Origin of the sequence: Klebsiella sp. 7-CIP_Kleb. (assembly GCF_050378655.1) — a bacterium.
GTDB classification, from domain to species: Bacteria; Pseudomonadota; Gammaproteobacteria; order Enterobacterales; family Enterobacteriaceae; genus Klebsiella; species Klebsiella quasipneumoniae.
Genome location: NZ_JBNRLJ010000001.1, coordinates 1,470,241 through 1,554,463 on the forward strand (window position 1 = coordinate 1,470,241; position 84,223 = coordinate 1,554,463).

Genomic DNA, 84,223 nt, shown 5'->3' on the forward strand with positions numbered 1-84,223 from the left:
CCCCACCATCAGCGCCTGAAAGGTGATTAACGACCGTAAACTAAACGGCGAGACGCCGGTCATATCCGTTGTGCGCGGATGTAGCCCCAGATACTCGGCGATCTGCGACAAAATCAGAAAAATGACCGAAGGGAGCAGCATTTGCCAGAACAGACGATGCGGCATCAGCCTGACGTTACCGTGCGATACCTGCTGCCGTTGGGGAACAAAGATGCGATATCCGCCCCAGCAAAGCACGCAGGGGATCAGGAAATGGAACAGTACGCCAACGGCCTGCTCCGGCGTCATGCCCCGGGCCAGCGTTAGCAGCAGACCAACGATAATTCCGGGGATCGCCGCCCAGCCGAAAAACATCATCAGGCTGAGCACCAGCGCCAGGGGAAGATAATAAAGATAAACCATATGCCCATTCAGCATGGTATATGTATTCATCCCTCTGGCAAGGGGTAATAATAACACAGGCAGGAGAAGCGGTAAGGCCCACCATTTGTCGCGATATTGTTGATAGTATTTTAATAAATTCATAGGTGCTCTACAGAGAGCCTCTGCTCCTGCGAGGCATATTCAGGCAGGCATCCAACCACCCCATGCTGACCGCATAAGTAATAACGATACGGTAACGTCCGCTGATTTTAGTGGTGAAGAGAATGAGGCTGTTGATGTAAATCAACAAATGCTGACACCAACATTAATAAAACTTATTTTTTCAGCTTTTCGCGGCTAATAAAGAGAGCATGTAAATACGAGGATTATCTTATATAACATTAATTAATGTTTTCACTGCCGCACTTTTACATCTGCATCAATTGACCCCACCTCGTTCCTGTGCCTTAATACCCCCATCGCCCATCTTCGGGTATACTTCAAGGAACCTTTTGTGAGTCAGGCACCCAGTATGCGTAAACGACATCGATTTAACCGTCGCATGACCCGTATCGTACTGCTTATCAGCTTTCTCTTCTTCTTTGGACGCTTTGTCTACTCCTCCATCGGCGCCTGGTATCATCACCAGGATAAAAAAGCGTCGCAGGAGTCAACGCTCACCGTCGAGCCCTCCGCCCGCGAGTAACCCGTTGATCCTGATGCCGGATACGCCTCTATCCGCAGGCAGAGACGCCCGTTTTCCGAGGCACTATCCCTGACGAGGCATGTTTTGCCGCTGACGATTTATAAGCGCACGGCCTGCAGCAGACGCAGCATTTCCGCCATTCCTTTGGTAATCACTTTATCCTGACGCATGACAACCGCCAGCTGACGGTACAGCGACGGGGCCAGAGAATGTACCGTTAAGCCATAGCGATCCTCCGCCTGCTCTACCGCCATGCGGGGCACAATACTGTAGCCCAGCCCGGCCCGCACCATGCGTTTGATCGCCTCGATGCTCCCCAGCTGCATCACCGGCGTGACCGCCAGGCCCGCCGAACGGAACCAGCGGTCAATCAGATCCCGCGTGCCGCTGCCCGCCTCGAAGGCAATGAGCGGCAGCGCCTGCAGCTCCTCAGGGGTACACACCGCCGGGATCCCCGCCTCGTGGCTGGGATGGATGACCACGAACTCCTCGTCCACCACGGCGGTCACCGCGAGACTGCGTCCCTGAACGGGCAGCGTGACCAGCCCAAGATCGAGCCGGTTTTCCTCCACCGCCCGGACGACATCCAGCGTGTTGCCGGTGGTCACCCCCACCGTCAGCAGTGGGTGCTGCTGACGAAGATGCTGCAGCAGCGGCGGAAGAAGATGAATGCAGGCCGTCGCGCCGGTCCCCAGAGTCAGTGAGCCATTAACTTCCTGACTAAATGCACTGACCGACTGCACCGCGCTATTCACCGCCCGATCGATCTGCTCGCTGTGGGCCAGCAGCGCCATTCCCGCCGCCGTCGCCTTGATCCCGCGCCCGGTGCGCTCCAGCAGTCGGGTCTGTAAAAATTGCTCCAGCTGACGCACCTGCAGGCTGACGGCAGGCTGGGAGATCCCCAGCGCGTCGGCGGCGGCTGAGAAGCTGCCGCGCTGTACGACCAGCCGGAAGGTCGCCAGGTTTCCCAGGTTCAGTGTTGTCATGCAAAGTTTCTCTTATACCGCGCATAAGGTGGCCGCTCTGCCAGAACAATAGCCTGCCGGGTATGCTCAGGACAACTCTCTTAACGGAATGAAAAACCATGGGAACACCGGCTATTCCCCGACGCCTAGCCTTCACCGCGGGCGCTCAGCAACTGATCAACTGGGGTATCTCTTTTTATATGCCCGGCACCTTTGCCGGAGCTATCGCCGCCGACAAGGGATGGAGCTCGCCGCAGATCTATCTTGGCCTGACGCTTGCGATGCTGATCATGGCGGCGGTCTCCCCGCTGGTCGCCAGGCTGCTGGCTCGCTTTGGCGGACGACTGGTGGTCACCAGCGGAACCTTACTGATAGCCGCCAGTTGCGCGATGATGGCCTGGAGCCCTTCGCTGGTCGGCTGGTACGGCGCCTGGCTGCTGACCGGCGTCGGCATGCGGCTGTCGTTGTATGATGCCCTGTTCGCCGCGGTAGTGAACCTTTACGGCCAGCAGGCGCGGAAAACCATCTCTCAAATCACCCTCGCCGGCGGTCTGGCCTCTGCCCTCTTCTGGCCGCTGGGGGAGGCTTTACTCACCGTGATGTCCTGGCAGGATGCCCTGCGGGTCTATGCGCTGTTTGGCCTGCTGAGCGCATGGCTGAGTTATCAGCTGCCTCGTCAGCGGCTCGGCTCATCGACGAAAGCGAAAGCCCCAACAGCGGATGGCAATCGGCGTAACGGCATACGTTATGCGCTCTTTATTGCGCTGATCACCTTCATCTCCACCGGCACCTCCACCCATCTGCCGGAGTTTATCAGCCACTTTGGCCTGCCTGTTGCCATCGGAATGCTGTGGGGATTTGGCCAGACCGGCGCCCGGCTGGGGGAAGTGCTGGCCGGTCGACGCATCACCCCGCTCGCGCTGACGCGTTTTACCGCGCTCGCCATGCCGCTCTGTTTTCTCCTTGGTGTCAGCAGCACGGCGTATGCCGGGTGCGCAGCCGGGTTTGTGCTCGGCTATGGCGCGATAAATGGGCTGGTGACGATTGTGAAAGCGACGCTGCCGCTGGCGCTGTTTAGCGCAGAAAGCTACGCCAGCCGCACGGGTCTCCTGCTGATCCCCGGGCAACTGATGGCGGCGGCCGCCCCCTTTACCTATGCATGGCTGAACCATCGGCTGGGTATCGTGGGTGGAATGTGGATTTCCACCGGGTTAACGCTGATCGTTGCCGGACTGGCGCTGGCGATGGCGCGATCGGTGGGTAAAACAGAGCCGGACAAGCGTCCAGCCCTCTGCCCGGGTGCAAAACGTGGGCCGGCTGAACATCTGCCGGAACCATAACCGGGTACATTCACCGGGGACACAGGAAACCACCCAGTGATGGATAGCGGTGAGGGATGACGGGATTGAGGCTGGGCATAAATTAAAAAACCCTCTGTAACAACAGAGGGTTTCGTTTTATTCAACTAACGCCGGGGATTATTCCCACTCGATCGTTGCTGGCGGCTTACCGCTGATGTCATACACCACGCGGGAGATACCGTTCACTTCATTGATAATGCGGTTAGAGACGCGGCCGAGGAAATCATACGGCAGGTGCGCCCAGTGCGCGGTCATGAAGTCGATGGTTTCCACCGCACGCAGGGAAACCACCCAGTCGTATTTACGGCCATCGCCCATCACGCCGACGGAGCGAACCGGCAGGAATACAGTGAACGCCTGGCTCACTTTGTTGTACAGGTCAGCTTTGTGCAGCTCTTCGATGAAGATAGCGTCCGCGCGACGCAGCAGGTCGCAGTACTCTTTCTTCACTTCGCCCAGCACGCGCACGCCGAGGCCCGGGCCCGGGAACGGATGACGGTAGAGCATATCGTACGGCAGACCCAGCTCCAGACCGATCTTGCGCACTTCGTCTTTGAACAGCTCACGCAGCGGCTCAACCAGCCCCATCTTCATCTCTTTCGGCAGGCCGCCCACGTTGTGGTGAGATTTGATGACGTGCGCTTTACCGGTGGCGGAAGCGGCAGATTCGATAACGTCAGGATAGATGGTGCCCTGCGCCAGCCATTTGACGTCGTCCAGCTTCAGCGCTTCTTCGTCGAACACTTCCACGAAGACGCGGCCGATGATCTTACGTTTCGCTTCCGGATCGCTTTCACCTGCCAGCGCGTCGAGGAAGCGCTGCTCGCCTTCCACGTGAACGATGTTCAGGCCAAAGTGGTCGCCAAACATCTCCATCACCTGCTGGGCTTCGTTCAGACGCAGGAGACCGTTATCCACGAATACGCAGGTCAGGTTTTTGCCGATGGCGCGGTGCAGCAGCATCGCGGTCACCGAAGAGTCCACGCCGCCGGAGAGGCCGAGGATTACTTTGTCATCGCCAACCTGCTGGCGAATACGCTCAACGGCGTCGTCGATGATTTTCGCCGGGGTCCACAGCGCTTCGCACTGGCAGATGTCGCGCACGAAGCGCTCCAGCATACGCATACCCTGACGGGTGTGGGTCACTTCCGGGTGGAACTGCACGCCATAGAAGCGTTTTTCTTCGTTGGCCATAATGGCGAACGGGCAGTTGTCGGTGCTGGCGACGGTGACGAAGTCAGACGGGATGGCGGTGACTTTGTCGCCGTGGCTCATCCACACGTCCAGCAACGGTTTGCCGTCCGCGGTCAGGGAGTCTTCGATACCGCGCACCAGCGCGCTGTCGTTAACCACTTCAACCTGCGCGTAGCCAAACTCACGCTCGTTAGAGCCTTCTACATGGCCGCCCAACTGCATCGCCATGGTCTGCATACCGTAGCAGACGCCAAATACCGGCACGCCGGCTTCGAACACATACTGCGGCGCGCGCGGGCTGTTCTCTTCGGTGGTGCTTTCCGGGCCGCCGGAAAGAATGATGCCGCTTGGATTAAATTCGCGGATCTGTGCTTCCGTGACATCCCATGCCCACAGCTCACAGTAGACGCCCAGTTCACGCACGCGACGCGCCACCAGCTGAGTATACTGTGACCCGAAGTCGAGAATGAGAATGCGATGTTTATGAATGTTTTCCGTCATTGACGCTAATTCCGAGGCAAGTGAAACAGAGTAAATAAATCGCCCGACGCAAGGTCGGGCGAAGAAATCAGGAGCCCAGGCGGTAGTTCGGGGACTCTTTGGTGATGGTCACGTCGTGAACGTGGCTTTCCTGGATGCCCGCACCGCTGATGCGTACGAATTCAGCTTTGGTACGCAGCAGGTCAATAGTACCACAGCCGGTCAGACCCATACAGGAGCGCAGGCCGCCCATCTGCTGGTGAATGATCTCTTTCAGGCGGCCTTTATAGGCCACGCGGCCTTCGATACCTTCCGGCACCAGTTTGTCAGCGGCGTTATCGCTCTGGAAGTAGCGGTCAGAGGAGCCTTTCGACATCGCGCCGAGGGAACCCATCCCGCGATAGGATTTGTAAGAGCGCCCCTGATAGAGTTCGATTTCGCCCGGGGATTCTTCGGTACCGGCCAGCATGGAGCCGACCATCACTGCCGCCGCACCGGCCGCGATCGCTTTGGCGATGTCGCCGGAGAAACGGATACCGCCGTCGGCGATAACCGGAATTCCGGTGCCTTCCAGCGCTTCCACCGCGTCGGAAACGGCGGTGATCTGCGGCACGCCTACGCCGGTCACGATACGGGTAGTACAGATGGAGCCCGGGCCAATGCCTACTTTCACCGCACTGCAGCCGGCTTCCGCCAGCGCGCGCGCGCCTGCGCCAGTGGCGACGTTGCCGCCGATGATCTGCAGGTCTGGGTATTTCGCACGTGTTTCACGAATACGTTGCAGAACGCCTTCGGAGTGGCCGTGAGAGGAGTCAATCAGCAGGACGTCAACGCCCGCTGCCACCAGCGCGTCAACGCGCTCTTCGTTGCCCGCGCCGGCGCCAACCGCAGCGCCTACGCGCAGACGGCCCTGCTCATCTTTACAGGCGTTCGGTTTACGTTCCGCTTTCTGGAAGTCTTTTACGGTGATCATCCCGCGCAGGTGGAAGCTCTCATCCACAACCAGCGCTTTCTCAACGCGTTTTTCGTGCATCTTAGCGAAGACCACTTCACGGCTTTCGCCTTCACGCACGGTGACCAGACGCTCTTTCGGGGTCATATAGACGCTGACCGGCTGGTTCAGATCGGTAACGAAACGCACGTCGCGGCCGGTGATGATGCCGACCAGCTCGTTCTCTTCGGTAACCACCGGGTAGCCGGCGAAGCCGTTACGCTCGGTCAGCTCTTTCACTTCACGCAGGGTGGTGGTCGGCAGAACGGTCTGCGGGTCGGTGACCACGCCGGACTCATGTTTCTTCACGCGGCGAACTTCTTCCGCCTGGCGCTCGATGGACATGTTTTTGTGAATAAAGCCGATGCCGCCTTCCTGTGCCAGGGCAATAGCCAGACGCGCTTCCGTTACGGTATCCATGGCTGCGGAGAGCATAGGAATATTCAGACGAATGGTTTTCGTCAGCTGAGTGCTGAGATCGGCTGTATTCGGCAGAACGGTAGAATGAGCGGGAACGAGGAGGACGTCGTCAAACGTCAGGGCTTCTTTAGCGATACGTAGCATGGGCAATATCTCGACCAGGGTGGATAAATATTGCCGTGGCATTATACAGAGCGTAACCGATTGCATCTACCCTTTTTTGCAAATAATACTTGCCATCCCCTCTGAGCGCGTTACTATCGACTGAATAACCTGCTGATTTAAAGTTTGATCTTGCTCACATGTTACCCTCTCAATCCCCCGCAATTTTTACCGTAAGCCGCCTCAATCAGACGGTGCGTCTGCTGCTTGAGCGCGAAATGGGCCAGGTTTGGATCAGCGGCGAGATCTCTAACTTCAGCCAGCCTTCTTCCGGCCACTGGTACTTCACCTTAAAAGACGATAACGCCCAGGTGCGCTGCGCGATGTTCCGCAACAGCAACCGCCGGGTCACGTTCCGCCCGCAGCACGGGCAGCAGGTGCTGGTTCGCGCCAACATCACCCTGTATGAGCCGCGCGGCGACTACCAGATTATCGTTGAAAGCATGCAGCCCGCCGGCGAAGGGTTGCTGCAGCAGAAGTATGAGCAGCTGAAAACGCAGTTAACCGCGGAAGGGCTGTTCGATCAAAAACATAAGCAGGCGCTCCCCTCCCCCGCCCGCTGCGTCGGGGTCATCACCTCGAAAACCGGTGCCGCGTTGCACGATATTCTTCATGTCCTCAGGCGCCGCGACCCCGGGCTGCCGGTGATCGTCTACCCGACCGCGGTTCAGGGTGACGATGCTCCCGGGCAGATTGTGCGCGCCATCGCGCTGGCGAACGCGCGCCGGGAGTGTGACGTGCTGATTGTCGGACGCGGCGGCGGTTCGCTGGAGGATCTGTGGAGTTTTAACGATGAGCGGGTGGCGCGAGCTATCTTCGCCAGCCAGATCCCTATCGTCAGCGCCGTTGGCCATGAAACCGACGTCACTATCGCTGATTTTGTTGCCGACCTGCGCGCGCCGACCCCTTCTGCCGCCGCAGAGATCGTCAGCCGCAATCAGCAGGAGCTGCTGCGCCAGCTGCAGGCCGGGCAGCAGCGGCTGGAGATGGCGATGGACTATTTCCTCGCCAGTCGCCAGCGCCGTTTTACCCAGTTGTTCCATCGTCTGCAGCAGCAGCACCCGCAGCTGCGGCTGGCCCGCCAGCAGACCGCTCTGGAACGCCTGCGCCAGCGGATGCGCATCGCCGTGGAATCGCAGTTGAAACGCGCCGATCAGCGGCAAAAGCGTAATGTTCAGCGCCTGAATCACTACAACCCGCAGCCGCGCATCCACCGGGCTCAATCGCGCCTCCAGCAGCTGGAATACCGGCTGGCGGAAACGATGCGTGGCCGCCTCAGCGAGCGGCGTGAACGGTTTGGTCACGCGGTGACCCATCTGGAGGCGGTGAGTCCCTTAGCCACCCTGGCGCGCGGCTATAGCGTCACTTCGGTGAGCGACGGCACGGTACTAAAGCAGACAAAACAGGTCAAAACCGGCGATCTGCTCACCACCCGCCTGAAAGACGGCTGGGTCGAAAGCGAAGTGAGGCAGATTGCGCCGGTGAAAAAAACGCGGGCCAGAAAGCCATCGCCGCCTAAACCAGCGGAATAAATTCCACCCGTTTTTTCGAGATCAGGCCGTGCCCGTGCTGGCAAAAGTAATCCACCGCGCCGCACGCTTTCAGCACCTCCAGCGGCTGGTGGCATTCCGGGCAGCGCGCCTCAAGGGCAAATACCCTTTCGCACTGAGCGCAATGCGCGCTGCTGCCTTTGACATCTAACGGCGCGTGGCACAGAGGGCAATCAAGTTCCATAACCATTCCTTTCAACGTTTATCTGCATCTATTTTACCATGTTCCGGGTTTAATGAGGGCCGCGTAATTGCTGCTGCAACCTGAGCTGCCACTCCACTTCCTCAAGCCGACGCCGCGTCAGCCCGGCCACGCTTTCGGGCGCCCGGGTAAACACATTCTCCGCGCCAAGGATCTGCTCATCGAGACAGTGCGAATAGATCGCTCCGGGCCGGGTCCAGCGCTGGATCCGCTCACCGTCCTGTAGCGTCGCCACCTCGCCATCAGGGGCGCGATCGAGGGCGAGCATTCGCCCATCCCGCAGCCCTATCCGCATTCCCTTTTGCCCGCCCGCGGGACCAGCATATTTGTTAAGCCAGATATTCAGCGGGATATCGCCCAGGCGTCCCTGCAGATGCGCCTCTCCCTCGGCGGTGACCATATCCCCATGAGCAATGTCCCGGCCGAGACGGTCTTTCACCACCCGGACGGCGAGGTCCAGCGTCACATCGCCTCTGCAGCCGAGCAGGGTTTCACGCAGCATCGCCAGGACATGGGTACCGATATCGAGGATCACGCCGTCGGGATGACGCAGCTGCCGGGTATCCAGCTCGCCGGTGGCAAAGTTGAGCGCGACCGGTTCTCCGGCAGCGTTAAAGCCGCTTGGCTCCAGCAAATAGCCTTCGATCCAGACGATATCCTGCGCTGAAAGGTGCGGCGGCGGCAGGCCGCTGGCCTCCTCTTCCGCCTGCCACGGCGGAGCAAGAGCGTTCAGCGCTAACCCACGCGCCATCCAGTGGTCGAGGGCCAGCACGCGACCGGCCTCCCCGGCCGGCGCCAGCAGCGCCCGCAGCCGGGCGGCCTGCTAAAGGTTGGCCACAATCGGTTTCTCCACCACGATGCGGGGAATGGCGCTGGCTAACGCCCTCTCCAGCACAGGCAAGTGCTGGAGAGATGAGGTGGTAATGAAGAGCGTATCCAGGGGTTCGGCCAGCAGCGCCGACAGCGAATTGCGGCGCTGGATCCCCGGCAGCGCTCTGCTGCAGTCCAGGTCATAGCCCTGGCAGCTATCAATACGGTATCCCAGGCGGCGCAGCGCCGGTAAATAGGCAGTTTCTACCACCGCGCCAAGGCCGATAAAACCAATCTGCATAATAAGTCCACTTTTGAGCCGGTCTGTTCCCGGCGAAGTATCGCGGGATTATGGCGGAAAGTTTTGACTTTTACCGGCGCGGCGGCCACAAAAAACCCGCCGAAGCGGGTTTAATGATTATTTGCTTTTCTTGATATGCTTGATCAGGCGCTTACGTTTACGCATCTGGTTCGGCGTCAGGGTGTTGCGCTTATTGGCGAACGGGTTTTCCCCTTCCTTGAACTGGATACGGATTGGCGTGCCCATCACGTCCAGGGATTTACGGAAATAGTTCATCAGGTAGCGCTTGTAGGAATCCGGCAGATCCTTCACCTGGTTACCGTGGATCACCACGATAGGCGGGTTGTAGCCCCCGGCGTGGGCATATTTCAGCTTCACGCGTCGGCCGCGAACCAGCGGTGGCTGATGATCTTCCGCCGCCATGTTCATGATCCGGGTCAGCATCGCGGTGCTTACGCGGCGGGTAGCGCTATCGTAGGCTTCACGTACCGATTCAAACAGGTTGCCGACGCCGCTGCCGTGCAGGGCGGAGATGAAGTGCACCCGGGCAAAGTCGATAAAGCCCAGACGATAGTCGAGGGTCTCTTTCACCTGCTCCTTCACTTCCTGGCTCAGACCGTCCCATTTGTTGACGACGATCACCAGGGAGCGACCGCTGTTGAGGATAAAGCCCAGCAGCGACAGATCCTGATCGGAGATGCCTTCACGGGCATCAATCACCAGCAGCACGACGTTGGCGTCTTCAATCGCCTGCAGGGTCTTGATGACCGAGAATTTCTCCACCACGTCAGTAATTTTGCCGCGCTTGCGCACCCCGGCGGTATCGATGAGCACGTATTCGCGCTCGTCACGCTGCATCGGGATGTAAATGCTGTCGCGGGTAGTGCCCGGCATATCGTAAACTACCACGCGATCTTCGCCGAGGATGCGGTTGGTGAGCGTCGATTTACCGACGTTGGGACGTCCGACAATCGCCAGTTTGATCGGCAGATCCTGCGGATTGAAGTCGTCTTCCGGCTCTTCTTCCGCTACACCGTTCTGCTCAGCTTCGAATTTTGCCCAGTATTCGGCGTCTTCATCCACCTCTTCCTGCGGATTAACCTCATCTACCCATGGCAGCAGGGCCTGCTCCAGCAGGCTGGTCACACCGCGGCCGTGCGAAGCGGCAATAGGATAGATATCGCCCAGGCCAAGCGACCAGAAGTCCGCCATCGCCTGGTCGACGTCGATGCCGTCGGTTTTGTTAGCCACCAGGAAGGTGGGCTTTTCACGAGAGCGCAGGTGTTTAGCGATCGCGATGTCCGCCGGCATCAGGCCCGCGCGCGCATCGACCATAAACAGCACCACATCGGCCTCTTCGATTGCCAGCAGCGACTGCTCCGCCATCCGGGTTTCCACGCCCTCTTCCGTACCATCAATACCACCGGTATCGATACAGATGAATTCGCGGCCTTCGACTTCGGCCCGACCGTACTTACGGTCACGAGTCAGCCCCGGGAAATCCGCAACCAGCGCATCACGAGTGCGCGTCAGGCGGTTAAAGAGCGTGGATTTTCCAACGTTAGGGCGCCCGACAAGCGCGACCACAGGTATCATGTTAAATGCCTCATACAATCACTAAGCAACATCGTCATAACGACGTTTTTAAAAAAGTCAAAACGGCCCCTGTCTGCCAGGGGCCGTTTCTTAATCACTCACGACAGCGGTAATTAACGCGTAATCGCGTACAGCGTACCGTCTTTCGCCTGGATCAGCAGTCGACCATCGGCCACAACCGGGTCGGTCAGGAAGCCGGAGCTGTCCACTTTCTGCTGCGCCACAAAATGGCCATCTTCCGGGTTCACCCAGTGCATATAGCCTTCGCTATCGCCGACCACCAGATTGCCATTATACAACACCGGCGCGGTCAGCAAACGGTGCAGCAGATCGCTTTGTGTCCACAGGGTCACGCCGCCATCGGTAGTCAGCGCCAGCAGGCGGTCATTCTGGTCAACCAGATAGATACGGTTGCCATCGACGATGAAATCATTCACCGAACCCAGCTCGCGTTTCCACATAATCTGGCCGCTACGCAGATCCAGCGCGGTCAGGTTACCGTTGTAAGCCAGCGCATAGACAACGCCGTTGACGATAATCGGCGTGGTGTCGACGTCGCTCAGACGGTCGATTTCCGTCGGCCCGGTGGCCGTGGAAATACGCTGCTGCCAAATCATCTGCCCCTGCTGCATCAATACCGCGCTGACGCGGCCATTGTCGCCGCCCACGATCGCCGCGCCGTAGGCGGTGGCCGGAGCGGATTCGCCGCGCAGGGAGAGCGCAGGCATATCCAGGTTCACCGTCCATTTCACGGCGCCATCGGTCTCATTCAGCGCCTGCAGCTGGCCGTTACTGGTGTGGACCAGCACCATGCCATCGCTCACCACCGGGCGCGACAGCGCTTCGCCGGCGACGCGGGTTTGCCAGGCCACGGTACCATCGCTGGTATTCAGCGCATACAGCTGCGCTTTTTCACTGCCGATATAAACATGGCCGCCCGAGACGGTCACACCGCCGGAAAGCAGCGCCGGGGTACGCGAGAACCAGCCATCTTTCTCCGCCAGATTCACCGACCATACCTCTTTACCGTCATCGGCGTTCAGCGCTTTGACGGTGCCTTTACGGTCAGCGGCATAAACAACGCCGTCGGCGAAGGCCGGATGAAGGTTAGAGTAAAATTCGCCGATACCATCGCCAACCGAGGTGCTCCAGGACGTGGACGGCGTAAACTGGTTTTCTACCGTCGGCAGCGGTGACATTTTCACCACATCTTCTTCGCTATTAAACAGCGAACACCCGCTCAGCAAGGTAACGGAAAGCAGCCCTGGCAACAGTAATTTACGCAATTGCATCGAGTCCCTCTCAGATGGACAAATTATTCATTTTCATACGCATCATTTCGCTGAGCGCAGGAGAAGCATCGCTTTTCACGCCAGCTTCCCACGCCGCACGGGCCCCTTGCTTATCGCCTTTGCTCAACAGAATTTCGCCGCGCAAATCAGCCACAATAGCGGTCCAGCCTTCACCTTTAATGCTGTCGAGGGTTTTCAGCGCCGCATCAGCCTGCTTCATCTGCAGTTGAACGCGGGCAAGACGCATACTGATAACCGATTTCAGATTATCATCAGACGCGGCAGCCAGCCCCTGCTGAAGCTGCTTTTCGGCGTTCGGCAGATCGTTCTGTTCAACAAAATGCTGTGCCAGCTCGAGAGAAGCGAAGGCGCCGTAGGTATTTTTATTGTCAGCCGCGAACTTCTCCGCCCCTGACAGCACTTCTGGCGTATTTGATTTCAGCGCGGAAGTCGCCTGTTCGTAAGCCAGCGACGCGTCTCTGGCGGTATCCTGCTGATGGGAGGTCCAGTAGCGCCAGCCAACCAGCGCGCCAATCCCTAAAATCACCCCGACCGCCAGCGCTTTGCCGTTTTCGGCAAAGAAGCGCTTCAGCGCATCGACCTGATCGTTCTCGTTGTTAAAAGTTTCCACGCAGTCCTTCTCCTGACTAATAATTCCCGGGAGATTAACCCAGAAGTGTGCGCAAATGCGCGGCAACGCTCTCCTGCGTTACGGTAGTTTGCTCACCTGAGCGTAAATCCTTCACTACCACGTTTCCGTCAGCGATCTCTGACTCACCCAGCACCAGCGCGACGCGTGCGCCCCACTTATCAGCGCGGGCGAACTGCTTCTTAAAGTTGCCGCCGCCGTGGTTGGTCATCAGTTTCACGCCGGGTAGCGCATCGCGAACCTGCTCAGCCAGACGCATGGCGGCGGACTGAGTATCGGTTCCGGAGGCTACCAGGTATATATCGACAACAGGATCGGCTTTAAATTCCGGATTCACTGCCTGGACCAGTAAAACAAGACGTTCCAGCCCCATGGCGAAGCCCACGCCCGGGGTGGCACGACCGCCAAGCTGCTCAACCAGACCGTCGTAACGGCCGCCGGCGCAGACGGTGCCCTGGGAACCGAGACTGGTGGTCACCCACTCAAACACGGTGCGGTTATAGTAGTCGAGACCGCGCACCAGGCGCTGGTTGACGATATAGCGGATCCCGGCATCGTCAAGCAACGCGCACAGGCCGGCAAAGTGGGCTTTCGACTCTTCGTCGAGATAATCGCCGAGCGCCGGCGCGTCGTTCAGCAGCGCCTGCACGTCCGGGTTTTTGGAGTCCAGCACCCGCAGCGGGTTGGTATACATCCGGCGTTTGCTGTCTTCATCAAGCTTATCGGTAAACTGCTCGAGATAAGCCACCAGCGCGTCGCGGTAGTTGGCGCGGGCTTCCAGCGAACCGATGGAGTTCAGCTCAAGGCTAACGTGATCGGAGATGCCCAGCTCACGCCACCAGCGCGCGGTCAGCATGATCAGCTCCGCATCGATGTCCGGCCCCTGCAGGCCAAAAACTTCGGCGCCGATCTGATGGAACTGGCGGTAACGGCCTTTCTGCGGACGCTCGTGGCGGAACATCGGCCCGACGTACCACAGGCGCTGTTCTTGATTGTACAGCAGACCATGTTCGATGCCGGCTCGTACGCAGCCCGCTGTCCCTTCCGGACGCAGCGTCAGGCTGTCGCCGTTGCGGTCCTCAAAGGTGTACATCTCTTTTTCAACCACGTCGGTCACTTCGCCGATCGCGCGTTTGAATAACGGGGTCTGCTCTACAATCGGCAAACGGATTTCGCTGTAACCGTAGCTACCGAGCACCTGCTTCAGTGAGCCTTCAATGCGCTGCCAGAGAGCGGTTTCGCCCGGCAGATAATCGTTCATGCCACGGATGGCTTGAATGTTCTTTGCCACGTTTATTCTCTTTATATATACAAAAATGAACCCCGGCGCCTCGCGCCCGCAGGTTCAATCATACACGGGAAGCGTATCGCTTCCCAACACGTTATTTTGCTTCAAGCTGTTGAACGTCAATCCGACGGGCTTCATCGAGCATCGAGGCTTTGGCGCGGATCCGCGCTTCAAGCTGGTCGATCATGTCGTTGTTGTCCAGGCGATCTTTACGCACGCCGTCTTCATACAGGCCGCTTTTCTTGTTGCCGCCGGTCACCCCGAGGGTGGAAACCAGCGCTTCGCCCGGGCCGTTCACCACGCAGCCGATGATCGAAACATCCATCGGGGTGATGATATCTTCCAGACGTTGCTCCAGGGCGTTCACCGTACCGATAACGTCAAACTCCTGACGCGAACAGGTCGGGCAGGCGATGAAGTTAATACCGCGGGAACGGATACGCAGCGATTTGAGGATATCGAAGCCAACCTTGATCTCCTCCACTGGATCCGCCGCCAGCGAGACGCGCAGCGTATCGCCGATCCCTTCGGACAACAGCAGCCCAAGACCGATCGCCGATTTCACCGCGCCGCTGCGCGCACCGCCCGCTTCGGTGATCCCGAGGTGCAGCGGCTGATCGATCTGTTTCGCCAGCAGGCGATAAGACTCTACCGCCAGGAAGACGTCAGAGGCTTTAACGCTGACTTTAAACTGATCGAAGTTAAGGCGATCGAGATGATCAACGTGGCGCATAGCGGATTCGAGCAGCGCCTGCGGCGTCGGCTCGCCATATTTTTCCTGCAGATCTTTTTCCAGCGAGCCGGCGTTGACGCCAATGCGGATCGGGATGTTTTTATCCCGTGCGCAATCTACGACCATGCGGATGCGCTCTTCGTTGCCGATGTTGCCTGGGTTGATACGCAGGCAGTCGACGCCATATTCTGCGACTTTCAGCGCAATACGGTAGTCAAAGTGGATATCGGCGACCAGCGGGACGTTGACCTGCTGTTTGATCAGTTTGAACGCCTCGGCGGCGTCCATCGTCGGAACAGAGACGCGGACAATATCCGCGCCTACGCGCTCTAACGCTTTGATTTGATTTACGGTCGCAGCCACATCAGTGGTGCGCGTATTGGTCATTGACTGAACGGCGATGGGAGCCCCATCGCCAATTGGCACATTACCAACGTAAATACGTTTAGATTTTCTACGTTGAATCGGAGCCTGGTTATGCATGAAAAATCTCCCGCGTTACCCGTCTGTTACTGCGCCGGTGATGATTCGGCATTAAGGGTCAGACGCGCAACCTGGTTAGTTCTGATAAAACGACTTAAATCGACAGGCTTGCCCAGATACAGGATCTCTACCGCAGCCGGGGCGCCAATTTTCAGCTTATACGGTGCCTGACCGCTCAGGTTCAGGTTTCCGCCTTTACGCTGCAGGCCGCTGAACAATTTTTTGCCGGTGGCATCGCTCACTTCCAGCCAGCAGTCGGCGGAAAAGTTCATCACCAGATCCTGCGCCGATGCCGCCGGGTTCGTCACGTTCGCCTGATTGGTCGGCAACGGCGTGGCCGGGGTAGCCGGCGCCGTCGGGGCTGCGCCTGCGGTATCGACATTGGCCTGGGAAGGCGCGACAACGGCGTTATTGTCCGCTGGCGTCTGAGCCGGTGCGCTGGTGGTCGGGGCGCTGGCGGTATCGGTTGGCGCGCTGTTCGCAGCGCTATCGGCGGTCGGGGCTGCCGGGGCGCTGGTATCCAGCGGCACGCTCTGGCTACTGGTGTCGCCGCTGTTCAGCTCAGCGGAAGACTGATCGGCCATGGTGGAGATCTCTTCCTGCTGCGCCTTATGGTCTTGCCACCACCAGGCGCCGCTCAGGCCGATAACCACAAACAGCACCAGCCAGGTGAAGCTCATCAGCCAGCCGTCGCGTTTTTTGCGACGTTTACCTAAAGAGAAGCTCTGCATTGGCGCGACTTTCGCCGCACGGATGGGCGCTTGCTTGGCCATCATCGGCAGCAGCTCGTCTTCTGGAATATGTACGAGGCGAGCATAGGAGCGGATGTAACCGCGCAGGAAGGTGGAAGCGAGGTCGGCAGGCGCCTTATCGTCTTCAATATCACGAACCGTGGACACCTTCAGGCATAAGCGTTCTGCCACCGCTTGCTGGCTAAGTCCGAGTTGTTCGCGGGCGTGACGCAGACGCGCGCCCGTGGTGTTTGCTTCTTGATGATCTTGAGTGGCTTCAGTATTCATTCGCTACAACTACTGGTACGTGAAATTTAAAGTTCAGCGCGGGAAAAAGCCGGCGCCGCGAGACATCTGTGGTACGTCAGCCTCACAGTATAGGACTGTCAGCCGCGCGATCACAGAGACGAATCAAAATTGAATGCTAAGCGGTTGTTGTGCCGCTACATACTGCCTCAAAGTCGACAAAAACGCACCGTAATTATTAACCGAATCAGCGTATTTCGCCTGGCTATAGGTCATAAATATGGCCCGTGCCGCCTGCGCTGCACGGGCCATCATTTGTCAGACCGCTTTTACGTCAATCGCTTCGCCCTGCATCCGCTTACGCAGCGTGCGCTTGGTACGGTCGATAACATCGCCCGCCAGCTGACCGCAGGCGGCGTCGATATCGTCGCCGCGCGTTTTACGCACGATGGTCGTAAAGCCGTACTCCATCAGGACTTTGGAGAAACGGTCGATGCGGCTGTTAGAGCTGCGGCCATACGGCGCGCCCGGGAACGGGTTCCATGGGATCAAGTTGATCTTACACGGCGTATCTTTCAGCAGCGCCGCCAGTTCGTGGGCGTGCTCAGTGCCGTCGTTGACATGATCCAGCATCACGTACTCGATGGTCACCCGGCCCTGGTTGGCGTTGGACTTCGAAATATAGCCGCGCACCGAGTTGAGGAAGGTCTCGATGTTGTACTTTTTGTTGATCGGGACGATTTCGTCACGAATGGTATCGTTCGGCGCGTGCAGGGAGATCGCCAGCGCGACGTCGATCATATCGCCGAGTTTATCCAGCGCCGGCACCACGCCGGAAGTCGACAGGGTGACGCGACGTTTGGAGAGGCCAAAGCCGAAATCGTCGAGCATGATTTCCATCGCCGGAACGACGTTGTTGAGGTTCAGCAGCGGCTCGCCCATGCCCATCATCACCACGTTGGTGATCGGACGTACGCCGGTGGTCTTCACCGCGCCGACGATTTTCGCCGCGCGCCAGACCTGGCCGATAATTTCGGAAACCCGCAGGTTACGGTTAAAGCCCTGCTGGGCGGTGGAGCAGAATTTACACTCCAGCGCGCAGCCTACCTGGGAGGAGACGCACAGGGTGGCGCGGTCTTCTTCCGGGATATAGACGGTCTCGACGCGCTGATCGCCAACGGCAATCGCCCATTTGATGGTCCCGTCGGTTGAGCGTTGTTCTTCAACTACTTCCGGGGCGCGGATCTCCGCCACTTCTTTCAGTTTACTGCGCAGGACTTTGTTGATGTCAGTCATCTCATCAAAGTCGTCGCAGCAGTAGTGATACATCCATTTCATCACCTGATCGGCGCGGAAAGGCTTCTCGCCCATGTTTTTGAAAAACTCGCGCATCTGCTGACGGTTTAAATCCAGCAGGTTGATTTTGGCATCTTTGTTCGGCACCGTCAGAGCGGCGGTATCAGGCGTGACAATTTGTTCAGACATAATGTTTTCCGGCCTCGTTATTACACGTTATGGCCCCAGGTGGGTTGAAAAAGAAACGCCCCGGAGAGCGACAGCTCGTCCAGGGGCGCTATATTCTACAAATTCTGGCGCATCATTGCCACGTTTGCACAAAGCAATGATAAAAAATCTGTAACTGACTGCTCAATCCTCTAAGGCTTTTCGATTGTCGCAAGGCGGCAAGCAAGTGACAAATTCGTCGGGAACGAATTTGACCAGCCCTAGGCTGGCCTCCGGTGAGAGGCAGGAGCCTCTCATTAATCCCCGGGAGCATAGATAACTATGTGACCGGGGTGAACGCGCGCAGCCAACGCCGCGACGGTCGAAAAGACGACGAGGATTAGCGAGTGCGCGGGCAAACCTCGCCTTCAGCAAAGAAGAACGCGATTTCGCGAGCAGCGGATTCTACAGAGTCGGAACCGTGGGTGCCGTTCTCGGTGAAGCTGTCAGCGTAGTCAGCGCGCAGGGTACCCGCCAGCGCGTTTGCCGGGTTGGTCGCGCCCAGCAGGTCACGGTGACGCTGAACCGCGTTTTCGCCTTCCAGGACGGAAACCACGATCGGGCCGGAGGTCATGAACTCAACCAGACCGTCGAAGAACGGGCGACCTTCGTGCTCAGCATAGAAACCACGAGCCTGATCAACGGTCAGGTGCAGCATTTTGGTGCCGACGATTTTGAACCCTGCAGCTTCAAAGCGGGAAAAGATGCTGCCAATAACGTTTTTTGCCACCGCGTTTGGTTTGATGATGGAAAAAGTACGTTCAATAGCCATGATTACCTCTAATTAAATGTTCTGTTGTTGCACATACGATCGTATGGCCTGGCGCGCATTATAATGAGCATCCCCGCCCCTGCCTACGGATGAAGGTAACATTTTGTTAAAATAAGATGAGTATTGAAAACACAAACCGCCAACAACAAATTTACCCTGGTTATTGCAGGGTGAAACGCGCGGCCGCCGTTTGCCCTGCCTCATCCATCACCACCAGCTGCCACTCGCCGGGCTTATCCAGGGTTAGCGTGGTTCTCGCGCCGGCGGCATCTATCGGCTGGCCGTTGATAAACCACCAGCGCCGCCCTTCCCCGCCGCTGGTTTGCAGGGGCAACATCACCCGCGCCTCGCCCGGCAGACGTTTAATCACCGCCCCCTCGCGGACCCCGGAGAGCACCAGCGGTGCGACATCCTGAGTTTGCAGCGGCGGACATGCCCTTGATGCCGGCCCCAGACGCGCGGCGCGACGCTCACCCGGCGGTAGCCAGGGTTCCAGCGGCAGCGGCCAAACCTCAACCACCGTTTCGCGCGCCCCGGGACAATCCGCCGCCACCCGTTCGCCGTGTTCATTACGCCACACTGGGAAGCGGATCCCGCGCACGCCCTCCTGCCCCGGCAGCAGCAGGGTCGGCGGCTGGCTGTCTTCCAGCAGCCAGCTGGCCAGGCGACGACGGCAGTTGCTGTCGCCCGCCGGCAGCGCCTGGCCGCCGGGCCAGCATAGCGTCCCGCGGCTGACCGTTGCCGGGCGCGGATCGACCGGCAGGCCGCCGCGGCTCATCGCCGGGCGGGCGAGCAGCAGATTATTGACCTGATTGAGCAACGGCACCGCGCTGGCGAAACCAAACTGCCCCACCACCGGCGTACCGTCCGGACGCCCGGTCCAGATGCCTATCAGATAACGCGCATTGAGACCCACCGCCCATGCATCGCGATACCCGTAGCTGGTGCCGGTCTTCCAGGCCAGCGGCGCCACTTGCGGGAGTGAGGCATCGGGAACCGGTTGCGCTTCGCCGGCCAGGATGCGCCGGACGATCCACGCCGCCCCCGGGGATAGCAGCGCCTTTTCCACCAGCGGGTCTCCGGGCTTCATGCGCAGCCGCGCCGCCTTCCCGTGGCGGGCAAAGGCGCTGTATGCCGCGACGATATCTTCCAGCCTCGCCCCGGCGCCGCCAAGGATCAACGACAGATTTGGCTCGGCGCCGGCGGGCAGCATCAGGGGCAACCCGGCATTGCGCAAATTCGCCGCGAAACGTTTGGGCCCGTAGGCTTCAAGCACCTGGACCGCCGGCAGATTCAGGGAGCGCACCAGCGCCTCGCTGGCGCTCACCGGGCCGTGAAAGCCGCTGTCAAAGTTACCGGGGCGATAATCGCTAAAGTGCCGCGGCACATCCTGCAATAACGACGACGGATGAATCAGCCCCTCATCCATCGCCAGCGCATAAATGAAGGGTTTCAACACCGACCCCGGCGAACGGACCGCCGACGCCATATCAATGTGGCCAAAGCGGCTGTCGTCCGTAATATCCGCCGAACCCACCCAGCCGCGGACTTTCATATCCGTGTGATCGACCACGACCATCGCCAGCGAACTGCGCGGCGGCAGGCGCGATTTCCAGTTCAGCGCCAGATCCTCAAGCTGCCGCTGGAGTCCGGCATCGAGGGTCGTCACCACCTTTTCATCACCACTGCTCGCCAGCGCCCGACGGGCGAAGAGCGGCGCCAGCTGCGGCATCTGGCGCGGAAACAGCCACACCGGCTCCTCCATCGCCTCCTTTACCGCCTGCTCCGGCCAGACGCCCTGACTGACCATACGCGCAAGCACTTTATCGCGCGCCGCCTGGGCCCGCTGCGGCCAGCGGTCCGGACGTAAACGGCTGGGCGCCTGGGGCAGCACCGCCAGCAGCGCCGCCTCGCCGTAGCTAAGCCTGGCAGGCGGCTTCCCGAGATAGGCCCAGCTGGCCGCGCCGATACCCTGCAGGGTGCCGCCAAACGGCGCGCGGTTCAAATAGAGGGTCAGAATGTCGCTTTTTGACAGATGCCACTCCAGCTGCAGCGCACGCCATAGCTGGCGCAGCTTGCCGCCGAAAGTGCGGGGGTGGGGATCGAGCAGGCGCGCCACCTGCATGGTAAGCGTGCTGCCGCCGGAAATGACCCGCCCGGAGGTAAGATCCTGCCAGGCGGCGCGCACTACAGCGAAGGGATTGACCCCCGGATGGCGCCAGAACCAGCGGTCTTCATACTGGATGAGCGCCTGAAGATAACGCGGCGACACGTCGGCGAGAGTGACCGGATAACGCCAGACGCCCTGCGCGTCGGCAAACCGCCACAGCGGCGTCCCGTCTTCCGCCACCACCACGCGGGCGGGCGTAACGTCCCGCAGCGGCAGCGGCCACAGGCGATCGGCCGCCAGCACCGCTAGCCACAGCAGAAAAATAAACGCCGCCAGCCCGCGCCAGCAGCGTTTTACCCGAGGCAATACGCGCATTTACGGCGTCACGGTGAGCGGGCCGCTGGCCGCTCCGGTCGCCCGCCACTGCGGCACATACATCGATTCCACCTGCGGCTGCGGGACCTGATAAGTGCCCGGCGTCACCGCTCGCGCCAGATAGACCAGCGTCACCGGCTGACCTTCATTGACCGCAACTGCGGCGACGAAACGGTCATCGCGGAACTCGATATGCTGAATATCCGCCTGCTGCATCTGGTTAAGCAGGTTTTGCACCGCTTCGCCATTCTCCTGCAGGCTGGCGCTGCTGTTGGCCAAATTCTGGTTTTCCAGCTCCAGACCGGCTGGCAACAGATCAACCACCAGCGCGTCAGGCACGTTGCGTTTGGCGGTCACCTCCAGCTTGACGAGTACCAGTTCGCCGCTGCGCAGTGATGACAGCGATTTCTGCTGCCCCTGGGTATCGAAAATAGTTCGTTCAATCCCCAGGACGTTACCGCCCGGCTGCGGCGCGCTTTGCGGATAGCCGCTGCTGTCGAGGCGCAGCCACAGCGGCTGGCTGCCGGTGTTGCTCACCTGCAGTGCCGCCAGCCGATCGCCGTCGAGGTTGCGGGTTTGCGCTTTGTCGCCGGTCAGCGGCTCCGCCTCCAGCGAGGTTTGCGCCTGCCAGCTGCCCGGCAGGTCGGCCAGCGTCCGTCCGGCAAGGAACAGGGCGTTGGTTTCCTGGGTCGACAGCCAGCGCTGGCCATAGGCCTCTTGCGACAGCGTGCTCAAAAGCTGATTTTGCACCTCCGGCAGCAGCTTATTCTCTTCCAGCAGCGCCAGCTTCAGGGCGTCATCGCGAAGCGGGCTACCGTAATCGCCCAGCCAGCGTTTCTCATCCTGACGCGGGGTGGCAACCGCCAGCTTCAGCGCGGCGTCGCCGCGCGGCGCATCACCCATGGTTTTCAGCGCGATGCCGAGCTGCAACAGCGGCAAGCCGGATCGCGCCTGGTCGTGACGGCTCCAGATTTCACGCAAGGCGCCGAGGGGGGCTTTTTGCTGACGCGCCAGCACCAGCGCGGCATAGGCCTGAGCGGCAAAGCGGCTGGCCTGGGCGTCGTCGCTGTAGCGTACGGTCATCAGCCCCGGCTCCTGCAGGTAGCGCAGCAGGCGTTCATTGCCTTTATTGATAGCGTTGACCGGCACGCTGTAACCCTGCTCGCCGGCGCGAACGAGGAAATCCATGGCGTAAGCGGTCAGCCAGTACTCTTCCGGCCCCTCTTTATCCCATAGCGCAAAGCCGCCGTTTTCCAGCTGCATCTGCAGCAGGCGCGAGATGCCGACATCGATTGCCGCGCGGCGTTTTTCGTCGCTATCGCCGCTGATGCCCAGCGCCTTTAGCTGCGCCGCGCTGGTATACAGGGACGGGAACAGACCGCTGGCGGTCTGCTCAAGGCAGCCGTAAGGATAGGCTTTCAGATCGCGGATATAACGCGCGAGATTCAGCGGCGGCTTGCCGCTGAGCAGCAGCTGGCCCTGCAGCGTCTGCGGGGCGAAACCTGCCGATTGTGCCGCTGGCGCCTGCCAGCTTTCGCCGGGCTGCAGCACGGCGCCGCTGTTGACGGTCTGCGCCGGGAACGCCGGACGAACGCCGATTTTCCACTGTTTCTGCAGCGGGGCGAAGGTTTCCCCCGGCAGGCTCAGGCCGCTGATCGTGGCGTTCACCTGGCCATCGCCGAAGCCCGCCAGCGCGCTCACCGGCACAAACAGCGTGCTGCGTGCCCCCGGCGCCAGCTGCACCGGCGGCAGTTGACCCTCGGTCAAGGACACCAGCCCGCTGGCGGCAAGATGCACCTGCAGGGTTTGCGGTTTATCGGTCAGGTTGCTGAGATCCAGCGCCAGACGCGTAGTGTCGCCGCTGGCGAGGAAGCGCGGAGTGTTCAGCTCGGCGATGACCGGGGCGGCCACCACCACTTTATCTTCGCTGCTGCCAAAGTCATTCGCCGTCCAGGCCTGAGCCATCACCCGCAGTTCGCCGTTAAAATCACCGATCGGCAGCGTCACCGTCCCTTCGCCCTGATCGTTCAGCACCACCGGCTGCGCTTGTTGGGCGATGATGGTCACATGGTTAACCGGCGGTTTACCGCCACGTTTTAACTCGTCGCCATCGCCGCCGAAGCGCAGGCTGGCCACACGTCCCTGTCCTTCAATGACCTGGCCGTAAATATCATAGATATCCGCCCCATAACGTTTCTGGCCAAAGAAGGCGTTCCACGGATCCGGGGTGGCGTAATCGGTAATATTCAGCACCCCGCTATCGACCGCCGAAAGCAGAACGTTCACCTGTTTCGGCGCCTCGCCCTCTTTGACGCTGGCTTTCACTTTCACCGTCAGCGGCTGGTTGGGGCGCATTTTATCCGGGGCCTCCAGCGCCAGCGTCAGGCGACGGTTTTCATCGCCCAGCGGCAGATGCAGCAGGCCCACCGCGTGTTTCGGCGTCGCCGAGCGGGATTTATCGCCAGGACGAACCACCAGTGTGCTGAGGTAGAGGTCGTGGCGATTCCAGGCTTTATCCACCGGGATCGACAGGTCCATCCCCTCGGCAGGTACGTCAATCTCCTGCCACCACAGCGGCCCTTCGCTGGATTCCACCATCGCGTAGCCTTTACCCGCCGCCGGGGCAGCAATGTGCAGCCTGATGGTGTCACCCGGCTTATAGCTCGGTTTATCCAGCTTCATGGTGACCCGGTCCGGGCGCGCTGCGCCGGTGCCTTCGCTGTTATCCTGCCAGCTGTAGCCCGCCCAGAAGCGCACGCTGCTGACGACATCGTCCGGTCCTCTCACCTCCAGGCGATAGGAGCCCCACTCTACCGGAAAGCTCACTTTACCGATCTGGCCGGCCTGCAAATCCAGCGACTCCTCGCCCTCCTGCAGATCTTTTTGATCGAACTGCGACTGCCAGCCTTCGCTGTCGGACCAGTTCCAGTAATAATCGCGGCGCTCGCGGATCAGCCGTACCTGCAGACCGGAAACGGCTTTTTTCTCGCCTTTGGCGTCGGCATAGACGATATCAAACGCGGCGTTGCTGTTTTCATCCACCACCGGCTGCTTCACCGTGGTGTCAGTGCGGTAGTCGTAAACGTCCTTCAGGGTAAATTGCGGGCGGATCCCCGGCAGCGCCTCGGCAGGCCAGATCGGCTGCATAACCGTACGGGTGACCGGACGCCCGCCGGACTCCAGCAGGCTCGCCTGCAACACCACCTGCAGCGGCGAATGGCTATCCTGCCACTGGCTTGAGGTCGTCACTTCACCATGGCCGTTTTCATCCAGCGTCAGCTGGACTTCATCAAGGCTGCGGGAGAGATTTTCTTCCGCGATATCGCCGAACTGGAAGCCCGGCAGAGCGGCGACAGCGTCGCGCAGCGGGCGCAGGAACAGTTTGCCCTGCAGCTGGTTGCCGCTGGCCGGCGCGCCGTAGAGATAAGCGCCGCTGACGCCAAAGGCGACATCGGCATTCGGCGCGACAGGCGCCGCCTGCGGCGTCAGCTTCAGCGCCATGCGTTCCGGCATGAAGTCTTCGACGTGGAAATCCCATTCGCGGGGCTGATTGTCGCCAGTGCTGGCGCGAATGTGCCACATGCCGGTGGCCGCGCCGCTGTCGAGCGGATAAGTAAACTGGTACAGGCCGTTAACCGGCTTGCTCATCACCGAGCGGATCACCTGGCCATCCGGCTGGACCACCTCCAGCTTCACCGGCTGTTCCGCCAGCGGCTTGCCGTCGCTATCGCGCAACAGCGCATTGAGGATCACCGTTTCGCCCGGACGATAGAGATCCCGTGGGCCAAACATAAAGAACTGTTTACTGAAGCCAGGCGCGCCGGCAATGGAGAACTCCGCCAGATCCAACGCCGGCAGTTTGAGGTCAAGGAGCGTGGTCTGCCCCTCTTTGCGCGCCAGCAGCAGCGCGGCTTCTTTATCGGTTTGCAGGGTGACGTGACCCTGGCTATCGCTTTTCGCCTGCGCCAGGGTCTGCCCTTTGGCGTTGAGCAGCTGGACGTCGATACCAGACTGGGCGGCGCCGTTTTCCAGGCTCTGGGTAAAGACGTCCAGCCGGTTATGGTAACGATGCGCCGACACGCCGATGTCACTAAGGGTAAACAGCGTCGCCGCGTTGCTGTAGCTATAATGACCCGCCGGGTTCATGACCGCCACGTAGACGCCAGGCTGCTGGAGCGGCTTGATGTCGCTCAGCGGCAGCAGCAGCTTTTCGCGGGTATTGCGCGCCGGATTGAGGTCAAAGCGGCCGCTGTATACCAGATCGGCCATCTTCAGCAGCTCGTCGGATTCCCAGTTACTTAATGAATTGCGGTATTCCCACTGACTGACGAAGGCCGAGAGCGATTCCGGCTTAATGCGGAAGAAGTTCACGTCGACGTTATCGACGTTCAGCGCCATCACCGGCAGCCCGGCGATCACGTTGCCCGGCAGCAGCGAGCCGCGGCTGGCAAACCCAACGCTTGGCGCGATATCACGGGTGGTCAGAGTCTTCTCGAATGGTTTATCGAGCGTCGCCTTGTTCAGGGCGACCAGCGTCGGGTCGACCGAGACAATCAGCTCGCGCTTTGGCTCCAGGTGACGCAGACGCAGCTCTTTGAGGTTCGGCGCCAGCTCCCAGGCGCCATCTACCTTACCGCTCTTCTTATCCACCAGGTGTACGCTGCGGGAGAAATCCTGGTCCGGCTGCAGCGGCACGGAAAAGGTTAGCACCAGGGTCGCGGCGCCATCCAGCTGCACCTCCGAGGCGTCGAGCAGCGTCAGCGCTTTGCCCTGACTTTTTTCCGCCAGCGCCGCCAGCTGGGCGCTGTCCGGTTTTGCCGCCGCGCCAGGGCCGCTATCGGCGGCCGGCGTCGGGGCCGTAGCCTGCGGTGCACCGCTGTCATCACACCCGGTTAATGAAAATGCGGTAAGGAGCGCCAGTGACAGCGCCGCTAAACGAAATGGTTTCATCCTTCTAACCCCTCGGCCAGTGGGCCTGATGCAAATTATCACTTTTTATTATGCGTTAAGGCGGCGCTTCTCAACAGTGATGACGCGGGTTTCTGCCGATTAATCAGAAAAGTGCCGTGACGTCGTCCCCACTCTGGCGTCCTTAACTTGTCAGCACCCGATAAAACGCCGACAATTCAGTCATGAATAGTAAAACGGAGGCACCTATGTCCACCTCGTTTTTTGTCGCCGCCGACTGGCTGGCGGAACATATTGATGACCCGGAGATCCAGATTATCGACGCCCGCATGGCGCCCGCCGGACAGGAGGCCCTGCGCGATATGGCCGCGGAGTACCGCGCCGGCCATGTGCCGAACGCGCTGTTTTTCGATATCGAGGCGCTGTCCGATCACACCAGCCCGCTGCCGCATATGATGCCGCGCGCCGAGGCGTTTGCCGTCGCCATGCGCGAACTGGGCGTCTGCAGCGATAAGCACCTCGTGGTTTATGACGAAGGCAATCTGTTTTCCGCGCCTCGCGCCTGGTGGATGCTGCGCGCCTTTGGCGTGGAGAAGGTGTCGATTCTGGCCGGTGGACTGGAGGGCTGGCGCCGCGACGAACTGCCGCTGGAACAAGGGGTGCCGGAGGTGGCCGAAGGGGAATTCGACGTGCGCTTCGATCCTCAGCAAATTAAGCGCCTGACCGACGTGCTGCTGGTCAGCCATGAAGGGTCGGCGCAGATTGTCGATGCGCGTCCGGCGGCCCGGTTTAACGGCCAGGCTGACGAACCGCGCCCGGGCCTGCGGCGCGGGCATATCCCCGGCGCGCTTAACGTGCCGTGGACGGATCTGGTGATTAACGGCGAGCTGAAGACCGTCGACGAGCTGAACGACATCTTTTTGCGTCAGGGAGTCGATTTTGACCGGCCCATTATCGCCAGCTGCGGCTCCGGCGTGACGGCGGCGGTGGTGGTGCTGGCGCTCACCACGCTTGGCGTGAACGGCGTCTGCCTGTACGACGGCTCATGGAGCGAATGGGGGGCGCGCAGCGATCTGCCGATTGAACCGGCTCCTGCCGCTCAGTAAACGCCGTATGGCCGCGGGCCCCCGTTCCGCGGCCACTAAATAATTTCTGATTTTCCCCGCCTCTTTCTCCTGCCAGCCGCTAAACCGGTTACTCTGTGCTGCCGCAGGGCTTGCGCCTGCCGTGTTCGCTTTACTGCCACCCACTATATAAGGAAATTGAATGATGGCTTTTTCATTACCGGATCTCATGGATGTCGTACACAAGCACAACCGCAATCCCACCCCAAAACCGATGCCCGTAGAGGAAGTGGATCGCCTGCGAGTACGGAAATACCGCGATCCGCAAAATAGCGAAACCGTGGCGCTTCCGGAAAGTTTGAAAGCGCTGCTGGCTTACGATTGCCAGCTGACAAGCCCCCACGGTCAACGGGTGCTGGAATCGGTTCTGGACGCCATTGATGAACATGGCGTCCTGCTTTCCGACTCGCTGGATGAAGATGCTTATTATATGAATGGCCTTGATATGATCGGGCTGGATATTGAAGAGCTGATGCCCGTCTGGAACGACGATCCGCGTCTTCCTGCCCTGATTCGCCTCTGCCATCCCGGAGATCAGCAGGTATTTATCTATGTCACCGAGCGTGATGAACAGGGTGAATATCCTGTCGTCCGCTTCGAGGGTAAAGAGAATGACCTTTGGCTGGCAGAATCGTCACTGATTGAATATCTGCAGGAGATTTTTGCCGGTGGAGAGGAGAGCCACGACGAATGGCAGCATCAGCAAGCCCTCAACCAGGCACGCGATGGCGCCTTGCTGGAGCTGGAATATCTTCATGAGGATCTTTACGCCAGGCTCGAAGGTTGCCCTGACTAATTCACCATCTCCCGCCGAAAGCGCGCTTAACGGGCGCCGTCGGGGCCAGCTCCAGGAGGGAGCGCTTAATCCCTAACCTGATGTCACCACAAGGAGTGAAAATGGCATTAGTCTCCAACCCACATTCTGCTTATTCCCCGCGCCTTCCCTGGCTGGGAGGCATCGCTGGCCTGCTGGTCGGCGGCGCGATCCTCTATTTTTGGCCGCAATGGAACCGAACATGGCTAAGCCTGGTTCCTGCGCCCGTTTCCGTCTATACCCGCTTTCTCGGCGTCACTTTGGCAGACGTCCCGCTGATCACCTATGGTCATCAGGCGCTGCTGGGTTTTCTGATGGTGCTGCTCGCGCCCGGTTATGGTAAATCGACGCTTGCCGCATGGATGATGCACAACCCGGCGTCAAGCCGCCGCTGGCCCGGCGAGGTACTCCGTGCCTGGGTGACGAAATTTGGCCTGCTGGTCATGGTCTTTTGCAATCTGTTCTTTTTGTCCCGGGTCGGATCCGGGACCCTGGCGTTATATATTTTTATTCTCCAGCACATCAGCGTTGCCGCGGCGGTGACGTCAGGAGGGCTGCTGCTGCGTGACGCCCGACGTCTGGCCCGCACATTCGATGCTCAGCTGGCGGATCTGCGCCTTCTGATGCTCCTCACCCTCGGATTCCAGACGATTTTGCCGGCGCAGATCGCGCTGATGAGCGCCCGGGGCGTGAATACGCCGCTGGGCTGGTATATTGTCAGCGCGCAGATGGTGGGGGTGTTACTGGCGTTTATGCTGGTCGCCGGGCTGGTAGCAGCGCTACGCTATCTGCTGGGAGAGGAAAGGTGCCGGGCCTGGCGCGGGGATATGGCGCTCTTCAACGGCATCGTCACGCTGTGCGTGGCGGGATTTCTGCTCTATCACATGGTGTCAGCCTATCCGCGAATCGTTGCCGCCCTGCATTAATCTTTACCAACCCGCTTTGGCATCGAGCTGAAAGTATAGCGAAACCGGGGGCTGGCGCCCCCGCTGTCAGATAATGCGGTTTTGTTTGAAATCGCGCAGGAAGCTGCCCCAGCGCTTTTCATAGAACGGCGTGATATGGGCAATCATAAAGTGGCTGATGCCCTTCTCGCCGTCTACCACCTGGCAAATATCGATCGGCTCATCGCCGGGCAGGGTATCGGTGGCCACGCTGCCGGTGGTCTGAATAATGGACTCGATATCCCCTTCCGCTTCAATGCCGATAAGCAGATTAGCAGGCGCGTCGGCGTGCTCTTTGATCGAGCACAGGAACGCCCGCTTGACGGTTTTCAGCGTTTTGAACAGCGTGGTCAGCGAATCCACCATCTGCGCCGGCGGCTCGGCGACTTCAGACAGCAGCAGCGCTTCGCCCCCCTCCAGCACCGTCTGGGTGCTGAGCGGGCTGCCCTCTTCCCCGAGCAGATGGCTGATTTCCCGCGGGGTGAATTCTTTACCGCTCGGCAGCTTCGGGTTGAGGAACAGCGATTCGCCGAGAGTCATCGCCATCAGCGTGCGGGCCGGCATCATCACGAAAGCCTGTTCGTCTTCCACCGCCTGCTGCAGAGCCTCCAGCGAAGTGAAGAACGGAATGACCGACGTGCCGTCATCTTTTTCCCAGTGCTGCAGATCCAGCGCGCTATCTTCGACAATCTGCTCGCCATCGGCTGCGCTGCCCGGTACCCAGACGGTGGCCTCAAGCAGCGCGCTGAAAAATGCCGGACGATGAGCGGGCTCGGTAGCCGCTTTTTCCAGCAGGGTTTCTAATTCGTTTTTGGTTTCGGACATAGTTTGGCTACTTCAAAAATCGCCCGGCGGCGCGACGTCCGCACGGGCCTGCGGATTTTCCAGGCCGGGTAAGCGTAGCGCTACCCGGCAAGGCCATTACTCAGCCGTCAGCAGATTGGCGATAGTACGTACGCCAAGCCCCGTCGCGCCCGCCGACCACTGCTCAACGGCCGATTTGCGGTAGGTTGCCGAACAGTCGATATGCAGCCAGCCCTGGTGGTAGTTTTCCACGAAGTGGGACAGGAAGCCCGCCGCGGTGCTGGCGCCGGCCGGATAGGCGGCGCTGCCGGTATTGTTCAGTTCCGCGAAGTTAGACGGCAGCTGATTACGGTGGAATTCGGCCAGCGGCAGACGCCAGAACGCTTCATTTTCCGCCTGGGCGCTCGCCAGCAGGCGATTCGCCAGCGCATCGTCAAAGCTGAACAGCGCGTGGTAGTCGTTGCCAAGGGCGGTTTTCGCCGCGCCGGTCAGGGTGGCGGCATCGACGATCAGCTCAGGCTTCTGCGCCGAAGCGTCAATCAGGCCATCCGCCAGCACCAGACGACCTTCGGCGTCGGTGTTCATCACTTCGACGGTTTTGCCGTTGCGATAATGAATAATATCGCCCAGTTTGAAAGCGTTGCCGCTGATCAGGTTGTCGGCACAGCACAGATAGAGCTTCACGCGCTTATTCAGCCCGCGGGTAATGGCGAAAGCCAGAGCGCCGGTGACAGTCGCCGCGCCGCCCATATCAGACTTCATTGAATCCATAAAGGCGCTCTGTTTGATGCTGTAGCCGCCGGAATCAAAGGTGATGCCTTTACCTACCAGACAGGCGTATACCGGGGCTTCTTTATCGCCGGTCGGGTTATAGTCCAGCGCCAGCAGAACCGGCGGACGCTCGGAGCCGCGGCCGACGGTGTGCAGGCCGAGATAGCCCTGCTCACGCAGATCTTCGCCTTTGGTGATGCGATAGCTCATCTTTTCGCCCGCCACGCTGCACAGCAGGTCGACGGCGCGCTGCGCCAGCTGTTCCGGGCCCAGCTCTTCCGCCGGCGCATTGATGGTGTCGCGCACCCAGTCAATAATGGTCAGACGGTTATCCAGCTCGCTTTTCTGCACATCGTCCAGGGTCGGCCATTCAACTTTTCGGGTGCCTTTCGGGCCTTTATAGCCCGCCCAGAACGCCCACGCGCGGTCGGTGTTCCAGCCTTCGCCGCTTAACGCGACATGCTTGATGCCCATGCCGTCAATTTTACGCGCCGCGCGCTGAATCAAGCCCAGGTCGTCTTTACCGTTGATATGCAGGGCAATGCCATCATTATTAATGCTGTAAGACGCCTTCTCTCCCCAGCGCGCATCGGCTGGCTGAGTGGAAAGCGTAATCTTCATGGCTTCGGTCATTATCATTATCCTTCTTAGCAAACGGGCCACCGTATGGCAGCCCGTAACGTTCTCTCGCTCGATGATTCATCCGACTTTATACCGCCGCATAAATCATGACGCGAAAATTATTCGGCTTCGTCTAACCAGACTAACAGAATCGCCTCGAGAATTTTTTCATTGGATGCGTTCGGATCATCATCAAACTCTTCCAGATCGCAAATCCACTGATGCATGTCGGTAAAGCGAACGGTTTTTGGGTCGAGGTCAGGGTAAGCGTCATACAGCGCTTCGCCGATTTCACGACTGTCGGTCCATTTCAGTGCCATATTAGTGCTCGCGTGCGTGGTTGATGGTGTAACGCGGGATCTCAACGACCAGATCTTCGTCGGTGACGCGCGCCTGGCAGCTCAGGCGGCTGTCAGGCTCCAGTCCCCAGGCTTTATCCAGCATATCGTCTTCATCTTCGGTACTTTCCGCCAGCGAGTCAAAGCCTTCACGCACGATGCAGTGGCAGGTGGTGCAGGCACAGGATTTTTCGCAAGCGTGTTCAATCTCGATGCCGCTACGCAGCGCCGCATCCAGAATAGTCTCACCGGTCTCAGCTTCCACAACGATGCCATCCGGACACAGGTCCTGGTGGGGCAGAAATACAATTTTTGGCATTTTAAACCTCGTCCACGGATTGGCCTTTCAGCGCGATACGGACCGACTGATCCATACGGCGGGCGGCGAATTCCTGGGTTTGTGTGTCGATATTTTTAATCGCTTCTTTAATGGCGTCGGCGTCGTCGCCTGCCGCGGCGGCGCGTACCTGCTCCGCAGCAGCATCGATAGCCTGACGCTCCGCGGCGCTTAACAGCGCGGCGTCGGCGGCCAGCGCGCTTGTCAGGCTTTCCAGGACGCGTGCGGCTTCTACTTTCTGTTCAGCCAGCATGCGCGCCTGAATATCCTGTTCGGCGTAGCTCATCGAATCTTTAATCATGGTGGCGATTTCGCCATCGGTCAGACCGTAAGACGGTTTCACCTGAATAGAGGCTTCCACGCCGGTCGATTTTTCCATCGCCGTGACGCTCAGCAGGCCATCGGCATCCACCTGGAAGGTGACGCGAATATGCGCCCCGCCCGCCGGCAGCGCCGGGATACCGCGCAGCGCAAAGCGCGCCAGCGAACGGCAATCCTGCACCAGCTCACGCTCGCCCTGCATCACATGAATGGACATCGCCGTCTGGCCATCTTTGAAGGTGGTGAACTCCTGGGCGCGGGCCACCGGAATGGTGGTATTACGCGGGATCACTTTCTCCACCAGACCGCCCATGGTTTCCAGCCCTAACGACAGCGGGATAACGTCGAGCAGCAGCAGTTCGCTGTCCGGCTTGTTGCCGACCAGAATATCGGCCTGGATCGCCGCGCCAATGGCGACGACTTTGTCCGGGTCAATGGCGGTCAGCGGAGTGCGGCCGAAGAATTCGCCTACGCGCTCGCGCACCAGCGGCACGCGGGTCGAACCGCCGACCATCACCACTTCCAGCACCTCTTGCGCCTCAACGCCAGCGTCTTTCAACGCCCGGCGGCAGGCCATTAACGTGCGTTTTACCAGCGGGGCGATCAGATCGTTAAACTGGCTGCGAGTGATATCGCCCTGCCAGCCGCCGACCTCAACGTGCGCCACCTCGGCATCGCTAAGGGCAATTTTCGCCGCGATGGCGGCATCCAGCAGCTCACGCTGCAGGCGGTTGTCGCTACGGTCGCTGAAGCCTGCCTGCTCGCGCAGGTAGTCCGCCAGCAGATGATCGAAATCATCGCCGCCGAGAGCGGAATCGCCGCCGGTAGCCAGCACTTCAAACACCCCGCGGCTTAAGCGCAGAATAGAGATATCGAAGGTGCCGCCGCCGAGATCGTAGACCGCAATCACCCCTTCCTGGCCGGAATCAAGGCCATAGGCGATAGCCGCCGCGGTCGGTTCATTAAGCAGGCGCAGCACGTGCAGACCCGCCAGACGCGCCGCGTCTTTGGTCCCCTGACGCTGGGCGTCATCAAAATAAGCGGGAACGGTGATCACCACGCCGTCGAGCTCGCCGGCCAGCGCTTCAGTGGCCCGGGCAGCCAGCGCTTTCAGAATATCGGCGGAGACGCGAATCGGGTTCAGCAGGCCGCCGGCGGTCTGGATCATCGGCAGGCCGTTTTCACTGGCCTGCAGCTGATACGGCAGATGCGGATAGCGATGTTGGATATCGGCGAGGGAGCGCCCCATCATCCGTTTCACGGAGCTGATGGTGTTGGCGGGATCCTGGGCGGCGTTCAGCCGGGCGTCATAGCCGACGGTCAGCCCCGATGCGTGGTAGTTCACCACCGACGGCAGCAGATAGCGGCCTTGATGATCGGGCAGAGTCTCGGCCTGGCCGCTACGCACGGTAGCCACCAGAGAATTGGTGGTGCCCAGGTCGATACCGGCCGCCAGACGACGCTGGTGCGGCGCGGCGCTCAGGCCGGGCTCACTAATTTGTAATAAGGCCATAATTGCTTCCGAAAATTAAAAATCGAGCAGTTTTTCTTCGAGTTCTTCAGCACTGCTGCGCAGTTTATCGAGGAAACGGAGCTTACGCACCGTGTCCGCCGCCGCCTCCCAGCTCTCATTATGCAATTGGTCAACCATCAGCTGATGGCGGGTATCAAACAGCGCTTTCACTCGTTTGATAAAGCTTTCCAGCCGCGCTTCGTCTTTCGCCTGGCCGATCTCATCCAACTCTTCGCGCAGTTCCAGCTGTTCCATCAGGAACGCGGTATCGCGAACGGTATGCTGCTCGCTGGCCAGATCGAAGCCATGCAGCGAGAGGAGGTATTCTGCGCGGGTCAGGGGATGGCGCAGCGTCTGCCAGGCCTGGTTAATGGTGGCGGAATACTGAACCGCCGCAAGCTGCTCCGCAGCGGGCGCGCTGGCAAATTTATCCGGATGGTACTGGCGCTGCAGATCCTGATACCGGACAGCCAGTTGTTCAAGCGAGAGGGTATAGCTGGCTGGTAACCCGAAGAGGGTGAAATAGTCCATAGTAACCTCAGGGTCATGCATCTAAACGAAAACCCCACGCGCGGCGTGACCGCGGTGGGGTTGGGGTGTACCGATTATACGTTAAAGCTTTCGCCGCAGCCGCACTCATCTTTGACGTTCGGGTTGGTGAACTTAAACCCTTCGTTAAGGCCTTCTTTGACGAAGTCCAGCTGCGTGCCGTCGAGGAATTGCAGACTTTTGCCGTCGATCACGACCTTCACGCCTTTGTCTTCAAACACGGTGTCTTCAGCCGCCGGCTCGTCAACAAACTCCAGTACATAGGCCATACCTGAGCAGCCGGAGGTTCTCACGCCCAGGCGCAGGCCAAACCCTTTTCCGCGGTTTGCCAGGAAGGCATTGACTCGCGCTGCTGCACTGTCGCTAAGAGTAATCGACATAACAAAACCTCAACTAATTATTTTGCTTCACGTTTGCTTTTGTAATCCGCAATCGCGGCTTTAATCGCGTCTTCCGCCAGAATAGAGCAGTGAATTTTCACCGGCGGCAGTTCCAGTTCATCGGCGATATCGGTGTTCTTGATCGCCTGCGCTTCGTCCAGGGATTTACCCTTCACCCACTCGGTGACCAGGGAGCTGGAAGCGATAGCAGAACCACAGCCGTAGGTCTTGAAGCGCGCGTCTTCAATGATACCTTCATTGTTGACTTTAATCTGCAACTTCATCACGTCGCCGCAGGCCGGCGCGCCGACCATGCCGCTGCCGACGTTCTCGTCGCTGTTGTCAAAAGAGCCGACGTTGCGCGGGTTCTCGTAATGATCGATAACTTTTTCGCTGTATGCCATGATGAATTCTCCTTATTGGTGCCGAATTAGTGATGTGACCATTCAATACTGTTCAGATCCACGCCCTGTTTGAACATTTCCCACAGTGGAGAAAGCTCGCGCAGACGGCCAATGGATTTACGAATCAGGTTGATGGCGTAGTCAATCTCTTCTTCGGTAGTGAAACGACCTAAAGAGAAACGAATAGAACTGTGCGCCAGTTCATCAGTCATGCCTAACGCGCGCAGCACGTAGGATGGCTCAAGGCTCGCGGAAGTACAGGCTGAACCGGAGGAAACCGCCAGGTCTTTCAGCGCCATAATCAGCGACTCGCCTTCAACATAGTTGAAGCTGACGTTAAGAATGTTCGGCGCGCCCTGCTCAAGGTCGCCGTTGAGGTACACTTCTTCCATATCCTTCACGCCGTTCCACAGACGGTTGCGCAGCGTGCGCAGACGCGCCATCTCGCTTTCCATCTCTTCTTTGGCGATACGGTAAGCTTCACCCATGCCGACGATCTGGTGAACAGGCAGAGTACCGGAACGCATACCGCGCTCGTGGCCGCCGCCGTGGATTTGCGCTTCGATACGAATGCGCGGCTTACGACGCACGTACAGCGCGCCGATGCCTTTCGGACCGTAGATTTTGTGACCGGAGAAGGACATCAGGTCCACTTTCAGCTGGCTGAGATCGATAGGCAGCTTGCCCACGCTCTGGGTGGCGTCTACGTGGTAAATGATACCGCGGGCGCGACACATCTCGCCGATGGTAGCGATATCCTGCACCACGCCGATTTCGTTATTCACATGCATGATGGAAACCAGGATGGTGTCGTCACGCATCGCCGCTTCCAGCTCTTTCAGATCGATAATCCCGTTGCTCTGCGGCGCCAGGTAGGTCACTTCGAAGCCTTCGCGCTCCAGCTGACGGCAGGTATCCAGAACCGCTTTATGCTCGGTTTTGCTGGTGATGATGTGCTTGCCTTTTTTCTGATAAAAGTTGGCAGCACCCTTGATCGCCAGGTTGTCGGATTCAGTCGCACCAGAGGTAAAGACGATTTCGCGCGGGTCGGCACCGACCAGCTCGGCAATCTGGTTGCGGGCGATATCAACCGCCTCTTCAGCCTGCCAGCCAAAACGGTGGGAACGGGAGGCCGGGTTACCAAAGGTCCCGTCCATGGTCAGGAACTGCATCATTTTCTCGGCAACACGCGGGTCCACCGGCGTGGTTGCGGAGTAATCGAGGTAAATCGGTAATTTCATTGCTCTTAAACTCCGTACATCACTCAATGCAAGGAATCAGGCAACCGGCTTGATGTACGACCGAGTACACGGAATGTCGGAGCATCCCGGCCTGATTCTGAAAGCTCTTTATAATCGTTGTCCCGCCGTTTCGCGCTGCCTCGCCCTGTCAGCCGCAGCCCGAAACGGGACGGGTCACTCAGGCGCGCAGTTTAACGTCGATCGCGTCCTGGGTGCGCGCATTGCGCTGGGTTTCGTGCTGATGCTGACGACCGGAAACATCGAGGATCTCCTGGTTATTCACCAGTTCTCCGAGGGTGATATTGTTCAGGAAGCCGGTCAGGCGCTCGCTCAGATCGCGCCACAGCGCGTGAGTCAGGCATTTATCGCCGCCCTGACAGCCGCCCTTGCCCTGGCAACGGGTGGCGTCAACGGATTCGTCCACGGCGCTGATGACTTCGCCGACGGCGATACTGCCGGCATCTTTACCTAACAGATAACCACCGCCTGGGCCACGAACGCTGGAAACCAGGCCATTTTTACGCAGGCGAGAGAACAGCTGTTCCAGATAGGAAAGCGAAATTCCCTGACGCTCTGAAATATCTGCCAACGGCACCGGGCCCGTTTCAGAGTTGAGCGCAACGTCAAGCATCGCGGTCACGGCATAACGCCCTTTAGATGTCAGTCTCATGTCTTACTTAACCTCAAACTCGCCCCTGGCCGGGCTTTTTATTAATATGGGTATTGCATAGCAGGGCCAAGTCTGACATTCCCGAGTAATTTGGTCAACTATTTACTTGACTGTTTTAGTCAGGTATTTGGCTTTCCGTGCCGTTATTAATTTCGAGCCGCTCCCGGGGTCGGCCAAAGGCCTCGCCCGGGCTACAACAGAGATGTAGATTCGTAGGCCGGATAAGCGAAGCGCCATCCGGCGTTAACGCTCTTACTTACCTTTATTCTGCTGCTCAATAGACGCCAGCATGCCGCGCAGGATGTTCAGCTCCTGGCTTTCCGGACGCGCGCGGGTGAACAGACGACGCAGCTTGTTCATCACCTGCCCCGGATGGTTCGGACGGATAAAGCCCGTCGCCAGCAGCGTCTGCTCAAGATGGCCGTAGAAACGCTCCAGGTCATCCACCAGCGGGTACGGCGCTTCTTCGTGCTCAACCGCCGGCTGCGCTTGCTCCTGCGCCGCCAGCCAGGCCATCCGCACTTCGTAGGCGATAACCTGCACCGCCATCGCCAGGTTCAGCGAGCTGTACTCCGGGTTGGCGGCGATGGCCACATGGTAGTGACACTTCTGCAGTTCATCGTTAGTCAGGCCAACGCGCTCGCGGCCAAACACCAGCGCCACCGGCGCATGCTGGCCTTCGGCGATGCTTTTCAGACCGCATTCGCGCGGGTCGAGCATCGGCCACGGCAGCGTGCGGGAGCGCGCGCTGGTGCCAACCACCAGGCTACAGCCCGCCAGCGCTTCATCAAGGGTATCGACGATCTGCGCGTTGCCAATGACGTCGCTGGCGCCCGCGGCCAGCGCAATGGCCTGGGAATCAGGCTTCACCAGCGGATTGACCAGCCACAGGTTGGTTAAGCCCATGGTTTTCATCGCGCGGGCAACGGAGCCCATATTGCCGGTGTGGGAAGTTTCTACCAGTACGATTCGAATATTTTGCAGCATTATGGTTCTTCGGCTAAAGATTATTCGGGCATGCTACCATAAAACGGAGACATAAGCAGATTTCGCTGTTATTATATGCGCCGTTTTTTCCCGTTCTTTAACATCCAGTGAGAGAGACCGATGCATCCGATGCTGAACATCGCCGTGCGCGCCGCGCGCAAGGCGGGTAATTTAATTGCCAAACACTACGAAACGCCAGACACCGTAGAAACCAGCCAGAAAGGCAGCAATGATTTTGTGACCAACGTCGATAAAGCCGCCGAAGCGATTATTATCGAAACCATTCGCAAATCTTACCCGCAGCACACCATTATCACCGAAGAAAGCGGTGAACACGCTGGTGAAGAGCAGGATGTTCAATGGGTTATCGATCCACTGGATGGCACCACCAACTTCGTTAAACGTCTGCCGCACTTCTCTGTTTCCATCGCCGTACGCATCAAAGGCCGTACTGAAGTCGCGGTGGTTTACGATCCGATGCGTAACGAACTGTTCACCGCGACCCGCGGCCAGGGCGCGCAGCTGAACGGCTACCGTCTGCGCGGCAGCAACGCTCGCGACCTCGACGGCACCATCATCGCGACCGGCTTCCCGTTCAAGGCGAAGCAGCACGCCACCACTTACATGAATATTCTCGGCAACATGTTCACCGAATGCGCCGATTTCCGCCGTACCGGCTCCGCCGCACTGGATCTGGCCTACGTTGCCGCCGGCCGCGTTGACGGTTACTTTGAAATCGCCCTGAAACCATGGGATTTCGCCGCAGGCGAGCTGATCGCTCGTGAAGCAGGCGCTATCGTGTGCGACTTCACCGGCGGTCATAACTATATGCTGACGGGCAACATCGTTGCCGGTAACCCGCGCGTGGTAAAAGCGATGCTGGCGAACATGCGCGAGCAGCTGAGCGATGCGCTGAAGCGTTAATCTCTTACTGATGTCAAAAAGGAAGCCGCGGCTTCCTTTTTTTATGTCATGACAGCATCCTCAGGATCTGGCGAATCACCGCATTACCGCCAATACAGAGCACCGTCAGGCCGCTAAATAAAGCCAGCGGTCCGCGCCAGCGCAGGCAGCCCTGCGGCCCCAGCCAGCACCGGAAACACAGCGCGATTCCTACCGTCGCCAGGCGAGCGAGCAGCACGCCCACCATCGCCGGAACCAGCAGCAGCCATCCCCACAGCGGCAGCTCATACTGCTGCGCACTGAGTAAAATCCATACCAGCTGAAACGGCAGATAAAAACTCAGGGCAACGATCAGCGGAATGCGAATATTGCCTGCCGGTGCGGCAACGCCTTTAACGCCGTGCCAGCCGTCGCGCAGCAGTATTGCTGCCAGCACCAGCGTGGCCAGATAGCAAACGTCGTTACAGATGCCCGCAATCTGCATTAGCCTGTCGCTGCTTAGCTTACTCATAAACGCGAAACGCCAGAAAATGATCACCAGAAAACCGAACTGCAACGCCCAACTGCGCAGGATCCAGTCGACCATCTCCCGCGGCGAGGGTTGGTTATGCACAGCCCAGGCGACGATGGGCAGTTTACTGTGCCCGGGATGGCAAAAGGCCAGCACGAAGCCTGACAGCGTCAGGGTGGCGTAGGCCACCAGCGGGATATCCGCGACACTCGCCACCCCGAATCGCATAACATACGGCATGGCGTGGTAGACGCGCACCAGATCGGACGGCCACCAGCTGGCCAGGGCTGGAAACCAGAAGACGATCGCCAGGCCCGCCAGCAGCCCGGCGGCGCCGGCGCAGCCATAATAGAACCGCCCGCTCTGCGCGGGAGAAACGATATTTGCGGCCATAGCGACTCCTTGTCATCCGCCGAAAAGCGGAAAACTAGAGCATCGCCGCGTCAGCGGCAAGCGCCGGCGCCCACTTTCGGATTTGCGCCCGACGCCTGGCTAAAACGGACGGATCCCGCCGCCGGCCGGGACGGCGCTGAACCACATCACGCCTGCCGCCGCCAGCAAAATGACGCCGCCGGCCAGCGCCAGCGTCAGCCAGCCTACCTGGCGCCACAGCGGCGGCGCCTGATGCTGACCCAGCTTCACCGCCAGCTGGCGAAAACTGTGCACCAGCAGCGCCAGCGCCGTGATAGTCAATGAGGTCCCTGCCGCCATCGCCAGCGCCGCCGCCATCCCCCAGCTGAACACTCCGATCACTTTGCTGAACAGCAGGACCATGATCGCCCCCGAGCAGGGACGCATGCCCATCGACAGGACAATCACGGTGCGAGCCCGCCAGTCATCGCCGGCCTGCAGCTGCTCCGGGGCCGGGAGATGCTGATGCCCGCAGCCGCAGTGTTCGTTATGAACATGATGCGGGGTGAACGCGGTAAACGTTGGCCGGCTCAGCAGCAGACGCAGCTTTTTCAGCGCCCGCCAGCAGAGCAGCAGACCTAACGCGCCCACCAGCAAATAGCTGCCCTTCTCCAGCCAGAAACTGCTGAGATGCAGCTGGCGCGCTGGCAGCTGCAGTAGCGCCAGCACCACCACCACCAGCGCGATAGCCACCAGCCCCTGCAACAAAGAGGCGGCCAGCGTCAGGTTAATACTCGATTTCAGCTTTGAGGGATGGGTGGCAAGCCAGGTCGTAATGACAATTTTGCCGTGGCCGGGCCCTAAGGCATGCAGCACCCCGTAAACGAAGCTGAATCCAAGCAGCGACAGCCCCGCCGCAGCCGGGTTCTCCGCCACCGCCTGCAGCAGGCGGCTGAGCTCCAGATTGAGCGCGCGCTGCCAGACCGCGCTCTGCATCAGCACCTGCGGCCAGGCCAGCCACAGCCAGATGCCGCCCGTTACGCTCACGGCCAGCAGCAGCGCCAGCGGCCACAGCGCTTTCCAGCGCGAAGTTCGCGCGCGAGGGGTAAAAATTACTGACATGTCAGCGTCACCTTCTGGGCAAAATAGCTGCCCAGCGCCATATCCTCAGGCGGCGCATCCGCTTTATCCAGCGACTGGGCGTATGAGAGCATTTTGTCATTCGGTTTTGGCGTCATCACCGTTGCCTTACAGACGGCCTGCAGCGCGGCGGGCAGGGAAAAATCGCTATCTTTGTCATAAAACATATCGACATAGTAGGTCGGATCGAAAGTGGAAAAGGTAAACGTCTGCCCGGCAACGGGTTGCGGCGTCGCCAGCGGCAGGGTAAAGGTCAGTACCGCCTGCAGGCCGTCGCGCTCAAGACCGTAGCCGTCGGGGCGATTGTCAAATTTCACCCGCTGGCCGTTGTGCCACAGCTCGCTGAAATAGTGCTGGCCGAGCACGTTGGCCATCACCTCCGCCGCCAGTTTTTTCCATACTTCGCTGCCCGGTTTAGCGTTTCCGGCGTCGTAAAGCAGATCCGATGAGGTTATTTCATCCATTGTCCAGCGCATTTTAAAGGCGCTCAGCAGGCCGTCTTTGACCACCGGCTCGCTCTGCAAACTGATGAAGCTATGCGGATGCGCAGCGGCTGTCCATGATAAAACCATGAAAAACGCCGCGCTGGTGCATTGTTTCACTCTGTTCATCTGTTCCTCACGTGAAAAATTCTGTGAACTTCGCCAGCAATCCTGAGCTAAAGCGGGCGCACTTCCCTGCCCCCGCCGCCGTCATTGTCTATCCTTAGCGGAAACCCTAACTGGAACTTACCAGATGATGACCGTCATTGAACCACCATCTGCGCTTTCCAGTCCACAGCGCCGTAGCCAGGTGCTCCTGATGTTTTATCTGCCCGGACAGTCGGTAACGACTGAACGGCTTGGCAGAATCAACCTCGTTGATGAGACCACGGCCCGGCAGGATATCGAGGAGACCGGACGCGAAATTCAGCGTTACCACCGCCTGACCCTTCGGTCACAGGTGGACGGCAGCTATCGGATTGAAGGCGCCGCGCTCGACCAACGTTTATGCCTGCTGCATGCGCTGCGGCGGGGGCTGCGCCTGTGCCCGCAGTTCGTTAACCATCATTTTACCCCGGCGCTGAAAACGCAGCTTAAACAGGAAGGCATCGCCCGTACCTTGTACGATGATACCAACCTGCAGGCGCTGGTGAACCGTTGCGCGCGAGCGCTCAATCGCCAGTTCGACTGCCGGGACGTCCAGTTTCTGCGCCTGTACCTGCAGTACTGCCTGCTTGAGCATCACCGGGGCTATTCACCCGACTTCAATGATGAACAGCAACGCTGGGCGCAGACCGCCGCCGAGTTCACTCTGGCGAAGGAGATTGTCCGCCACTGGCAGCGCCGGGTCGGCGCTCCGCCGCATGTCGGAGAGCCTTTTTTCCTCTCGCTGCTGTTTATGATGCTCAAAACCCCCGATCCGCTTCGCGATGGTCACCCGCAGGATCGACGCCTGCGGCTGGCTATTTCCGGCCTGATCCACCGCTTCCAGATGCTCGCCGGCAGGTCGTTCAGTGACGAGCAGGGGCTGAGCGACCAGCTTTATATTCACTTGTCGCAGGCATTGATCCGCAGCGTGTTTGCCATCGGCATCGACAGCACGCTCACGGAGGAAGTGAGCCGGCTCTATCCTCGTTTACTACGCACCACCCAGGCGGCATTGAGCGAATTCGAGGAGGCCTGGCACGTCCGTTTTAATGAGGAAGAGACCAGCTTAATCGCGGTGATCTTTGGCGCCTGGCTGATGCAGAAAAGCGACCTGCACGAGAAGCAGGTTCTGCTGCTGACCGATGATAATCCGGATATGGAAGCGGCCCTGGAGCAGCAGCTGCGCGAACTGACGCTGCTGCCGCTGAATATCAAATACCAGAGCGTAGAGCGCTTTCAGAAGGAAGGCGCGCCCAAAGGGGTGACGCTTATCGTCACTCCCTATGCGACGGCGCTGCCGCTGTTTTCACCGCCGCTGATCCACGCGGAGAACTGCTTCACCGAACGCCAGCAGCAGCATATCTGCGCGATGCTCGAGGACTAGGCCGCCACCGTTTTTGGCCGAATAGCCAACGCCGGGATGGTCAGCAGCGCCATTACCCAGAACACGCCCTGGTGCAGGTGCTGGTAGAGGAAGCCGGCGAAGACGGTCATGATGGCGATACTCCCGCCCATCGCCACCGCGGAGTAGACGGCCTGCAGGCGGATCACTTCGCTGCCCTGGCGGGCGGCGATATAGCGCATCGCCGCCAGATGACACACCGTAAAGGTCCCGCAGTGAAGGATCTGCGCGAGGATAAGCCCCGGCAGCGCTGTGGTCCAGCCCATCAGCGTCCAGCGAACCAGCCCGCACAGGGCAGAGAGCAGCAGCAGATCCCGCGCGCTAAAGCGGCGGAACACCTTTTTACTCAGCGCGAAGATCACCACTTCCGCCACCACGCCTAACGACCACAGATAACCGACCGCCGAGGCCGAATAGCCGGCCTGCTGCCAGTAGATGGCGCTAAAGCCATAGTAGGCGGCGTGCGCCCCCTGCAGCAGACAAACGCAGGCGAGAAAGCGCCAGCTCTGGCGTACCAGCGTCAGCCAGGCCGTCAGTCCTGCTCCCTGCTGCTGGCGCGACTCCCCGTGGGGCATCACCGACGGCTTAAGCAGCATACCCAGCAGCATCGAGGCGACACCCAGGCTTAACATCAGCAGGATCGCCCGATAATCAAACAGGCTCACCAGCTTACCGGTCAGCGCCGAACCAATCACAAAGGCGATGGAGCCCCATAGCCGCACCCGGCCATAGTCCATGGTGATCTGCTTTTGCCAGGTATTGGCCAGAGCATCCGTCAGCGGCACCAGCGGTGAAAAGAACAGGTTGAAGCCGATGATAATCACCAGCAGCCATGCCACGTGGCTGCCGGCCCAGAAGGCCAGCGCGAAGAGCAAGGTTAACAGCGCCAGCACGCGCAGCGCGGCGATCAGCCGGGAGGGGTCGCTCACCCGCGGGGCGATCAGCAGGCTGCCGAGAAAACGGGCCACCAGACCGGCGCCAAGCAAAATGCCGATGGTTTCCGGGGTCAGCCCGTTGCCGGCCAGCCAGACGCTCCAGAAGGGCAGAAAAATACCGTAGCTAAAAAAGTAAGTGAAATAACTGAGCGCCAGCCAGCGCGTGGAGTGCAAGACCATGATTTCCTCCCGAATGGTGGCGATAGTCTGGCGATAAACCCCATCGTGAGTAAACCTGTGTCTCACTCTCTATATGGAAGTTGAGTACATTTGTCTTTAAATCGTGACGCGCATCACGGAGCACTCCCCACTCCGTCACCGGTTGTATTAACTAAAATCCGATAACCGGGCATCAAAGTGCGACCAACGATACGGCGAAATCCTGATGAAACGAAGCGCGACATTATTATTTTCCTGCTATGGCGGCTGGCAACTTTGTGTATTACGTTTAAATCACACGTCTCTCATAACGAGCTGATTATGAACACACTCCGCTATTTTGATTTTGGCGCATCCCGCTCTCTGCTACTGCTCATCGCCCGCATCGCCGTGGTGGTTCTGTTTCTACTTTTTGGCTACCCCAAACTGCTGGGCTTTAGCGGTACGGTGCAATACATGGCCGCCTCCGGCGCGCCGATGCCGACCCTGGCGGCGATTATCGCCGTCATTATGGAAGTGCCTGCCGCGATTTTAATTGTGCTGGGCTTTTTCACCCGCCCGCTGGCGGTCATCTTTATTTTCTACACCCTGGGCACGGCGGTGATTGGCCATCACTACTGGGATATGACTGGCGATGCGGTATTGCCGAACATGATTAACTTCTGGAAAAACGTCAGCATCGCCGGTGCCTTCCTGCTGCTGGCAATCACCGGCCCCGGGGCAATCTCCCTCGACCGTCGCTAATCTGCAGATGCAAAAAAGGCCGCAAACGCGGCCTTTTTGATGTCAACGCTAACGCTTACGCGTAAACCGGGAAGCGGGCGCAGATATCCAGCACTTTGCCTTTCACGCGCTCAATGACCGCGTCGTCATTGATATTGTCCAGCACGTCACACATCCAGCCAGCCAGCTCTTTGACTTCCGCTTCTTTAAAGCCGCGACGAGTCACAGCCGGAGAACCGATGCGGATACCGGAGGTCACAAACGGGCTCTTCGGATCGTTCGGCACGCTGTTTTTGTTGACGGTGATGTTGGCGCGGCCCAGGGCGGCGTCAGCTTCTTTACCGGTCAGGTTTTTATCCACCAGGTCCAGCAGGAACAGATGGTTCTCAGTACCGCCAGACACCACTTTGTAGCCGCGGTTCAGGAACACTTCCACCATTGCTTTGGCGTTTTTCGCAACCTGCTGCTGGTAAACTTTAAACTCTGGCTCCATCGCTTCTTTCAGCGCCACCGCTTTCGCCGCGATAACGTGCATCAGCGGGCCGCCCTGCGCGCTTGGGAATACCGCAGAGTTCAGCTTCTTATACAGCTCTTCGCTACCGCCTTTCGCCAGGATCAGGCCGCCGCGCGGACCCGCCAGGGTTTTGTGGGTGGTGGTGGTCACGACGTGAGCATGCGGAACCGGGTTCGGGTATACGCCAGCGGCAATCAGGCCTGCCACGTGCGCCATATCGACGAACAGGTAAGCGCCGATGCTGTCAGCGATTTCACGCATTTTTGCCCAGTCAACGATACCGGAGTAAGCGGAGAAACCACCGATGATCATCTTCGGTTTGTGTTCCTGAGCCTGCTTCGCCATGTCGTCGTAGTCAATTTTGCCGGACTCATCAATACCGTAAGGGATGATGTTGTACAGTTTGCCGGAGAAGTTAACCGGGGAGCCGTGAGTCAGGTGGCCGCCCTGCGCCAGGTTCATACCGAGCACGGTGTCGCCCGGCTGCAGCAGCGCGGTGTAGACGGCAAAGTTAGCCTGGGAGCCGGAGTGCGGCTGGACGTTAGCATAGTCAGCGCCGAACAGCTCTTTCGCGCGGTCGATAGCCAGTTGCTCAACCACGTCGACGTATTCGCAGCCGCCGTAGTAACGCTTGCCCGGATATCCTTCAGCGTATTTGTTGGTCAGCTGAGAGCCCTGCGCCTGCATTACGCGCGGGCTGGTGTAGTTTTCGGAGGCGATCAGTTCGATGTGCTCTTCCTGACGTACTTTTTCCTGCTCCATAGCCTGCCACAGTTCGGCATCATAATCGGCAATGTTCATTTCACGCTTTAACATCCGCATCTCCTGACTCAGCTAACAATAAAATTTCGGCCTAAAAAGGCGGTCCGATTGGACAACGGCCCACAGTATAACCGAATCATTCTGTGATAACAGGTCTTGACAAAGGATTTTACGCAAACGTTTGGCTCCGCATGACACAAGGCTTTGAGCAATAACGCCTCTCTCAGTATCAACGGATTTCTTTTCAGGATTGTGATGCAAATTCTTCATGTTGTAACTGCAACGGCGGAAAGTGTTAAAGAACCATTTACAACGCAGGGTTATTTCCTTAAGATGCATTTAAAATACATCATTAAGATAACACCCAAGGAAGCACACTATGCTCGACGCTCAAACCATCGCTACGGTCAAAGCCACCATCCCTCTGCTGGTAGAGACTGGACCAAAGTTAACCGCCCATTTCTACGATCGGATGTTCGCGCATAACCCGGAGCTCAAAGAGATCTTCAATATGAGCAACCAGCGCAATGGCGACCAGCGAGAAGCGCTGTTCAACGCCATTGCCGCCTACGCCAGCAATATCGATAACCTGCCTGCCCTGCTGCCGGCGGTGGAAAAGATCGCCCAGAAACACACCAGCTTCCAGATCAAACCGGAGCAGTACAATATTGTTGGCAGCCATCTACTGGCGACCCTCGATGAAATGTTCAGTCCGGGCCAGGAAGTGCTCGATGCCTGGGGTAAAGCCTACGGGGTGTTGGCGAACGTCTTTATCGGCCGCGAAGCCGAGATCTATCAGCAAAACGCCAGTAAAACCGGCGGCTGGGAAGGGACTCGCGCGTTCCGCATCGTGAAGAAAACCCCGCGCAGCCAGCTTATCACCAGCTTTGAGCTCGAGCCGGTCGACGGCCAGCCGGTCGCCGATTACCAGCCTGGGCAGTATCTGGCCATCTGGCTGAAGCCGGAAGGCTTCGAATATCAGGAAATTCGCCAGTACTCCCTGACCCGCAAAGCGGACGGTAAGGGCTACCGCATCGCGGTTAAACGCGAGGAAGGCGGCCAGGTTTCCAGCTGGCTGCATAACCATGCCAGCGAAGGCGATGTGGTCTATCTGGCCGCCCCGGCGGGAGATTTCTTCCTTAATGTTGAGCCGCAGACGCCGGTCACCCTGATCTCCGGCGGCGTTGGGCAAACGCCGATGCTGGCGATGCTGGATGCGCTGGCGAAGAGCCATCATCAGGGTCAGGTGAACTGGCTCCATGCGGCGGAAAATGGCGAGGTCCACGCCTTTGCCGATGAGGTGCAGGCGCTCGGCGCGGCGCTGCCGGCGTTTACCGCTCACGTCTGGTATCGCAACCCGAGCGAGGCTGACCGTCAGGCAGGACGTTTTGATAGCGAAGGTTTGATGGATTTAGCGGCGGTGGCGGAAACTATTCGCGACCCGCAGATGCAGTATTATCTCTGCGGCCCGGTAGCGTTTATGCAGTTTGCAGCGAAGCAGCTGGTAGAATTAGGGGTCAATAAAGACCACATTCATTACGAATGCTTCGGCCCGCATAAGGTGCTGTAAGCCCCGACGCCGCGGGGATTTGTAGGCCGGGTAAGCGCAGCGCCACCCGGCAATACTGCAGCGAGCGGCGAGCGTTAAATCGCCGCGTCGTCTTCTTCGCCGGTACGGATACGAATGACCCGCGCCACGTCGAAGACAAAGATCTTGCCGTCACCGATTTTACCGGTCTGCGCGGTACGGATGATGGTATCCACACAGGTATCGACGATATCGTCGGTCACCACGATTTCAATTTTCACTTTCGGCAGAAAATCCACCATATACTCCGCGCCGCGGTAGAGTTCGGTGTGCCCTTTCTGGCGGCCAAAGCCTTTCACTTCCGTTACCGTCATCCCGGTGATGCCGACTTCGGCCAGCGCTTCACGCACGTCATCCAGTTTGAAAGGTTTAATAATCGCATCAATCTTTTTCATGGTGTTCCTGTCTTAGTCGCGTAACCGGTTGCTTACCGTATCATATCTTGCGCTATGTTGCGGAGCTACTCTTTAAAGTCATTGGCGTCGAGCTCATGGCGCGACAGCAGCTTATAGAATTCGGTGCGGTTGCGTCCAGCCATCCGCGCGGCGTGGGTGACGTTGCCCCTGGTAATCTGCAGCAGCTTGCGCAGGTAGTTCAGCTCAAACTGATTGCGCGCTTCCACGAAGGTCGGCAGCGCCGTGTTCTCGCCTTCCAGCGCCTGTTCCACCAGCGCATCGCCGATCACCGGCGACGAGGTCAGGGCCACGCACTGCTCAATCACGTTCACCAGCTGGCGCACATTGCCCGGCCATTTGGCGGCCATCAGCCGCTTCATTGCATCGCTGGAAAATGCCCGCACGAACGGCTTATGGCGATCGGCGGACTGACGCAGCAGATGGTTGGCCAACAGCGGAATATCTTCCGTGCGTTCGGAGAGCGGCGGGATCTTCAGGTTAACCACATTGAGGCGATAAAACAGATCTTCGCGAAACTCGCCGCGGGCCATCGCCTTCGGCAGGTCGCGGTGGGTGGCGGAGATGATCCGCACGTTGATCTCGATATCGCGGTTGCTGCCGAGCGGGCGAACCTTACGCTCCTGCAGGACGCGGAGCAGCTTCACCTGCAGGGCGACAGGCATATCGCCGATCTCGTCGAGAAACAGCGTGCCGCCTTCGGCGGCCTGGAATAACCCTTCGCGGTTGCTGACCGCGCCGGTAAAGGCGCCCCGAGCATGGCCGAACAGTTCGGACTCGAGCAGCTGTTCCGGCAGCGCGCCGCAGTTAATCGCCACGAAAGGCTTGTCATGACGCGGGCTGGCGTTGTGGATCGCCTGGGCGACTATCTCCTTCCCGGTCCCGCTCTGGCCGTTAATCAGCACGCTGACGTCGGACTGCGCCACCATCCCGGCCTGCTCGAGCAGGCGCAGCATCAGCGGGCTGCGGGTGACAATCGCCTGGCGCCACGCTTCGTCGGTGGCTGGCGATCGCTGCTCCAGCGCCTCATCAATGGCTTTATACAAGGCGTCTTTATCAACTGGCTTGGTCAGGAAGCTGAAGACGCCCTGCTGGGTGGCCGCCACCGCGTCGGGGATCGAGCCATGGGCGGTGAGAATGATCACCGGCATGCCGGGCTGCCCCTTCTGGATCTCACTGAACAGCTGCAGGCCGTCCATTTCATCCATCCGCAGATCGCTAATCACCAGATCCACTTTCTCACGTCCCAGCACGCGCAGCGCTTCCGGTCCGCTCTCGGCGGTGACCACGCTATAGCCTTCGCTGACCAGACGCATGCCGAGCAGCTTCAGCAGCCCCGGATCGTCATCCACCAGCAGCAAACGCGCCGGTTTACGGATCGTCATGGATCACCTCCGGTACTTTTTCGCTGCCGAAATTGCCGCCCGGCTTGCGGCTGGATAGCTGGCGTTCAATATCCGTCAGATTCTCCAGCTTACGGGTGGTCAGCTCCAGCTGCTGGCGCAGCGACTGCTCCTGCTGGCGCAACGTCTCCAGCTCGCTATCGCTGGACTGCTGAAGCTTCGCGTAGCGGGCTCGCTCCTCCACCAGCTGCAGCTGACGGGTCTGCCCGTCGCGCCAGAGCTGATATAGCGGGCGGACCTGAACGGCGATTTGCGGGCTGAAGGTGTCGAGACGCGCCACCAGCTCGCGGCGCTCGTCAGGGGTAATTTTGGCATCGGCAAGCAGAATGCCGCGGCGGAATGCGTCCTGCCAGCTGTCGTCGGTATGGCGTTTCGCCTCCGCTCGCGCCTGCACCGGCGCGAGACGATCGGCGCAGTCAATGCCCCGCAGCCAGTAGAGGGGGTTTTTGTCGCTGGCATCGCTGCTGTGCGCCCAGATATCAGCGCAGTCCACGGCGACAAAATCGGCCACCTGGTGCTGCGCCTGCCCGGGGGCGGCAGCACCTTCCGCACTATGCGGCGAGAAGCCGGCGGAACACCCCGCCAGCGTCAGACAAGCAATGCCTGAGAGCAGCCATCCGCTAAGGGAACGGCGCCAGGCCAGGAATTGGGACATAGTTCCCCGATATCGATTCATTAGTTGGATTATTCCGGCGCTGAGGGAAGCGTAATGCGAAAACAGACCTGCCCGGCGGGGGCGTCAACCAGACTGAGTTCCCCTTGCATCTGACGGACACAGTCGCGGGCGATGCTTAACCCCAGCCCACTGCCTTTAACGGCCCCCTTACGCTGGTGACTTCCCTGGTAAAAAGGCTCAAAAATCATATTCTTTTCCGCGGCCGGGATCGGTTCGCCGCTGTTGGCGACATCAATACGCACCTGCTCTCCGTGCCGGTAGCTATGGATACGAATGTTACCGGATTCAGCGCCATAGTGCACCGCATTGGAGTAGAGATTATCCATTACGCTTATCAATAACGCAGGCTCCGCCAGACAATGCCGCGCCCGCAGCGCCAGCTCGGTATGCATCAGTTTAGCCCGCGCAGGCAAACTGTGCGCCGCCACGACGTTTTCCACCAGCTCCACCAGGTCCACTGCTTCCCGGGCTACCGGGCCGTCGGCCTGTTTGCGGTTGTAGTCCAGCAGCTGTTCAATCAGCTTTTGCAGGTTGCGGCTGCTGCTGTCGAGGATCTCGACGATCTCCTGCTGCTCCGGCGTCAGCGGTCCGGCGACCCGGTCGGCCAACAGCTCGGTGCCTTCACGCATACTGGCCAGCGGGGTTTTAAGCTCATGCGACAGATGGCGAAGAAACTGATGCCGCTGCGACTCCAGCCATGCCAGGCGCTCGCTGAGCCAGATGATGCGCTTGCCCACCGAGCGCAGCTCGCGCGGGCCAGTAAACAATGCCGCGTCGTCCAGCGACTTCCCTGCGCCCAGCTGATTGATCATTCTTTCGATACCTTTCACCGGGCCGATGATCATGCGGGTGAAAAGCAGCACCAGCGCCAGGCTCAGCAGAAACAGCACCAGCGCCTGCCAGCCGAAAAACTGGCCGCGCTCGGCAATCTCCTGCTGCAGCTGCTGGCCGCGGGAATAGACCACCGCCCGGGTCGCCTGGACCATGTCGCTGTTATTACTGGCGAAAACTTCCAGTCTGGCGGCTGCCTCGGCGTCAGGGCCGCTGTTGTTACACTGCAGCTGCGCCAGATCGCTGACATCCTGGCGCAGCGCCTGCCAGAGCTTTTCGTCCGGCAACACGCCGGCGTGCGCGTCCAGCATCTGGCTGTAGCGCTGCCGCTGGTTTTGATAGACGCGCGCCAGCGTCGGATCGTCCAGCACGCAGTACTGGCGATAGCTGCGTTCCATCTCCAGCGCGGCATTGATCATCGCCTCACTGCGGCGGGCATCGACCAGCGTCGTACGGTTGATATGCGCCGCCTGGGCGCTGAGGGCATTGAGGCTCTGCCAGGCCTGCCAGGCCAGCACCAGTAACGGCAGCAGGATCAGCACAAAGGAGAGCGTCACCAGCTGACGCAGCGAACGGGGAAAAAGAGAGAGTCGCTTCAAAGGTGTGGTCTCAATCATTAGCTCTGGTCGATGCTAACTGAGGAGCGCGCCGGAGAAAAGCGATACCCGTCGCCACGGCGCCCCAGAAACAACAAAGCCAGGCGCAAGGCCTGGCTTTGTTCAGGAATGAGGCGGTGCCTTACTCGACGTTTCGCCCGATGTCTGATAAAGCCAGGCTATTATCAGGAGTTGGACGGCAGGCACCTGTTTGTGCGTCATTCGAAGTTTATGTAGCGCGTCCCGAAGGGGCTGACATAAGAAGGTGAATGAGCCACTGGTTATTATTATGCATGAACTATGCCACCTTTCCAAACATTTTATTAACACATTGATATATATGGCTTTAACCATAAAAGCCAGCCACCCCAGCGCAGTACACTTTTTATCCATAGCGTCGCCAATTAGCGACACCAAATGTATCCCAGGTTACTCATCATTTAAATCAATAACTTAAGTGTCGCCTTTTGGCGACACTGCAATATGCCGGTTGTCGGTGATTCCCGACACCCTGGCGTGCCGGCCGTCACAGATAAAAAAAAGCCCCCTGCCTGAGCAGGGGGCTGATACGTTCGCGTGACACGCTGCGGGAAAATTAACCCAGCTGTTTACGCGCATTGCGGAAGATACGCATCCACGGGCTGTCTTCGCCCCAGTTTTCCGGGTGCCAGGAGTTGCTTACGGTGCGGAAGACGCGTTCCGGGTGCGGCATCATGATGGTCGCGCGCCCGCTTTCGCTGGTCACGGCGGTGATACCGTTCGGGGAACCGTTCGGGTTCGCCGGATAGGTTTCGGTCACTTTGCCGAAGTTATCCACGAAGCGCAGCGCCACCAGGCCTTTGCTCTCCAGCTGGGCCAGATGCGCGCTGTCGCGCACTTCCACCTGACCTTCGCCGTGGGAGACCGCAATCGGCATCTGTGAGCCAACCATGCCTTGCAGCAGCAGAGACGGGCTTTGCGTCACTTCCACCAGGCTGAAGCGCGCTTCAAAGCGGTCAGAGTGGTTGCGCACAAAGCGCGGCCACAGGTCGCTGCCCGGGATCAGCTCGCGCAGATTGGACATCATCTGACAGCCGTTGCACACGCCGAGCGCCAGGGTCTGCGGACGATGGAAGAAGGTCGCGAACTCATCGCGCACGCGCTCGTTGAACAGAATCGACTTCGCCCAGCCTTCACCTGCCCCCAGCACGTCGCCGTAGGAGAAGCCGCCGCAGGCCACCAGGGCATGGAAATCGCCGAGACCGGTGCGGCCCGCCAGCAGGTCGCTCATATGCACGTCAATGGCGTCAAAGCCAGCGCGATGGAAGGCCGCCGCCATTTCAACGTGAGAGTTCACACCCTGCTCGCGCAGGACGGCCACTTTCGGACGCGCGCCAGTGGCAATGTACGGTGCGGCGACATCGTCATTAATATCAAACGAGAGCTTCACATTGAGGCCCGGGTCGGCGTCGTTGGCTTTCGCCTCGTGCTCCTGATCGGCGCAGGCCGGGTTGTCGCGCAGACGCTGCATCTGCCAGGTGGTTTCCGCCCACCACATGCGCAGCGTGGTGCGGCTTTCGCTAAACACCGTCTGATCGCCGGCGGTCAGCACGAAGCGATCGCCCTCGACCGCTTTACCGAGGTAATGCACACAGTCCGCCAGGCCGTTAACCGCCAGAATGGCTTCCACCGCCTCACGGTCTGCGGCGCGGACCTGGATCACCGCCCCCAGCTCTTCGTTGAACAGCGCCGCCAGACGGTCGTCGCCCAGCGCGGCGATATCCGCCTCCACACCGCAGTGGCCGGTAAAGGCCATTTCCGCCAGGGTGACCAGCAGGCCGCCGTCGGAGCGGTCGTGGTAGGCCAGCAGTTTACGCTGCGCCACCAGGGCCTGCATCGCATCCCAGAAGCCTTTCAGCTGCGCGACATCGCGCACGTCAGCCGGCTTGTCGCCGAGCTGGCGATAGACCTGCGCCAGCGCCGTCGCGCCCAGCGCGTTGTGCCCTTTACCGAGGTCGATCAACAGCAGGGCGTTATCTTCCGTCGAGAGCTGCGGCGTGACGGTATGACGAACATCTTCGACACGGGCGAAGGCGGAGATCACCAGCGACAGCGGAGAGGTCATCTCACGCTGCTCGCTGCCTTCCTGCCAGCGGGTTTTCATCGACATTGAGTCTTTGCCGACCGGAATGGTCAGGCCCAGCGCCGGGCACAGCTCTTCGCCCACCGCTTTCACCGCCTCATACAGGCCAGCGTCTTCGCCCGGGTGGCCGGCAGCGGCCATCCAGTTAGCCGACAGCTTCACGCGGTTCAGCTCGCCAATCTGCGTGGCGGCGATGTTGGTCAGCGCTTCGCCAACCGCCAGACGGCCGGAGGCGGCGAAGTCCAGCAGAGCAACCGGGGCGCGCTCGCCCATCGCCATCGCTTCGCCGTAGTAGCTGTCGAGGCTGGCGGTGGTTACCGCGCAGTTGGCCACCGGGATCTGCCACGGGCCGACCATCTGGTCGCGAGCGACCATGCCGGTCACGGTGCGATCGCCGATGGTCACGAGGAAGGTTTTCTCGGCCACCGTCGGCAGGTGCAGTACGCGGTTAACCGCGTCGGCGATGGTGATCGGTTGGCGATCCAGCGCGCTGCCCTGGGCTTTCAGAGTCTGCACGTCGCGGGTCATTTTCGGCGTTTTACCAAGCAGGACGTCCAGCGGCAGATCGATCGGCTGATCGTTAAAGTGGCTGTCGCTCAGGCTCAGGTGCTGCTCGGCGGTGGCTTCGCCGATAACCGCATAAGGCGCGCGCTCGCGGCGGCACAGCTCGTCGAACAGCGGCAGTTGCTCCGGGGCGACCGCCAGGACATAACGTTCCTGCGATTCGTTACACCAGATCTCCAGCGGGCTCATGCCTGGCTCATCGCTCAGGATATCGCGCAGCTGGAATTTACCGCCGCGGCCGCCGTCGCTAACCAGCTCCGGCATGGCGTTGGAGAGACCGCCGGCGCCGACGTCGTGGATAAACAGGATCGGGTTGGCGTCGCCCAGCTGCCAGCAGCGGTCGATCACCTCCTGACAGCGACGCTCCATTTCCGGGTTGTCACGCTGGACGGAGGCGAAATCGAGGTCGGCATCGGACTGACCGGAGGCCATGGAAGACGCCGCGCCGCCGCCGAGGCCGATGTTCATCGCCGGGCCGCCCAGCACGATCAGCTTCGCGCCGACGGTAATCTCGCCCTTCTGCACGTGCTCGCCGCGGATGTTGCCGATACCGCCGGCCAGCATGATCGGTTTGTGGTAGCCGCGCAGCTCTTCGCCGTTATGGCTGGTGACTTTCTCTTCATAGGTGCGGAAGTAGCCGTTCAGCGCCGGACGACCAAATTCGTTGTTAAACGCCGCGCCGCCCAGCGGGCCTTCGGTCATGATGTCCAGGGCGGTGACGATGCGATCCGGTTTCCCGAAATCTTCTTCCCACGGCTGTTCGAAGCCCGGGATGCGCAGGTTGGAAACCGAGAAGCCCACCAGACCCGCTTTCGGCTTCGCGCCGCGGCCGGTGGCGCCTTCATCGCGGATCTCGCCGCCGGAGCCGGTTGCCGCGCCCGGCCATGGGGAGATGGCCGTCGGGTGGTTATGGGTTTCCACCTTCATCAGAATGTGCGCCGGCTCCTGATGGAAGTCGTAGCGCCCGGTCTGGTGGTCGGCAAAATAGCGCCCCACTTCAGACCCTTCCATCACCGCGGCGTTGTCTTTATAGGCCGACAGGACGTAGTCCGGCGTTTTTTCGAAGGTGTTTTTGATCATTTTGAACAGCGACTTCGGCTGCTGTTCGCCGTCGATGATCCAGTCGGCGTTGAAAATCTTGTGGCGACAGTGCTCTGAGTTCGCCTGGGCGAACATGTACAGCTCGATGTCGTTCGGATTGCGTCCCAGACGGGTAAACGCGTCCTGCAGGTAGTCAATTTCGTCATCTGCCAGCGCCAGACCCAAACGGAGGTTGGCGTCAATCAGCGCCTGACGCCCTTCGCCCAGCAGGTCAACGCTGGTCACCGGCGTCGGCTGATGGTGAGCGAACAGCTTTTCGCCCGCTTCCAGCGCGTCGAAGACGCTCTCCATCATGCGGTCGTGCAGTTCCGCCGCCACCGCGGTCCACTGCGCTTCGCTCAGGGTCGAGGCTTCAACATAATACGCCACGCCGCGCTCCAGACGCACAACCTGAGCCAGGCCGCAGTTATGGGCGATATCGGTAGCTTTAGAAGACCAGGGAGAGATGGTGCCAGGGCGAGGGGTCACGAGCAGTAATTTACCGGTCGGGGTATGGCTGTTTAAGCTCGGGCCATATTTAAGCAGTCGCGCCAGGCGCTCGCGATCGTCAGCGCTCAGCGGGGCGTTCAGATCGGCAAAATGAATATACTCGGCGTATATGGCGCTTACCGGAAGGTTGGCCGCCTGAAATCGTGCCAGCAGTTTATTAATACGGAATGCCGACAGTGCAGGTGAACCACGCAAAATTTCCATCATAAGTCTCTCGTCTTCGAAGCTTTCAGGGTGAGCCAGGGGGGGAAACGGGCGTCATTATAGTGAATCCTGCGCCCCGACGAAACCGTTTGCGTAGAAATAAAATCATTGATGCTGTTTATCAATAAATGTGACGCCTATCGCGAATAAGTTGCCAACTGGCGCATTCTTAAGCAGAATGCCGCTCATTCGACGACAACCTTGCGTTTTTTCCGGACATCGCCTGCTGAGGAACCTGAAGCTGCAGAAGATTAACGCGCTGAAAAAATTAAAGATTAATTATCTGCTGATCGGCATTGTCACCCTTTTGCTGGCGGCTGCCCTGTGGCCGTCGATCCCCTGGTCCGGTAAACCCGAGAACCGGGTGGCGGGTATTATCGCTCGCGGCGAGCTGCGCATCAGCACCATCAACTCGCCGATGACCTTTGCCACCATGAACAATAAAACGTTCGGCCTGGACTACGAACTGGCGAAGCAGTTTGCCGACTACCTCGGCGTGACGCTTAAGATAACCGTCCGGCAGAACATCAGCCAGCTGTTTGACGACCTCGACGACGGTCAGGCCGATATGCTGGCTGCCGGGCTGGTCTATAACCAGGAGCGGGTGAAAAACTATCAGGCCGGCCCCACCTACTATTCTGTTTCGCAACAGCTGGTCTACCGCGTCGGCAATACCCGGCCGCGCACCCTCGCGGCGCTGACCGCCGAGCAGCTCGCCATCGCTCCGGGCCACGTGGCGATCAACGACCTGCAGACCTTAAAAGCCGAGAAATACCCGGATCTTGCCTGGCGCGTGGACGAAAAACGCGGCACCACGGCGCTGATGCAGGCGGTGATTGACGGCAAACTCGATTACACCATCGCCGACTCGGTGGCCGTCAGCCTGTTTCAGCGCGTCCATCCGGAGCTGGCGGTAGCCCTCGATATCACCGACGAACAGCCGGTCACCTGGTTCAGCGCCCGGGACGATGATAATTCCCTGTCGGCGGCGATGCTTGATTTCTTCAACAACATCAATGAAGACGGCACCCTGGCGCGCCTGGAGGAGAAGTACCTCGGCCACGGCAACGATTTTGATTACGTCGATACCCGCACCTTCCTGCGCGCGGTGGAAAACATTCTTCCGGAGGTGCAGCCGCTGTTTGAAAAGTACGCCCGCGAGATCGACTGGCGCCTGCTGGCCGCGATTGCCTGGCAGGAATCCCACTGGGATCCGCAGGCCACCTCCCCCACCGGCGTGCGCGGCATGATGATGCTCACGCGCAATACGGCGCAAAGTCTGGGGCTGACTGACCGGACCGATGCGGCGCAGAGTATCGACGGCGGCATGCGCTATCTACAGGATATGATGGATAAAGTGCCGGATTCGATCCCGAAAGATGAACGCATCTGGTTTGCGCTGGCCGCTTACAATATGGGCTATGCCCATATGCTGGACGCCATGGCGCTCACCCGCAAACAGAAAGGCAATCCTAACAGCTGGGCGGACGTTAAGCTGCGTTTACCGCTGCTGAGCCAGAAACCCTATTACAGCAAACTAAAATACGGCTATGCCCGCGGCCATGAGGCCTACGCCTATGTGGAAAACATCCGCAAATATCAGATAAGCCTTGTCGGCTATTTGTCAGAGAAGGAGCGCCAGCAGCAGCAAACGCTGGCCCTGGCGGAAGATTACCCGGCCGTGCTCCCCAATGAGCTCGAACAGCCGCAGGAGACCACCCTGCCCTTTTTCAAGTTTCGCGCCGATAAACAGATGGATAATGCCCGGATGAAACTCCCGGGCCACCTGTATTAACTTTCCCCGTTCTGCTCCCGGGCTTTCTTCAGCGCTTTTTTCTCTTCCCGCCGCCAGCGGAAGAAGTCGCTCAGCATGGCAGAGCAGGACTCCGCCAGCACGCCTTCGCTAATATCAACCCGATGGTTCATTCCCGGGTGGTGCAGAACATCCATCAGCGAGCCGGCGGCGCCGGTCTTGGCATCCCTGGCGCCAAACACCAGGCGGGCGATACGGCTGTGCACCATCGCCCCCGCGCACATCACGCAGGGCTCGAGGGTCACGTATAGCGTGGCATCGATCAGGCGGTAGTTTTGCAGCACCAGTCCGCCCTGGCGTAAGGCCATAATTTCCGCATGGGCGGTAGGGTCGTGACGGCCTATCGGCCGGTTCCAGCCCTCACCAATGACCTGATTGTTATGCACCAGCACCGCGCCCACCGGTACCTCACCCTCTTCCCAGGCGCGCTTCGCCAGCGTCAGGGCATGACGCATCCAGTATTCATCATTGAGTTCGAGGTCAGACACAGCGGCCACTCCAGCAGAAAAAGCGGGGCGCATTATACATGGGAGCTATCAATTACACACTATTACTCCAGCTGCTGCAGCTCTCCCTGCGGAGTGACCCGCCAGCGATGCTGGCAAAAGCCGAGCAACGGGTTATCCTGCTCGCTGTCGCTATAGCCGCTATACAGCTGCAGCGGTGCGCCAATCTTTTTCTCCAGCTGCACCACCTTTTCATGGCCCAGGCAGCGCAGGGTCAATACCCAGCCGCCCCAGCGGCGCGCGGTGCGGCTGGCTATCAGATTCACCCGCGGCAGCCAGAGGGTATCGCGATAGACCTGTTCCACCAGCGACTGCGGCGAGCCGGTGATCAACCAGACGTCGGCATCGGTACTGGTCAGGTAGGCCGTCAGCCGCGCATGAACCACGGGAAACGCTGTCACATGATGACGAAACCAGCCGACAAACTCCGCTTCCAGCCGCTTCAGTACCGCCTCGCGACGGCCAAAGGTTGACGCCCATAGCAGGAGGCTCATCGGCCAGCGCGCCGCCCGCCCGCACACCGCCAGCCCGGCAAGGATCGCCGGCCCCATCGCCACCACCAGCAGCAGGTTCAGCGGCAGATGGCGCAGCAGGTAGCGCAGAAAACTGCCGAACATATCCTGTTGATGCAAGGTTCCGTCCAGATCGAAAAACACCACTCTCCGTTCACTGTGCTGCAAACTGCCCCCTTCTCTCAGGATTCGCTTCTCGTTAGGGTAAGCTTAACAGTCTTATGCCATGAAGAGGGAAAACATCCCTGCCGTTAAGGAAGAATTAAATTAGCAGGCGAAGGAAAAATTGTGGCTTATGAATTTTTAATTCGTGGTATACCCCTTATAATCGAATAAAAATTCTTTCAGTCACGAGCCGGACGGCTCCAGCGGAGCTCCAATGAACTGTTTAACGCGTATTCGTCAGCGCTATCCCACCCTGGCGGCGAGCGACAAAAAGTTGGCCGATTTTATTCTGAGCCAACCCGATGACACCCGGCACCTCAGCTCGCAGCAGCTGGCGGCGGAAGCCGGGGTGAGTCAGTCCAGCGTGGTTAAATTTGCCCAAAAACTGGGGTTCAAAGGCTTCCCGGCGCTGAAGCTGGCGCTGAGTGAAGCGCTGGCCAGCAGCCCGGATCCGCACTCCGTCCCGGTACATAACCACATTCGCGGTGACGACCCGCTGCGTCTGGTGGGCGAGAAACTCATTAAAGACAATGTCGCCGCCATGCATGCCTCGCTGGACGTCAACACTGAAGAGACGCTGCGGGAAGCCGTCACGCTGCTGCGCAACGCCCGGCGGGTGATCGTCACCGGGATTGGCGCGTCCGGCCTGGTGGCGCGTAACTTTAGCTGGAAGCTGATGAAGATCGGCGTCAACGCTGTCTCTGAGCAAGATATGCACGCTCTGCTGGCGACGGTGCAGGCCATGTCCAGCGACGATCTGCTGCTGGCGATCTCTTACTCCGGCGAGCGTCGGGAGATCAATATGGCGGCCGGTGAAGCGCTGCGCGTGGGCTCCAGGATCCTGGCGATCACCGGCTTTAGCCCTAACGCCCTGCAGCAGCAGGCGACCCACTGCCTGTACACCATCGCCGAAGAGCAGGCGACGCGCAGCGCAGCCATCTCCTCCACCAGCGCGCAAATGATGCTCACCGACCTGCTGTTTATGGGGCTGGTGCAGCAGGATCTGGAGCGGGCGCCGGAGCGCATTCGCCATAGCGAAGCGCTGGTGAAAAAGCTGGTCTGAGCAGAAAATGGGCGTATAATGCCCGCCCTGTTTGTGTTGTTTCTGAGATTTTCCTGATGGCGCTGTTAATTACCAAAAAATGCATCAACTGCGATATGTGCGAGCCGGAGTGCCCCAATGAGGCCATTTCGATGGGTGACAGCATTTATGAAATTAACAGCGACCGCTGCACCGAATGCGTGGGCCATTACGATACGCCCACCTGCCAGAAGGTGTGCCCGATCCCGAATACTATTCTGAAAGATCCGGCACACGTCGAGAGTGAAGAACAGCTGTGGGATAAATTCGTCCTGATGCACCACGCAGATAAAATTTAACCGCCGTCGCGCTTAGCTTTCGACAATCACCGTGGCGCAGGCGTAATGGCGCTCATCGGCGAGCGTGACATGAATATGGCTCACCCCCAACCGTTCCGCCAGCCGTTGCGCCTCACCCCATAGCCGTAGCTTCGGCTTGCCCAGCTCATCGTTGTAAACTTCGAACTGATTAAAGGCCAGCCCGTTGCGGATCCCGGTCCCCAGCGCTTTCGCCGCCGCTTCCTTGACCGCAAAGCGTTTCGCCAGGAAACGCACCGGCTGCTGATGCTGCTCCCAGATACTCCATTCATGGTCGCTCAGCACCCGGCGGGCAAGGCGATCGCCGCTGCGGGCGATCACCGCTTCGATGCGGGCGATCTCGACGATGTCGGTACCCAGCCCGAGAATGGCCATTAGCCGCGCGCTTCCAGCATCAGACGCTTCATTTCCGCGACCGCCTCTTTCAGGCCGCTCATCACCGCGCGGCCAATAATCGCGTGGCCGATATTCAGCTCATGCATTTCCGGCAGCGCAGCAATCGCTTTCACGTTGTGATAGGTCAGACCGTGGCCGGCATTGACCTTCAGGCCGAGGCTGGCGGCATAGGTGGCCGCTTTGGCAATACGTTCCAGCTCCTTCGCCTGCTCGGCGTCGGTTTTAGCATCGGCATAGCAGCCGGTGTGGATTTCGATATAGGGCGCGCCAACGTCCGCTGCCGCTTTGATCTGCGCTTCATCCGCATCGATAAACAGGGAGACCAGGATGCCGGCATCCGCCAGGCGTTGACAGGCATCACGCATCTTGTCGCGCTGGCCGGCGACGTCCAGCCCGCCTTCGGTGGTCACTTCCTGGCGCTTCTCCGGCACCAGGCAGCAGAAGTGCGGTTTGGTTTCGCAGGCGATCGTCAGCATCTCTTCGGTGACCGCCATTTCAAGATTCATGCGGGTGTGCAGCGTCTGGCGCAGGATACGCACATCTCGATCGGTGATATGGCGGCGGTCTTCGCGCAGATGCACGGTAATGCCGTCGGCGCCGGCCTGTTCGGCAATGAAAGCCGCCTGAACCGGATCCGGGTAGGCGGTGCCGCGGGCGTTACGCAAGGTCGCGATATGGTCAATATTGACCCCTAACAGTAATTCAGCCATGACAATCCTCGTTAATCATTCTTCGTATTATCCGCTCGCGCCTTTCGCGCGGGCATAAACTGGCGAAACAATTCCCGGCTCTTGAGCGGTTTGCCGCCGAGATAGGGCTTCAGGGCGATACGGGTAAAGCGCTTCGCGGCGCGCAGCGTATCAACATCAGGAAACTCGCGACTCGCCAACGCTTTCAAATGGTGCCCGGTAAACGTGTTGTTATCAATCACCAGGCTGGCAATAAAGCCTTTTTCTTCGCGATAGCGGTAGGTCATGGTGTCGTCCACCGGCTCGCCGCTCCCGGCGCAGTGGAGAAAATCCACGCCATAGCCCAGGTGCCCGAGCAGCGCCAGCTCAAAGCGCCGCAGCGCCGGCTCCGGCGAGCCGCTGGCCCCGGCGAGCGCCTGAATGCAGTGCAAATAGTCAAAAAAGAGTTCGGAGAAGCGCGTTTCGTGCTCCAGCACACGGGAGATAAGCTCGTTAACGTAAAGACCGCTGTAGAGGGTGATGCCGCTGAGCGGCAGCGCCAGCGAGACAGCTTCCGCGCTGCGCAGGGTTTTGACTTCGCCGCGGCCGCCGAAGCGAACCAGCAAGGGGGTAAAGGGCTGTAAAGCGCCTTTAAGATTCGAGCGTTTGGAGCGTGCGCCCTTGGCAACCAGGCGCACGCGACCGGATTCTTCCGTGAAGACGTCCAGCATCAGGCTGGTTTCGCTCCACGGTCGGCTATGCAGGACAAAGGCGCGCTGCCATCCATCCACGTTGCGTTAACTCAGAGGTCGTCAACATAACCGAGACTGCGCAGGGCGCGCTCGTCATCGGCCCAGCCGGATTTCACTTTGACCCACAGCTCGAGGTGCACCGGCGCTTCAAACATCTCCTGCATGTCCTTACGCGCTTCGATACCGATGGTTTTGATTTTGGCGCCTTTGTTGCCAATCACCATCTTCTTCTGCCCTTCACGCTCGACGAGGATCAGGCCGTTGATGTCGTAACCGCCGCGCTCGTTGGTCACAAAACGTTCGATTTCCACGGTGACGGAGTACGGCAGCTCAGCGCCAAGGAAACGCATCAGTTTTTCACGGATGATTTCGGAGGCCATAAAGCGCTGGGAACGATCGGTAATATAATCTTCCGGGAAGTGATGGATCGCTTCCGGCAGATGCTTACGCACGATCGCCGCGATGGTGTCGACGTTGGTCCCCGTTTCCGCCGACATCGGCACGATATCAAGGAAGTTCATCTGGCTGGCGAGGAACTGCAGGTGCGGTAACAGATCCGCTTTTTCCTGCACGTTATCCACTTTGTTGACCGCGAGGATCACCGGCGCTTTCGCGTCGCGCAGCTTGTTGAGCACCATCTCGTCGTCCTGCGTCCAGCGGGTGCCTTCCACCACGAAGATGACCAGTTCAACATCGCCAATCGAGCTGCTGGCCGCTTTGTTCATCAGGCGGTTAATGGCGCGCTTCTCTTCCATATGCAGGCCCGGAGTATCGACGTAAATCGCCTGATACGGCCCTTCGGTATGGATGCCGACGATGCGGTGACGGGTGGTCTGCGCTTTACGGGAGGTGATCGAGATCTTCTGCCCAAGCAGCTTATTCAACAGCGTGGATTTGCCAACGTTTGGACGACCCACGATGGCGACAAACCCACAATAACTTTTTTCTTCGCTCATTCCAGCTCCAGCTTTTTCAGCGCCTGTTCGGCGGCAGCCTGCTCCGCCTTACGACGGCTGGAACCTGTGCCAACCACCGGTTCACTCAGGCCACTGACCTGGCAGTGGATAGTAAATTCCTGATCGTGCGCTTCGCCGCGCACCTGGACCACCAGGTAGGACGGCAGCGGCAGATGACGACCCTGCAGATACTCCTGCAGACGCGTCTTCGGATCCTTTTGCTTATCGCCCGGGCTGATTTCGTCCAGACGAGTCTGGTACCAGGAGAGAATTAAGCGTTCAACGTTCTGAATATCGCTGTCGAGGAAAACCCCGCCAATTAACGCTTCAACGGTGTCCGCGAGAATCGATTCGCGACGGAAACCGCCGCTTTTCAGTTCGCCCGGCCCGAGGCGCAAGCATTCGCCCAGCTCAAACTCGCGGGCGATTTCCGCCAGCGTGTTGCCGCGCACCAGCGTCGCGCGCATACGGCTCATGTCGCCTTCATCCACGCGAGGAAAGCGATGATACAGCGCGTTAGCGATCACGAAACTTAAAATGGAGTCGCCTAAAAATTCCAGGCGCTCATTATGTTTGCTGCTGGCACTGCGGTGAGTTAATGCCTGTTGCAACAGCTCCTGATGATGAAAAGTGTAGCCCAGCTTTCGTTGAAGCCGATTAATTACGATGGGGTTCATGCGTTACCAATAAATGAATGCGTCAAAGATGCAGCACACGAAACCGACCTGAGCATACGCTTCAAACAGGAAGTTGAAACAGACCAATACGCTTTCGTGTGCAGTGTCACCCGGCAGAGCGACAACCAAAAACTTCGGGGGGATATTCTATACGCAACGACACGGGATGTCGTTAGTTTGAATGGATTTAAATACTAAATAATTCACGCCGCTGCGATAACAGCAGCGGCGTGAATTCAGCAGATGAAATTAATGAATTCCACCAATGCGCGATAACCGCACACCGGTCGGCCATTCACCTTCCTGCTTTTCAAAACTCATCCAGATAGCGGTGGCTTTTCCGACCAGGTTTGCTTCCGGCACAAAGCCCCAGTAACGGCTGTCGGCACTGTTATCCCGGTTGTCGCCCATCATGAAGTACTGACCCGGCGGCACAATCCAGGTGGCCAGCGGCAGACCGCTCTGATGGTAATACATGCCAGCCTGATCCTGAGCAATCGGCACCATCAGAATACGATGCGTGACGTCGCCCAACGTCTCCTGACGCTCGGTGAGGCGAATGCCGTCGGCTTTGGTTTCGCCCTTCGGCAGCTGCCAGAAACCGCTGCTCGCCTCGCCGCCGTTGCTGCGGGAGAAAGTCTGAACGAAATCGCTCGGCTCCACGTTGGAGTAAGTCACCGGCAGCGCGTTGCCGCAGGCCTGTCCGGAGCTGCAGCCCGGCTGAATAGTGACCTGCTTGGCAATCGGATCGTAGGTGACCTTATCCCCCGGTAGCCCCACCGCGCGCTTGATGTAGTCCAGGCGCGGGTCTTCCGGATATTTAAACACCACGATGTCGCCGCGCTTCGGATGGCCCGTCTCGATCAGCGTTTTCTGGTAGATAGGATCTTTAATGCCGTAGGCAAATTTCTCCACCAGGATGAAATCGCCAATCAGCAGAGTCGGCATCATCGAACCGGACGGGATCTGGAACGGCTCATAAATGAATGAACGTACCACCAGAACGATCGCCAGCACCGGGAAAACTGATGCGCCGGTTTCCAGCCAGCCCGGTTTCGGGCCGACTTTCTTCAACGTCTTTTTGTCCAGCTGCTCGCCGGTCGCTGCCTGAGCAGCGGCCTGACGCTCACGACGTTTCGGTGCAAAAATAAACTTGTCCAGGCACCATAAAACGCCCGTCACCAGGGTTGCAATCACCAGGATCAGGGCAAACATGTTCGCCATGCCAACTCCTTAGGGTTATTTGCCGTCTTTACCAACGTGCAGAATGGCGAGGAACGCTTCCTGCGGCAGTTCAACGTTACCGACCTGCTTCATACGCTTCTTACCTTCTTTCTGCTTCTGCAGCAGCTTTTTCTTACGGCTGACGTCACCGCCGTAGCATTTCGCCAGCACGTTTTTACGCAGCTGTTTCACGGTAGAGCGCGCGATGATGTGGTTGCCGATGGCCGCCTGAATCGCGATGTCGAACTGCTGACGCGGAATAAGATCTTTCATCTTTTCCACCAGCTCGCGGCCGCGATACGGCGCGTTATCGTTGTGGGTGATCAGCGCCAGCGCATCGACGCGCTCGCCGTTGATCAGCACATCGACGCGTACCATGTTCGACGCCTGGAAGCGTTTGAAGTTGTAGTCCAGCGACGCATAGCCGCGGGAGGTAGACTTCAGACGGTCGAAGAAGTCGAGCACCACTTCCGCCATCGGGATTTCGTAGGTCAGCGCCACCTGTTTACCGTGGTAAACCATGTTGGTCTGCACACCACGTTTCTCCACACACAGAGTGATCACGTTGCCGAGGAACTCCTGCGGCAGCAGCATGTGACACTCGGCGATCGGCTCGCGCAGCTCCTGAATATTATTCAGCGGCGGCAGCTTGGACGGGCTGTCGACGTAGATAACTTCTTTGGAGGTGGTCTCCACTTCGTACACTACCGTCGGCGCGGTAGTGATCAGGTCGAGATCGTATTCACGCTCCAGACGCTCCTGAATGATCTCCATGTGCAGCAGGCCGAGGAAGCCGCAGCGGAAGCCGAAGCCCAGCGCGGTAGAACTTTCCGGCTCGTAGAACAGAGAGGCGTCGTTGAGGCTCAGTTTGCCCAGCGCGTCGCGGAAAGCTTCATAATCATCGGAGCTCACCGGGAACAGGCCGGCATACACCTGCGGTTTCACCTTCTTAAAGCCAGGCAGCGCTTTGTCTGCCGGGTTGCGGGCGGCGGTCAGGGTATCGCCCACCGGCGCGCCGAGGATGTCTTTGATCGCGCAGACCAGCCAGCCAACCTCGCCGCATTTCAGCTCGGTACGGTCAACCTGTTTCGGGGTAAAGATGCCCAGACGGTCGGCGTTATAGACCTGGCCGGTGCTCATGACCTTGATCTTATCGCCCTTGCGCATGGTGCCGTTTTTAATCCGCACCAGCGACACCACGCCGAGGTAGTTATCGAACCAGGAGTCGATAATCAGCGCCTGCAGCGGCGCGTCCGGATCGCCTTCCGGCGGCGGAATATCGCGCACCAGACGCTCCAGCACGTCGGTCACGCCGACGCCGGTTTTCGCCGAGCAGCGCACCGCATCATGGGCATCGATCCCGACGATATCTTCAATCTCGTCCGCTACGCGCTCAGGGTCGGCCGCAGGCAGGTCGATCTTGTTGAGTACCGGAACGACCTCCAGGTCCATCTCCATGGCGGTGTAGCAGTTGGCCAGGGTCTGGGCTTCTACGCCCTGCCCGGCGTCAACCACCAGCAGCGCGCCTTCGCACGCGGCGAGGGAACGGGAGACTTCATAGGAGAAGTCCACGTGGCCCGGGGTGTCGATAAAGTTCAGCTGATAGGTCTCACCGTCGTTGGCCTTATAGTCCAGGGTGACGCTCTGCGCCTTGATAGTGATCCCGCGTTCGCGCTCAAGATCCATGGAGTCCAGAACCTGGGCTTCCATTTCACGATCAGAAAGGCCACCGCAAATCTGGATGATACGGTCAGACAGCGTCGACTTACCGTGGTCGATGTGAGCGATGATCGAAAAGTTACGTATATTCTTCATATTTAGAGTTAATTATGCCTTACGAGTATCATGAGGCCGCTGTACTGTGCCTGACGTTTTTTAATCCGAAAACGCCGCATTCTACACTACATCCTTGAAACCAGGAAATGCTGTTAGATCCAGCATAACCGCAGAAATTGTGGCGTTGTAACAGGAAGGGTAAATAAAGATAAGGGCCAGTGAAATCACTGACCCATGTCGGAGGAAGGCGTTTCGATACGCACCAGATCCGGCGGCAACGCGACGCTCAGGATCACCGGCTGCCACGACTGGCGCGCTGCCAGCTGCGGCGACAGACCGCGCGCCACCAGGAACCCGCCGACGCCGCCCAGCAGCGCGCCGCAAAGTGACGCGATATCGCTGGCAAACAGCACCTGGAAAATCGACGCCATCACAAACAGCCCCACCAGCGGCGCCATGTAGACCAACAGCGCCGAACCCAGCAGACTGCTCTCGGCGATCCCCAGTTCCACTTTTTGCCCCGCCGTCAACGGCTGCTCGCAGGGCACGCTGATGGTATGGCTGGTCTGCGGCCCCAGCTTGTTTAATACCCGGCTGCCGCAGCCGGCGCGGGAGGCGCAACTGCTGCAGGAGGCTTTAACGTCGCAGTGCACCTGCGCCACGCCGTTATGCCAGGAAACCACGGTGGCCCACTCTTTGATCATTGTACTGCCTTGAATTTAATGCTGTCTGAGATACGCTTCGCCGTCTGCGGCGGCAGTTCGCCCACCACGGTGATCTCCGCGTTATCGCGTACCGTCGTGCTGACGGTGCGTCGGCCGGTGCGCAACAGCTGGTCGCTGCTGGCCGCGGTGGCGCGGTTGATATTGATCGAGAAGCTGAACAAGCCGTCGGAATAGAGACGTGATTCTACCGGACCATCAAAGGTGGGTAGACGACGCTGGCTGCTGGAAACCTCAGTCATGCCCTGAGGGAGCCACGTCGGCGCCCAGTTGAAGTTGGCTTTGTCGCCCCCTTCAGGCACCGACAGCTGCGGCGGCAAATTCGCTTTTGCCAGCGTCTCCATGCTGGCGCTAACGTTATCACCAACGTTGAAAGAGACGACCCGGAACTGCTCCAGTGTTTCACCGTCGCGGTCGAGTAAATCAACGCGCAGCGGCAGCTTAGTCTCAGCGTCCAGCCAGGCGATAAAGCTATAGCGCGTGCCGTCGCGAGCCACGACGCGGATCACGTCGCAGAGGCGGTCGGCGATACGGGTACGGCCCACGGAGATAAAATCATAGGCTGCGCTGAGACGTTTGAAATCGCTGTAAACCAGCGACGGCAGCGAATCGACGATATAGTCGCCGTTCAGGGTGAACGGATCGAGGCCGGGTTCAAAATAGCTGATTTCCGTACCGCGCAGGACCACTTCCCGGCGCGGACCGTCCAGCTGCAGAAGCTGCGCCAGCGGTTGATTGTTCAGTCGCGCGTGACGATAGCGCAGCGACTCAACGCCTTGTTTGCTGATGCTGACGAACGAGAGCTCATAGTTGAGGGACTGGCTGGCCAGGTTCATCTGCTGCAACAACGCCCCGGACGATGTATCAGCCGAGGCGTTGACAGAGAACAACAGACTGCCTGCCATGAGCGACATGGCACACCAAAGTTGCTTCATTACTGCGATTGCGTTCCTAAAGTTTGATAACCCGGCACCTGGACTGCGGCCTGCTGAGTCTGGGCCTGGCCAAACTGAAGCTGCTCAGCGTGCAGGCGGCGCTGCAGTTCGTAGTCCTGCAGCATGGCGTTAATCCGCCGGCGCTGTTCCTGGACCTGAGCCTGCTGGCCGCTACCTGCTGATGCGTCAGCCGGTACGCCAAGACTTACCGGGCTCGCTTTGCCCATCATTGGCAGCGTATTGAACACCGGCGCCTCTGGCTGCTGAGCGGCATCAGACTGCCCATTATAGTGCTGGACGCCGACGATAACCGCAAGCGATACGCAGGCGGCAACGCCCATCTGGGTCAGTGAGCTGGCCCACGGACGCACTTTGTTCCAGAACGGCATCTGCCGCCACTGGTGTGGTGCGGGCTGAGATTCAGGAATAAGCGGCGCCGTCTGACGAACGGGCTCATTTTCAATGGCGGCCATCACCCGGGCGGAGATATCAAATTGCAGCACCTCTGCGGTATCGCCACGCAGCGTATCGCGGATAAGGTGGTAACTCTCCCAGGTTTTTTGCATCTCAGAAGAACGACTCAGCTCGTTGAGCAGTTCGTTATCCAGCGTTTCACCATCCATTAAAGCCGAAAGTTTTTCTTTCTGCATGCCTGATACCCTTTTCCAGTATTCCGCTATCGTCAACGCCTGATAAGCGGTTGAACTTTATTATCAATAGCTTCTCGCGCCCGGAAGATACGCGAACGCACCGTCCCAACCGGACAATCCATGATAGCGGCTATCTCTTCATAGCTCAGGCCATCCAGCTCCCGTAACGTAATTGCCATGCGTAAATCTTCCGGGAGCGATTCAATGGTACGAAAAACTATTTGTCTCAGTTCTTCTGACAACATTAAGTTCTCAGGGTTCGAAATTTCTTTCAACGCTCCGCCGCTTTCGAAGTTTTCCGCCTCGTTGGCGTCAACATCGCTGGACGGCGGACGGCGTCCCTGAGCAACCAGATAATTCTTCGCCGTATTGACGGCGATACGGTATAACCAGGTGTAAAAAGCGCTATCTCCCCGGAAAGAGTCCAGCGCACGCCATGCCTTAACGAACGATTCCTGAACGACGTCAGCGATATCGCCCGGCGGTACATAGCGGGAAACCAGGCTCGCGACCTTATGCTGATAGCGCACTACCAGCAAATTAAACGCTTTCTGATCTCCTTTCTGGACCCGTTCAACAAGGACCTGATCCGTTAACTGCTCGCTCATCCGAGGTAATGTCTCCCCAAACCCAATTCCCATGCGTCTTCAAAACACCACCCAAAATCTGCATTATGAGCAAGCTGACTGTTGGAGTGTATGAAAACAATAAAGTTCCGTTACGCTTTTTGTTTTTTGTCTGGCAACGGCGGCAGATCGTTATCAATCATTATATGCCCTGGTTGCTAAACGATAGGTTAGTCAATAAGAAAAAGCGCAGGCCCGTCTGAAGGGTATCGTAACACGGCGTTTATTTCACTATAAAATCCAATGCTATCAACCTGCCACGCGTCTCATTTTCGCCGTGCTCCAGACCGTTTCCGCTCGCCTGCTGTTTAGCCGTCACAACGCCCGCCAAAAAAAATGTACGATTCCTCACGAGCTGGTGCTATTGTGAGCTAAATGTGTTTAGTAAATTAAACAAAGACGATGAATACCACTCCTGACTTCTCTTGTGATGTGTTGATTATCGGCAGCGGCGCTGCCGGCCTCTCCCTTGCGCTGCGCCTGGCAGAGCACAGTTCGGTGACCGTGCTGAGTAAAGGGCCGATCAGCGAAGGTTCTACGTTCTATGCCCAGGGCGGGATTGCCGCCGTTTTCGACGAGACGGACAGTATTGAATCCCATGTCGAAGATACCCTGATTGCCGGCGCAGGGTTATGCGATCGCCATGCGGTCACCTTCGTCGCCAGCAATGCCAGATCATGCGTCCAGTGGCTTATCGATCAGGGCGTATTGTTTGACACTCAGGTCCAGGCCAATGGCGAAGAGAGCTATCATCTCACGCGCGAAGGGGGCCACAGCCATCGGCGCATTCTCCACGCCGCCGACGCTACCGGCAAAGCGGTGGAGACGACGCTGGTCGATAAAGCCCTCGCCCACCCCAATATCCGCATCCTTGAGCGCAGCAATGCCGTCGACTTGATCGTATCGGATAAGATTGGCTTGCCAGGCACGCGCCGGGTGGTCGGGGCGTGGATCTGGAACCGCAATAAAGAGCGCGTGGAAACCTGCAGCGCGAAGGCGGTGGTGCTCGCCACCGGCGGAGCCGCCAAGGTTTATCAATACACCACTAACCCCGACGTCTCTTCCGGAGACGGTATCGCGATGGCCTGGCGGGCGGGCTGCCGGGTGGCGAATCTGGAATTTAATCAGTTTCACCCCACCGCGCTGTATCATCCGCAGGCGCGCAACTTCCTGCTTACCGAAGCGCTGCGCGGCGAAGGCGCCCACCTTAAACGCCCGGACGGTACCCGCTTTATGCCGGACTTTGACGAGCGCGGCGAGCTGGCCCCACGCGATATCGTCGCCCGCGCCATCGATCATGAGATGAAGCGCCTTGGCGTGGACTGTATGTTCCTTGATATCAGCCATAAACCCGAGGCGTTTGTTCGCCAGCACTTCCCGATGATTTACGAGAAGCTGCTCGGCCTGGGAATTGATTTAACCAAAGATCCGGTACCGGTCGTCCCTGCCGCACATTACACCTGCGGCGGCGTGATGGTGGATGATAATGGCCGCACCGACGTCGATGGGTTATACGCTATCGGCGAAGTCAGCTATACCGGGCTGCACGGCGCGAACCGTATGGCCTCGAACTCGCTGCTGGAGTGCCTGGTTTACGGCTGGTCCGCCGCGGAAGATATTGCCCGACGCCTGCCGCTGGCCCAGAAGGTTAGCACCCTGCCGGCGTGGGATGAAAGTCAGGTGGAGATCCCGGATGAACTGGTGGTTATCCAGCATAACTGGCACGAGCTGCGGCTGCTGATGTGGGATTACGTGGGGATTGTGCGCACCACCCGCAGGCTGGAGCGCGCCCTGCGGCGCATTACCATGCTGCAGCAGGAGCTGGATGAGTATTACGCCCGCTTCCGCGTCTCGAATAATCTGCTGGAGCTGCGCAATCTGGTGCAGGTGGCGGAGCTTATCGTACGCTGCGCGATGTTGCGCAAAGAGAGCCGCGGTCTGCATTACACCCTCGACTATCCGCAGCCGCTGCCGAACAGCGGCCCGTCGATACTGTCGCCCCTGGCTCACATAAAGAGATAAAAATCCTCGGTCAGAGCGGTAAAGCCTTCAGAATACTGCTGCTCTGGCCCGCGAATCGCCAGCCTGTCGCTGAAACACTCCCCCGCCGTCGGGGAGAAAGCCAGCAGCACCCGGTGCGGCGGCCGCAGCTCGGTCTCCGCCACGTCAGTGCGCAGTCGCAGGTGCCAGCCCATCGCGGTTGCCCGTTCGATAAACGCATTACCGATATCTACCGGCAGCACCACGCAAAAAAAGCCTTCTTCGGTGATATGTTCAGCGGCGCAGGTCAGCAGAGAAGTGTGATCGAGCGTAGTGGTATACCGCGCCTGCTCCCGCTGCGAGGTGGCGCAAGGCACCCCTTCCGCAAAAAAGGGCGGGTTACTGATTATCAGTTGATAGCGTCGAGTCTGCGGCGGCTGCCACTGATGAATATCGGCCTGACAGACCTCAACCCGCGAAGCCCATGGCGACGCGAGAGCATTTTCCTGCGCCTGGGCGGCGGCCTCTGCGTCCAGTTCAACCGCATCGACACATACATCATCGCCGGTACGCTGGGCGAGCATTAGCGCCAGCAGGCCGCTGCCGGCGCCAATATCCAGCACATGCTTCACCCCGGCAATCGGCGCCCAGGCGCCGAGCAAAATGCCGTCGGTACCCACCTTCATCGCGCAACGATCGTGGGCGATAAAAAACTGTTTGAAGGTAAAACCATTGCGCGGCAGCGCAAACTTCGACTGAGACATCCTCAATAACCTTGCCGACAAAAACTCCTGAACGTAAGGCTATGCACAATACCGGAGAACAGATAGCCTTACAAACAGATGAACATTACGTCAGTAACGTCTATAATCGGCGGCCCACTCAGAGGTAGAACATGACTGTAACGACTTTTTCCGAACTTGAACTCGACGAAAACCTGCTGGAGGCCCTCCAGGATAAAGGTTTCACTCGCCCGACAGCCATTCAGGCCGCCGCTATTCCGCCTGCGCTCGATGGCCGTGACATCCTCGGTTCAGCGCCGACCGGCACTGGTAAAACGGCGGCGTATCTGCTGCCAGCGTTGCAGCACCTGCTCGATTTCCCGCGTAAGAAATCCGGCCCGCCGCGTATTCTTATCCTGACGCCGACCCGCGAGCTGGCGATGCAGGTGGCTGACCACGCCCGCGAGCTGGCAAAGCATACCCATCTGGATATCGCCACCATTACCGGCGGCGTAGCCTACATGAACCACGCGGAAGTGTTCAGCGAAAACCAGGACATCGTGGTCGCCACCACTGGTCGCCTGCTGCAGTATATAAAAGAAGAGAACTTCGACTGCCGCGCCGTCGAGACCCTAATCCTCGATGAAGCCGACCGCATGCTGGACATGGGCTTTGCGCAGGACATCGAAACCATCGCCGGTGAAACCCGCTGGCGCAAGCAGACCATGCTGTTCTCCGCGACGCTCGAAGGCGATGCGATCAAAGACTTCGCCGAACGTCTTCTGGAGGAGCCGGTTGAAGTTTCCGCTAACCCGTCGACTCGCGAGCGCAAGAAAATCCATCAATGGTACTACCGCGCTGACGATATCGAACATAAAACCAAACTGCTGGTGAATCTGTTGCAACAGCCGGAAGCTACCCGCGCTATCGTCTTTGTGCGCAAGCGCGAGCGCGTGCATGAGCTGGCCAACTGGCTGCGTGAAGCCGGGATTAACACCTGCTGGCTGGAAGGCGAGATGGTGCAGGCCAAGCGTAACGAAGCCATCAAGCGTCTGACCGATGGCCGCGTAAACGTGCTGATCGCTACCGACGTCGCCGCCCGCGGTATCGATATTCCGGACGTCAGCCACGTCTTTAACTTCGATATGCCGCGCACTGCCGACATCTATCTGCACCGTATCGGTCGTACCGGGCGTGCAGGTAAGAAAGGCACCGCGATTTCGCTGGTTGAAGCGCACGACCACCTGTTGCTGGGCAAGATCGGCCGCTACGTTGAAGAACCGCTGAAAGCTCGGGTGATTGATGAATTGCGACCAAAAACCCGCGCGCCAAGCGAGAAGCTGACCGGTAAACCATCGAAGAAAGTGCTGGCGAAACGCGCCGAGAAAAAAGAGAAAGAAAAAGAAAAGCCGCGGGTGAAAAAGCGCCACCGCGATACGAAAAATATCGGTAAGCGCCGGAAACCAAGCGCAGCCGGGACGCCATCAGCGCCCAACGAAGAGTAAAAAAAACGCCGGGTTATCCCGGCGTTTTCACATCTGGCGTTAGCCTTACAGGCTTTCGGTAAAGGTACGAGCGATAACGTCGCGCTGCTGTTCCGGCGTCAGGGAGTTGAAGCGCACCGCGTAGCCAGAAACACGAATGGTCAGCTGCGGATATTTTTCCGGATGCTCAACCGCGTCCAGCAGAGTTTCACGACGCAGCACGTTAACGTTCAGGTGCTGACCGCCTTCCACGCGAACTTCTGGTTTCACGTCTACCGGGATTTCACGGTATTCGATTTCACCCAGTTTGCTGACCGCCACCACGTCATCTTCCGCAAAACCACCTTTGGCGCACAGGCAGCGCGCTTCGCCTTTTTCGCTATCCAGCAGCCAGAAAGAGTTCAGCAGGTCGTCGTTTGCCGCTTTAGTAATTTGGATACCAGTAATCATTTGATGCCTCCCAGGCAGTGTTTATTCGATTTTGGCCTCTTCGCGGCCAATTGGTAAAACCATTGTTGTATGAGTGTATATATATCAGCCGCACCCTCGGCATTCTTTGATGTAAATCAACAAAAACCACTCACTCTAAGTGGGTATGCAAGGATTTTATTGTTTTACATCAAGTTACGCCATGCACAGCTATAAATAATTTTGTAAATTTTCAATTATTTTTGCATGAAGGCCCGCGTTGAGCCGTGCCGATTTTGTTCTGTAGAAAGAAGCCGTTAAGCTATAGCAATGACCCTTTGCAGGAGAGCAAGATGACCACCCCTTTAACCTGGCATGACGTGCTGGCGGATGAAAAGCAACAACCCTATTTTCTCAATACTCTGAAGACCGTCGCCGAAGAGCGCCAGTCCGGGATCACCATCTATCCACCGCAAAAAGACGTCTTCAATGCGTTTCGCTTTACCGAACTGGGCGATGTCAAAGTCGTCATTCTCGGCCAGGACCCCTATCACGGCCCGGGGCAAGCCCACGGTCTGGCGTTCTCGGTTCGCCCGGGCGTCGCCATCCCGCCCTCGCTGCTAAATATGTACAAAGAGCTCGAGGCCACTATCCCTGGCTTTACCCGACCTACCCATGGTTACCTGGAAAGCTGGGCGCGCCAGGGAGTGCTCCTGCTGAATACGGTCCTGACCGTCCGCGCCGGGCAGGCGCACTCACATGCCAGTCTCGGCTGGGAGACGTTTACCGATAAGGTTATCGCGTTAATCAATGAGCATTGCGAGGGGGTGGTCTTCCTACTGTGGGGCTCCCATGCACAGAAGAAAGGCGCGATTATCGATCGCCAGCGCCACTGCGTACTGAAGGCGCCGCACCCGTCACCGCTCTCTGCACATCGCGGCTTCTTTGGCAGCAACCATTTCGTGCAGACCAATCAGTGGCTGACCAAGCGCGGCGAAGCGCCGATTGACTGGATGCCGGTCCTTCCCGCCGAAAGCGAGTGATCAACAGCCATAAAAAAGCCAGCATCAGCTGGCTTTTTTTATTCAGGGACAGGTATTACGCCTTGTTCTGACGCCACCACTCCGCCAGCAGAACGCCGGTCGCCACAGAGACGTTCAGGCTTTCGACATTGCCGGTACCATCGATGGCGACGCTGAGGTCCGCGCTGGAGATCGCTGCATCCGACAGGCCATCGCGCTCCTGGCCTAACACCAGCACCATTTTCTTCGGCAGCTCGGCTTTAAACAGCGGGGTACCATTATGGCTGGAGGTCGAGACAATCGCGTAGCCCGCCTGACGGAATTGATCAAGAGTATCGATGAAGCTGTCGCCGGTGATCGGCTCAACATGTTCCGCACCGCCTTCCGCCGTACGGATCGCCGCGCCGGACTCCAGCACGCCGGCATCCTGAACCACAACGCCCTTCACGCCGAAGTGCGCGCAGCTGCGCATGATCGCCCCGAGGTTGTGCGGGTTACCCACGTCTTCCAGCGCCAGAACGCAATCTTCTTCTGCGGCCTTCGCGACCCACTGGGCAACAGAGGTGCCGTGGCGTTTTTTGATCAGGAAGCAGACGCCGCCGTGGTGATCGGTCCCGGAGGCTTTCGCCAGCTCGGCTTCATCAACCACATGATAGGCTTTACGGTTAGCCGCCATCCAGCGCAGCGCCTCTTTAAAACGCGGCGTCACGCTCTGAATAAACCAGGCGCGGACAATAGCTTCCGGGCGGCTCTGGAACAGGGCCTGACAGGCGTTTTCACCATACACGCGGGTCTCTTCCGCGCGCTGGCGACGCAGCACTTCCGGATCGATAAAACTCTTCCCGCTGATCCCGCCGTGATCTTCTTTTACCGGGGTCTCATCGCCAGGGGCGCGGGAAACGGTACGCCACGGGGACGCATCGTCACGATGAAAATCATCGCGCTTGCGGTCATCGCGTTTACGATCGTCACCGCGGCTGTTTCGTTCGTCACGCGCAGGGCGGCTGCGGCCGTCAACACGAGATTTTCCTGGACGACCTCCCCCTTTCCCGGTACGTGGGTTATGGGTGCGTTTGTCAGAATCATCATCACTGCGGACATACATCACTTTGACCTTGCCGCTTTTATTTTTCAGTTCGTCGCTCATCAATTTTCTCCACCTGCGCTGCGCGAAGCGCGCAGATTACCCGATGTGTCATCGCTTCGCCATGATTTCGTTTAAAAGCCGGCCTCTATTGCACTCATCGAACAAAACGCATTGTCCTTAAATAACACTTAATCGATAATATGTAACATCACAGAAACATATCGGCCACGTGCCACGTTGCAACCCATAACCAGAGGTTAGTTATGAATACCGTTTGTGCCAGTTGTCAGGCTCTGAACCGCCTCCCGGACGATCGTAGCGCGGATGGCGCAAAGTGCGGACGCTGCGGTCACGATCTTTTTGACGGCGACGTCATCAACGCGACCGGGGCAACGCTGGATAAACTCTTAAAGGACGATCTGCCGGTCGTTGTTGATTTCTGGGCGCCATGGTGCGGTCCCTGCCGTAGCTTCGCGCCGATCTTTGAAGACGTTGCGGAAGAGCGTAGCGGGAAGATGCGCTTTGTGAAAGTTAACACCGAAGCGGAACGTGAGCTTAGCGCACGGTTTCGTATCCGCAGCATCCCGACCATTATGATGTTCAAAAATGGCGAAGTGATCGACATGCTCAATGGCGCGGTGCCAAAAGCGCCATTTGATAGCTGGCTGAACGAAGCCGGACAGCAGTAATCCTTCCGGGGCACCGCTTGTGCCCCGTTTTAGCCTCTGCGACAATAGCGCTTTTCATTAGCGACTCCCATGACTGATAACGCTGTCCTTCGCCTGCGCGCCGAACGTCTCGCGCGAGCCACCCGCCCTTTCCTTGCGCGCGGTAATCGCATCCGCCGCTGCCAGCGCTGTCTGCTGCCGCTCAAGCAGTGTCTGTGCGCCACGTTAACGCCGGCGCAGTCCACCAGCCGCTTTTGCCTGGTGATGTTTGATACGGAACCGATGAAGCCCAGCAACACCGGTCGGCTCATCGCCGATATTCTGCCGAATACCGAGGCTTATCAATGGTCGAGAACCGAGCCGCCGCAGGGGCTGCTTGACCTGGTCGCCCATCCCGATTACCAGCCGATGGTGGTGTTCCCCGCCTCCTACGCCGGGCCGGAGCGCCAGGTCCTGAGCGCGCCGCCGTCTGGCAAACCGCCGCTGTTTATCATGCTCGACGGCACCTGGACCGAAGCGCGTAAAATGTTCCGTAAGAGCCCTTATCTGGACGCGCTGCCGATAATCTCCGTCGATCTGTCCCGCATCTCAGCCTACCATCTGCGCGAGGCGCACGCCGACGGACAATATTGTACCGCGGAAGTGGCCATTGCCCTGCTGGACCTGGCGGGCGATGCACCGGCCGCCGCAGCGCTTGGCGAACACTTCACCCGCTTCCGGACCCGTTACCTGGCGGGAAAAACCCAGCATAAGGGCAGTATCACAGCGGACCCGGTGGAAAACGTTTAAAATCATTCGGTCACTGGGATGAAAGGAGACCGGTATGAGCCAACGAGGCCTGGAAGCACTGCTGCGACCAAAGTCCATCGCCGTTATTGGCGCATCAATGAAACCGCAGCGCGCTGGCTATCTCATGATGCGCAACCTGCTAGCCGGTGGCTTCAATGGCCCGGTGCTGCCGGTGACCCCCGCCTGGAAGGCGGTGCTCGGGGTGCTGGCGTGGCCCACCATCGAGAGCCTGCCCTTTACGCCGGATCTGGCGGTACTCTGTACCAACGCGCGGCGTAATCTCGAGTTGCTTGAAGCCCTGGGGCAGAAAGGCTGCAAGACCTGCATCATTCTTTCTTCGCAGCCTGAGCAGTATCCGGCGCTGCTGGCGTGCGCCACCCGCCATCAGATGCGCCTGCTCGGCCCCAACAGTCTCGGCCTGCTGGCGCCGTGGCAAGGGTTGAACGCCAGCTTTTCGCCGGTGCCGATCCATCGCGGTAAACTGGCCTTTATCTCGCAATCGGCTGCCGTCTCCAACACCATCCTTGATTGGGCGCAACAGCGCGAGATGGGGTTTTCCTACTTCATCGCGCTGGGTGATAGTCTGGATATAGATGTCGATGACCTGCTGGACTTTCTGGCCCGCGACAGCAAAACCAGCGCCATTTTGCTCTACCTTGAGCATCTCAGCGACGCGCGCCGGTTTGTTTCCGCCGCGCGCAGCGCCTCGCGAAACAAGCCGATCCTGGTGATTAAAAGCGGCCGTAGTCCCGCGGCTCAGAAGCTGTTGCACGTCAACTCCGGGATGGATCCGGCATGGGATGCGGCCATCCAGCGTGCTGGTCTACTGCGGGTCCAGGATACCCATGAGCTCTTCTCCGCCGTAGAAACCCTGAGCCATATGCGCCCGCTGCGCGGTGAAAAACTGATGATCGTCAGCAACGGCGCGGCGCCGGCGGCGCTGGCGCTGGATGAGCTTTGGCTGCGTAACGGTAAGCTGGCGACCCTCAGCGAGGAGACGCGCGACGCCCTGCGCCAGGCGCTGCCGGGCGGCGTCGAGATCGCCAACCCACTGGATCTACGCGATGACGCCAGCAGCGAACATTATCAGCGGGCGGTGAATATTCTGCTTAACAGCCAGGACTATGACGCGCTGCTGGTGATCCACTCTCCCAGCGCCGCCGCGCCGGGCACCGAGAGCGCCCTGGCGCTGATCGACGCCCTGAAGCACCATCCGCGTGGCAAATATGTCACCGTGCTGACCAACTGGTGCGGCGAATTCTCCTCCCAGGAGGCGCGACGGCTGTTCAGCGATGCCGGCCTTCCCACCTATCGTACGCCGGAGGGGACCATCACCGCCTTTATGCATATGGTCGAGTACCGCCGCAACCAGAAACAGCTACGCGAGACCCCCGTGCTGCCGGACTCGTTAACCGCCAATACCAGCGAGGCGCATGCCCTGCTCCAGCAAGCGATCGATGACGGTGCCACCACGCTGGATACCCACGAGGTCAGCCCGGTACTCCGGGCCTACGGCATCCACACACTGCCAACCTGGATCGCCGCTGACAGCGCGGAAGCGGTGCATATTGCTGAGCAGATAGGCTATCCGGTTGCGTTGAAGCTGCGTTCCCCGGATATTCCCCACAAATCAGAAGTACAGGGGGTCATGCTGTATCTACGTACCGCGGCAGAAGTGCAGCAGGCAGCGGATGCGATGATCGATCGCGTCAGGCTGGCCTGGCCCCGGGCGCGCATTCATGGCCTGCTGGTGCAGAGTATGGCCAATCGCGCCGGCGCCCAGGAGCTGAGAGTGGTGGTTGAGCACGATCCCCTCTTCGGCCCGTTGATTATGTTGGGCGAAGGCGGCGTGGAGTGGCGGGCCGAGGACCAGGCCGCCGTGGCGCTGCCGCCGCTGAATATGAACCTGGCGCGTTATCTGGTGATCCAGGCGATCAAAAATAAGAAGATCCGCGGCCGCAGCGCATTGCGACCGCTGGATATCGCGGGCTTAAGCCAGCTGCTGGTTCAGGTCTCGAACCTGATCGTCGACTGCCCGGAGATCCAGCGCCTGGATATTCATCCCCTGCTCGCCTCCGGCAACGAGTTTACGGCGCTGGATGTTACCCTTGGGCTTGCTCCCTTCAGCGGCGACAGTGAAAGCCGTCTCGCTATTCGTCCCTATCCGCACCAGCTGGAGGAGTGGGTGGTGATGAAAAATGGCGATCGCTGTCTGTTCCGGCCGATCCTGCCGGAAGATGAACCGCAGTTGCTCGCGTTTATCGCCCAGGTCACCAAAGAAGATCTCTATTATCGCTATTTTAGTGAGATCAACGAATTTACCCATGACGACTTAGCCAATATGACCCAGATCGACTACGATCGAGAAATGGCGTTTGTCGCCGTCAGGACCACCGCGGAACAGAGCGAGATCCTTGGCGTGACGCGGGCGATCTCAGACCCTGATAATATTGATGCCGAGTTTGCTGTGCTGGTCCGTTCAGATTTGAAAGGGTTAGGCCTGGGCCGAAGGCTGCTGGAAAAGCTGATCGCCTATACGCAAAGCCATGGCCTGCAACGGCTGAATGGGATTACGATGCCGAATAACCGAGGCATGATCGGCCTCGCCAGAAAGCTGGGATTCACCGTTGATATTCAGCTGGAAGATGGGATTGTCAGTCTGTCGCTGCCCCTGAATCAGGGATAATCGCGCGACGCTGACCGCAATTGTTGACCACATTAGCGGGTAGTAATGGTATTATTGCCCGCTTACGTCGTCTGCATGGTACAGAAGACCCTTCAATAAACAGAGAAGAAACGCACTGTGATGTTGTCAAAATTTAAGCGTAATAAACATCAACAACACCTTGCCCAACTCCCTAAGCTTTCTCAGTCAGTTGATGATGTAGAGTTCTTTTACGCCCCTGCGGATTTCAGGGAAGCGTTACTGACCCGGATTGCCAACGCCACTCAGCGTATATGCATTATTGCGCTCTACCTGGAGCAAGATGATGGCGGAAAAGGAATTTTGCAGGCCCTGTATGACGCCAAGCGTCAGCGTCCGCAACTGGATGTTCGCGTCCTCGTGGACTGGCACCGCGCTCAACGTGGCCGTATCGGCGCCGCCGCCTCCAACACCAACGCCGACTGGTATTGCCGGATGGCCACTGAAAATCCGGGCGTAGAGATCCCCGTTTACGGCGTGCCGATTAACACCCGGGAGGCGCTCGGCGTTCTCCATTTCAAAGGCTTTATTATCGATGACTGCGTCCTCTACAGCGGCGCCAGCCTGAACGATGTTTATCTGCATCAGCATGATAAGTACCGCTATGATCGCTATCAGTGCATCCGAAACGGCAAAATGGCGGACGTCATGTTTGACTGGGTCGACAATAATCTGGTTCAGGGACGCGGTGTGAATCGTCTCGACAGACCGGATCGGCCAAAAAGTCCGGAAATCAAAAACGACATTCGCCAGTACCGTCAGGAGCTCCGCGACCGCAGCTACCATTTTGTCGGCACCGCCGGTGACGAAGAACTCTCCGTCACCCCGCTGGTAGGCCTGGGGAAATCCAGCCTGCTGAACAAAACTATCTTTCACCTGATGCCCTGTGCCGAGCACAAGTTAACGATCTGCACCCCCTACTTCAACCTTCCTGCCGTGCTGGTAAGAAATATCATCCAGCTGCTACGCGACGGTAAACAGGTGGAGATTATTGTCGGCGATAAAACCGCTAACGATTTCTATATTCCCGAAGATCAGCCGTTTAAAATCATCGGCGCGCTTCCTTATCTGTATGAAATCAACCTGCGGCGTTTCCTCAGCCGGCTGCAGTATTATGTGAATACCGATCAGCTGATCGTCCGCCTGTGGAAGGATGACGATAACAGCTACCACCTGAAAGGCATGTGGGTTGATGATGAGTGGATGCTGCTCACCGGCAACAACCTTAACCCGCGCGCCTGGCGACTCGATCTGGAAAATGCCATTCTGATCCACGATCCAAAGCAGCAGTTGGGGGCCATGCGGGAGAAAGAGCTGAAGCTCATCCGCACCCACACCACGGTAGTGAAACATTATCGTGATCTGCAAAGTATTGCCGACTACCCGGTGAAAGTGCGTAAACTGATCCGCCGACTGCGGCGGATCCGCATCGACCGGCTGATCAGCCGTATTCTCTGACAATCAGCCCCGCCTCGACGGGGCTTTTTTCTGGAAGCACTATGCGTACGATAATCGTGATTGCTTCGCTGATGTTAACGGGCTGCAGCCACATGGCAAATGATGCATGGTCCGGTCAGGACAAAGCCCAGCATTTTCTGGCCTCGGCGATGCTGTCTGCCGCGGGCAATGAATATGCGCAACATCAGGGTTACAGCCGGGACCGCAGCGCCGCTATCGGCCTGATGTTTTCTGTCAGCCTCGGCGCCTCAAAAGAGCTTTGGGACAGCCGCCCGGCAGGGAGCGGCTGGAGCTGGAAGGATTTCGCCTGGGATGTAGCCGGCGCGACCACCGGCTACGCTGTGTGGCAACTGGCGCACCAGTAGCGGCTAAAGACGCAGGCCTTTGCCCTTGCGATGCAGCATCAGGGAGACCAGGAAGGCGATGGCCGCCATCACCGTTACGTACCAGTAAAAAGCGTGCTCTATCCCCGCCGATTTAAGCGACAGCGCGACATACTCCGCCGAGCCGCCAAACAGGGCATTCGCGACGGCATAGGAAAGCCCTACCCCAAGCGCACGAACCTGCGCCGGGAACATCTCGGCCTTCAGGATGCCGCTGATCGAGGTATAGAAACTGACAATCAGCAAGGCGCAGATCACCAGGCCGAAGGCAGCATAGGGGGAGCTCACTTTTTGCAAGGCGCTCAGGATAGGCACGGTAAATAATGTCGCCAGTACGCCAAAGCACAGCATGGAGGTACGGCGGCCTACTTTATCCGAAAAAGCGCCGAACAGCGGTTGAACCAGCATATAAACGAACAGCGCCGCAGTCATGATCACGCTGGCGGTGCTGGCCGTCATACCCGCCGTGTTGACCAGATACTTTTGCATATAGGTAGTAAAGGTATAAAAGGTCAGCGATCCGGCGGCGGTAAAGCCCAACACCATCACGAAGGCCCGGCGATTACGCCACAACCCTTTAAATGAGCCAGCCTCTTTCAGCGCCCGGGTCTCCTGCTTCGAGGTTTCGTCCAGCTGGCGACGCAGCCACAGCGCGACGATGGCCAGTACTGCCCCGAGAGCAAAAGGAATACGCCATCCCCATGCATGCAGATCTTCGTCGCTCAGCACCTGCTGGAGCGCCACGACCACTAATACCGCCAGTAGCTGTCCGCCAATTAACGTGACGTACTGGAAAGAGGCGTAGAAGCCTTTCTTTCCTTCAATCGCCACTTCACTCATATAGGTCGCGCTGGTGCCATATTCTCCACCGACCGACAGCCCCTGGAACAGACGGGCCAACAGAAGCAACGCCGGAGCCCAGGTGCCGATGACCGCATAGCCCGGCAGGCAGGCAATTACCAGTGAACCAAAGCACATCATGCAGACCGAAATAAGCATGGACGTTTTACGTCCGCGGCGGTCAGCGATCCGACCAAACAGCCAGCCACCGATAGGACGCATCAGAAATCCGGCGGCGAATACGCCTGCCGTTTGTAAAAGTTGAGTGGTGGTATTTCCGGATGGAAAGAAGATATGGGCAAAATAGAGCGAGCAGAATGAGTAGACGTAAAAATCAAACCACTCAACCAGATTTCCCGAGGAAGCGCCAACAATTGCCCAAATACGACGACGGGTGTCAGCCTGCTCCGGCGCGGCCCGTTCGGTAATGCTACTCTCTGTCATTGTTATATTGCTCCAGCAAAGACTGCAATCTGTCTTGTCGGGCGTACCACGTCACGCAGACAAATTAGTTAGTAAACTAAATGTTATATAATTGTTATATCTTTATATGTGATTGCATTCACATTTTTTTTCGTAAGCACGGTTTTCGCGATCAACGCCAGCGCAGGAGCAAGGAAAAAGTGGATTATGGCGAAGGGATTGCCACGACGGGGTTTTATGTTGCTTTGAATGAAGATGATGAGGGAGATATGGTGGGATTTTCGCCGGAGGCGGTGCTGAGCCCCCCTGGCCGGGCTACCGGGGAGGCATGCCGGCACCCTCGCCGGATGGCACAAACGCAAAAAAGCCCAGTCTTTCGACTGGGCTTTCTGCTTTATTTGATGCCTGGCAGTTCCCTACTCTCACATGGGGAGACCCCACACTACCATCGGCG

General features: G+C 58.8%; 74 protein-coding genes and 2 pseudogenes (1 of these 76 cut by a window edge). 21 read left to right on the forward strand and 55 right to left on the reverse strand.

The features are described from left to right. A protein-coding gene (locus ACQUTI_RS07140) for a sensor domain-containing phosphodiesterase (RefSeq protein ID WP_043520153.1) crosses the window boundary here: on the reverse strand, positions 1-525 show its beginning. 1,704 nt of this gene lie to the left of the window's left edge; 525 of the gene's 2,229 nt are visible here — the first part of the coding sequence; its start codon is at positions 523-525; the stop codon falls past the left edge of the window. Positions 526-895: 370 nt separating this feature from the next. Between ACQUTI_RS07140 and ACQUTI_RS07145 the strand changes: the two genes are divergently transcribed. Beyond that, on the forward strand, positions 896-1,069 hold the full coding sequence (locus ACQUTI_RS07145) for a YfgG family protein (RefSeq protein WP_017900441.1): 174 nt from the start codon (positions 896-898) through the stop codon (positions 1,067-1,069). Positions 1,070-1,167: 98 nt separating this feature from the next. Here the strand turns inward: ACQUTI_RS07145 and ACQUTI_RS07150 are convergent. Then, positions 1,168-2,080 (reverse strand): annotated as a pseudogene (locus tag ACQUTI_RS07150) (LysR family transcriptional regulator). Positions 2,081-2,153: 73 nt separating this feature from the next. On the opposite strand from ACQUTI_RS07150, the gene ACQUTI_RS07155 reads away from it, so the two are divergent. Continuing rightward, entirely contained in the window at positions 2,154-3,374 is a 1,221-nt protein-coding gene (locus ACQUTI_RS07155) for an MFS transporter (RefSeq protein ID WP_017900439.1), read from the forward strand. A gap of 138 nt (positions 3,375-3,512) precedes the next feature. On the opposite strand, the gene guaA is transcribed toward ACQUTI_RS07155, so the two are convergent. Both guaA and guaB read right to left on the reverse strand, forming a co-directional pair. Further along, positions 3,513-5,090, reverse strand: coding sequence for a glutamine-hydrolyzing GMP synthase (gene guaA / locus ACQUTI_RS07160; RefSeq protein WP_004201905.1), 1,578 nt, complete (start codon positions 5,088-5,090; stop codon positions 3,513-3,515). Positions 5,091-5,157: 67 nt separating this feature from the next. Further along, a complete protein-coding gene (gene guaB, locus ACQUTI_RS07165) occupies positions 5,158-6,624 on the reverse strand; it encodes an IMP dehydrogenase (protein ID WP_004151980.1) in 1,467 nt (488 codons plus the stop codon). A 158-nt stretch (positions 6,625-6,782) separates the two neighbouring features. Here guaB and xseA point away from each other — a divergent pair, with 158 nt between their 5' ends. Next, entirely contained in the window at positions 6,783-8,174 is a 1,392-nt protein-coding gene (gene xseA / locus ACQUTI_RS07170; protein ID WP_064794940.1) for an exodeoxyribonuclease VII large subunit, read from the forward strand. On the opposite strand, the gene ACQUTI_RS07175 is transcribed toward xseA, so the two are convergent. From ACQUTI_RS07175 to ACQUTI_RS07230, 12 genes and pseudogenes are all read right to left on the reverse strand, one after another. Beyond that, positions 8,158-8,376 carry a zinc ribbon domain-containing protein gene (locus tag ACQUTI_RS07175; RefSeq protein ID WP_004201901.1) on the reverse strand — a complete coding sequence of 73 codons (219 nt, stop codon included), beginning with the start codon at positions 8,374-8,376 and terminating at the stop codon, positions 8,158-8,160. The two genes, xseA and ACQUTI_RS07175, sit on opposite strands and share 17 nt — an antisense overlap. 49 nt (positions 8,377-8,425) lie before the next feature. After that, a pseudogene (locus ACQUTI_RS07180) lies at positions 8,426-9,505 on the reverse strand (Gfo/Idh/MocA family oxidoreductase). 117 nt (positions 9,506-9,622) lie between these two features. Beyond that, a complete protein-coding gene (der, locus tag ACQUTI_RS07185; RefSeq protein ID WP_004201897.1) occupies positions 9,623-11,101 on the reverse strand; it encodes a ribosome biogenesis GTPase Der in 1,479 nt (492 codons plus the stop codon). A gap of 113 nt (positions 11,102-11,214) precedes the next feature. After that, positions 11,215-12,393 (reverse strand): outer membrane protein assembly factor BamB, encoded by a 1,179-nt coding sequence (bamB, locus tag ACQUTI_RS07190; protein WP_004201895.1) that lies wholly within the window; start codon positions 12,391-12,393, stop codon positions 11,215-11,217. A gap of 10 nt (positions 12,394-12,403) precedes the next feature. Beyond that, entirely contained in the window at positions 12,404-13,024 is a 621-nt protein-coding gene (locus ACQUTI_RS07195; protein ID WP_004201892.1) for a YfgM family protein, read from the reverse strand. A 34-nt stretch (positions 13,025-13,058) separates the two neighbouring features. After that, positions 13,059-14,333, reverse strand: coding sequence for a histidine--tRNA ligase (gene hisS / locus ACQUTI_RS07200; protein ID WP_114508347.1), 1,275 nt, complete (start codon positions 14,331-14,333; stop codon positions 13,059-13,061). A 91-nt stretch (positions 14,334-14,424) separates the two neighbouring features. Continuing rightward, positions 14,425-15,546, reverse strand: a complete 1,122-nt coding sequence (gene ispG / locus ACQUTI_RS07205; RefSeq protein ID WP_004201890.1) for a flavodoxin-dependent (E)-4-hydroxy-3-methylbut-2-enyl-diphosphate synthase — start codon at positions 15,544-15,546, stop codon at positions 14,425-14,427. A 26-nt stretch (positions 15,547-15,572) separates the two neighbouring features. Next, positions 15,573-16,565: a cytoskeleton protein RodZ gene (rodZ, locus tag ACQUTI_RS07210; RefSeq protein ID WP_017900435.1), complete on the reverse strand. Its 993-nt coding sequence runs from the start codon at positions 16,563-16,565 to the stop codon at positions 15,573-15,575. A 276-nt stretch (positions 16,566-16,841) separates the two neighbouring features. Beyond that, positions 16,842-18,008, reverse strand: coding sequence for a bifunctional tRNA (adenosine(37)-C2)-methyltransferase TrmG/ribosomal RNA large subunit methyltransferase RlmN (locus ACQUTI_RS07215; RefSeq protein ID WP_002913894.1), 1,167 nt, complete (start codon positions 18,006-18,008; stop codon positions 16,842-16,844). A gap of 358 nt (positions 18,009-18,366) precedes the next feature. Then, on the reverse strand, positions 18,367-18,798 hold the full coding sequence (gene ndk / locus ACQUTI_RS07220; protein ID WP_064187551.1) for a nucleoside-diphosphate kinase: 432 nt from the start codon (positions 18,796-18,798) through the stop codon (positions 18,367-18,369). Positions 18,799-18,958: 160 nt separating this feature from the next. After that, on the reverse strand, positions 18,959-21,283 hold the full coding sequence (gene pbpC, locus ACQUTI_RS07225) for a peptidoglycan glycosyltransferase PbpC (RefSeq protein ID WP_138100108.1): 2,325 nt from the start codon (positions 21,281-21,283) through the stop codon (positions 18,959-18,961). After that, positions 21,284-26,233: an alpha-2-macroglobulin family protein gene (locus ACQUTI_RS07230; RefSeq protein WP_122543515.1), complete on the reverse strand. Its 4,950-nt coding sequence runs from the start codon at positions 26,231-26,233 to the stop codon at positions 21,284-21,286. A 206-nt stretch (positions 26,234-26,439) separates the two neighbouring features. Here ACQUTI_RS07230 and sseA point away from each other — a divergent pair, with 206 nt between their 5' ends. From sseA to ACQUTI_RS07245, 3 genes are all read left to right on the forward strand, one after another. Beyond that, entirely contained in the window at positions 26,440-27,297 is an 858-nt protein-coding gene (sseA, locus tag ACQUTI_RS07235; protein WP_004201882.1) for a 3-mercaptopyruvate sulfurtransferase, read from the forward strand. Positions 27,298-27,460: 163 nt separating this feature from the next. Next, positions 27,461-28,111, forward strand: a complete 651-nt coding sequence (locus ACQUTI_RS07240) for a DUF5066 family protein (protein WP_043520429.1) — start codon at positions 27,461-27,463, stop codon at positions 28,109-28,111. Between the two features lie 101 nt (positions 28,112-28,212). Then, positions 28,213-29,055: a hypothetical protein gene (locus tag ACQUTI_RS07245; RefSeq protein WP_023318874.1), complete on the forward strand. Its 843-nt coding sequence runs from the start codon at positions 28,213-28,215 to the stop codon at positions 29,053-29,055. A 66-nt stretch (positions 29,056-29,121) separates the two neighbouring features. On the opposite strand, the gene sseB is transcribed toward ACQUTI_RS07245, so the two are convergent. The 11 genes from sseB to trmJ all read right to left on the reverse strand — a co-directional run bounded on the left by sseB (position 29,122) and on the right by trmJ (position 38,009). Then, positions 29,122-29,898: an enhanced serine sensitivity protein SseB gene (gene sseB, locus ACQUTI_RS07250; protein WP_004201877.1), complete on the reverse strand. Its 777-nt coding sequence runs from the start codon at positions 29,896-29,898 to the stop codon at positions 29,122-29,124. A gap of 96 nt (positions 29,899-29,994) precedes the next feature. Next, the gene (pepB, locus tag ACQUTI_RS07255) at positions 29,995-31,281 is read right to left on the reverse strand and encodes an aminopeptidase PepB (RefSeq protein ID WP_064183415.1); all 1,287 of its coding nucleotides are present in this window, start codon (positions 31,279-31,281) and stop codon (positions 29,995-29,997) included. 107 nt (positions 31,282-31,388) lie between these two features. Beyond that, entirely contained in the window at positions 31,389-31,589 is a 201-nt protein-coding gene (gene iscX / locus ACQUTI_RS07260; protein WP_002913954.1) for a Fe-S cluster assembly protein IscX, read from the reverse strand. 1 nt (position 31,590) lies between these two features. After that, positions 31,591-31,926: an ISC system 2Fe-2S type ferredoxin gene (fdx, locus tag ACQUTI_RS07265; RefSeq protein ID WP_004201872.1), complete on the reverse strand. Its 336-nt coding sequence runs from the start codon at positions 31,924-31,926 to the stop codon at positions 31,591-31,593. Between the two features lies 1 nt (position 31,927). After that, positions 31,928-33,778, reverse strand: a complete 1,851-nt coding sequence (gene hscA, locus ACQUTI_RS07270) for a Fe-S protein assembly chaperone HscA (RefSeq protein ID WP_004201870.1) — start codon at positions 33,776-33,778, stop codon at positions 31,928-31,930. Positions 33,779-33,793: 15 nt separating this feature from the next. Then, the gene (hscB, locus tag ACQUTI_RS07275; protein ID WP_004201868.1) at positions 33,794-34,309 is read right to left on the reverse strand and encodes a co-chaperone HscB; all 516 of its coding nucleotides are present in this window, start codon (positions 34,307-34,309) and stop codon (positions 33,794-33,796) included. A gap of 74 nt (positions 34,310-34,383) precedes the next feature. Continuing rightward, positions 34,384-34,707 carry an iron-sulfur cluster assembly protein IscA gene (gene iscA, locus ACQUTI_RS07280; protein WP_002913979.1) on the reverse strand — a complete coding sequence of 108 codons (324 nt, stop codon included), beginning with the start codon at positions 34,705-34,707 and terminating at the stop codon, positions 34,384-34,386. Positions 34,708-34,724: 17 nt separating this feature from the next. After that, complete coding sequence (gene iscU, locus ACQUTI_RS07285) at positions 34,725-35,111, reverse strand: Fe-S cluster assembly scaffold IscU (RefSeq protein WP_002913991.1); 387 nt, start codon at positions 35,109-35,111, stop codon at positions 34,725-34,727. 26 nt (positions 35,112-35,137) lie between these two features. Then, positions 35,138-36,352, reverse strand: a complete 1,215-nt coding sequence (gene iscS / locus ACQUTI_RS07290; RefSeq protein WP_017900428.1) for a cysteine desulfurase — start codon at positions 36,350-36,352, stop codon at positions 35,138-35,140. Positions 36,353-36,530: 178 nt separating this feature from the next. After that, positions 36,531-37,022 (reverse strand): Fe-S cluster assembly transcriptional regulator IscR, encoded by a 492-nt coding sequence (iscR, locus tag ACQUTI_RS07295; RefSeq protein ID WP_002913993.1) that lies wholly within the window; start codon positions 37,020-37,022, stop codon positions 36,531-36,533. Between the two features lie 252 nt (positions 37,023-37,274). Beyond that, positions 37,275-38,009, reverse strand: coding sequence for a tRNA (cytosine(32)/uridine(32)-2'-O)-methyltransferase TrmJ (gene trmJ / locus ACQUTI_RS07300; RefSeq protein WP_004201864.1), 735 nt, complete (start codon positions 38,007-38,009; stop codon positions 37,275-37,277). A gap of 120 nt (positions 38,010-38,129) precedes the next feature. Here trmJ and suhB point away from each other — a divergent pair, with 120 nt between their 5' ends. Then, positions 38,130-38,933: an inositol-1-monophosphatase gene (gene suhB / locus ACQUTI_RS07305; RefSeq protein WP_002913995.1), complete on the forward strand. Its 804-nt coding sequence runs from the start codon at positions 38,130-38,132 to the stop codon at positions 38,931-38,933. A 46-nt stretch (positions 38,934-38,979) separates the two neighbouring features. On the opposite strand, the gene ACQUTI_RS07310 is transcribed toward suhB, so the two are convergent. The 3 genes from ACQUTI_RS07310 to ACQUTI_RS07320 all read right to left on the reverse strand — a co-directional run bounded on the left by ACQUTI_RS07310 (position 38,980) and on the right by ACQUTI_RS07320 (position 41,525). Then, entirely contained in the window at positions 38,980-39,816 is an 837-nt protein-coding gene (locus ACQUTI_RS07310) for a hypothetical protein (RefSeq protein ID WP_428923228.1), read from the reverse strand. Positions 39,817-39,915: 99 nt separating this feature from the next. After that, positions 39,916-40,896, reverse strand: coding sequence for a nickel/cobalt transporter (locus ACQUTI_RS07315; RefSeq protein WP_004201862.1), 981 nt, complete (start codon positions 40,894-40,896; stop codon positions 39,916-39,918). Continuing rightward, the gene (locus tag ACQUTI_RS07320) at positions 40,887-41,525 is read right to left on the reverse strand and encodes a DUF1007 family protein (RefSeq protein ID WP_004201860.1); all 639 of its coding nucleotides are present in this window, start codon (positions 41,523-41,525) and stop codon (positions 40,887-40,889) included. Before ACQUTI_RS07320 ends, ACQUTI_RS07315 begins: the two co-directional genes overlap by 10 nt. A 124-nt stretch (positions 41,526-41,649) precedes the next feature. Here ACQUTI_RS07320 and csiE point away from each other — a divergent pair, with 124 nt between their 5' ends. After that, complete coding sequence (gene csiE / locus ACQUTI_RS07325; protein WP_048325368.1) at positions 41,650-42,927, forward strand: stationary phase inducible protein CsiE; 1,278 nt, start codon at positions 41,650-41,652, stop codon at positions 42,925-42,927. Here the strand turns inward: csiE and ACQUTI_RS07330 are convergent. Further along, positions 42,924-44,060, reverse strand: a complete 1,137-nt coding sequence (locus ACQUTI_RS07330) for a 3-phenylpropionate MFS transporter (protein ID WP_428923229.1) — start codon at positions 44,058-44,060, stop codon at positions 42,924-42,926. The genes csiE and ACQUTI_RS07330 overlap by 4 nt on opposite strands. 300 nt (positions 44,061-44,360) lie before the next feature. On the opposite strand from ACQUTI_RS07330, the gene ACQUTI_RS07335 reads away from it, so the two are divergent. Then, positions 44,361-44,783, forward strand: coding sequence for a DoxX family protein (locus tag ACQUTI_RS07335; protein ID WP_004201855.1), 423 nt, complete (start codon positions 44,361-44,363; stop codon positions 44,781-44,783). Between the two features lie 55 nt (positions 44,784-44,838). Here ACQUTI_RS07335 and glyA read toward each other — a convergent pair whose 3' ends face one another. Next, the gene (gene glyA / locus ACQUTI_RS07340) at positions 44,839-46,092 is read right to left on the reverse strand and encodes a serine hydroxymethyltransferase (RefSeq protein ID WP_002914027.1); all 1,254 of its coding nucleotides are present in this window, start codon (positions 46,090-46,092) and stop codon (positions 44,839-44,841) included. Between the two features lie 325 nt (positions 46,093-46,417). Between glyA and hmpA the strand changes: the two genes are divergently transcribed. Beyond that, positions 46,418-47,608, forward strand: coding sequence for an NO-inducible flavohemoprotein (gene hmpA / locus ACQUTI_RS07345; RefSeq protein WP_109882556.1), 1,191 nt, complete (start codon positions 46,418-46,420; stop codon positions 47,606-47,608). A gap of 74 nt (positions 47,609-47,682) precedes the next feature. Here the strand turns inward: hmpA and glnB are convergent, their stop codons facing one another. The 5 genes from glnB to purL all read right to left on the reverse strand — a co-directional run bounded on the left by glnB (position 47,683) and on the right by purL (position 56,028). Then, on the reverse strand, positions 47,683-48,021 hold the full coding sequence (gene glnB / locus ACQUTI_RS07350; protein WP_002914032.1) for a nitrogen regulatory protein P-II: 339 nt from the start codon (positions 48,019-48,021) through the stop codon (positions 47,683-47,685). 65 nt (positions 48,022-48,086) lie between these two features. Next, complete coding sequence (gene glrR, locus ACQUTI_RS07355; RefSeq protein ID WP_004201849.1) at positions 48,087-49,424, reverse strand: two-component system response regulator GlrR; 1,338 nt, start codon at positions 49,422-49,424, stop codon at positions 48,087-48,089. Further along, positions 49,411-50,097 (reverse strand): two-component system QseEF-associated lipoprotein QseG, encoded by a 687-nt coding sequence (qseG, locus tag ACQUTI_RS07360; protein WP_004201847.1) that lies wholly within the window; start codon positions 50,095-50,097, stop codon positions 49,411-49,413. Before qseG ends, glrR begins: the two co-directional genes overlap by 14 nt. 29 nt (positions 50,098-50,126) lie before the next feature. Beyond that, positions 50,127-51,548, reverse strand: coding sequence for a sensor histidine kinase (locus ACQUTI_RS07365; protein WP_004201845.1), 1,422 nt, complete (start codon positions 51,546-51,548; stop codon positions 50,127-50,129). A 592-nt stretch (positions 51,549-52,140) separates the two neighbouring features. Beyond that, positions 52,141-56,028 (reverse strand): phosphoribosylformylglycinamidine synthase, encoded by a 3,888-nt coding sequence (gene purL, locus ACQUTI_RS07370; protein ID WP_048325373.1) that lies wholly within the window; start codon positions 56,026-56,028, stop codon positions 52,141-52,143. A gap of 175 nt (positions 56,029-56,203) precedes the next feature. On the opposite strand from purL, the gene mltF reads away from it, so the two are divergent. Beyond that, a complete protein-coding gene (mltF, locus tag ACQUTI_RS07375; protein WP_004201842.1) occupies positions 56,204-57,820 on the forward strand; it encodes a membrane-bound lytic murein transglycosylase MltF in 1,617 nt (538 codons plus the stop codon). Here mltF and tadA read toward each other — a convergent pair. Together tadA and yfhb are read right to left on the reverse strand one after the other, a co-directional pair. Continuing rightward, positions 57,817-58,326 carry a tRNA adenosine(34) deaminase TadA gene (tadA, locus tag ACQUTI_RS07380; RefSeq protein WP_017900419.1) on the reverse strand — a complete coding sequence of 170 codons (510 nt, stop codon included), beginning with the start codon at positions 58,324-58,326 and terminating at the stop codon, positions 57,817-57,819. The two genes, mltF and tadA, sit on opposite strands and share 4 nt — an antisense overlap. A 62-nt stretch (positions 58,327-58,388) precedes the next feature. Then, positions 58,389-59,024 (reverse strand): phosphatidylglycerophosphatase C, encoded by a 636-nt coding sequence (gene yfhb, locus ACQUTI_RS07385; RefSeq protein WP_017900418.1) that lies wholly within the window; start codon positions 59,022-59,024, stop codon positions 58,389-58,391. Positions 59,025-59,235: 211 nt separating this feature from the next. Here yfhb and ACQUTI_RS07390 point away from each other — a divergent pair, with 211 nt between their 5' ends. Together ACQUTI_RS07390 and ACQUTI_RS07395 are read left to right on the forward strand one after the other, a co-directional pair. Next, the gene (locus ACQUTI_RS07390) at positions 59,236-60,084 is read left to right on the forward strand and encodes a MurR/RpiR family transcriptional regulator (protein ID WP_048325378.1); all 849 of its coding nucleotides are present in this window, start codon (positions 59,236-59,238) and stop codon (positions 60,082-60,084) included. Positions 60,085-60,140: 56 nt separating this feature from the next. Further along, entirely contained in the window at positions 60,141-60,401 is a 261-nt protein-coding gene (locus ACQUTI_RS07395; protein WP_004144350.1) for a YfhL family 4Fe-4S dicluster ferredoxin, read from the forward strand. Positions 60,402-60,413: 12 nt separating this feature from the next. Here the strand turns inward: ACQUTI_RS07395 and acpS are convergent, their stop codons facing one another. The 12 genes from acpS to rseD all read right to left on the reverse strand — a co-directional run bounded on the left by acpS (position 60,414) and on the right by rseD (position 69,884). After that, complete coding sequence (gene acpS / locus ACQUTI_RS07400) at positions 60,414-60,794, reverse strand: holo-ACP synthase (RefSeq protein ID WP_004201835.1); 381 nt, start codon at positions 60,792-60,794, stop codon at positions 60,414-60,416. Next, complete coding sequence (pdxJ, locus tag ACQUTI_RS07405; RefSeq protein ID WP_004201834.1) at positions 60,794-61,525, reverse strand: pyridoxine 5'-phosphate synthase; 732 nt, start codon at positions 61,523-61,525, stop codon at positions 60,794-60,796. The genes acpS and pdxJ overlap by 1 nt, the downstream gene beginning before the upstream one ends. 11 nt (positions 61,526-61,536) lie before the next feature. Beyond that, positions 61,537-62,274 (reverse strand): DNA repair protein RecO, encoded by a 738-nt coding sequence (recO, locus tag ACQUTI_RS07410; protein ID WP_004201833.1) that lies wholly within the window; start codon positions 62,272-62,274, stop codon positions 61,537-61,539. An 11-nt stretch (positions 62,275-62,285) separates the two neighbouring features. Continuing rightward, positions 62,286-63,191 (reverse strand): GTPase Era, encoded by a 906-nt coding sequence (era, locus tag ACQUTI_RS07415; RefSeq protein ID WP_017900415.1) that lies wholly within the window; start codon positions 63,189-63,191, stop codon positions 62,286-62,288. Beyond that, on the reverse strand, positions 63,188-63,868 hold the full coding sequence (gene rnc / locus ACQUTI_RS07420; RefSeq protein WP_002914065.1) for a ribonuclease III: 681 nt from the start codon (positions 63,866-63,868) through the stop codon (positions 63,188-63,190). Before rnc ends, era begins: the two co-directional genes overlap by 4 nt. Before the next feature lie 249 nt (positions 63,869-64,117). Beyond that, on the reverse strand, positions 64,118-65,092 hold the full coding sequence (lepB, locus tag ACQUTI_RS07425) for a signal peptidase I (protein ID WP_004201827.1): 975 nt from the start codon (positions 65,090-65,092) through the stop codon (positions 64,118-64,120). Between the two features lie 15 nt (positions 65,093-65,107). Beyond that, positions 65,108-66,907, reverse strand: coding sequence for a translation elongation factor 4 (gene lepA, locus ACQUTI_RS07430; protein WP_004201823.1), 1,800 nt, complete (start codon positions 66,905-66,907; stop codon positions 65,108-65,110). Positions 66,908-67,092: 185 nt separating this feature from the next. Continuing rightward, entirely contained in the window at positions 67,093-67,572 is a 480-nt protein-coding gene (gene rseC, locus ACQUTI_RS07435) for a SoxR-reducing system protein RseC (RefSeq protein WP_004201822.1), read from the reverse strand. Then, complete coding sequence (rseB, locus tag ACQUTI_RS07440) at positions 67,569-68,525, reverse strand: sigma-E factor regulatory protein RseB (RefSeq protein WP_004201821.1); 957 nt, start codon at positions 68,523-68,525, stop codon at positions 67,569-67,571. Before rseB ends, rseC begins: the two co-directional genes overlap by 4 nt. Next, positions 68,525-69,175, reverse strand: a complete 651-nt coding sequence (rseA, locus tag ACQUTI_RS07445; protein ID WP_004201820.1) for an anti-sigma-E factor RseA — start codon at positions 69,173-69,175, stop codon at positions 68,525-68,527. Before rseA ends, rseB begins: the two co-directional genes overlap by 1 nt. A gap of 32 nt (positions 69,176-69,207) precedes the next feature. Then, entirely contained in the window at positions 69,208-69,783 is a 576-nt protein-coding gene (rpoE, locus tag ACQUTI_RS07450) for an RNA polymerase sigma factor RpoE (protein ID WP_002914074.1), read from the reverse strand. Further along, positions 69,780-69,884, reverse strand: a complete 105-nt coding sequence (rseD, locus tag ACQUTI_RS07455; protein WP_122383554.1) for a rpoE leader peptide RseD — start codon at positions 69,882-69,884, stop codon at positions 69,780-69,782. The genes rpoE and rseD overlap by 4 nt, the downstream gene beginning before the upstream one ends. 319 nt (positions 69,885-70,203) lie before the next feature. Between rseD and nadB the strand changes: the two genes are divergently transcribed. Next, positions 70,204-71,823 (forward strand): L-aspartate oxidase, encoded by a 1,620-nt coding sequence (gene nadB / locus ACQUTI_RS07460; protein WP_017900412.1) that lies wholly within the window; start codon positions 70,204-70,206, stop codon positions 71,821-71,823. Here nadB and trmN read toward each other — a convergent pair. Next, positions 71,808-72,545, reverse strand: a complete 738-nt coding sequence (gene trmN, locus ACQUTI_RS07465) for a tRNA(1)(Val) (adenine(37)-N(6))-methyltransferase TrmN (RefSeq protein ID WP_043520102.1) — start codon at positions 72,543-72,545, stop codon at positions 71,808-71,810. The two genes, nadB and trmN, sit on opposite strands and share 16 nt — an antisense overlap. 131 nt (positions 72,546-72,676) lie before the next feature. Here trmN and srmB point away from each other — a divergent pair, with 131 nt between their 5' ends. Beyond that, complete coding sequence (srmB, locus tag ACQUTI_RS07470) at positions 72,677-74,008, forward strand: ATP-dependent RNA helicase SrmB (protein ID WP_004201817.1); 1,332 nt, start codon at positions 72,677-72,679, stop codon at positions 74,006-74,008. A 45-nt stretch (positions 74,009-74,053) separates the two neighbouring features. Here the strand turns inward: srmB and grcA are convergent, their stop codons facing one another. After that, positions 74,054-74,437, reverse strand: a complete 384-nt coding sequence (grcA, locus tag ACQUTI_RS07475; protein WP_002914084.1) for an autonomous glycyl radical cofactor GrcA — start codon at positions 74,435-74,437, stop codon at positions 74,054-74,056. A gap of 311 nt (positions 74,438-74,748) precedes the next feature. Here grcA and ung point away from each other — a divergent pair, with 311 nt between their 5' ends. Further along, entirely contained in the window at positions 74,749-75,438 is a 690-nt protein-coding gene (ung, locus tag ACQUTI_RS07480) for a uracil-DNA glycosylase (protein ID WP_208692377.1), read from the forward strand. Between the two features lie 55 nt (positions 75,439-75,493). Here the strand turns inward: ung and ACQUTI_RS07485 are convergent, their stop codons facing one another. After that, entirely contained in the window at positions 75,494-76,564 is a 1,071-nt protein-coding gene (locus ACQUTI_RS07485) for a tRNA/rRNA methyltransferase (protein WP_004201815.1), read from the reverse strand. Between the two features lie 203 nt (positions 76,565-76,767). Between ACQUTI_RS07485 and trxC the strand changes: the two genes are divergently transcribed. The 5 genes from trxC (at position 76,768) to ACQUTI_RS07510 (ending at position 82,488) form a co-directional block, all read left to right on the forward strand. After that, positions 76,768-77,193 (forward strand): thioredoxin TrxC, encoded by a 426-nt coding sequence (trxC, locus tag ACQUTI_RS07490; protein WP_002914091.1) that lies wholly within the window; start codon positions 76,768-76,770, stop codon positions 77,191-77,193. Positions 77,194-77,262: 69 nt separating this feature from the next. Beyond that, positions 77,263-77,961 (forward strand): tRNA-uridine aminocarboxypropyltransferase, encoded by a 699-nt coding sequence (gene tapT, locus ACQUTI_RS07495; RefSeq protein ID WP_004201814.1) that lies wholly within the window; start codon positions 77,263-77,265, stop codon positions 77,959-77,961. A 34-nt stretch (positions 77,962-77,995) separates the two neighbouring features. Beyond that, positions 77,996-80,647 (forward strand): bifunctional acetate--CoA ligase family protein/GNAT family N-acetyltransferase, encoded by a 2,652-nt coding sequence (locus ACQUTI_RS07500; protein ID WP_023318891.1) that lies wholly within the window; start codon positions 77,996-77,998, stop codon positions 80,645-80,647. A 120-nt stretch (positions 80,648-80,767) separates the two neighbouring features. Continuing rightward, positions 80,768-82,123, forward strand: coding sequence for a CDP-diacylglycerol--serine O-phosphatidyltransferase (gene pssA, locus ACQUTI_RS07505; protein ID WP_004201812.1), 1,356 nt, complete (start codon positions 80,768-80,770; stop codon positions 82,121-82,123). A gap of 41 nt (positions 82,124-82,164) precedes the next feature. Continuing rightward, positions 82,165-82,488 (forward strand): YfiM family lipoprotein, encoded by a 324-nt coding sequence (locus tag ACQUTI_RS07510; protein WP_004201811.1) that lies wholly within the window; start codon positions 82,165-82,167, stop codon positions 82,486-82,488. A gap of 3 nt (positions 82,489-82,491) precedes the next feature. Here ACQUTI_RS07510 and ACQUTI_RS07515 read toward each other — a convergent pair whose 3' ends face one another. Then, a complete protein-coding gene (locus ACQUTI_RS07515) occupies positions 82,492-83,790 on the reverse strand; it encodes an MFS transporter (protein ID WP_004201810.1) in 1,299 nt (432 codons plus the stop codon). Positions 83,791-84,223: the final 433 nt, after the last annotated feature.

Bases quoted from the DNA above. Each gene is read 5' to 3' on its own strand.
- ACQUTI_RS07145 (WP_017900441.1), top strand. From the start codon at position 896: ATGCGTAAACGACATCGATTTAACCGTCGCATGACCCGTATCGTACTG.
- ACQUTI_RS07155 (WP_017900439.1), top strand. From the start codon at position 2,154: ATGGGAACACCGGCTATTCCCCGACGCCTAGCCTTCACCGCGGGCGCT.
- guaA (WP_004201905.1), bottom strand. From the start codon at position 5,090: ATGACGGAAAACATTCATAAACATCGCATTCTCATTCTCGACTTCGGG.
- guaB (WP_004151980.1), bottom strand. From the start codon at position 6,624: ATGCTACGTATCGCTAAAGAAGCCCTGACGTTTGACGACGTCCTCCTC.
- xseA (WP_064794940.1), top strand. From the start codon at position 6,783: ATGTTACCCTCTCAATCCCCCGCAATTTTTACCGTAAGCCGCCTCAAT.
- ACQUTI_RS07175 (WP_004201901.1), bottom strand. From the start codon at position 8,376: ATGGAACTTGATTGCCCTCTGTGCCACGCGCCGTTAGATGTCAAAGGC.
- der (WP_004201897.1), bottom strand. From the start codon at position 11,101: ATGATACCTGTGGTCGCGCTTGTCGGGCGCCCTAACGTTGGAAAATCC.
- bamB (WP_004201895.1), bottom strand. From the start codon at position 12,393: ATGCAATTGCGTAAATTACTGTTGCCAGGGCTGCTTTCCGTTACCTTG.
- ispG (WP_004201890.1), bottom strand. From the start codon at position 15,546: ATGCATAACCAGGCTCCGATTCAACGTAGAAAATCTAAACGTATTTAC.
- rodZ (WP_017900435.1), bottom strand. From the start codon at position 16,565: ATGAATACTGAAGCCACTCAAGATCATCAAGAAGCAAACACCACGGGC.
- ACQUTI_RS07215 (WP_002913894.1), bottom strand. From the start codon at position 18,008: ATGTCTGAACAAATTGTCACGCCTGATACCGCCGCTCTGACGGTGCCG.
- ndk (WP_064187551.1), bottom strand. From the start codon at position 18,798: ATGGCTATTGAACGTACTTTTTCCATCATCAAACCAAACGCGGTGGCA.
- pbpC (WP_138100108.1), bottom strand. From the start codon at position 21,283: ATGCGCGTATTGCCTCGGGTAAAACGCTGCTGGCGCGGGCTGGCGGCG.
- ACQUTI_RS07230 (WP_122543515.1), bottom strand. From the start codon at position 26,233: ATGAAACCATTTCGTTTAGCGGCGCTGTCACTGGCGCTCCTTACCGCA.
- sseA (WP_004201882.1), top strand. From the start codon at position 26,440: ATGTCCACCTCGTTTTTTGTCGCCGCCGACTGGCTGGCGGAACATATT.
- ACQUTI_RS07240 (WP_043520429.1), top strand. From the start codon at position 27,461: ATGGCTTTTTCATTACCGGATCTCATGGATGTCGTACACAAGCACAAC.
- ACQUTI_RS07245 (WP_023318874.1), top strand. From the start codon at position 28,213: ATGGCATTAGTCTCCAACCCACATTCTGCTTATTCCCCGCGCCTTCCC.
- sseB (WP_004201877.1), bottom strand. From the start codon at position 29,898: ATGTCCGAAACCAAAAACGAATTAGAAACCCTGCTGGAAAAAGCGGCT.
- pepB (WP_064183415.1), bottom strand. From the start codon at position 31,281: ATGACCGAAGCCATGAAGATTACGCTTTCCACTCAGCCAGCCGATGCG.
- iscX (WP_002913954.1), bottom strand. From the start codon at position 31,589: ATGGCACTGAAATGGACCGACAGTCGTGAAATCGGCGAAGCGCTGTAT.
- fdx (WP_004201872.1), bottom strand. From the start codon at position 31,926: ATGCCAAAAATTGTATTTCTGCCCCACCAGGACCTGTGTCCGGATGGC.
- hscA (WP_004201870.1), bottom strand. From the start codon at position 33,778: ATGGCCTTATTACAAATTAGTGAGCCCGGCCTGAGCGCCGCGCCGCAC.
- hscB (WP_004201868.1), bottom strand. From the start codon at position 34,309: ATGGACTATTTCACCCTCTTCGGGTTACCAGCCAGCTATACCCTCTCG.
- iscA (WP_002913979.1), bottom strand. From the start codon at position 34,707: ATGTCGATTACTCTTAGCGACAGTGCAGCAGCGCGAGTCAATGCCTTC.
- iscU (WP_002913991.1), bottom strand. From the start codon at position 35,111: ATGGCATACAGCGAAAAAGTTATCGATCATTACGAGAACCCGCGCAAC.
- iscS (WP_017900428.1), bottom strand. From the start codon at position 36,352: ATGAAATTACCGATTTACCTCGATTACTCCGCAACCACGCCGGTGGAC.
- iscR (WP_002913993.1), bottom strand. From the start codon at position 37,022: ATGAGACTGACATCTAAAGGGCGTTATGCCGTGACCGCGATGCTTGAC.
- trmJ (WP_004201864.1), bottom strand. From the start codon at position 38,009: ATGCTGCAAAATATTCGAATCGTACTGGTAGAAACTTCCCACACCGGC.
- suhB (WP_002913995.1), top strand. From the start codon at position 38,130: ATGCATCCGATGCTGAACATCGCCGTGCGCGCCGCGCGCAAGGCGGGT.
- ACQUTI_RS07310 (WP_428923228.1), bottom strand. From the start codon at position 39,816: ATGGCCGCAAATATCGTTTCTCCCGCGCAGAGCGGGCGGTTCTATTAT.
- ACQUTI_RS07315 (WP_004201862.1), bottom strand. From the start codon at position 40,896: ATGTCAGTAATTTTTACCCCTCGCGCGCGAACTTCGCGCTGGAAAGCG.
- ACQUTI_RS07320 (WP_004201860.1), bottom strand. From the start codon at position 41,525: ATGAACAGAGTGAAACAATGCACCAGCGCGGCGTTTTTCATGGTTTTA.
- csiE (WP_048325368.1), top strand. From the start codon at position 41,650: ATGATGACCGTCATTGAACCACCATCTGCGCTTTCCAGTCCACAGCGC.
- ACQUTI_RS07330 (WP_428923229.1), bottom strand. From the start codon at position 44,060: ATGGTCTTGCACTCCACGCGCTGGCTGGCGCTCAGTTATTTCACTTAC.
- ACQUTI_RS07335 (WP_004201855.1), top strand. From the start codon at position 44,361: ATGAACACACTCCGCTATTTTGATTTTGGCGCATCCCGCTCTCTGCTA.
- glyA (WP_002914027.1), bottom strand. From the start codon at position 46,092: ATGTTAAAGCGTGAAATGAACATTGCCGATTATGATGCCGAACTGTGG.
- hmpA (WP_109882556.1), top strand. From the start codon at position 46,418: ATGCTCGACGCTCAAACCATCGCTACGGTCAAAGCCACCATCCCTCTG.
- glnB (WP_002914032.1), bottom strand. From the start codon at position 48,021: ATGAAAAAGATTGATGCGATTATTAAACCTTTCAAACTGGATGACGTG.
- glrR (WP_004201849.1), bottom strand. From the start codon at position 49,424: ATGACGATCCGTAAACCGGCGCGTTTGCTGCTGGTGGATGACGATCCG.
- qseG (WP_004201847.1), bottom strand. From the start codon at position 50,097: ATGTCCCAATTCCTGGCCTGGCGCCGTTCCCTTAGCGGATGGCTGCTC.
- purL (WP_048325373.1), bottom strand. From the start codon at position 56,028: ATGATGGAAATTTTGCGTGGTTCACCTGCACTGTCGGCATTCCGTATT.
- mltF (WP_004201842.1), top strand. From the start codon at position 56,204: ATGCCGCTCATTCGACGACAACCTTGCGTTTTTTCCGGACATCGCCTG.
- ACQUTI_RS07390 (WP_048325378.1), top strand. From the start codon at position 59,236: ATGAACTGTTTAACGCGTATTCGTCAGCGCTATCCCACCCTGGCGGCG.
- ACQUTI_RS07395 (WP_004144350.1), top strand. From the start codon at position 60,141: ATGGCGCTGTTAATTACCAAAAAATGCATCAACTGCGATATGTGCGAG.
- acpS (WP_004201835.1), bottom strand. From the start codon at position 60,794: ATGGCCATTCTCGGGCTGGGTACCGACATCGTCGAGATCGCCCGCATC.
- pdxJ (WP_004201834.1), bottom strand. From the start codon at position 61,525: ATGGCTGAATTACTGTTAGGGGTCAATATTGACCATATCGCGACCTTG.
- era (WP_017900415.1), bottom strand. From the start codon at position 63,191: ATGAGCGAAGAAAAAAGTTATTGTGGGTTTGTCGCCATCGTGGGTCGT.
- rnc (WP_002914065.1), bottom strand. From the start codon at position 63,868: ATGAACCCCATCGTAATTAATCGGCTTCAACGAAAGCTGGGCTACACT.
- lepB (WP_004201827.1), bottom strand. From the start codon at position 65,092: ATGGCGAACATGTTTGCCCTGATCCTGGTGATTGCAACCCTGGTGACG.
- lepA (WP_004201823.1), bottom strand. From the start codon at position 66,907: ATGAAGAATATACGTAACTTTTCGATCATCGCTCACATCGACCACGGT.
- rseC (WP_004201822.1), bottom strand. From the start codon at position 67,572: ATGATCAAAGAGTGGGCCACCGTGGTTTCCTGGCATAACGGCGTGGCG.
- rseB (WP_004201821.1), bottom strand. From the start codon at position 68,525: ATGAAGCAACTTTGGTGTGCCATGTCGCTCATGGCAGGCAGTCTGTTG.
- rseA (WP_004201820.1), bottom strand. From the start codon at position 69,175: ATGCAGAAAGAAAAACTTTCGGCTTTAATGGATGGTGAAACGCTGGAT.
- rpoE (WP_002914074.1), bottom strand. From the start codon at position 69,783: ATGAGCGAGCAGTTAACGGATCAGGTCCTTGTTGAACGGGTCCAGAAA.
- nadB (WP_017900412.1), top strand. From the start codon at position 70,204: ATGAATACCACTCCTGACTTCTCTTGTGATGTGTTGATTATCGGCAGC.
- trmN (WP_043520102.1), bottom strand. From the start codon at position 72,545: ATGTCTCAGTCGAAGTTTGCGCTGCCGCGCAATGGTTTTACCTTCAAA.
- srmB (WP_004201817.1), top strand. From the start codon at position 72,677: ATGACTGTAACGACTTTTTCCGAACTTGAACTCGACGAAAACCTGCTG.
- grcA (WP_002914084.1), bottom strand. From the start codon at position 74,437: ATGATTACTGGTATCCAAATTACTAAAGCGGCAAACGACGACCTGCTG.
- ung (WP_208692377.1), top strand. From the start codon at position 74,749: ATGACCACCCCTTTAACCTGGCATGACGTGCTGGCGGATGAAAAGCAA.
- ACQUTI_RS07485 (WP_004201815.1), bottom strand. From the start codon at position 76,564: ATGAGCGACGAACTGAAAAATAAAAGCGGCAAGGTCAAAGTGATGTAT.
- trxC (WP_002914091.1), top strand. From the start codon at position 76,768: ATGAATACCGTTTGTGCCAGTTGTCAGGCTCTGAACCGCCTCCCGGAC.
- tapT (WP_004201814.1), top strand. From the start codon at position 77,263: ATGACTGATAACGCTGTCCTTCGCCTGCGCGCCGAACGTCTCGCGCGA.
- ACQUTI_RS07500 (WP_023318891.1), top strand. From the start codon at position 77,996: ATGAGCCAACGAGGCCTGGAAGCACTGCTGCGACCAAAGTCCATCGCC.
- pssA (WP_004201812.1), top strand. From the start codon at position 80,768: ATGTTGTCAAAATTTAAGCGTAATAAACATCAACAACACCTTGCCCAA.
- ACQUTI_RS07510 (WP_004201811.1), top strand. From the start codon at position 82,165: ATGCGTACGATAATCGTGATTGCTTCGCTGATGTTAACGGGCTGCAGC.
- ACQUTI_RS07515 (WP_004201810.1), bottom strand. From the start codon at position 83,790: ATGACAGAGAGTAGCATTACCGAACGGGCCGCGCCGGAGCAGGCTGAC.